This is a genomic window from Cumulibacter soli (genome assembly GCF_004382795.1).
GTDB classification, from domain to species: Bacteria; Actinomycetota; Actinomycetes; order Mycobacteriales; family Antricoccaceae; genus Cumulibacter; species Cumulibacter soli.
Map to the genome: position 1 here is coordinate 1 of NZ_SMSG01000005.1, position 115,343 is coordinate 115,343.

Sequence of the window (115,343 nt, forward strand, 5' to 3'; positions counted from 1 at the left end):
CTACAATCACCACAGGCACCACACCGCAATCGGAGCCCCACCAATGAGCAGACTCAACAACCTGCCTGGACATCACACCTAGCCGCTCAGCGATCGTTTTGGGCGGGACCGATCGTCAGGGAGAGCACGCGCACGGGCCTCGCAACCGCTGTGACCTGGATCCGCGTCGATCTACTGGGCGAGCAGGCGGGAGGCGCGGACCACCGGCAGACCGAGTCGGCTCGCGATGATGTTGACCTCGACGCCGTGCGCGAGGTCGAGGCCGTCACCGTCAGCGACAATCTCGGCGTACGCCGCTGCGGGCGCCACACCGGCGCGCCGCGCCAACTGCAGAACTCCGCGGTACGGCGCGAACTCGTTCGACTCCTCATCGCGCACCCGTACCGGCAGAACATGACCGGGTCGGGTGAAATCGGTCGGCACCGAATTCGATGAGGCCAGCAGCCGGATCGTTTGAGCTCGATCGAACGCCGATATTCCGGTACCGCCAAGGTGCGCAGAATCCACAGTCACGGTGAACGGCTCAACGTCGGGATCGGCGCCGTCGGGAACCATCAGCGGCAGTTTCATCCGGATCGCATCCTCGTCGGCGACCGCAACCCGCAAGTATCCCGACGAGTACCGCACCATGAACGCAACCAGTTCGGCATCCGAACGCTCCGCGGCGTGCACCAGGAACCCGTGGCCGTGGCCGACGTCGTCCAGCAGCACGGCGGTCTTCCCCGCACGCAGCGCTTCGACGGCCTGATCGACCTCGTTGGATTGCCCCCGAGGGCCCCACTGCTCGTGGGCGTCGTCGTGAGAAGTCGATCCACGCAATACAGCGGTCATAACTAGTTGACTCCGATCGGATGGATTTTGCGCTGGAAGTAGACAACCGGGTGAGGCTCGTTTACGACAGCGGATTCGACCCGGCCCAGCAAGATCGAGTGGTCACCAGCAGGGGTGAACTCAAAACGCGAGCACTCCATCACCACGCTCGCATCGGACAACGTCGGCAGTCCGCCGGGTCCGTCGGCGAACGCACCGCTACCGAATTTATCTGCCCCGCGGGTAGCGAACAGGTCCACCAAATCAGAATGCTCGCCGTGTACGACGTGAATCATCCACCGCTCGGCAGACTCGAACACCGGATAACACTGCGCGGTCGTGGCCAAACAGACGAGCACCAGCGGCGGATCGGCCGACACCGAACAGAACGAGGTCGCGGCGAAGCCCCACGGCTTGCCGTCGGCGTCGCGGGTCGTCACCAGCGTGATACCGCTGGGAAAGGTAGCCAGTGCGGCACGGAAGTCGGCCGCGTCAGATGCCATCAGTGCAGATCCTTTTCTCCTCGCCGAGATACCCCGTTCGGTATGGCGTAAAGAAACGCTATCCGGGCCCCAGGCGGATCGAATGTCCTAATTTGCGACAGCCGTCACCGACCCATCTTGGGCGTCCGCCCAGGTTGTCGGCGGTACGGCTGTATCGAAGGCGCGCGCGATCAACGCGTGGTCAGGGCATACCGAGTAACCGCGCAACGGCCGCCGACGCGGCGGCGAGCGCCACCACCACGATGAACGGACACTTCAGTCGTATCGCGATGATCGCTACGAGCACGCCGACGATCCGCGCATCGAACATCAGCCGTTCGCCGTCCGCAAGCGTCTGCGCCGCGGCCAGCGCCGCCAGCAAACCGACCGGCAACAGCAGCGACAGTTGCCGCACCGCCGGCGAGTCCAATACCCGCTGCGGCACCGACATTCCGGCGTACTTCAGCGCGTAACAACCCACGCACGCCACGATCACGCCTAGCCACATCACGACGCATCACCCGACCCGGCGCTGTGGTCCGGTCCCGTCGCGCGCCTCGACGTGGCGATCGCCAGCACCGCCACAGCAACGGCTGCCGCGATCACCGGAAGGCCCGAGGGCAATAGCGGCACAAGTGCGAGCGCCACGACGGCACCCACCCCGGCGGTCAACCACGCCGTCCGACTCGTCAGTCGCGGTGCGAATAGAAAGATGAACGCCGCGGGAGCAACGGCATCCAGTCCGAGCGCCTTGGGATCCGGCAGCGCGCCCGCTGCCACCGCACCAATCAAGGTCGCCAAATTCCAGAACGCAAAGATGCTCAATCCCGTCGCCCAGAACGCCACTCTGGCCAGCGGTTTCCGCGTCTCGCCGATGGACATCGCCGTCGATTCGTCGATGACCAGTTGCGCGGCACCTGCCTTACGCCAGCCACGCACCCTCAGCAGGGGCCCGACTGACAGGCCGTACACCGTGTTTCGCGCGCCCAACAACAGTGCTGTCGCTGCTGCGGCCAGCGGCGTACCACCGCCGCCGATGACGCCGACAAACGCGAACTGCGAGCCGCCGGTAAACATCGCCAGCGACAGAATGCAGGTCTGCGCCAGACTCAGGCCCGAGGCGACGCCCAGGGCGCCGAAGGTGAGCCCGTATGCGCCGGTCGCCAGACCCATGGCGAGGGCGTTACGCACGACTCGGCGACGTCCGGCCTCGTCGTCCACGCTGAGTTCAGATGCGGGTGACACCGCACGAGGGTACGTCGATCCATCGCGTGCGAGCGGTCGTGTTGTCAACGCCGCATCGGCCGGGACGGCGGCCACCCGCGGGCGGGATCCCACACTCCAATCACGCCGTCCGGGCTCGACCCACCGGCTTCGGCGAGATGCCGGTGGTCCTACGACAGGCGCCCACGGCCGCAGCGTCCACGCGGCCGCTCCTGGCACTCGGGCCGACCGCCGTAACCAAGACGCAATGTGAAGTTCCTCATCGGCGTATTCACTTGGCACGCGCGGGTCCACCATTGTGTGATCACCACACTGCGGCGTCCCTCGACGAGAGGCGCATCGCGGCCATCAAGCAGGGAGACTCGGTCCGATGAAGTCCACGTTTACCCGGTTGGTCGGCGCGTTGGTCGCGGCCACGCTCGCCCTCACCGGTTGTTCTTCGTCATCCTCGGACGGCGGCAATGACGATTCCGCCGGTGGCACCTTCGAGGGCGACATCGTCGTACTCGGCCTCGTCGCCGAACCGGCCAGCCTCGATTTCACGACGACCGACGGTGCCGCAATTCCGCAGTTGCTGCTGGACAACGTCTACGAGACGCTCGTGACCGTCGGCCCAGACGGCGAGATAGCACCGGGACTGGCAACCGACTGGACCGTCAGTGACGACGGGCTGTCGTACACCTTCACGCTCACCGACAAAGCGGTGTTCTCCGACGGTGCGCCGTTCACCGCCGACGACGCGAAGTTCTCCATCGATCGTGTCAAGACGGACTGGACCATCGACCTCAAGGCCAAAATGGACGTCGTCGAATCGGTCACGGTCAACAGCTCGACCGAGCTCGTCGTTACGCTCAGCAAGCCGTCCAATACCTGGCTGTACAACATGACCACCCGCATCGGCGCCATGTTCTCCAAGGATGGCGTCGCGGACCTCGCGAACACCCCGATCGGCACCGGCCCCTATACCTTCGGCGAATGGCAGCGCGGTGACCGGATCACGCTGAACCGCAACGACTCCTACTGGGGCGAGAAACCGCACTTCAAGACCGTCGAATTCAAGTATTTCGACAACGCCACCTCGATGAACAGCGCGATGCTCGGCGGCGAGATCGACGTCGTGACGACGGTGCAGGCCCCCGAAGCCCTGGACCAGTTCACCGACGGGCCGAAGGCTGACCAGTTCCAGGTGATCGAGGGCACCACGAACGGCGAGGTCGTGCTGTCGTTCAACCAGAGTTCCGGTCCGCTCGCCGACGTGCGCGTGCGTCAAGCGATCCGCTCGGCTATCGACCACAAGACGCTGCTGGAGAACTGCTGGGCAGGCAAGGGTGAACTCATCGGCTCGATGGTCCCGCCAACCGACCCCTGGTACGAGGACCGCACGGTCGATTTCCTCTACGACACGCAGAAGGCCGAATCGCTGCTGAAAGAAGCGGGCGCAGAGGACATCACGTTGCGCTTGCGGCTGCCGTCACTGCCTTACGCGCAGTCGTGCGGACCCGAGGTCCAGTCGCAGCTGTCGAAGGTCGGGATCACCGTCGACATCGATACGTTGGAGTTCCCGGCGGCGTGGATCCAGACGGTAATGACCGACAAGGACTTCGATATGTCGATCGTCTCGCACGTTGAGCCGCGCGATTTGCCCACGCTGTTCGCCGACCCGTCGTACTACACGTCGTACGACAACCCGATGGTGCAGGATCTCGTCGCATCGGCGGACGCCGGCACCCCCGAGGAACAGGTCGAGGACATGAAGCAGGCAGCGACAATCATCTCGCAGGACGCCGCTGCGGACTTCCTGTTCCTGCTGCCGAACCTCATCGTGGCCAAGCCCGGGATCGATGGATTGCCTGAAAACATCATCGGCGAATCATTCCCGGTTGCCGACTTGACCGCATAGCAACGCCGCGACCGCATCTCAGGGAGACTTGAGGTATGGACGTTTACGAAGCGATCGCGCGCCGCCGCGACGTACGGGCAGAGTTCACCGGCAAGGTCATCGACCGGGAGATGCTTCTGCGGATCCTCGCCGCGGCGCACCACGCGCCCAGCGTGGGCCACAGCGCGCCGTGGGACTTCGTCGTGATCCAGGACCCGGCGACCCTGGAGCGGATGGCCGAGCACGTGCGGGTGAAACGACGCGAGTTCGCCGATAGTCTGCCGCCGGACCGTGCCGCTACCTTCGACCCGATCAAGATCGAGGGAATCCGCGAAAGCGGCACCGGCGTGGTGGTCACCTACGACCACTCACGCGGCGGCGAACACGTCCTCGGCCGGCACACCATCGCCGACACCGGCCTCATGTCAGTCGCGCTCGCGATCCAGAACCTGTGGCTAGCCGGGGTCGCCGAAGGCGTCGGCGTCGGCTGGGTGTCCTTCTACGACGAATCAGTGCTCGCCGATATCGCCGGGCTTCCGGACGGCGTACGACCGATCGCGTGGCTGTGCGTTGGCGAAGTGAGCGAGTTTGCCGAGGTGCCTGATCTCGAGCGGTTCGGCTGGCGCGGGCGACGGCCGCTCGAGGATTCGGTGCATTGGGGCACGTATCGCGCAGAGGGTTAGCATCGGTGGAGTGACGACGCTTGAAGCCTCATCGGTAATAGCACCGCTTGAGTTTGAATACCTCGACCTCAGCGAAGGTCGGCTCGTCGAGTACCAATGGGCGTGGGACTACCAACGTGAGATTCATGCCAAGGTTGCCGCCGAAGAAGCTCCCGGGCGCGTCTTGTTGCTCGAACACGCACCCGTCTACACCGCCGGACGACGTACCAAACCTGAGGACATGCCGTTTGACGGCACGCCGGTCATCCAGGTCGACCGCGGCGGCGAAATCACTTGGCACGGTCCGGGGCAACTCGTCGGCTACCCGATCATCAAGCTGCCGGCCCGCATCGGCGTCGTCGATCATGTTCGGCGGATGGAGTCGGCGATCATCGCCGTACTCGCCGAGTACGGGATCGTCGGCGGTCGCGTACAAGCCCGCACCGGGGTCTGGCTGGACGCCTCCGATGCGCGCCCAGTGACGGCCCGCGCCGACTCGCTGTGGGATGCAGACCGTACCCGCCGGCCCGTATCGGGCGACCCCATCGGGGTCATCGGCGATGCCGCGGAGACGTCAGGCAGAGGCTCGACGCGAGCAGACAGCGGCACCTCGGGGACGACGAACGGCGGAGGCTCGAATATCTCGTTCCCGTCCGATCTGGCGAATGTGCTCGCCGTCCCCGCCCGACCCGAACGCAAGATCAGCGCAATTGGGATCCGAGTGTCCAAACGTACGACGATGCACGGGTTCGCGATCAACATCAACGACTCGACGGCGGCGGCGTTCAGCAACATCGTGCCGTGCGGGATCAGCGACGCGGGAGTCACCTCGATGGCCGCTGAGTTGCCGGCAGCGCCGCCCCTGATGGAGGTGGCGCAGCGGATCGAACCGCACCTGCGGCGTTGCCTGGACTACTCGCGTCCCACCGCCGACATCCTGGCCGAGGACTGACGGACCGGTGGGTATGGCTCGCGTCGATGGCCGGTGTGTGGGGCGGGTCGTACCCCACAACCACGGCGAGTAAACCTGAGTAGGCTGGGTCGCGTGACTGTCGCACCGGAAGGCCGTCGACTGCTTCGCGTCGAGGCCAAGAACGCTCAGACCCCCATCGAACGCAAGCCGGCGTGGATCAAGACCCGCGCGAAGATGGGTCCGGAGTATCGAGACATGCAGAGCCTGGTGAAATCCGAAGGCCTGCACACCGTGTGCCAAGAGGCCGGCTGTCCGAACATCTTCGAGTGCTGGGAAGACCGCGAGGCAACGTTCCTGATCGGCGGCGACGCCTGCACTCGTCGCTGCGACTTCTGCCAGATCGAGTCGGCGAAGCCCACGTCGTACGACACGGGTGAACCGCTGCGAGTCGCCGAATCGGTACGCACGATGCAGTTGCGCTACGCCACTGTCACCGGGGTATGCCGCGATGACCTTCCGGACGAGGGCGCCTGGTTGTACGCCGAAACGATCCGCCAGATCCACGCGCTCAACCCGGACACCGGTGTCGAGATGCTTGCCCCCGACTTCTCGGGTAAGCCCGAACTGCTCGGCCAGCTCTTCGATGCGCGCCCCGAAGTGTTCGCGCACAACGTGGAGACCGTGCCCCGGATCTTCAAACGAATCCGCCCTGGTTTCCGTTACGAGCGTTCCCTCGATGTCATCACTCAAGCACGCGCGGCCGGACTCGTCACGAAGTCGAACCTGATCCTCGGCATGGGTGAGACCCGCGAGGAGATCACCGAGGCCTTGCAGCAGTTGCACCACGCCGGCTGCGATCTGGTGACGATCACCCAGTACCTGCGCCCGAACGTCACGCTGCTGCCAGTCGATCGCTGGGTCAAGCCTGAAGAGTTCGTCGAGTTGGCCCAGGAGGCCGAACAGATCGGATTCGTCGGCGTCCTCTCCGGGCCGCTGGTGCGGTCGTCGTACCGCGCCGGTCGGCTCTACAAGCAAGCTATCGAGGCGCGCGCCGCCGTTCGATAACGCGTCCCTCCCGAGCGTGTCCCCGGACGGCCATCACCACTCGGGCCACGGCCGAACGGTCTAGCTGCATATCGAGGTCGACGCAAGCTGCCGCAACCGCAATGGTTGCGTCTTCCCACGTTCCCCGATCCGCGCGCTCCCAGCGTGCGACCGCGTCACAGCACATCCGCAGTCTCTCGCCAGTTCTGCCGGTTCGCGTGCCCGGCGCGCTATCGCGTCGCAGTGCGTCATATGTGCATCTCGCAATCCTTATTTCGCGCTCTCGACGCGTGCTGGAGCGACCGCGGATGCGCTCCCCCGCTGGCTTCGCGGCATCCACCACGCGTTGCTAACCCCGCAGTTCTTGCTAACCTGAACACTGTTCAGGTTAGCAAGCGACTAATTCATCGGGAGTTTCATGAGCACTCAGTTCGACGCACTCGCCACCCGGATTCTCGACGGAGGCGCGGCTACCGAGGAAGATGCGCTATCGGTTCTGCGGGCCTCCGACGCCGACCTCACCGCCGTGGTGGCCGCTGCAGGCAGACTTCGTCGAGAGCACTTCGGTAACACCGTCAAGGTCAACTATCTAGTGAACTTGAAGTCTGGGCTCTGTCCAGAGAACTGCAACTACTGTTCACAGGCCGTTGGCTCAACGGCGCCGATTCTCAAGTATTCCTGGCTTTCCAAGGAACAGACGCTTCACCAGGCCGGAGTCGGACTCAGTGGCGGCGCGACGCGCGTCTGCATGGTTGCCTCCGGGCGCGGGCCGTCCGACCGTGACATCGACAAAGTGGTCGATATGACCACGGCGCTGAAGGCCGAACACAACGACGTGGAGGTCTGCGCGTGCCTCGGTCTACTTCGGGACGGGCAAGCGGAGCGGCTCAAAGCCGCTGGGGTCGACGCATACAACCACAACATCAACACCGCCGAATCCAATCACGACAACATCGTGCAGACGCATACGTATGAGGACCGCACCGACACCATCGGCAAGGCAAAGACCGCGGGTCTGTCACCATGCTCCGGGCTCATCGCGGGACTTGGCGAAACGGACGAACAACTCGTCGAAGCGCTCTTCGCACTTCGGGCGCTGGACGCCGACTCGATCCCGGTGAACTTCCTGATCCCCTTCGATGGCACCCCGCTCGCCGATACCTGGACGCTCACCCCAATTCGATGCGTCAAGATTCTGGCCATGGCGCGCTTCGTGTGTCCGGACAAAGAAGTCCGAATCGCGGGCGGTCGGGAGTTACACCTGCGTACCTCGCAGGCGTTGGCCCTGCAGGTGGCCAACTCCATCTTCCTCGGCGACTATCTGACCTCTGAGGGCCAAGCCGCCAAGGCCGACTTGGAGATGTTGCGCGACAACGGTTTCACGATCTTGGGCCTGGATGACAACGCGCTCGATCGCCTCATCGCCCAGCACGAGGGGCATACCGCCGTGCCCGCGCACAGCCCATGTGGCGCCGCCAGCACAGCGGGCGCTGCCGATTGCGGTGGCGGATGCGGCGGCTGCGGAGGCGCCGCACCTGCTATCCGCAGGCATGGTGCAGGTACGCAAGCACCCGCGAACGCATGATGGACTCGGCATCGATGGCCGGGGCCCCGTCCTCGAGTTCGACCGGGCTCGCCCGTGGCACCCGCAACTCCGCAGCCACGTGAGCGCGTGTTCCGCTCCCGAGTGCCGACGATAATCGATTGCAGATCCGCATCCGGGCTGTAATGGTAATTGCATGAGTACCGAGCAGCAGTCATCCGACGAAGAGCACGGCGCCGAGCAGAACATCAAGGACAAGTTCCGTGATGCGTTAGAGAAGAAGGCCCAACATGAGCACCCGCACATGAACGCCGGCCCCGGCAAGTCGAAGGCGCACGGCGCCCACGGCCGGGCCGGGCATGACAAGACCTTCCGCCGCAAATCCGGCTGAACCAACGCGACATAGTGCCGGGATCCCAACGGGATCCCGGCACTATTTTGTTTCTCGGTCGTACCCCGCAGCGGTCACTGGCTCACCGACGTCGCGACTTGGTCGCTGGCCAGCGACTCTTGCGACGTCTCTTTCCACTCGATCCCCCCGTCGTCGTACTGAAAACGCAGTCGGAGAGGGGGCTTGTCCACGTATGGCAGATGAGTGGCTGCTCGGGCTGCGTGTTCAGCAGCAGGGCGTCGATCGGTCGGCTGGCTTGATCGACCGCCGCGTGGGGAACGCGGCCGGAACCAGAGTCGGTGACCGGAGGACTCAGCCAAGCGTGAGGTTCTCACCCGACGCAGGGTCGAACAGGTGCAGTTTCGTCGCATCGACGTGCAACTCGGCAGTCTCCCCCGCCGAGACTCGGCTTTGCGAATTCAACGACACCACCATCTGCGTGCGCATCGAGTCACCGTCGAGCTCCCGCTCCAATTCGTTCAGCTGCGACTGCACCTCCGGCGGCGCCTCAAACGGGATGTACGCATACTGCTCATTGCCGAGCCACTCCACAAAATCAATCGTGGCAGTGAATGTCGAGCCCTCGGACTTGTTGTCGACCAGCGCCGCGTCCTCGAAATAGGGCGGACGGATACCGGCGATGAGCAGGCCACGCCCCTCGGCCTTCGACGCTTTCTCCGGCGGGATCTGCACGGAGCCAAAGGGCAGCTGCACCGACGTGCCCTCCAGGGTCGCGGGCAAGAAGTTCATCGGCGGTGAGCCGATGAACCCCGCCACGAACAGGTTCACCGGGTTTTCGTACAGTTCGCGCGGACTCGCTAACTGCTGCAGAATTCCCCGCTTGAGTACGGCGACCCGGGTGCCGAGCGTCATCGCCTCGGTTTGGTCATGCGTCACGTACACCGTCGTGATGCCGAGCTTCTTCTGCAACCGCGCAATCTCCGTGCGCATCTGACCGCGCAGTTTCGCGTCGAGGTTGGACAACGGCTCATCGAACAGGAACGCATCGGCGTCCCGCACGATTGCCCGACCCATCGCCACGCGCTGTCGCTGGCCACCAGAGAGGTTGCCCGGTTTACGTTCGAGGTGCTCGTCCAATTCGAGCGTCGCACTGGCCTGACGGACCTTCTGATCGATCTCCTGCTCACTGAACTTCTTCGCCAGCCTCAGCGGGAACGCGATGTTCTCGTACACGGTCAGGTGGGGATACAACGCGTAGTTCTGGAACACCATTGCCAAGTTGCGGTCACGCGGCGCTAAGTCGTTGACCCGCCGCCCGCCGATCAGCAGGTCGCCGGAGGTGATGTCCTCCAGCCCGACGATCATCCGCAATAGCGTCGACTTACCGCAGCCCGACGGCCCGACGAGGATCAGGAACTCGCCGTCGGTGACGTCGATGGACACGTCGTTGACCGCGGGAAACCCGTCGCCGTACTTCTTGACGATGTTGCGCATCTCGATGCCTGCCATCTGACGTCAACCCTTCACTGCGCCGGAGGTCAGTCCGGCCACGATCTTGCGCTGGAACAACAGGACAATGATGATGATCGGCACGGTACCGATCACCGCGGCCGCCGCCAGCAACGAGGATGGCGGGTTGAACGGGTCAGACCCGACGAGGAACGACAGCGCTGCGGGGATCGGTCGGGCACTGCTGCTGGATGTCAGCGATATCCCGAAGACGAAGTCGTTCCACGCGAAGAAGAAGGTCAGAATCGCCGCGGTGAACACGCCCGGTGCGGCCAACGGAACGATAACCTTGCGAAATGCTTGCCACGAGGTTGCGCCGTCGACCTGCGCCGCCTGTTCCATCTCCCACGGAATCTCCCGGAAGAACGCCGACAACGTCCAAATCGCCAGCGGGAGGGTGAAGGACATGTACGGAATGATCAGCCCGAGCCACGTATCGAACAGCCCGATCGAGCTCCACAGGTCGAACAGCGGGCTGACCAGCGACACGACCGGAAACATCGCAATCGCGAGCGCCACCCACAACACGAACTTCTTGCCCTTGAACTCCAGCCGCGCCACGGCGTATGCCGCCAGCGTCGCGACGATCACCGACAGCACCGTCGAGATCAGCGAGATGCCGATCGAGTTGATGATCGCCTGCACGAAGTCGCTGTGCTCACCGGTCAGCAGCGCCTCATAGTTAGCCCACCCGGCGAATCCATCAGAAGTCGGGAAGAAGCCAGGACTGCCGCTGGTGATCGCCTCCTGGGATTTGAATGACAACGAGATGATCCAGGCGACGGGTAGCAGGCACCAAATGAGGATGAGCGCGATGCCGAGCGTCATTCCGATCTTGCGTTTCATCTCAGCGCTCCCCTCGTGCCTGGGCCAGGTCCACCCGGAACACCTTCACCAGCAATGCCGCGATCAGCAGCACGCTCAAGAAGAGCACCACTGAAAGCGCTGAGCCCATGCCGAGATTCAGCAGTTCAATCGATTGTCGGTAGGTCAGGAACGAGACCGACTCGGTGTTATTCGCCCCTCGCGTCATCACGAAGATGTTGTCGAAGATGCGGTACGCATCCAACGCGCGGAAGAGGACGGCGACCATGATCGCCGAGCGCATGTTCGGCAGGATCACTTTGTAGAGCCGCTGCCACCACGTCGCGCCATCCACCTTCGCGGCCTCGAGGGTGTCTTCGGAGACTTGTGCGAGCCCAGCGAGCAGCAGCAACGACATGAACGGAGTCGTCTTCCAGATCTCCGAGATCATGATCGCGACCATCGAAGATCCGTAGCTGCCGAACCAGTCAAAGTTGTCTTCGACGAATGGCAGCCAGTAGTTCACGAACCCGTTGTTGGCGCTGAATGCGAACTGCCACGCGAACGCCGACACGACGGTGATCACGCCGTACGGGATCAGGATCGAGGTCCGTATCAGCCCGCGCGCAAAGATCACCCGGTGCATGATCAGCGCGAATGCCATACCGATGACGAATTCGATCGAGACCGTGACGACCATGATCATCACGGTGTTGCCGGTGTCGCGCCAGAAGATCGGGTCGGTGAAGATCGTGACGTAGTTGTTGAGCCCGACCATCTCGCGGTCGTCAGGTGAGGTCAGGCGGTACTGAAACAGCGACAACCAGAGAGCCTGAATCATCGGCCACGCGGTCACCAGCAACATCAGGATGACCGCCGGCAAGACCAACTTCTGGCCGAGCCGGTTCTCGGCTCGGGACTTGTCCGACTCGCGCTGTTTTTCCGGCGAGTCCCCGCTCTTGACCGTTGACGTGCTCATCTACACCAACGCCTCTCCACCAAGAACGTCCTCGATGAATTGCTTAGACGACGACGGCGTACTGCTGCTCACGCTCGAGGGCGGATGCCAGGACGTCTGGATCGCCAGCGACATGTCGTTGTACACCGCAGAGACCGGGCGCGCTCCGCCCTGCTCAAGCGACTCGCGGAACAAGGCCAGCAGGTCGGCGGGGTATGCATCGGTCAGCTCGGGTGACTCGTACAGCGACGACTTCGCCGGCATCAATCCATCGTTGGCGGCCAGGTCAATCTGTGATTGCTCATCGGTGATGCAGGCCGCGGCCGCGAGCGCCGCGTCGAGGTCGTCGGAGGCCGCGTTGACGCCGATGTCGATACCGCCGACCGGTGGGCGTGCCTGCTCCCCGGCGACGGTCGCCGGGTACATGGCCCATCCGAGGTCCTTCAGTTGTTCCTCGGTGTAGCCGGCGCCCTTGTAGACGAACGTCCAGTTCATCATGAATCCGCCGCCATCCATGAGGTATGGCAACACGGTGCCCTCATTAGAGTTCGGCAGATCCGGCTGGCCTGCCGGTGAGTTCGACAACTTCTCCAGAACGGCGGCCGCGGCGTCGCCAGCCTCCGAGTCGATGGTGATGTCCGCGTCCACCCCGGCCTCGAGGTTCGTCGCGATCTCGCCTCCGGCACCCATCACGAGCGCGTTGATCAGCGCGGCGTAGCCCTCGTATTTCTTGCCCTGGACGCCGACCGTGCCGCCGTTGTCGGCCGCGGCATCGATGATTTGGTCCCAGGTGACCGGCTCGCTCATGTCCAGACCAGCGGCATCGGCCAGCGATTTCGAGTACCACATGATCTGGGTATTGGCCCACTGCGGGATCGCGTAGACCTTGTCGTTCCATTGCACGGTGTCCGCGATGCCTCCGACGACGTCCGGGCCGGTGGCTTGTTCGGTGTACTCCGGCGGGATCTCGGCGAGGAACCCGGCGTTGGCGAACTCCGGAACGAAAACGACGTCCAAGCTGATCAAGTCGATACCGGTGTCTTCGGCGGCGAGCCGGCGGGCTGCCTGCACTCGTTGCTGCGAGGCGTCGGTAGGTAGTAGTTGTACGTCGATGTCATAACCGTCCGTACTGCAACGCTCCGCGGTTGCGCGGTTCGTTGCCTCGCCGTCCGGATTGACGTACCAGGTGAGCGTCTGCGCCCCCGAGTCCGAGCCGCACGCGGTCAGCGTCGTGAGGGCAACGCCCGCGGCGAGGACGGCGGCCGCGCAGCGGCGCGCGGCCGGAGCACCGGCGAATCTTCGAACTGATCTGATCATCAGCCTCAGCCTTTCGCTAAGTCGGCACCCCTGAGCATTCACGCCGAACCGCGGCGGCAACAGTGCGGATACTGCGCGTCGATCCGACGTTACAGGATTGTGATATCAGTCATACCTCGGTCGGGTCAAGATCGAGGGATGGCGCTGCACATCACTGCGAGCACGTCGCCTCCCGGGCTATTAGAGCTTCCCTGGCATCTGCCACTAGCAGCGTGGGACGGCGATTTCATGGCCGGACTGCCGCGCGGTATCTCCCGCCACGTGGTGCGTTTTGTGCGACCCGCACCGCACGGCGACGTGTATGCGGTGAAGGAAACGCGGCCGCGTTATGCCGAGCGCGAGTACCGGCTGCTGCGCGATCTGCGACGGCTCGCCGAACCCGTGGTCGAACCGGTGGCGATCGTCTCGGGTCGCGTGAGCGGCGACGGCCAGGAGATCGAGCCTGCCCTGGTAACTCGGCGACTGCCCTATTCGCAGCCCTACCGCGAGATCTTCGCCCGCGGCGTCGAGCCCTCCGTCGTGCCGCGTCTCATTGACGGTCTCGTCGTCCTACTCACCCGACTGCACCTGGCCGGATTCGCGTGGGGCGACTGCTCGCTATCGAACACGCTTTTTCGTCCGGCCGCCGGGGAGTACGTCGCGTATCTGGTGGATGCCGAGACCGGCGAACTGCATGACTCACTGTCGTCGGGGCAGCGCGCGTACGACCTCGATACTGCCGTGGGCAACGTCTTCGCCGAGTTGCTCGACCTCCAAGCCGCGGGCAGCCTCAGCACCGACCTCGATGCGCACGACGTGGTCGACAGGTTGAGCACGCGGTACGACGAACTGTGGCGGGATCTCACCGCTGAGGAAGACTTTTCCACCGACGACATGTGGCGCATCGAGCAGCGCATCGAACGGCTCAACACTCTTGGCTTTAACGTCGACGAGATCGAGATCGTCACCGACTGGGAAGGCTCAACAGTGCATCTACGCCCGAAGGCCGTCGAGCCTGGCTTCCATTGTCGACGGCTGCGCCAGCTCACCGGCATGAGTGTCGAGGACAACCAGGCCCGCAGGCTACTGAACGATCTGGAGGCGTACACCGCGCATCACGACTTGCAAGCCGAAAACCCGGAACTGGTCGCGCACAGATGGTTGACCCAGATCTACGAGCCACTGGTGCGCATGGTCCCGGCTGCCATCCGCGGTGAATTGTCCGACCCGGAGATCTTTCACGAGGTCCTCGAACACCGCTGGCTATTGTCCGAACGCGCCGGGCATGAGGTCGACATCTTCGACTCGGCACGCGCGTACGTCCGCGACCATCTGCGCACCGAGCCACTCGAGGGCGACCAACTCGACACCTAGACTTCCGAATACATTCGGAACAGTCTTGGGAGATGGCCATTGCAGCAGAATTCCCCATGGCGACCCGGCGCTCCTCGGACCTGAGTAAGCACTCAGCCGAAGTCTTCGCCGAGGCCGAAGAGCACCCTGTGCGCGTGACTCGCCGCGACGGCGAATCGCTGGTGCTCATGTCGCAGCGCGAGGCCGAAAGACGTACCCGATTGTTGAGTTTCGCTTCGCAGCTCATTACGGTCGCCCTCGATGACGGCGGCTCGCTCGCCGAACGCATGAGCAAGGCATTTCCCTGGATGCTCGCCCTATCTCCCGCGGATCGACGGTCCTGCACACAGGACCTCATCGACGCCGCGCGCGCGTCGTTCTCCACCGACCAGCCGCATCTGGCACTCGCCGAGCTCACATCGTGGAAAGAGACCGCTACGGCAATAGCCGCTGGGCTCGGCAACGCCGATATCCAATGGCTCGACGAGAACGAGACGTAATAGCTGGCCTGCGGAAAGCGCGGTGCTCCCACCGTCCCGGCGCGGCGGGAGACCGCCGGTCTGTGGCCCGTGGATGACGTGCGTTGCAGTAGGGTTTACGCCAGTCTCAGACCCTGAGGAGTACGGCGATGGCGGTCAAGATCCTCACCAGAGTGGGTATCTTCGCCGTCACCCTACTGGTCGCTTCCCTGGTCATCTTCGGGGTCATGAACATCCTGCCCGGCGACCCGGCTCGTACCGCACTTGGACTGAACGCGAACGAGGAATCCGTCGCACAACTACGCGAGGAGTTCGGGCTCAACCGACCGTGGCCCGAGCGGTACCTCGAGTGGCTGACCGGAATGCTGCACGGCGACTTCGGTCGCTCCTGGATCGGCGGATTCGACCTCGGCCCGGAGATCTCCGAGAAACTCAGCCGAACCATCGTTCTCGTGCTGTGCGGCATGGTCATCGCGCTCGTTATCGCTTTACCGCTCGGCACGCTGATGGCGCTGCGGCACGGTAAGCCCACCGGGCTGATCGTGTCGATACTTTCCCAGATCGGTATCGCCATTCCGGCGTTCGCGCTCGGCTTGATCCTGATCAACTCGCTGGCGATCAATCGCGACTGGTTCATCGTCGGCGGATACACCGCGCCCCAGGAAGACTTCGTCAGATTCCTGCGGCAGATAACCCTTCCGGCGGTGTCCCTCGGGCTCGTGCAAGGCGCGGTGCTCAGTCGGTACGTGCGCTCGGCCATGTTGGACGTGCTGCGTACCGATTACATGCGTACCGCCCGCGCCAAGGGCCTCACACCCGGTCGCGCCATCGTGCTGCACGGCCTACGCAACGCGTCGATTCCCGTCGTCACCGTTCTCGGGCTGCAGTTGTCAACTCTGCTGGTCGGAGCTGTCGTCGTGGAGCAGGTCTTCGATATCCCGGGAATCGGCAGGATGCTGCTGTCCGAAGTCGCCGACCGTGACCTGATCGGCGTCCAATCGATCGTGATGGTGCTGGTCGCGCTGACGTTGTTCATCACACTGCTCGTCGAGGTGTTGTACGTCGTCCTCGACCCACGATTGAGGAGCAGGCGATGAGCGTCGCAGCGTTCACGCCATCGCGCACCCGGGGGCGCCGTAACCTGAATCTCTGGGTCGGCGGCGTACTCGTCACGATGGTCGTACTGCTCGGGGTGATCTCGGTGTTCTGGACGCCGTACCCGCCGAATCTCAACGGGGTGGCACCGAAGTACGCACCATTTTCGGGTGAGCACCTGCTCGGCGGCGATATCTATGGTCGCGACGTGCTCAGCAGGTTGATGGTGGGCGCGCGCACCACGCTTCTGGTGGGCGTCGTCGCCGTCGGAATCGCGGCCGTCGTGGGCGTACCGCTCGGCATCTGGGCGGCGATGTCCCGTCGGCGCTTCGTCAGCGAGCTAGTGCTGCGGACGAATGACCTATTGCTGGCATTCCCGGCCTTGCTGCTGGCGATCATGCTGACCACCATCTATGGCGGTAGCACGCTGACCGCGATGGTCGCGATCGGAATCGCGTCCATCCCATCGTTCGCGCGGATCGCCCGCGCGGGCACGATGCAAGTGATGGCCACCGACTACGTACTCGCTGCGCGCGCAGCGGGACACCGCTCATGGGCAATCGCGCGGCGGCACGTACTACGTAACATCGCCAGCCTGATCATCGTGCAGGCCAGCGTGGCGTTCGCGATCGCCGTACTCGCCGAAGCCGGCCTGTCGTACCTCGGTCTGGGCACTCCCACGCCAAACGCGACCTGGGGCACGATGCTGTTCGACTCGCAGCCTGTGCTGTACAAAGCGCTGCAACTCGGGTTGGTGCCGGGGGTGGCGATCGCGGCCGCCGTGGTCGGATTCAATCTGCTCGGCGACGGACTGCGCGACCGGCTCGACGTAACCCTGTCGGAGGCGCGATGAACTCGGTGCTGCAGGTGGCTCACCTGTGCGTGGACGCCGCCAACTTCCGACTGCTGGATGACGTGTCATTCACTATCGGCGCCGGCGAACGCGTCGGATTGATCGGTGAATCCGGCTCCGGTAAGTCATTGACCGCGATGTCGGTGATCGGTCTGCTCGACGGTGCGCTGCGGACTTCGGGGACGATCACTCTGGACGGCCACGAGTTACTCGGCGCCAACGAACGCACCTTGGCGCAACGCCGCGGCAAGGACGTCGCGATGGTGTTCCAGGAACCGATGACCGCGCTGAATCCGACAATGCGCATCGGTAATCAGATCGCCGAAACCATGCTGCTGCACGGTACGGCGCCCTCGAAGAGGGCGGCGCAGACCGAGGCGCGCAGCTTGCTCGAGCAAGTCGGACTGCCGGCTGAATCCTGGCGCAAGTATCCGCACCAACTCTCCGGCGGGCAGCGCCAGCGGGTCGTGGTCGCGATCGCGCTGGCCAACGATCCCATGTTGCTGATCTGCGATGAGCCAACGACGGCGCTGGACGTCACGGTGCAGGAGCAGGTGTTGCGACTGATTCGCGCTGAAGTCGCCGCGCACCAGGCCGCTTTGCTGTTCATCACGCATGATCTGGCGGTGCTGGCGTCGATGTGCCAGCGGGTGCTGGTGATGTACGGCGGGCGGGTCGTCGAAGCCGGCACCGTCCACGATGTGTTCACCAGCCCGCAGCACCCTTACACCGCGGGACTCCTGGCGTCCTCTGACCTGACGCAGGTTGACCAGAACGGCGACCTGCTCACGATCGCCGGGTCGGTCCCGGCCGCTGGCCGCTTCCCCTCCGGATGCGTGTTTCGGAATCGATGCGGCCGAGCCACCGATGCGTGCACCGAGGTGCCGGCGTGGTCGCGCAGACGGTCGGACCGGCCTGATCCCGCCGATCCGGATCGTCCGTCTGATCCGGCTAGTTCGGGTGGTCCGTCTGCGGCGGGCGTCGCGTGCTTCCATCCGCTGAACGCCGAGGAGGTGGAGCGTTGAGCGACTCGATCATCAGCGTCCGTGACCTCACTCGCACCTACCCACTGCCGCGCGAGCGACTGCTCGGCGGACGCCGCTCCTTCACCGCCCTTAATTCGGTATCTTTCGATGTTTCTGCCGGTGATAGGTTCGCGATCGTCGGCGAGTCCGGTTCGGGGAAATCCACTCTGCTTCGCATCATCGCCGGTCTGGACGATGCGACGTCGGGTTCGGTACATATCGATGGCGTCGAAGTCTCGCGTAACAAGGACCTACGACGTACCACCCAGATGGTGTTTCAAGACCCGATGAGTTCGCTCGATCCGCGGATGCGGGTGCGCGATATCGTCGCCGAGCCGCTCATTGCTCAGCGCATCGCGCACACCAGAGATGACATCGACGCACTGCTTAGGGACGTCGGGCTTACGGCCGACTCCGCCGATCGCTACCCACACCAGTTCTCTGGGGGACAGCGACAGCGGATATCGATCGCTCGCGCACTCGCACCAAACCCGCGGATCCTGCTGGCGGACGAACCCGTCTCCGCGTTGGACGTCTCGGTGCGCGCTCAGGTACTCAACGTGATCAGCCGGCTCGTCCGCGAGCGCGCCCTGACCCTGGTGTTCGTCTCGCACGACCTGTCGGTGGTCCAGCACCTGTGCGAGCACGTCGCCGTACTCAAAGATGGTGCAATCGTCGAACTCGGCACGACCCAGCAGGTGTACCAGCACCCGCGAACCGATTACGCGCGCACCTTGGTCGCCGCAGTTCCGACGCTGCAGAAAGCCCTCACCCGCACCCCTGCAGAATCCGAAGGCTGAACGACGACGCTGGATGGACGGCGAGATGGCTGCTGACAACGCAGTCCCACCGGTGAGATAGCCGCGATACAGCGATAACACCGCTCCTGGACTGCGTCTTTCGCGACACATTTCGCGGTCCGAACCACACGTGCACGTGCGTCGACGAATCCAGATGAAAACGCATTCATCCAGATGAGAACCTCATCATTCGGGGCTGTCACAGTGGTTCTCATGACTACTTCACGCAGCGCCATCGTCGTCCCCATCGCCGCCTCGTTGCTGATCGCAATGTCAGCGTGCTCCTCCGAGGTTGACCCTTCCGACGACGGGTCCACCGGCAGTCAGCAGAACTCCGAGGCCACGACTGATGACCAGCAGAGCGCCGGCGACAACGCATCCGCGGGCGATGCCTCCGGCAGCGCGAGCTCGACCGCTGCGGATCAAGGGGCGTCCTCGGATTCCGGCACTCCTGCACCCGCAAGCGGCACGACGAAGGCGGCCCTCACCGCGATCGATAAGGCCGAGGCCGACACCGGCGGCACGGCATTCGAGATCGACGACCAGGACGACGACGGGACCTGGGAGGTTTCCGTACGAACGGGAGACACCGCTGTCGAGGTGAACCTCAGCCCAGACGGAACGCAGGTGCTCAACACCGAGAACGACGATCTGGACGCCGACGACAAGGCCGCACTCGACGCAGCATCCATCACGCTCAGCGACGCGATCGAGCTGGCAATCGAGCACGTCGGTGGCGATCTCGACGACGCCGAGCTCGACAGCGGCGATGATGGCGAAGGGCCGCACTGGGAGGTCAGCGTCGACGCTACCGATCAGGGCGATGTCGAGGTGAAAGTCTCCATCGACGGCGAAATCCTCAAGGTCGACGACTGACGGGCCGCACCACGCGGCCTGGGGATAAGTCGCGATCATCGCTCGTCGCGGTACCGTCGCGGTCGCCGGTGCGGGTCACCGCGTACGACGACCGGGGTGCCCCGCAGATCGCGCGAGGGCCCTGGCATTTCCCGCAGCCATTGGGAAAACCGGGCATTCGATACACAACCGCTCGTAAGCGCGTCGGCGCACCCGCGCCGACGCGCTTCCTGTTTGCACCGATATCGGTCGATGCGCGCCCTGTGGATATCGATGTGGATATATGTAGCGAGGTAACCGCACAGATAGGGTGAGCCGTATTCGGCCCGATCCGGCTAGTTTTCGAAGAAGGCCACCTCGCTAGCAGGATCGGAAGCGCTGATGAATACCGAGGATCACGAATCGCTGCGCGCTCGCGTCGCGGAACTCGAGGATCAGAACGCACAACTGCGCGAATCCGCACTGCGCGACGATCAGCCCGGCCGATCGCGTGGACGGAGCATCATCTCCGCGATCCTGTTGACGTTGAGCGTCATCCTCGTCCCGGTCGCAGTCCTCGGCACTTGGGCCCGCGTGCAACTCGTGGACACCGATCGGTTTGTGTCGACCTTCGGTCCACTGATCGACGAGCCCGAAGTTCAAGACCTCATCACTGAGCAGGTCACCACAGCGATCGAAGGCAATCTTGAGATCGACGAGATGGTGACCTCGGTGGTCGACGCCATCAATGAACTCGGGCTTCCCCCTGCCGCGCAGACAGCATTGGAGACACTCGAAGGCCCGGCGGCACAGGGCATTCGCTCGCTGATCGACACGGCCGTCGAACGTGTCGTTACCTCGGAGGCCTTCGCGAGCGTCTGGAACACAGCGCTACGCGAATCACACTCCCGCGCCATCGCGATCATCCAGGACCAGCCTGGAACCGCAGTCAGTTTGTCCGATGACGGCGCGCTGGCTATCGAGCTCGATGTTGTTATCAGTCAGGTCCGCCAGGAACTCATCGACCGAGGGTTCGGATTCGCCTCCGCAATTCCCCAGGTCCATCGCACCATTCCCCTGGCCCAAGCAGATTCGCTCACCACGGTTCGAGTGGCATACCAGGCAGCAGATTCGGTCGGCTACTGGTTGCCGTGGATCGTGCTCGGACTCGCCGCGGCCGGTATCGCGATCGCGCGGCGGCACATGGCGGCGCTGCTGCGCACCGCGTGCGGTTACCTCATCGCGTTACTTGTGCTGGCTGCAGCGCTCGCCATCGGCAGACAAATCTTCCTCGGTTCCGTAGCGCCGTCCATCATGCCGAGGTCCACCGCCGACGTCGCTTTCAGCCAGGTCACCACGGACCTATATTCGGTGACCGCGGCGCTGATTGTGCTGGCGATTTGTCTCGTGGTCGGAGCCTGGCTCGCCGGCGGATCCAGCAGCGCGCGTACGGCCCGCCGCACCGGCAATCGAGTGTTCGGCGCGGTACGCGCTGCTTCCGAACAGCACGGGCTAAGCACCAAGGGGTTCGGGCGGATTCTGGACTCGTGGCACAACACCATCCTCATCGCCACCGTCGCTATCGCAGTGTTCGTGGTGTTCGTCAACCGACCGGTGTCCACCGGTTCGGTGATCACGGCGCTGATCGTGGTGGCCGTGGTGGCGGTCTTACTTGAGTCACTCCGTCGGCCGCCGAACGAGAATCATCCTCCGAGTGCATCAGCAGTCGATGACGACAAGGTCGGCGCTGAGGCTCAGTCGGTCGGTGTGCCAGCGCCTAGAGCCGTGACCGAGCCGCTGGACTTAGCTAGCGAGACTGAGCCGCCGGCTCGATAGGTGGCCTCGGGTTCAGCGCTCTCGTTCCGCGCTCTCGTTCCGCGCCGAATGTTCAGCGTGTCTGCGTGATTCGATCTCATTCACGGTTGTCGCTCGCGTACGGCAGGATCGGCTCATGAGATTCAGCGATGACGCACGCCGCGCCCGTCTTGCCGTACGCCACGCGGTTCACCCCGAACATCGCCTCGCTGACCCGCTCGCCGTGAACGACGCGCTCGTCGCGTTGCATGCGACCGAACCCGCAACCGTCCACCTCGCCCTAGCCGCCAGGATGCACGAACCTACGGTGAGCGCGGTCGAGGCCGCGCTGTACGACGAGCGCAGCATCATCAAACAACTCGCGATGCGTCGTACGTTGTTCGGCTTCACCCGTGACTTGCTGCCCGCGGTGCTCGGCAGCGCGTCCGCCCGAGTCGCCACACAACAGCATTCGACGCTCGCGAAGGACTTAGAACGTCACGACGTCACGACCGACGGCGCGGCGTGGATCGCGCGGGCCAGCGCGGCAGTCCGCGAACGGCTGGCGCACGGAGACGCGCTGAGCGCGGCGCAGTTACGTACGGAACTGCCCGAACTCCACGGTCGCAGCAAGGTCGGACCTGACGCCAGGAAGTGGGATAAATCGACGCCGTTCGCCCCGCGTCTGCTCACCCTGTTGGGCGCCGAGGGACACATCATGCGTGCGGCGAACACCGGGCATTGGCGCACCTCGCGCACCACGTGGATTGCTACCGAGCACTGGCTCGGCGAGCGACCTGTCCCGCTCGCGGCATCCGACGGCTACGCAGTCCTCGTCGCGCGGTGGCTGGCGACGTTCGGTCCGGGCACCGAGGCCGACATCGTGTGGTGGTTGGGCGCGACGAAAGCCGCCGTGCGCCGAGCACTAGCCGATATCAACGCCGTCGAGGTCTCACTCGATTCAGGGTCTGTCGGCTATGTCCTACCGGACGACGAACCCGGCGAGCCGGTCGGCGAATGGGCGGCGCTGTTGCCCACGCTCGATCCCACCGTGATGGGCTGGAAGGAGCGCGACTTCTACCTCGATTCCGCCTTGGTGCCCTACCTCTTCGATAGCAATGGCAACGGTGGGACGACGGCCTGGCTGGATGGACGGATCGTCGGCTGTTGGGTGCAGGACGACGCGTCGCGGGTGCAGGTTATCCCCGCGCGGGCACTGAGCAAACGGGACGCTGATCGGTTGCAGGTAGAGGCCGACCGGCTCACTGAGTTCCTGGACGGCGTGACGATCGCGAACGTGTACAAGTCGCGGCTGATGAAAGGCGAGCGGCTGCCGTAGGCCGCGCACGCTGTCCGAGCGAGCCGATCATCGACCGACGACGTCGCCGAATCCGTCGACATCGGTCGCGCTGGTTTCGGCAATGTGATTACGCAGGGCCTTCGCGAACCCGGGACCGTCACCGTGGCGCACCTCATCAAGCAGCAGATGATGCTCATCAATGATGTCCGCGCAGCGCGACAACAGTCGCTCCCCGGATCCGAACAGCAAGAATCGATGGCGGTCGACGAGCCTGTCATAGAGCTCCAGCAGTACCCGGTTCTCGCCAACTTCGACAAAACTGCGGTGGAAGGACAGCGTCAGGTCGATGAACTGGGCGACGTCGCCGTCGGCGAAGGCGACGCGTTGCGCCTCGATCGATTCCTCGAGACGGTCCGCCAACTCTGCCCGTCGCGGCGAACTCGCTCGATCGACTGAGGTCGATTCCAGCACGATCCGGGCGTCGGCCAATTCGGCGGCTGCACGCTGCGAGACCCCGCGCACCTGTGCACCGCGCTTGGGATAGACGGCGATCCAGCCTTCGTCTTGCAGTCTGGCCAGCGCCGTACGCACCGGCGTACGACTCATACCGATTTCGCCCGCGAGAGTCGATTCGCCGAGCATGGTTCCCGGCTCGTAGGCGTGCTCGATAATCCGATTGCGGATCACGCGATACGCGCGATCCGACGCGCTCGCATCTGCCATTCACATCCGCCCTCACGTTTAATCGTCAACTACCCTAGTCGGCGTTACTCCACCGCGGCCGGCACCGGCTCTCGACCCGGCCATCGCATCAGTGGCACCGCCCGTACGGCGAAGACCAGAGTGATGGCGAGGACGACGCACGCCATCAAGTTGATCCACAGGAATCCGCCACCTTCCAGTACCGGTCCGGCGAGCGCCGCCATCAACGCTCCGCCCAAGTTCATCGCGGAGTCGGACGCGCCCTGCAACGTGAGTTTTGCATTCGGCGGCGCCGACACGGTCAACAGCGCGGAGCCGCCGATCAGGAACATCGACCACCCCACGCCGAGGAGCATCAGCGCGATCGTCAGCAGCGTCATCGACGACTCTGCGGCCAGCGCGTCCAGGATGCCCAGCAGGATCGACATGACGAAGACGAGTCCACCGCACACGATCACCACACCCGGACCCCACCGGTCGGCGACCCACCCGAACAGCGGCGAGAGCCCGTACATCCCGGCGATGTGCACGCTGATCACGATGCCGATCAGCGCCAGGCTGAACGCTTGATGATCCATGTGTACCGGCGTCATCACCATCACGTTGGTCATCATCATTTGCCCGGTGATGATGGTGACCATCGCAAATAGCGGAACGGGATGGCCGCCGGCGTACCGCAGCGCGTCGCGAAGCCCCAGCCGTTCGACCGCCTGCGCACCCGACGGCGCGGCCGCCATCCCCTTCGTCAGGGTGGACGCCGCGAGGGTTGCCAGCGCGAACGCGCCCATCGAGATCAGATACGGCCCAGCGAGCGGGTTCATCCCGAACGTCTCGCCCAGTTTGGCGCCAGGTTCGGTGAAGTTCGGGCCGAGCACCGAGCCGATCGTGGTAGCCCATACGACGATCGACATCGCGCGTCCCGCGGCCTCCGGCCGCACGGTGTCGACCGCGGCGTACCGCGCTTGCAGCCCGGCCGCCGTACAGGCCCCGCACATCATCATGCCGAGCATCAGCAACGGCAGGAACGCCAGCGCCACGGCCAGCAACACAATGGCCGCCCCGCACAGACCAGTGCCGAATCCTAGGGTGAGCGCCGTACGCCGTCCCTTACGTCCCGCGAGCGCGGCCAGCGGATAGGCGATCAGGCCAGCGCCGAGAATCACGCTCATCTGCGCGAATCCGGCCATGGCGGTCTTTCCGGTGATCTCCTCGGCGAGCAGGCCGCCTACCGCGAATCCGGAAGCGATTCCCGCGCCGGAGAACAGTTGCGCGGTGACCAGCCTGACCTGGTTCGCGGAAACACCCGCCATGAAGCCTCCCACCCTGCGTCGCACACTGGAATACATCTTGGATACAAGACAGCTGAGTGTCAACCGGTCGCGCATCGGCACGGCATAGGTATCGCCACTGATAGCGCCGCGCCAGGGTCGGACCGTTCATTGAGAACGCAGTCTCAGCGACCAGATAGCCGCCATACAGCGACAAGCCACCGCAGACGCTGCGACTTCAGCAGCCTCACGCGTCGATATCGGCATCGGCGCGCTCGCGGCGCTGCGCCCGCGCGAACCACCACCAGATCGCCAGCGCGGCGACGAGCAGCACCGCCACGATGTCGAACACCGGGTTCGACAACACACCGCCGCGCTCCTGCAACCACATCTCGACGTCGGTCGGTACGACTGCCGGAACGCCGACGAATCCATTCGTAATCCAGAACAGCACACCGATCACGATCATCAGCGCGCCACCGATCACCGACGTCGTGTGAAACTCGCGGCCACCCAGAGTGAACGACCGACCGCGCAGCGCACGTCGCCCGCGTTCGCCAAGGCGCTGCCACAAGCCTGCGATAGCCATCAGCGGCACCACCATCCCCGCGCCGTACACGGCCAGCAGCCCACCAGCCAGCGGCATGTTGCCTTGCGCGAGTGCGATCGTCAGGATCGAGCCAAGAATCGGTCCGGCACAGAACCCGGCGACACCACCGACCGCGCCCAGCAGGAGCGTCCGCACGTACCCCGTACCAGTGCGCTGCAACCGCGCCGCTGCGGGCATCAACCGGGACAGATCAAAACCGAGTCCGAATACCTGCATCAGCCCGAGAATCACCAGCACTGCCGACGCAATCGCGATGATCAGCCCGCGTTCGGTCACCAACAGCGTGCCGAGCGCGCCGAGCCCCAGGCCGAGCGGGACCAGGGTGACGGCTAGCCCGAGATAGAACACCGCGCCGTGCGCCAGCAGACTGAGTCGGCCGCCGATCGTTGAGGCAAAGAAGGCCGGCAGCAGCAGCGCGCTACACGGGCTCAATAGCGCGAGCACGCCGCCAAAGAAGGCCGCGAGGAAACCAATCTGCATGTTCAGTCCTGTGCGGCGAGCATCTGGTCAATCGCCGTAATGAACACGTCCGTTGACTGGTTGCCGACGATCGGTTCGCCGCCGAGAATGAACGTCGGCGTCCCCGTCACGCCGAGGCTCAACCCTTCCTGCATGTTCTGCGCGACCTGCTCGACGGTGTCATCGGCATTGAGGTCAGCAACGAACTGCTGCTGATCCAAGCCGACCTCAACCGCCAGCGCGATAAGCGACTCCTCGGATAGATCCGAGGACGGCGCGCCACCGGCGTACAACGCATCGTGATACGCCCAGTACTCATCCTGAATCGCAGCGGCGTACGACGCCCGCGCCGCGCGCTCGGAGTCCTCGCCGAACACATTGACATCCCGCCACTCAAGCCGAAGGTCACCGGCTTCGACGTACGGCATGACCTGCGGAAGCGTATCGGTGCTCCATGTGGCGCAGTAGCCGCACTGGTAGTCCGAGTACACAACGAGGCCGATCGGAGCGTTGACGTCACCGAAACCCAGTAGATCGTCGGGGTCACGGCGTTCGACGTACGAGAGGCCTTGCTGCTGCGGTGGGCTCGCAGTCGACGTCGACGTGCCCGGTGAACTCGAGGCAGTACCGGCGTTCGGTCCGGTTGCCGAATTCGAGGACGTTCCGGCACCCGAAGCGGCACCCGAACTCGGCGAGGCGTCGGTGGACGATTCGTTCCGCATGTTCTGCACGATCACGACGATCAACGCCACGGCGATCGCGAACACGACCAGCGGCACGGACCACATCCGAACCTTGGATCCGCCTCGTTCGGCCACGTCGCTACTCCTCACCGGTCGTCCCTCCACCTTCGCATTCACGGTGTCGGCAGCCGCACACGACCCTGGTCGCCGAAGGGTGGCACGATAGATGGCATGCCTGTCAACATCCCGCATGACCTCCCCGCTCGCGCCACGCTCGAGGCGGAGAACATCTTCGTGATGTCCGATGACCAGGCCAGCCATCAGGACATCCGACCGCTGAAGATCGCGATCCTGAATCTGATGCCGCTGAAGGTGACGACCGAGACCCAATTGATGCGGATGCTTGGCAGCACATCGCTGCAGGTTGAAGTGACGCTGCTGCGGACCTCCAGTCACCAGTCCCGCAATACCCCGAGCGAACACCTCGAAGCCTTCTACCGGACCTTCGAGGACATTGAGGACGAGTACTTCGACGGGCTCGTCATCACCGGTGCCCCGATCGAGAAACTGCCGTTCGAGGACGTCGATTACTGGCCCGAGATGACGAAGATCCTCGACTGGAGCCGCAAGCACGTGTACTCTACGCTACACATCTGTTGGGGGGCGCAGGCGGCGCTCTATCACCAGTACGGCGTGGACAAGTTCGAGTTACCCGGCAAGAACTTCGGCGTGTTCAACCATCGCGTGATCGACCCATCGGCGAAGTTGGTGCGCGGATTCGACGAGGAGTTCGCGGCTCCGCATTCACGGCACACCGACGTCGATGCCGGCGATATCGAGGCGACCGGAAAGATCAACGTGCTCGCGCTGAGCGACGAGGCGGGGGTCTTCTTAGCGGCCACGCCGGACGCGCGGCAAGTGTTTGTGATGGGGCACCCCGAGTACGACCGAGACACGCTCGAGTTGGAGTACCGCCGGGATGTCGATGCCGGCGATCACATCATCATGCCGAAGCATTACTTCCCCAACGACGACCCCGATAAGGAACCGATCATCCGTTGGCGCGGGCATGGTTACCTGCTGTACGGCAACTGGCTGAACTACTGCGTCTATCAGGAGACGCCGTTCGACCCGCGCTCGATGCCGATCGAGGGCTAGTCGAGCGGGCGTCAACCGATATGGCGGGTTGTCGCCCCTGTGTCGTGATTGTCCGGGTGTAACCACCGCATCCGAACGATGAAGGAGTGATCGTGGCCGAGGACCGGCGCCGTACGGCGCAGCAGGAACGCGTTAAGCAGAGCCTGGATGAGGCCGACGGTTTCGTCTCGGCCGGCGACCTGCATCGGCGCATTTTCGCCAAGGGCGAATCCATCGGCCTGGCGACCGTGTATCGACACCTCAATGCGATGGCCGATCGCGAGGAAATCGACGTGATCGCGGTCGATAACGAGCGGTTGTTCCGCGCGTGCGCCCCTGAGGACCATCACCACCATCTGGTGTGCGAACGATGCGGTAAAGCGGTCGACCTACCACCGCCTGAGGAGGCATGGTTCGCCGACGTCGCCGGCCGTCACGGGTTCACGCTCACCCGGCACGTGCTGGAGATCTTCGGCGTCTGCGCCGAATGTGCCGCCGCTAGCCGCTAGCCTCCGTCCGTCCGCTGGATCCTGGCGCCGCGATCGAGTAATCGCGGCGCCAGTATCAATCTGCGCAATGCACCGCCGGACTATGCGGCGCGCCGCTCGGTCTATGCAGTACGACGCTCGCGCTATGCGGTGCGCCGCTCGGTCTAAGCGGAGCGCCGCTCGCGCTCGACCTGCCGTCGGCGCGCACCCCGTCGACGCGCTTGCGAACCAGCAGGTTGAGCGGAGCCGGCGAGCACATCAGCGAGTTGGTTGACGCTGGGGTGCGCGAAGAAGTCCAGCACGGTCACCTCGTACCCCGCGGCGCTCAGCCGGCGCTGCAGCGGAACAACGGTCAACGACGTGACGCCGACATCGAAGAACCTCGCCGCCGGATCCACATCTGCCGTGCGACAGCCAAGTTCGGCAGCGACACTGTCCCGAATCAGCCCGCGTACGTCGGCGGCGTCGTGACGCCTGCGCACCGGTGTCGCTCGTTGCCCCTCGTCGCCGACTGCTGCGCCGACCGCTACTGCTCTCGCCGCGATCGGTGACGCGCCACCGGTCTCGACAGTGAGCTCGACCCTGTTAATGAAGTCGGCGAACATCGCATCCAGAAATCCTGCGGGGAACGCCGCGTCCACGGCGTCCCATCGGAGCACGAGGTCCTCACCGTCTTCGAACGCCTGCACGTCCAACGCGACGTTCGGGGTCTGACTGATCGAATACTCCACCGCACCCCAGCGTTGCAGCAGCCGGCCTGCGTCCCGGCCGACCCCGTCCGCTCCCCGGCTACTGCCGATCCCGCTGGAGAACGAGACAGGGAAGCGGACTTGCCTGCCCGACCCTGCGAGCTCGCGCAGCACGTGATTGCCGTGCACACCATGCGCGCCGACCGCGTGTTCCAAGTCGTCCCAGAGCTGTTCCTGCACCGCACGGGCCCCCGCAACGAACGATCCAGCACCCGGCAACGCGGCGAGCACCGTTGAGGTGTAGTCACCGATGACTCCGGTATGCGCGAGCGGCCTATCGAAGACCGTGACGACAACGGCGTGATCGGCGCCGTCCGTCACTGCTCCGATCGCCTGGCCGAGGGCCGCGAGCACCGCGGCGGTCGGCGTCACCGACAACTCCGCGAGTCGGGCTCTCATGCCCGACCACCACGGCGCGACGAATCGCTGCTCCCGGCGTACGAAACGGGTGTTGGCGGCCGGTAGCACCAGCGGCAGAGCCGGCGGTGGCGGCAACGTCGCCGCGCGATGCGCGAAATGCTGCAGAGCGGCGCGGTGGCGCCGTCCGCCTTTGGCGGCCTGGATATCGGCGACGTAATCGCAGAACTGAACCCGCGGAGCATCGATCGTGCCGCCGCGCACGGCCGCGTACAAGGCGTCCACCAGCACGACGGCGCTGGCCGCATCGCAGAACAGCAGATCGAGGTCGAGGTGGACGCGGCTCGTCCGCTCGTCCAGCGGCGTTATGGCCAGGTGCAGCCACGGTTCGTTCAGCGGGTCGATCACTCGGTGAGAAGCATCATCTCGGATCCGCTGTCGTACGGCGCCCTCGGAATCGAGTCGCCGCACCACCACACGGGCGCGTGGATCGTCGAGGGCAAGCACCCGCTGCCGGGCGTCCGCCGTCGCGCGAGCGCGCAGCATCGGGTGGGCGGCCACCAGTTCATCAACCGCCCGCTGCAGCCGATCGGCCGTGACATCGACCATGTCGACCTCGGTGTAATAGTGCGGAGCGACCGGCGCACCCAACCAGTCGTCCGCGCGACCGAGCAGGTACGACAGTTGCATCTCGGTCAGCGCGAACGGCTGCGGACCAGCGACCTCGATATCGGCAGGCCAACGCCGAGGCGGCACATCGGACCGGGGACCACTCGATCCCGGACTCGCGGCTAATTGGACAGCGACGCCTGCCGCGGGCTCGCTGAGCACCGTGACGTTCCGGCGCTCGCCGGGCACCGTAAGGTCCGGGTCCCCGCCGCGCACCGCGACATCCGGAACCTCACCGGGCACCGCGGCAGGCTCAGCCTCACCGGGCGCCGCGACACGACCGTGCTCCCCTGGCACGGCGGCCTCCGGGGGCCAAGACACACCCGGGGGTGAAGACACCGCCGGGGGCGAAGACAGCGCGGCCGCACCGGACAGCAGCGTCGCACTCGCGCCGGAACCTCGGATGCCCACGCGCGCTTCCGCGGAAACCTCAGCACCGTCAACAATCCAGCGCGTAACCAGGTCGCGACCCTCGACGTCGGCCCACTCCGACAGTCGCTGCAACCATCCGGTGACGCCGGCGAGTGCCGCCGGATCAGGCACGGGCAGCGGAACACGCAGCGTCACCGACCCGTCGGGCATCGGCCCCAGCGCGTCGCGACTGTCTGGAATCGCGGGCGCGGATCGCCGCAAGCGACCACGCGACGCGTCGTTGCTTGCCGTCTGGGTGCCAGTTCCCGATTCCACTTCGGTATCGATCGAATGGGCGGTTCGCAACGCGGCCACTTCGGTGGTCGATCGCGCCTCCTCGGGCGCCGGAGCCGAGTCGCGTTCCCGAGCCCGCTCTGGTTCCCGAGCGGAGTCTGGTTCCCGAGCGGAGTCTGGTTCCCGAGCGGAGTCTGGTTCCCGAGCCGGGTCGAGGTCCGGAGTCGATTCGGCGAGGACGTCGCCGAGCGGCCGCTTACCCAGGAGTGCCCGAACCGCGGGCCGCCACCCCAGGGCGTCCTCTATTGCGTTCGCGAGCCGTACTGCATCGAGTGATGTCGATCCATTTTCGATCATGGGCTGGCGCATCGCGTTGTCGCCCAGGACCTCTGCGACCACCTGCTGAAGTCGGAGGCTAGTGTCCCGATCGCCACTCGCCGGCAGGTCCGAGTCCGCCCGCAACCCGGCCCGATCGTCCGAGGCGGCAGCGGTCACCGAATGTTCTGCCCTCGTCGTGCCAGCTGACCCGCCAGGGAGGCAGTGGGCAACGGACCCGCCGGACGTCCCCTGCGCAGCGGCGAACGGTGCCGGCAGCCCCTGATAATCCACCTTGCCGTTCGCGGTCACCGGCAGCGCCGGGAGCACCAGCAGGCGGCTCGGCACCATGTATCCGGGCAGGAACGACTGGACTTCGGCACGCAACCGGCGGGCCCCTTCGACCGGGTCATCAGGCGCCGCAACCCAGGCGACCAGCCGCGGTCGACCGTCCGGGCCTGGTACCGAGGCTGCGACAGCCTGCCGGACGGCGGCGCAGCGTGCGAGCGCGGCCTCCACTTCGCCAAGCTCAATTCGAAATCCTTGGATCTTTATCTGACGATCGACGCGTCCGAGGAACTCGATGTGCCCGTCCGGTCGCCAACGCCCCACATCGCCCGTGCGATACAGCCGCTCCCCCAACGTGGGGTGCATAACGAACCGTTCGGCGGTTTGTTCCGGATCATCGACGTACCCGGCAGCAACGCCCGCGCCCCCGATGAATAGTTCGCCGGTCTCACCAACGCGCGCGGGACGGTTATCGCACAGAACGTGGAAGGACTGCCCTGGCAGCGCTCGGCCGTACGGGATACTCGCCCAGCCCGGGTCTACCCGATCAACTGGGAACGTGATCGACCAGATCGCGGCCTCGGTCGCGCCTCCGAGGGAGTGGAACTCGACGTCGGGAGCGAGCACCCGCAGCCGATCGGGCAAGGTGACCGGGATCCAGTCGCCCGACAACATCACGATTCGCAGACTCGCCAGTTGCGCCGCTGCTCGCGGGTCATGTTCCGCATGCTCTACGAGCATTTCCAGCAGCGCCGGTGCGGTGTTCCAGATCGTGACCTGATGCTCACTGATCAGTCGCGCCCACGCCGCGGGATCTCGTAGCTCCGGCTCCGCCGGAAGCACCATGGCGCCACCGGCGCCGAGCAGCCCGAACACATCGAAAACGGATAGGTCGAAGGTCAATGCGGACAGCGCGAGCACTCGGTCGTCGGCCGATATCGCATATCGGGTCACGATGTCGTCGATCGTGCATCGCGCCTGCTCGTGGGTCACCGCGACGCCCTTGGGCTCCCCGGTCGAACCTGAGGTGAAGATCGCGTAGGCCAGGTCGTTCGGCGCCGGTTGGGCGTTCCCAGTCGCCACGTGTTCGGCCCGCGACGGCACGGCATCCTGGTCCAGCCGCACTACGGTGTCCAACTCGGTCAGGACGCTCGGTTCGGCGTCCCGACCGAGGACAGCCCATCGCGAAGCGCACCGCCGCTGCACCGACGTGAGGCGATCTTCCGGCCACGTCGGATCAACCGGCACGTACGCGGCCCCCGCCGCACCGACGCCGAGTACCGCGGCGATCTGGGCGAAACCCTTCGGCAACGCCACGATCACCAAGTCGCCCGGGCCCGCTCCGCCCGCACGCAACTGCGCAGCGATCGCCTCGGCGCGGCGGTGTAGGTCAGCGTGGGTGATCGCCCGACCCTCGAAATGGACGGCGTACGCCGGGTCGGGCGCATGGACTCGGGCAGGATCTGCCAGCAGCGACCCGGACTCGAACGGCGAGAGCGTACGCGGCGACGGAAGCATCCCAGCCGGATCCCAACCGAGACCCGCAGCCGACCAGGCATCCGCATCGGCAAGGGTTCGCAGGAGGGTGACGGTCATTCCAAGCAGCCCGTCGACGACGCCTTCACCGAACGCACCCTCGACGGCGTCCATCGTCAGAACCAGGTCGCCGTCCTCTTCCCAGGCGAGGTGGTCCAGCAGCACCTGCGGGGTTTGCGAGACGCCATACACCCGGTCACCGAGCCAGCTATCCTCGCGCTGCGCCCCGTGCCCGATACCGGATGTGAACACGATCGGGTAGCCCGCCGCGGCCGGGTCGTGGCCCGCGAGACGCCGCACGGTGATGCTGCTGATCGATGCATGATCGAGGACCTCAAACAGCCGCCGTCCAACGACTCGGGCGAATTCGGCGAACTGCACATGGTCTTCGGGCTCTGGATAGGCCAGCAAACCCGTCTGTGCGAACTGGCCGACGCAGTCGTCTGCACCGTCGGGTCGGCCGGCCAGGGTAAGCGCGATCGTGCGGGCACCACCGGAACCGAAGCGGTCGACGGCGAGTGCGTAGCAGGACAGGACGGCCGCAGTCGGGGTGATGCCGTGCGCGGCCGCGATGCGCTGGGTGCGGTCCCACGTTGCGGCATCTAGCTGGCGGCGGTGCCGCCGGAATCGGTGCCGACTGGCCACCGCCTGTTGCCCCACGAGTTGCGGCGCGTCCGGCAGTTTCGCTGCCCGCGAAGCCCACCAGTCGCGGTCCTGCTCGAGCGGGAGCAAGCCCGCGGCGTGTTCCACGAACCGCACGCCCGGGGTTGGGAGCGCTGCGTGCGGATCGTCGAACACCTCGCCCCACTGGCGCATCAGAAGCCGCCAACTCGTCAGGTCAACGACGAGAGCATCGAGGCCAACCATCACCCGCACGCACCCATCCGGGAGTAGCAAGACACCGACATAGAACAGCGGCCCATCCTCCACGGTCAGCACTTGGTGGCTGCGGTCGGCGCGCACTGATTGAGCGCGTTGCTCGGCGTCCTCGGCACGACGTAGGTCAAGCACGTCGAGGTCCCAGTTCACGTCTCGACGCACGCGTTGTCGCCCGTCGCGGGTGACCTCGATCCGCAGCGCGTCGTGATGGGCGACCAGCCGGGCCCAAGATCGCTCGATTTCCCGGCAAAAGCGGTCGACATCGTCGGGCGCACTTTCGTACTCGTTGTACCAGTAGGTGGCGACGCCGCCGAGGTCCATATCCGCATCACGCCCGGTCCAGTAGGCCGCCTGCACCTCGGTGAGAGCGCCTACTGGCTGCGGCATCGCCGAATCGGTCGCCACTGCGTGAATAGTTTCAGCTTCGACCACCACACGCACCAGGTCGGCGACGGTGCGCTCGCCGGTGAGGTCAATCAGCGCAACCCTCCGGCCCAGCCGCTGTCCTATGAGGTGCCGCAGACGCAGTGCTTCGCGCGACTGCAGTCCCAGGTCAGCCAGGGTGATCGAGTCTGTCGGCGCGGCTGCGCCGACTGTCTCTCGCGAGCCAAGCACCTCCGCGAGCAAGGCGAGTACGTCGGGTGCGCGAACGTCTTCAGCGGCCAGGGTCATCGAAACCTCCAATTGCGACTGATTATCATTATGCGCATGACGTCGTCCGCTCTCTCACAGCGCCCCGGCACGGCACGCTCGCAACTCCTCACCGGCGTGCGATGCCGACTGCTCTGCGCGATCGGGGTTCACGCGATCGCGACCGTCGCCGGCGTACTTCCGCTTCTGGCGTTGATCGAGCTCGCGCGCGCCGTCGACTCGGGACGCACCGAGGACCTGACTGCGTGGATTGCGCTCGGGATCGGCGCTGCAGTGTCACGCGCACTCGTGTTACCCGTGGCGTTCACCCTCAGTCACCGCGCCGACGCCGATCTACAGCAATCCTTACGTCGCCGGATCACCAATCACCTCAGCAAACTCCCGTTGCGATACTTCGACGACGCGTCCTCAGCCAGCATCAAACGGGTCGCCTCAGACGACGTCGGTGCGTTGCATCACCTCATCGGGCATGCCTTGTTGGACATCACCGCGCTCGCGGTTGCGCCCATCGCGGTCATCATCATCCTGCTGATCACTGCACCCGTACTCGCTCCGGTGGCGTTGATTCCCGTCATAGCGGGCATCTGGCTAAACCGACGGTCCTTGGCACGCATTGGGGCCACGATGCCGACGTACCAGCGGGCGGTCGGTGAGTTGGACGCCGCGTCAACCGAACTGGTCCGCGCGATCGCCTCCGTCCGCCTGTACGGAGGCGAAAACCGTGTGCACTCCCGATTCGATGAGGCGCGCATCGGTTATGCGGGGTTCATCCACCAATGGGCACGAGATCTGACCGGCGCACTTACCCGCAACCACCTCGCGTTCAGCCCGTTGACGTCGATGGCCGTGGTCGCCTCACTCGGCGCCGCATTGTGGGCGTGGGGCATCACCGACTGGGTCTCCGTCGCGGCGGCCGTCCTACTCTCCCCGGCCCTCGGCGCTCCGTTCTTACCGCTCGGGTTCGCGCTCCAGGACGTGATGCGGGGCCGCGCGGCGTTGGCGAGGATTGCCGCTTTCCTGAATCTACCTACGATCCGCAACTCTGCGGTGCTGCCAGCGCCCACGGCCGGCCAGCAAGTCACCATACATATCGAGGATGTCGGCGTCGCGTACGGCGAGCACCAGGCTGTCGCCGGAGTCAGCATGACCCTTCAGCCCGGAACGGTCACCGCGCTCGTGGGGCGCTCAGGATCGGGCAAGTCGACCATCGCGCAGGTCGTCGCGGGCCTCCGGCCGGCATCCTCGGGGCGAGTGCTGCTCGATCGGACCGACTATGTCGATCTCGACGAATCGGACATCGTCGCGCGCGTGGCCTGGGTTCCACCCGATCCCCGTTTGCTGCGAGCTTCCGTCGGCGAGAACATCTCTCTGGCGATGCCGAGCGCTTCGCCAGATCAGATCGAGCGGGCCGCACGCTCGGCACACATCCACGATCGGATCCTCGAGTTGCCCGCCGGCTACGACACCATGCTCGGCGACGGTACCGAACTGTCCGGGGGGCAGGCGCAACGGGTGTGCCTGGCTCGCGCGCTCCTGGCGCAGCGGCCCGTCCTCGTGCTGGACGAGGCGACGTCGGCGCTCGATGGGGATACCCAAAACGACGTGCTTGCCTCTCTAGCTGATGCTCAGTCCGGGCGCACGGTGCTGATCGTTGCCCATCGGCTACGCACCGTGCGCGACGCTGACGAAATCGTCGTACTAGAGCGCGGACAGATCCTCGAGCGAGGAACGCATGACGATTTGCTCGCGGCATCGGGGCACTACTGGCGTCTGTGGAATGAGCAGCAGGCGGTGGTCGCGTGATGACCGCGGCCGGCCGATCGATCCGAACCTCGCAATCTGCCGGCGGGACTCACGATCTGACTGACCTACGCCGCGCGCCGGGGATACGGCGCGCCTTCCTGGTTCTGCTCGCCGCGGCCGTGGCGCAGGGTGTCGGGATCGCCGCCATACTGCCGTTCTTTCACGCAATCGCCGATGAGCGATCCGTCTTACCAGCGCTCGCGGCATTGCTCGGGTTATGGCTTGCCTGGGGCGTTCTGCAAGCGGTCGGAATCGCTCTCGCGCGATCGCACGGTTACGCGCTTGCCGGACCACTGCAGCAACGGATCGGCGCACACGTCTCGCTGGTCCCGCCTGGTTCGCTGAGCGGCCCCGCCGTCGGCACGGTCAGCAGACTCGCCGTCGGAGATGTGATGAACCTGATTACTCGGCCCGCGCACCTACTGGATCCGCTGACCTGCTCGGTCGTTATTCCAGTGACCGCGCTGACCGCGGCTGCGTTCGTCGAACCTGTCCTCGGCCTCTGCGCCCTGGTCTTGTTGCCGCTGGTTCTGGCGGCGCATCGGTGGTGCGGCGCTCGGGTCGAACGCAGCGATAACGAACTACATGAGGCCGCAGCAGAGGCCACCGCCCACCTCATCGAGCTGGCCGAACTGCAGCCGGTACTGCGCTCGGCCGGGCGTGCGGACGATCCACAAGGGCGAGTCGGCCAGGCCTTGGATGAGGTCGACCGACGGACTCGCCGCATGCTGCGCAGTGCGATCCCCGGCCTAGCCGGTTACACCGTCGTCGTGCAGATCATGACCGCCCTGCTCGTCGCACTCATCGGCGTGGCCGCGCTGAACGGGTGGATAGACGCCGCCAGCATTCTGGTACTCGCGGTGTTGGTGGTGCGGACCGGCGAGCAATTACTCCACGCTGGCGAACACGCGGGTGCCAGCCGCTTAGCTGCTGCCGCACAGCGCCGCATCGACGACTTCCTCGCAACACCGAAACTCCCCGAGCCCGCCCGAGAGCCGGTCACCACCCGAACCGCGACGCCACCAGCGGTCGACCGATGCGCAGCGAGGAACGAGACACGCGCAGCGGAGATGCCGCAGGACACTCAAGTCAGCAGCCAACCCACCGACTCACCGACAGCCTCCGGCCCACCACCAGCACCCGACAGGCCGCTACGAACCAACGGCGTCGCGGTGTCGTTGGAGGACGTGTCCGTGGTGTACGCCGACGGCACCGAGGCATTGCGCGATCTCAGCATCGACATCCCGGCCGGGGCGATCGTTGCGTTGGTCGGGGCCTCCGGCGCCGGCAAGAGCACGATCGTGCAGTTGCTAACCCGAATGCTGGATCCAACTTCTGGGGCCGTACGACTCGACGGCGTCGATCTGCGCGACTTGGGTAGCGCCGGCGTCGCGCAACTGGTGGCTCCTGTATTTCAACAGACCTACCTGTTCGACGACACCCTCCGCGCGAATATTGCTCTCGGCCGACCAGGAGCAACCGCCGCTGAGATCCAGGCGGCCGGGCGAGTCGCCGGACTCGACGAGGTCGTTGCGCGGCTACCCAGCGGATGGGACGCCTCGGTCGGTGAAGGCGGCATGTTGCTGTCCTCTGGCGAGCGACAGCGAGTCGCGATCGCGCGTGCGGTACTCAAACGGGCCCCGCTGCTGGTACTCGACGAATTCACCTCCGTACTGGATGCGCGGACCGAAGCCGAGGTCATAGCGGCGCTCGCGGCAGCCGTCGACGGATCAACCGTCGTGATCGTCACCCACAGCCCCGCGGTGATCGCCGCCGCCGACACCGTCATCACCATTACAAGTCCCGATAACGCCACACCCCAACTTTCCACACAGCATTAAGGAGCACATATGTATGACGTCCTCATCGTCGGCGCCGGACCGGCCGGGCTCAACGCCGCGATGGTCCTCGGCCGACAACGTCGCGACGTACTCGTCGTCGACAGCGGTACGCCGCGCAACGCGCCCGCCAAAGAGATGCACATGTTTCTGGGACGCGACGGAACCGACCCTGCCGATCTGCGTGCGGACGGCCGGGCCGAACTTGCGGCGTACCCGAGCGTGCGTATCCAGGAAGGATTCGTGCACACGGCGACCGGAGCGGCAGACGACTTTCGCGCGATCCTCGCCGACGGTTCTGAGGTACACGCGAAGCGCATCCTGCTGGCCTCCGGATTGATTGACCACTTCCCGAATATACCTGGGTTGCGCGAGCGGTTCGGCAGTACCGTCCGGCACTGCCCGTTCTGCCACGGCTGGGAGAGCCGCGATCAGCCGCTCGCCGTGCTCGGCGGTTCAACCACTGCGGCGATGCAGGCCCGCTATATCGCCGATCGGTTTTCCACAGATGTGGTGCTCACAACGAACGGCCCGGTGGACGCCGACGCGAACGTACTCTCTTCCCTCGCCATACATGACATCCGAGTAGACGAGCGGTCGATTGCACGCTTGGACGGTGAAGGCGACCTGCGGATCGTCTACACAGACGGTGATGTGCTCAAGCGCGTCGCGATGTTCGCGTTTCCGTCGACGACGCCGCAAAGCGCTATCGGCGAACAACTCGGCGCGCGGCTGACGCCGGGTGGAAGCGTCATCGTCGATCCGTTCGGCCGCAGTAGCGTTCCCGGACTGAGCGCCGCCGGCGACGCTGCCCAGGCAGAAGTGCTATCCGGTCCACCGTCGTCCGTAATCGCTTCGGCCGGCGCCGGGGCGTCAACCGCGATGTGGCTGGAGCAAGAGCTGTTCCGCAGTTCCCTCAACATCACGCTGCCCGCATAATCTGAGAGGTGCACAGCAATGACCGTTGACCCGAACAATAACGGCGATTCGGGCCAAGACCCGCGGCCCACGACCATCGATTCCGATCTGCCTCGCCGCGTTGGGTCCGCAATCGGTGCGGATGGCGGCGCGCAAGGCCGACGGGTGGACCACCACCATGTTCTGGGCCGAGCGGATCTTTTCGCCGAGAAGCGCAAGGAAGAGGCTGCCGCGGCATTTCGATCGGAGTCTCTGGACGGCGTTTCGTTGATCGGTTCTCGGCGGCACGGCACCGACCGATTCGCCGCGTTCGCGTCCGCCGGCCTCGACATGCTCAACGTCACGTTAGGGGGTGAAACGCTCGATGAGCGAGTGCACCGGCTACAACTGGTGAAAGAGTTGACCGATTCGCTGTGATCGGAGCGACCAACCGGTGGCGCCGATCATAGTGTGACGGTCAGCCCGACGCAGCAGTGGTGCCCAGCGACTGGTAGAACGGATCGTCGTCGGGCTGCGGCTTGAGGCTCAACGAGGATGCCCACAGGTAGGTCAGGGTTTTGTTTGCCTTGTCCACGTCGAATCCGCGTTCTTCACGGATATGCCAGGTGTAGTAACTGTGGGTGGCCATCGCGACCAGGCAGCTGGCGGCAATGTGCGGGTCCAGATCACGCGGAGTGAGACCCTGCTCTTGAAAACGTTCGATAGACCGCCTGATCCGGCCTTCGGCGCGACGGCGGCCGGTGATGCGGTACTCCCTGACCTCGTCGTCGTACGAGGCGGCTTCCTCGTAGAGTTCGAACATACGCAGGTTCGCCAGGTAGGTGTCGTAGAACTGACGGTTACCGCGCTCGATCCGTTGAATGACAGTCAGGTGCGACCAGTCGTCGCCGGATACCCGGAGGTAGATCTGCTCGCTGAAGTCGGCGACGACCGCGCGAAAGATCGCTTGTTTCGACTCGAAATAGGTGTAGAAACTGCCGTGAGATACGTTGGCCTGTTCGGCGATATCCACTACTCGCGCTCTGATGAATCCTTCACGCTCGAAAACGATTCTGGCCGCGTCCAGTAGTCGCCGGCGGGTCCGCACCGCCTTGGCGCTGAGTTCGCGAACGTCGCCGTCAGGGACCGCCGACTGCGGCATGTGGTCGCTCCTAGGTAGCTATTTTCGACGATGCGCAGGTGCACCGCCCATTGATTATCGGTCAGTCGATGCGCGTCGATGCCCGGTGGTCGGTCAACTGGCGGGGGTGCGCTTTTTTCGCGTGCGGGTCGCCGGTGCCGGCCTCGCCAGGGATTGATAGAAGGCGTCGTCCTCCGGCTCCGCGCGCAGTCCGAGGCTCGCCGCCCACAGGTAGGTCATGGTTCGTAACGCAAGCTCGGTGTCATAGCCGCGCTCTTCGCGGATATGCCAGGAGTAGAAGCTGTGTGTCGCCATGGCTGCCAAGCAGCTGGCCGCGATCTCCGCGTCCAGGTCAGCGGGCGTGAGTCCCAGGCTTTGGAACCGCTCGATCGCCTTACGCACGCCGCCTTCGGCGTTCTTGCGTCCGGCGATTCGGTGCTCGCGCACTTCGGTGTCGTACGAGGCAGCTTCCTCGTACAACTCGAACATCCGTCGATTTGCGAGGTACGTCTGGTAGAACTTTCGGTTCCCGGCCTCGACCTGCTGAATCGGCGTCAACTCGTCGGAATGTCTGCCCAGGTCGTACACGTAGAGTTGGGTGAAGTCGGCAACCACCGCGCGGAAAATCTGCTGCTTGGACTCGTAGTACGTGTAGAAGCTGCCGTGGGACACCGACGCCTCCTTGGCGATGTCGACAACCCGGGCTTTCAAGAACCCATCACGCTCGAAGACTTTTCTGGCGGCGTCGAGCAGCCGACGACGCGTTCGGACCGCCTTAGCACTGAGCACGCGGTCGTCGGCGTAAGGGCTGGGCGACTGGGACATCTGATCTTCTCCTTCTGGTGGCGGTGAGACCGCCGCTCTCGAAGCGTGCCGTACTGGTCAATTATCGGCGCGGGCACCCAGCACACGCGCCGGCGACGGTCAGCACGCTGGTTCTGGGGCCCGATACCGGAAAGTGATCCACGACAAGTATTGACACCGACATCAATTTCAGGTGACAGTGACATCGGTTTCAAATTGAGCTGCGAGTCACAGATGGAGTTTGGTGAATGACAGAGATGGTCAGATCGCGCGCCGGCACCGACATCGCGCAAGCGCTCTTCGAGCCGAGTTCGATCGCGATCGTCGGGGCGTCGTCACGACTCGGGTCGGTATCGAGTCGGCCGCTGGAGTTGCTCAAGCAGCACGGGTATCAGGGCGACATCTACCCGGTTAACCCGCGATACGAGACGTTGCACGATCTCCGCTGCTATCCGGACCTCACCACGATCGATCAACCCGTTGATCTGGTGCTCTCACTTGTTCCCGCCGCCGCGACGCTCGACGTGGTGCGCGACGCCGGACGCGTCGGAGCGAGCCTGGTGATCGTGTTCGCTTCAGGCTTTGCCGAAACCGGCGAGGCAGGTGCGGCGATGCAGCAGGCACTGCTCGACGAGGCCCACAAGTCCGGGGTGCGTGTGCTCGGACCGAACTGCCAAGGAAGCATCAATCCCGCCGGTGGTGTGTTCGCGACCTTCACGCCCGCTGCCCAGCGCACCATCACCGGCGGGAGCTCGGTGGCGTACGTCGGGCAGAGCGGCGCGGTCGGCGGGTCTGTGCTGGATATGGCCACCGAACTCGGGCTCTCGCTGGACGCGTGGGCAGCCACCGGCAACCAGGCAGATATCGATCTCGTAGAGGTGGCGCAGTCACTGGTCGACGGGGACCGGATCGCCACGATCCTGCTGTATGCCGAAGGTATTGCCGACGGCACCCGGTTTGTGAATCTGTGCAAATCGGCACAGCAACGCCAGAAACGGCTTGTACTGCTGCGATCGGGAAAATCGGCGGTCGGCAAACGTGCCGCGGCCTCCCACACAGGGGCGATGCTTGGCGACGATGCGGCGCTGATCGCCACGGCCGCACAGTACGGCGTCCTGCTGGTAGATGATGTCGACGAACTCCTTGCGGTCGGCACGATGCTTTCGAAGCACCGGCAGTTGCGCGGTCGCCGAATTGGTGTGATCACCACGTCCGGCGGGGCCGGGATCCTGCTTGCCGACCATTGCGAAGTACACCGGTTGGCGGTGCCTGAGCTGACCGCCGGGACCCAACAGCAGCTTGCCGAACTGGTGCCGGCATTCGGCGCAACCACCAATCCGGTGGATGTCACCGCCCAGATCCTCAACACACCCACCGCCTTCGAGGATTTCGCCGGTGTCTGCCGCACCGTCGCCGACGACCCACACATCGACGGCGTCGCTGTCGTGCTGACCATGGTCACTGGGGATCGCGCGGTGAAGTTGGCGCATGCGTTAGTCGATACCGTAAACGCGGGATTCGGAAAGCCGTTATGGGTCACCTGGCTCGCCAGCCCGAGCCAGACCGCGGACGGTCGCACGATCCTGCGGGATGCGGGAATCCCGGTGTTCGACGCCACGGGAGCACTCGCATTGACTGTGGCGCGAGTAGCCCCCGAGAACGAATCGAACTCGCCGGACGGGGAGGTCTCGCCGAACGAACGGGCGGCGGCCGCGCTCGAGGACCGGATCGCCGGTAGGTCAGCGGTATCGCACCTGCTCGCCGCCCTCGGGATCACCACGCCCGCATCGTTCGAGGTAACCGACGGTGCCGAAGCAGAACGCGCGGTGACGACCCACGGCGGCCGACGGTACGCGTTCAAGACCGCCTCGAAGGAGATCGCACACAAGTCGGAGATCGGCGGTGTGCTGCTCGACGTTGAGCCGGTCGATGCGCGCGACGCCTACGACCGCATCACCCGCGCGGTGGCCGCCCACGGCTACGACGATTCCACCCGGGTACAGATCCAACAGATGGTCCCGCAGGGTGTGGAGTTGCTTATCGGCGCAACTGTCGGCGGGGACGGCTTTCCACCGCTGATCACCGTCGGCAGCGGTGGAACTGCCACCGAGCTCTACCGCGATGTCTCCACCCGCGTGGCTCCGGTATCCGACGAGACCGCACTGCAGATGATCCAGAGCTTGCAGATCTGGCCGCTGCTCGACGGGTTCCGCGGGATGCCGCGACGAGATGTGGCCGCGGCTGCGGCAGCCGTCAGCGCCGTAAGCCGGATGATCGCCGCTTTCCCCGACGAGGCGCTCGAGCTCGAGATCAACCCGCTCGTGGTCGCAGCGTGCGGTGAGGGAGCAATCGCCGTCGACCTGCTGATCCAGACGGCTGGAGGCGCCACCTGATCGGTCTCTATTCGACCTGGCAACGAATCCACCAACTCAGAGGAAACCACATGGGACGCATTGCGCTCGAAAAACAGGACGGCATCGCCGTCATCACCATCGATTCGCCGGAGGTCAAGAACGGCCTGACTCCCGAGATGGGCCGAGAACTCGTCGCTGCCTGTGACGATATCGACGCCGATCCGTCGATCGGCGCGGCGGTCATCAAGGGTGCCGCGGGCACCTTCTGCTCGGGCGCCGATCGGCGACGCTGGACGCCCGGAGTGGACCAGGCCGAAGATGCGACATTCAAGGAATCGGGGTCGGTCTATGCCGGTTTCCGGCGGGTCGGCGACCTGACCGTTCCCACCATTGCGGCAGTACGCGGTGCCGCGGTGGGCGCGGGAATGAACCTGCTGCTCGCCACTGATCTTCGAATCGTCGCGCGCAACGCCCGAATCATGGCCGGCTTCCTGCGTATCAATCTGCATCCGGGCGGTGGATTCTTCACGATCACGCACCGCACCGCAGGACGTGAAGCCACCGCTGCAATGGGGTTGTTCAGCGAGGAGATCGACGGCACCCGCGCCGTCGAGATCGGTCTCGCCTGGGCAGCATTCGACGACGATCAAGTAGAAGCAGAGGCGATGAAGCTCGCTGCGCGACCGGCGCAAGATCCAGAGCTCGCCCGTGAAGCGACGCGCTCGTTCCGGGTCGAGGCCGCGAATCCAGGTATCGGGTGGGATGCGGCGCTGCAGTTCGAACGCGCGACCCAGATGTGGTCGCAGCGCCGCCGAAACAGTTCCTGAGGCCGAGTGCATCGGTCTCTATACGACGAGGGCCCTATAGAAGGAAGAGTTGACATGAATCACCGAAGGACCGGACTCCTTGCGATCTCGCTCGTTGCCTGCCTCGCGCTGGCAACCGGCTGCGGGTCGGACAGCGGAAATACCGGCGGAAGCTCCGAACGAGAGGCAAGCACCAGCGACTGTCCGCCCGTTGACGACGCCAAAGTGGACCCCGAGGGGCATTTCACCTGGATCTACAGTGTCGGCAACACCGGCTTCGATCCGGCAACGATCACGACGAACAACAGCCAGATGTACCTGTACCCGATCTACGACAGCCTGGTACATGTCGACGCGGCTGGCGAACCACAACCGATGCTCGCCAGCGACTGGGAGATCAGCGAGGACGGGCTGTCGCTGGAGATGGACCTGATCTCCGGGTGGACCTATCACGACGGAACGCCCTTCGATGCCGAGTCGGTCAAGGCAAACCTTGATCGTCACCGCGCACAGGGCAGCTGGAACGCCAATGCGCTGTCGGACGTGGCAGAGGTGACCGTGAATGATGCGGCCACCGTGACAATCACGACCCAGAGCGGCGCTGCGCCGCTGGTGCCAATCCTGGCTGGGTCAGCCGGCATGATGATGAGCCCCGCAGTGTTCGACGATCCGAGCCAGGAGCTGAACCCGACCGGTGGCTCGGGTGCATTCACCCTCGCCAGCTACCAGCCCGGCGCATCAGTCCACTACGAAGCGGTGGATAACTACTGGGACCCGGACGCGTTGAAGGTCAAGGAGATGACGTACCTCATCTCCGGGGACGACAATGCACGACTGAACTCGGTGCTCACCGGACAGAGTGACACCACGTTCTTGCGAGCGAGCATGTACGAGGCCGCTCAGGCAGATCCCGCTGCGGTGGTGTGTGAGGCGCCGAGCCTCTCGGCGTACAACTTCACCCTCAACGTCGACAAGGCCGAGTTCGACAAACCCGAGGTCCGCGAGGCCATCGATTACGCTATCGATCGCCAATCGATCGCTGCCGTCACCAACGGCTTCTGTGCTCCCGGTGTCCAGATGTATCCGGACTTCTACTTCGCGGCCTCGGACAACCTGACACCCAGCGACGAGGACTACAACCCGGAGAAGGCCAAGGAACTGCTGGCCTCGGTTGGCCTTGAAGAGGGCTTCAGCTTCTCGCTCGTGGTGATCAACCTCGCGCTGTACCAGCAGATCGCGGAGGTCATTCAGGCGAACCTGGCGGCGGTCGGTATCACGATGGAGATTCTTCCGGTCGACATCTCGAAGCTCGCTGACGACTTCTCGGTCAATCAGTCCGCGGATGCGCAGATGTCCGAACAGAAGGCCGAACAGGACCCGAGCATCCAGGTCGAGTCCTACCTGCTGGAAGGCGGGTTCATGAACCCCGGCGGCTGGTCCAACGACGAGGTCGCGGACCTCGCCGAGCAGGCGCGCACCGGAAAAACCAATGACGAACGAGGTGAGCTCTACGCCGAGCTCTTCGAGAAGGTCGACGAGGTCACCGGGCCGAACATCACCCTGTGCCACCTCACGACACCGTTCGTGCTGAACGACCAGACCATGGGCGTGGAGATCTACGCCGATGCGTCACGTCAGTTCCGAGGCGTGGCAAAAGCCACGTCCTAGTCCGCATGGGTAGCCCTCCGGCAGTGCGCCGGAGAGCTACCTCCGGCCAGGAGGTACCAGATTGCTCAGACTGATCGCCAAACGGGTGCTGACCGCGGTTCCGCTGCTCATCGTTGTCAGCTTCGTCATCTTCTGGCTGATGCAGCAGGCAGGTAACCCCGCCGCACAGCTCGCCGGCAACAATCCGAGTGACGAGGACATAGCCCGAGTGGAGCAAGAGCTCGGGTTCGATCAGCCGTTTTTCATCCGTTACCTCAAGTGGCTGGGTGCCGCGTTCCAGGGCGACTTCGGGACGTCGTACTTCACCGGTGAAAGTGTCACGAACTCGATCGTGTCGCGGCTACCGGTGACGCTCTCACTCGTCGCTGTGGCGCTGGCGCTGGCCATCATCCTCGGCATCACCCTCGGCCTGATCGCCGGACTGAATCCCGGTACCTGGATCGACCGTGCCGCAACGATCCTGGCCAGCGTGGGAGTGGCGTTGCCGTACTTCTGGGTCGGCATGATGCTCGTGCTCGCGTTCTCTATCAATGCGCCCCTTCTACCGGCCACCGGTTACGTGTCGTTCTGGGACAACCCCGTCGGGTGGTTTAGCCACCTGATTCTTCCCGGGCTCGCATTGGCCATCGCGCCGATGGCCGTGGTCGCACGTCAGACGCGCGCGTCGGTAGCCGAGGTAATGACCCAGGACTACATTCGCACAGCGACGGCGAAGGGCTTGACTAAATATCGCGTTGTTGCCAAACACGCGCTGAAGAATGCCGCGGTGCCGGTGGTGACCGCATTCGGCCTGGAAGCCAATCGGTTGATCGGCGGCACTGTAGTCATCGAGCAACTGTTTGTGCTCCCAGGGCTCGGCCGGCTGGCCTACGAGTCGGTGTTCGCTCGTGACTTTCCACAAGTACAGGGCGTTCTGCTGTTCACCGCGATCATGGTGCTCTTGATCAACCTGCTCATAGACGTGTCCTACGCGTACTTCAACCCGAGGATCCGCCAGTCATGACCAACGATCTCACTCACGACAACATCCCGTCGGACCCGAGGCTCACCGTGCAAAGCACCGGCAGTGGGTCTGGTCCGGAACCCGTAGCGGACGCCAATGCGCAACCACAGACAGCGTTCGTGAAGGCTCCGGGTCTCAAGCGATTCCTCCGGCGGTTTTTCAGCAATAAGCTAGGAGTGATCTCGGCATCGCTGCTGCTGATCATCATTCTCGGCTCGGTGTTGGCGCCAGTCATCGCGCCCTACGACCCAGATGCGGTCGATGTTGCCAATCGACTGTCCGGCTCAACATCCGAGCACTGGCTCGGTACGGACGGGCTCGGTCGCGACACTTTGACGCGGTTGCTGTACGCGGGCCGTATCTCGTTGCTCGCGGCGGGCACCGCCGTCGGCATCGCCATCCTGGTCGGGGTTCCGCTCGGGATGCTCGCCGGATACTACGGCGGAAAAGTCGACTGGATCCTTAGTCGGGCAGCGGACGTGCTGATGACTTTCCCGGCAGTCCTGCTGGCCATGGCGATCATCGCCGCCCGCGGCCCGGGTCTTCAGACCGCTATGTACGCGCTGGGGATCGTCTACGCACCAAGGCTGTTCCGGGTCGTCCGCAGCTCAGCACTGGCCGTTCGCGCGGAGACGTACATCGAGGCCAGCGAAAGCATCGGAACGCCGGTTATGCGAATCATTCGCACCCGGATTCTGCCGAACATCCTATCGCCATTGCTGGTTCAGATCTCTCTGCTGCTGGCCGCTGCGCTCTTGGCTGAAGCGTCATTGAGCCTGCTCGGGCTGGGAGTCGTGCCACCGACGCCGAGTTGGGGCAACATGCTCGGCGTCGGATTCCCGGACATTCGCACCGCACCACTGCTGGTGGTCTACCCAGGGGTCGCCATTGCGCTGACCACGATCTCGTTCAATCTCCTCGGTGACGCGCTGCGCGACAGCTTCGGCCGAGAGGTCCGCAAGGGGGACTAGATGACATCAACTACTGAAGAACCGATGATGCAGGACAACAACCCGCCGGTAGCCGACCCGTTACTGCGCTTCGACGAGCTGAGCGTCGACTTTGCGACCGAGTTCGGCTGGGCCAACGTGGTTGATCAGGTCTCGTTCGAGGTGGGACGCAATGAGATCGTCGGGCTCGTCGGCGAGTCGGGGTCAGGAAAGTCGGTGACGAGTCTGTCGATTCTCGGCTTGATCCCGCAGCCGCCCGGACGTATCTCGCACGGGCACATCTGGTACGGGGCTGAGGATCTCACGCAGATTTCCGCGAACCGGATGCGGACCATCCGGGGCAACGAGATCTCGATGATCTTCCAGGAGCCCATGACAAGCCTCAACCCAGCCTTCACTGTGGGCGATCAGATCGCCGAGGCTTACCGGCTGCACCGCAAAGCGAGCCGCCGGGTTGCCATGGACCGTGCGGTCGAGATGCTCGACCTCGTGGGAATCCCCAACCCAGGACGACGAGCTAAGGACTATCCGCACGAGTTCTCCGGCGGCATGCGGCAGCGTGCCATGATTGCCATGGCGCTGGTCTGCGACCCGCAACTGCTCATTGCCGACGAACCGACAACAGCACTCGATGTGACGATTCAAGCGCAGATTCTCGAACTGCTGTTCAAGCTCCGCGAAGAGATCGGCATGGGGATCATCTTCATCACCCACGACCTCGGAGTTGTCGCGGAGATCTGCGACAAGGTCGTCGTGATGTACGCAGGGCAGACAGTCGAGAAGGCCGTCGGTCACGACCTGTTTGTCGAGCCGCGTCACCCCTACACTCATGGCCTGCTCACCTCGATGCCGCAGCTCGGTCCGCGTGACAAGCGACTGGCCTCGATCCCCGGCCGCACGCCCGAACCATGGGCCATGCCCGAGGGGTGCCGTTTCAACCCACGCTGCTCGTTCGCTCAAGAGCAGTGCCGCGACGATGCGCTGGAAATGATCCAGCTCGGTGACTCCCGTTCGACGCGATGTATCCGTTCCCATGAACTCACGCTGGAGGGTGCTAAGTGAACACCGACAACGTGACGACCGAGACCGAGTCGACCAATCCGAACACGCTGATCCGTGTCCAGCACCTGGACGTCACCTTCAGCCGCAAGGAGATCTTCAAGCCAGTTCGGGAGGTGCGAGCGGTCAACGACGTCACCTTCGACATCGAACGTGGCGAAACCTTGGGCTTGGTGGGGGAATCCGGCTCGGGGAAGTCGACCACCGGGCGTGCGCTGCTACGCCTGGTCCCAGTGACTGGTGGCACCGTGGAAGTCGCGGGAGCCGACGTCGCGTCGATGCATGGCAAGGAACTTCGCCGCGCACGGCGGGACATGCAGATGATCTTCCAGGACCCGTACTCCTCGCTGGATCCCTCGGCAACCGTCGGCGCTTCGATCTCCGAACCGATGCGCGTCCACCTGGACATGTCGGCGCAACAGGCCTTCACCCGCACCGTCGAACTGCTGGACCTTGTTGGGCTACGCGCCAGCCACGTCAACCGGTACCCGTACGAGTTCTCCGGCGGACAGCGGCAACGAGTCGCCATCGCTAGGGCGCTGGCGTTGAACCCGAGATTCATCGTCTGCGACGAGGCGGTCTCCGCACTCGACGTGTCCACCCAGAATCAGGTGATCAATCTGTTGGAGGACCTACGCGAAGAGTTGGATCTCACCTACCTGTTCATCGCGCATGACCTCGCGATCGTCCGGCATATCTCGAATCGGGTGGCCGTCATGTACCTGGGGCACATCGTTGAGGTCGGTCCCGCCGAACGGATCTATATGCAGCCTGCGCACCCCTACACCTGGGCCTTGCTGTCAGCGATCCCCGACGCCAGTCCCTACCGGGAGATACGCGAGCGGATCATCCTGCGCGGTGACTTGCCGGATCCCGCCAACCCGCCAACCGGATGCCCATTCCAAACCAGGTGTCCCTATGTGATGGACATCTGCCGCTCGGAGACCCCGCCGATGACCGAGGTGGCTTCCGGTGGAACGGTCGCATGCCACCTACAGTCATCGGGGCCCGAACTGTCCGGCGCGCCGCTCGGCGACCTGACTCCTGCCGCGTTCGCCGAACAAGGATGGTCCGCATGACCGCCGGCGCATTCACCGGCCTGACGGTGGTGGAGTTCGGTCAGTTCGTTGTCGTCCCGTTCTGCGCCCAACTGATGAGCGATTTCGGTGCCCGGGTGATCAAGGTCGAACCCCTCTCAGGAGACAGCTACCGTTCTGGGCACGGACAGCTCGCCGACGGTTTCACACGGCAGTTCCTGATCAAGAACCGCGGCAAGGAATCGATCGCGTTAGATCTGTCAAGCCCGGACGTGCGGGCGGTTGTCCAAGAGTTGATTCGACAAGCGGACGTCGTCCTAGTCAACCTCAGCCCGAGCGCTATCGAACGTCGCGGGCTCGATTACCAAACGCTGCGCGAGATCAACCCTGCCATCATCTATGCCACGGTCAGCGCGTTCGGGCACACTGGGTCCGAGGCGCAGTTGCCCGGCATGGACGTGGTCGTCCAGGCGCGTTCCGGTCTGATGACCACGCTCGGCGCCGAACGTGACGAGGTGCCGCTGCACAGCGAGGCACAGGTCGCCGACTACTCGACGTCGTTGCTGCTGTTCGGCGGAGTAGCTGCAGCGCTCTATGCACGTACCGTGACCGGTTTGGGTCAGAAGGTCGAGACCTCGCTGTTGGCTGGTGCCTTGGCCATCCAGAACAACTCGCTCGGACACGCGCTGCATGAGGACGGTTGGCGTGCGGAGTTTGTTGATGACGTGCTGCCACGGCTGCGTCGCGAGCATGCCGACCGCGACGACATCCTCGCCTACCGCGAGACACATCGTCCGGACCCGATGAACCACACCAAGCACTATCGTGCATTCCGCACCAGCGACGGGTTCGTGGCTGTCGGAGCCGGCAGCCCCGCTTCGAGGCGGCGACTGTCGGCGGTACTAAAGGTTCATGAGTCGCTGGTCGAGAAGGATCCCGACCGGTTCGGGCGATTGCTCGAGCAGCGGATGACCGAACAGCCCTCGGACTACTGGGTAAGCACCCTCCGAGCCGCTGAGGTACCAGTGTCGGCCGTGTACAACGTCGATGAAATGTTTTTCGATGAACATGTCCTCGGCGAAGGACTGATCCGCGACTATCCGCATGACGAAGCTGGAAGCTACCGGGCATTCGGGCAGCCCATTCGACTGAGCGAAACCCCGATGTCCGCGGGGCCGCCTGCCCCCGGCCTGGCGGAGCACACGGTGGCGATCCTGCAGGAACTGGGATTCGCCGACGACGACATCGACCGCCTCACCAAAAACGGAACGGTACGAGCAGGTCAGAACCGCACTATAGGAGGAAAGCCGTGAGATTCATACCTACCGGACTGTCGGCGCAGGAACTCCAGCTCCAGCGTGAGGTCCGAGAGTTTGTCAAGGATGCACTCCCGGCGGGATACCGCCCCGGCCTCGGCATGGGCGCATCGCGCAGCCCAGAATTTTCCAAAAAACTCGCCGAACGCGGTTGGGTGGGCATGGCGATTCCCAAGCAGTACGGTGGCCACGCCCGCACCGCAGTGGATCGGTTCATCGTTACCGAGGAACTGCTCTCGGCGGGAGCACCGCTGGGCGCGCACTTCGTTGCCGACCGGCAGACTGCACCGGCGATCATCAAGTTCGGCACTGATTGGCAACGAGAGTTCTTCATCCCGAAGATCGTCGCCGGCGAGTGCTGGTTCTCCCTGGGAATGAGCGAGCCCGACGCCGGGTCGGACCTGTCCTCGGTGCGTTCGGCAGCTACTCGCGTCGAAGGCGGCTGGCTGCTGAACGGCACCAAGATCTGGACCAGTGGCGCGCATCGCAACCACTACTTCGCAGTGCTGTGCCGGACCTCCCCATCAGAGGACAAGCACCAGGGACTGAGCCAACTGATCGTCAATCTACGCGGCGACGGAGTCGAGGTGCGCCCGATCCCGTTCCTGAACGGCGCGCACGAGTTCAACGAGGTCCATATGACCGACGTCTTCGTCCCGGACGAGATGATGCTCGGCGCCGAGGGATCAGGATGGCAGCAGGTGACCTCCGAGCTCGCATACGAGCGTTCTGGACCTGATCGTTTCCTGAGCACCTTCGGGCTGGTCAAATACCTAATCGCCGAACGCGCCACCGGTGGGCTGACCCCGGAGCAGGAACGCGCAGTCGGACAACTCGTCGCGCGGTTCTGGACTATCCGGCAGATGTCGCTGTCGGTCGCCCGCACGATCGACGACGGTGGCGCGCCCGCGGTTGAGGCGTCGCTGGTCAAAGACATCGGGACGCGATTCGAACAGCGAGTGATAGACGTGATCCGCGATGTGGTGGAAGTCCAGCTCGATCTGGACAGCAACTCGACCTTTGAGCAACTGTTGGCAGAATCCGTGCTGACCGGTCCCTCCTTCACGCTTCGGGGCGGAACAACCGAAGTACTCCGCTCCATCGTCTCGAAAGGCCTGCGGAATGTCTGACAACACGACTGAGATCAGGGCAGCCCTCCGCGCGATCCTGGCTGACCACTCGTCGGCCGACGCGGTGCTCGCCGCCGAGCCCGAGGGCTGGAACGAGCCGTTGTGGCGGGTTCTGGACGATGGCGGGTTCGCCACGATTGCTGTCGACGAGACGATCGGCGGTTCAGGTGGATCACTCGCCGACGCGTGCGCGGTACTCCACGAACTCGGCAGGTCTGCCGCGTCGATTCCGTTTGCCGAGCACGCGCTCCTCGCCGGATGGCTACTATCCCAGGGCGGCTGGGATCTACCAGGCGGGGTACTGACGGTAATCGATGACACTTCTGGGCTACAGATTGAAGCGGCCGGCGCGGGCTTCACCCTCTCAGGCACCGCGAACCACGTCGCCTGGGCAGGCGCGAGTACTCAAATCCTCCTTGCCGCGGTCGTCGACGGGACGCCGACTGCGTTGCTGCTGTCGACGAAGGACGTACAGGTCGGTGGCGGCGCGAATCTCGCGGAGGAACAGCGCCGGTCCGTCGCCGTTGATTCGATCACCGTGCCCGCTGAGCGGACGTGGGAGCTTCCTGCGGATGCAGTTGAACAGTTGCGGTTGCGCGGCGCGCTGAGTCGGGCAGCGCTGATAGCCGGTGCACTGGAACGAGTCAGTGAGCTGACCGTGCGATACACCTCGGAACGCGAACAGTTCGGTCGACCGATCGGCCGCTTCCAGGCAGTACAACGTCATGTAGTCCGACTTACGGAGATGGCCCAGCAGGCAGCGATGGCAACCACGGTCGCGGCGCTCAACGGCAGCGACGCCGTCGACTTCTTCGATGTGGCATCGGCGAAGATCGTCGCGGGAGAATGTGCGAGCGGGGGAGCGGCGGCAGCGCACCAGGCGCACGGCGCGATAGGGATGACCAAGGAGTACGAACTCGGCCAACTCTCGCGACGGTTGTGGTCCTGGCGCGACGAGTACGGCCACGAAAGTGCTTGGGCTCGCGAACTCGGTCATCGGCTTGCCGAGGCCGGCGCAGATGAGTTGTGGCCCCGTATCGCTGCCGGACTTCTCGCCGCGGGACCGCAGGCATGACCGCGGGTCTACGCATCGAGATCACCGACCGCATCGCCGTGGTCACCCTCAATCGCCCTGAGCGGCTCAATGCACTCGGACGTGCCACGCAGGACGGACTCATCGAGGCGTTCCGTGAATTCAGTGTCAGCGACGACGTGTGGGCTGTGGTGCTCACCGGCGCCGGCGAGCGGGCATTCAGCGCCGGTGTGGACCTGAAAGAGGCCAACGATGCGGATGCCAACGGACAGCGGTTCTCCGGAACGCCGTACGCCGACCTCAAGCTGAACGTCTTCGAGACCATCCTGGAATGCCGCCGACCCGTGATTGCCGCGCTGAACGGGGTGGCGGTCGGCGGTGGGCTCGAGGTCGCGCTGGCCTGTGATATCCGGCTCGCTGCGGACACCGCCCGCCTCGGACTGCCCGAAGCAAAGCGCGGTATGGGGTGCAACTTCGGATCTCAGATGCTTCCGCGGTTGATACCGCGAGGCCTCGCTTATCAGCTCCTCTACACCGGCGACATGATCGACGCGTCAACGGCCCGCGAGTGGGGACTGGTCAACGCGATACATCCGCAGGGAGACCTTCTCGAACAAGCGGTCGCCCTCGGGAGGTCCATCGCGGCGAATGCGCCACTGACTGTGCGGCGGTACAAGGAAGCGATCACCAAAGGTTCTGAACTCCCGATCGCCGCGGCATTGCGGCTCGGGGTGGGGCCGAACCCTTACGCGAGTGAGGATCGCATCGAGGGTGTCGCGGCATTTGTCGAGAAGCGGACGCCCCAGTGGAAGGCCCGCTGAGCGCGATAGAGCACCACGCGCGGCGCCGACCGACAATCGACGCGATCGCGGCCGCGTCCGCCGCCGTTCTTCCGCTGTACCTGACCGCAGGGTTGGCTGTCCAGATCGGACGCGACCTCGAGCTGTCAACCGGCCAACTCGGAATTGCCTCGACCGCCTTCTTCGGCGCGCAGGCCGTGATGTCGCCGTTTGTCGGCGCACTCGTCGCACGGTTCGGGGCTGTACGGTCGATGCGGCTCAGCATGCTGCTGGCAGCTGCGGTGGCCGTCGCGATCGGGGTCGCGGCAGATGGCCTGTTGTTGCTGCTGCTCGCCTTGGTGCTCGGCGGTGCCAATAATGCGTTGGCGAAACCAGCGACCAATCAGTTCATTGCTGATGCAATCCCTGCCGGCAGCCAAGGTGCGGCATTCGGTCTGAAGCAATCCGCAATTCCGGTCGCCTCGCTGCTCGCCGGCCTAGCCGTGCCATTGCTCGGACTAACGCTCGGCTGGCGTTGGGCCTTTATCGTGTTCGCGTTATTGCTGCTCGGGCTCTCGCTTCGAGAGCCCGGTGGTCCGCGTCGCGCGCCGCGTGCGCTCCCCGACCGCCCAGTCGACGGTTCGATCTCACGCAGTTCATTGCTCATGCTCACGATTTCGTCAGGTATCGCATCCGCCTGTGGCACATCCTTCGGTGTGTACCTGGTTTCGGGCGCGGTCGCTACCGGATGGTCCGAGGGGGCCGCCGGCATCCTCTTCGCCGCGGCCAGCCTCTGCGGCATCATCGCCCGCGCGCTGGCCGGCTGGCTGGCCGACCGACGCACCGGGCGACACGTCGCCACCGTGGCTGCGATGATGATTGCCGGCGCAGGCGGCGCTTTACTGCTCGCGATCGGAAGTCGTCCGACGTACCTGCTCGGTGCACTGGTTGCGTATTCCCTCGGCTGGGGCTGGCCGGGTCTGTTCATCTTCGCGGTGGTGCGGCTCAACCCGGCGCGACCGGCCGGTGCGACGGCGTTTGTGCAAGCCGGTACGGCGGTCGGCGCGGTCGCCGGACCGGCGCTGTTCGGGCTCTGGGTGATCGCTCACTCGTTCGAGACCGCTTGGCTAGGTGTCGGCATCGCGCTGATTTGCGCGGGGTTGGTGAGCCTGCTCGCGCGCCGGCGCATCGCCCGAGAAAAAGCCGCGCAAGGTGGGTGCGATCGCAGCGACGCGACCGAGCGTGGCAGTTAAGGAAGCGCTTCACAGCTCGTATGTCGGCAGGGACCCCTCGATGTTCGCTATGCAACCCACTCTGCTGTGGACAGCCCGAGCCTTAGGAAACTACCAGCGCATCACGGCGCAGGAGACGCTCAGCCCAGCGCCAAGCCCAATCAGCGCGACGATCTTCCCTGGTTGCATCCGTCCACCGGCCTCCAACCAGTCCAGCGCAATGAGTTGATCGGCACCACCCAGATGCCCGGTCGTCAGTCCGAGTGCGCAACTCGTGCGGTCCGCGTCGATTCCTAGCGGTGCGAGATAGCCGTGCTGCATCGCGTTTGCGCCGACGAAAGGTAGTGCCCAGAAGTCGGCATCTGCTCTATCAAGGTTCGCCTCCGCCAGCGCGGCGTCGATGGTGTCGGTTAACAGTCGCGTGTGACTCTCGATGATCGTCGCGACACTCAGGTCTCCTGCCGAGCGATGGATCGCCTCGTGTAGCCGATCCTGTATTCGCGCGGGCAAGGCGGGACGGGCCGCGGCGAAATCGATCTCAGGTGCGCCCCGCTGTGCGGCCTCCAGACTGACGTCGGCACCCGATCGTACGCACACAATCCGGTGGCCGGGGCCTTGACGCGAGAGCACCACCGCGCCGGCTCCGTCGCCGAGCGTGACACCTGAGTCGAACGCCCACCGATCGACAACAGCGTCGTCCACAGCATCACCCGCAGCCACCAGCACACTGTCGAGCTCCGGTTCGCTCGCGAGCCACCGAGCGGCCGCGCCTACTGCTGCGGCCCCACCGGCACACATCGCCGACAGATGCTCGACAAATGCGACCCGTTCGTGACCAGTGATCTCACCGGCAATCCATGCCGCGGGCGACCAGACTGGCGGACCGGTCGGCGAGAATGACGCGAAGACGTGGCCGACTCGTCGATCGCTGCGTCGCCCGCCATGGCGCGCCCACGCCAGCCGCGCAGCGCGGCGCGCGAGAGCGACACCAGGCACGCCGGCGATTGAGACCGTGTGTAGTCGCTGCTTGTACCGGGCGTCCGCACTCATCTGGTGAGCAGTTTCTTCTGCTGTGTAAGTCGTCCCCAGCGCCCTCGCGCTCGAGGTCACCCACAGGTCATCGGTGCGCAATCCGTCCCCTTTCCATAGGAGATGGTGGTTCTGTGATCGCCGCTTTCGTGGGGTCGCGCAGCAATGTGGCATCCTTTGCATATTCCAGAACTCGTCGCTCATTCACGTGCAGCGTTCGGTCCGCCAATGCGGCGAGTTCCTCGTCGTGGGTCACCAGCAGCACCGCACCTCCACCGGCCCGAAACCTGCCGAGTACCGCCAGTACCTTTCCGACACTCTCGCGGTCCAGCGCGGAGGTCGGCTCATCGAGCAGCAACACTCGCGGTCGCGCGCTCAGGGCACGGGCCAGCACAGCGCGCTGTCGCTGCCCGCCCGAACACTCGCCGGGACGGCGCCGACCCGTCCTCTCATCGACGCCGAGTTCTCGTAGCAGCGAGTCGGCCGCGCTCAGCGATTCGCTCATCGTTCGGTTACGCAGCGTCCGTAACGGCCTGGCGATCTGATTCCGCAGCCGGATCGAGGGGTTCAACTCCAGTCGGCTGTCCTGCCCTGCCCGCTGCACTGCGCGCCACTGCTCCCGGTCGCGCTCCGCAGCATCATCGAACGAGGTAGCACTCGGCAGCTCTGCGACACTATCGCCGGTGACGAGTTCCACGGTGCCTTTGGTCAGTGGATGCAGCCCAGCGAGTGCCCGCAGCAATGTGCTCTTGCCACAGCCACTGGGCCCGACTATTGCGACGATCTCTCCGGCAGATAAGGACAGCTGCACATCATTCAGGAGGGCGCGTTTCTGCGGCGTGCACAAACGGATGCTGCGCGTGCGCAACACCTCATCACCTTCACCGTCGTACGGTGCCATTTCGAGGTCACCTTCCGGGGCCGCAAGGTCCACTCGGCGGACCGGTAGTCCTACCAGCAGCGCGTCGTCGTGGGTCACCACAATCGAGATATGGCCGTGATCGCGACGCGCGCGTAGGAGCTCTGCAACTCGTGTCCGGTTGGTTGCATCAAGCCCAGCAGTGGGCTCATCGAGCAGCAGCAAGTGCGGCTCGCCCATCAGTGCGCGAGCTATGGCAACCCGCGCCGCCTCTCCGCCGGACAGTTCTCCAGCTCGCTGGCCAAGCACCCGTTCTGACAATCCGAGTGCCGCGACGGCCTCGACGAGCCTGTGGCGCCGCACGCGGCGTCGCGAAAGCCCGTCACGCAGCACAGCGTCGACCCGCTGGCGCGGATCAAGGGTGGAAGCCGGATCCTGCGGCACAAAAGCAATCGGCCCGTCGAGCGGCCTCAGTCCACCCACGGTGGCGAGCCCGGGCGCCGGACGGCCGGCAAGCACCTCTAGGAGAGTCGTCTTTCCGCTTCCGGACGGCCCGCGCACCACCACCAATTCACCAGGCTCGATCTCCAGATCGACGGCGTTCAGCACAATCTGGCCATGGCGATCTCGCACAGTCAGTCCCGCACTGGAGGCATTCGTCGCAGCACGACGCCGCACCGCACCGCGTGTGATCGGCGGAGCCAGAAGTTCCGAGATCCGGTCGACACCAATCGCCACGGCGATACCGAGCAGAGCTAACGCGCAGGCAGGTCCTGCTACAGACCACGGGTTGAGCGCGACTCCCTTCAGATTTGCCATCACCATTGAACTCCAGATGAGCGCATCGCCGCCGCGAATGACCTGGATCGCAACGACGAGCTGCATCGCGGCAATTACTCGGTTTCCAAGATCCGTAATCACGGTTGCCCCGATCGCCGGCAGGACTTCGCGCACCAGCACCGACCGCTGTCGTTCCCCGCGCGTGATGGCCGCCTCGACGTGTCCAGCGCGTGACAGCGACGCCAGCGTCATCGCGACCGTTCGGGCAGATGCGGGAACGCCGAGCAGCAGCATGGCGACGCCGACAGCTATCCATACGTCGACGAACACCGCCAGCAGCAAGACGATCACGACACCCGGAATCGCAAGCACCAATCCGGTAGCGTTTCGCAGGACCGCGGCGCCCAACCGGTGGCGCCAGGTCAGCAGAGCGGCTACCGCGCCGAGGACCCCCGCAAGCACTCCAATGATCAAGGATCCCGCCAGTAGTTCCGCGCCGCCAGCGAGTAGTCGATTCAGCACGTCACGCCCGAGCGAGTCAAGACCCAATGGGCTTCCATCGTCGGGCGCAGACCACGGGCGACCAACGGTCTCGGTGACGCTTGACGCCCGCGCGCTCGCCACTAACGGGCCAATCGCGACCGCGAGTAAGAAAAACCCGACCATCGCTAACAGGCCGTACCGGCGCACCATCCTCATCGCCGCACCTCAAGGCGACGGCGCAATGCGTCCGCACACGCCAAGCCGGTGGCGACGACCGCAGAGACCAGAACCGTGACAGCTTGAATGACCGGAATGTCTCGGATGGCAACGGCCTGTGAAAGCAGGTCGCCAACACCCGGCAGCGCGACGATCTGCTCAACCACAACCGAACCGGCGAGGATCGCCCCTGCCAGCACAGCCGCGTTCTGCACGATCAGCGGTAGGAGTACGGGAAGGACATGCCGCGCCGCGACCGAAGATGCCGATCGCCCGCGTAGCCGCGCTTCGGCGACATATCGGCGGCCCGCGACGTCCTCGGCGGGTCCACGCAGAGCTCGTAACAGCCATGCGGTCGCTGGCAAAGTGAGCGCGGCAATCGGCAGGATCAACAGGCTCGGATCGTCCAGAACAGAGTCGCCGGGGCGGATCAGCGATACCGGTGGCAGCCAGTCGAGCCACGTCGCCAGTAAAAGCACCAAACCGGTGGCAACGATCGCCTCCGGCACGCCACTTAAGCCACCAGCGACCACCTGCACCCATCGAGTACGTCGTGAGCCGTCAACAGCCACGATGAGCGCCAGCGCGGTACCGACGGATACGGTCAACAACCACGCCGGGATGACCACGGCCGCAGATACCGCGATCCGTTCACCGAGCATCACGCTGACCTGGTCACCGTTCATCAATGAGACGCCAAAGTCGCCCCGAGCCGCGGCGTAGAGCCAATCCGCGGTCTGGGTGAGGACGCCAGCGTCGAGCCCGAGATCGGTGCGAAGCCGTTCGATCCGAGCCGCGTCCGCGCCGGGTCCGGCGACGATCGTTGCGGCGTCCGCTGGCATTAGCCCGATCAGGATGTGCATCAGCAGCGCGGCGAGAACGACAACGCCCGCTACCCAACAAGCAGTACGGACTAGGCTCATTCCCGCGCCGACGACGCGCCGCCGCGACGACCGGCTGGACGTCGCGGCGGTAACTATCGACATGTCGAATCTGTGGGCGCGTCGACCGTCACTTCGATCGACGCCAACGGCGCTAGGCGAGGATGCGAGCCAGTCACGATACGGCGAGCTCCGTGAGGTTCATCCGATCCAGTCCGCCGTTCTCAGCCAGTCCGGACACATCACTGGAGGCAATGGTGATGCCGTCGCCATGGCCCCACGCGACGATGCCCCCCTCGGTTGCCATCTCGGTCTGCATCTCGCCAAGCAGTGCGTACCGTTTGTCGGTGTCGGTGGTCGCCATCGCCTCGTCAAACTTCGCATCGAACTCAGGGTGCAGCCATTGTGTCTCGTTGAAGGCTGAGGTCGTCAGCGCGGTTTGGCGTACCCAGACCGGATAGGGCATATCGGAGTAGTAGCCGACGCTGAACGCAACCTGTCCGTAGATCTCCATCCAGTAGGTTTCGGCAGGTTCATTCGACACCGTGACGTCAATCCCGGCCTCGCCGAGCTGCTCGGTAACCAGGGTGGCGGTCGGCTCCATAGCCGGATATGCCGCCGAGGTATACAGCGTAACCTCAATGCCATCGGGGTAACCCGCCTCGCTGAGCGCCTGCTTTGCGGCGTCGAGGTCCCGCTCGGGGGCCTGCAGATCCGGTGCTGACGGATCGTTCGGGTGTGGCAGATCGGCACCGACCTCGCCATAACCGAGATATACCGCATCGACGAGTGCCTCACGGTCCACCGCCAGCTTCACAGCTTCGCGGACGCCCGGTTCGTCGAACGGCGCCTTGTCCAGGCGCATCAGCAGCGGGGTCGTGGATGCGGCGGGTTGAGTGACCACCTGGAGATCCTCGTTGCCGGCCGCCGCCTCGGCCGCCACCGGTTCAGCACCGATCGCGATATCGATCTGTCCCGCTGTCACTGCGTCGTTCATCGCCGTGGCGCTACTAAAGGAACGGATCTCGATTTCAGCGGAAGCGGGCTCGCCGCCCCACCAGCCTCCATTGGCGACGAGCGTTGCGGCCGTGTCGTTGTGCTCCGTGATCACGAACGGCCCTGACCCGACCGGCTCGTCGAATGATTCGGTGCCCTCCGGGACGATGAACGACGTACCGGCCAAGGTCTGCAGGAGTTCGGCGTCGGGGGTCGCGGTATGCAGCACCACCGTGTGGTCGTCCGGTGCCGAGGACGCGCTCATGTCGACCGTGCCGAGCCTCGCACCGTTCTGGTCGGCGAGGTCGTCGATCCGTCCGAGCGAGTACATCACGTCGGCCGACGTAACCGGATCGCCATTGCTGAAGGAAACCCCTTGTCTGAGGGTGAACGTCCACACATCGGCAGCGTCGTTCACCTGCCAGGATTCCGCCAATCCGGGGGCCGGGTCGCCATTGCCGTCCACACCGACCAGCGGATCGTAGATCGCGGCGAATCGGAGCCAATCGGATTCGTTGAACAGCGAGCCGTGCGGATCGCTGACCGACGGCATTGCGCCGACCGCTCCGGCGCGCATCACCTGCTGGTCCCCAGCGCTTCGTGATTCGGTGTCTGCCCCGCTAGCCGAGCAGGACGCCGCGAGCGCGATTGCGAGAACCGCAGCCAGTGCACGTAGCGGTCGCGAGCGCCCCCAGCGGGACACGTTCGTCTTCTTCATTGAGTGCCTTTCAGTGGTGTTGAAGATTGTGCGCGAGTGGAACCACCGCGCAGTACGCGATCAAGTTCGGCAGCGACGACGCGGGCACCGTCATCGCGGATGACCGAATAGTGGTGCCCCGGGGCAGTCCGCACCGTCAGTTCCCCGTCGACGTACGGACGCCAGCCGAGAGCGTCGTCGTCCAATGCGTCGTCCACGCCCATACCGAGGCGCCCGTTGTATGGCGCTCGATCGGCGGCCCGAACCAGCAGCACGGGCACGGTCTCGTCGAGTCGGGTGGCGAGGTGGTCAGCCAGGCCGCGTAGGTGTCGGTCGAACACTACGAATCGCGCCTCGGCCGCCTCCATACCAACGAAGGCGCCGAGCTCGATCAGTTCGGACTGCAGCCCCTCCACATCAGGTGCCGAGGCACGTACGCCGAGGTAGGCCTGGATCGACCGCAGGAAGCGCATCCGCTGCGCGCTTGTCGTCGCGTCAGCATCCAATCCTTCGATCGCGACGATCCGCTCCGGGCAGGTCGAATCGATCATGATGAGCTGCGCGACGTCGCGCCCGATTCGACGCAGTTCAACAGCAACAGCATGCGCGAGGGCGCCTCCCATCGACCATCCGCCGACCGTGATGGCACCGTTCGGTTGTGTATCAGCGATAGTTGCCGCGTACCGCCGTACAACCTCGTCGAGATCCTGTGGCCAGCGGTGTCCATTCAGTCCGGGGTCGGCGATCGCGAGCACCGGGCGATCAAGACCTGTCAAGCGGAGGATGGATAGGTAGCACGAGACGTCGCCGCCGGACGGATGGATGAGGAAGAGAGGATCACCAGAACCGCTTGAGAGGTGTACGACGGAATCCTCCGGGACGCGGCCTAGCACCCGTTGATTCACACTTATATCTGACGTCTGTCGCTCATCGCCGCTGCGCAGCAGTTCCGTTAAACGTCGCGGCGTGGGCTCAGTCAGCAGTTGGCTGGGCTGCACCTCAATGTCGGCGTGAGCACGCAGTGCACGCACGAGGAGCAGTGAATCCCCGCCCAGTTCGAAGAAATCGTCGTCCGGACCGACCACACATCCTAAGAGCGTCGACCATTGGTCACATACTTCGCTGAGGAGTTCGTCTTGCTCGCTCCTGCGAGCTATGGCGCCGAAACCCGACGACCTGCTCGCACCAGTTTCGGTCCATCCTCGCCCCGCAGCCAAGTCGCGGAGAGTGGCCATGGTGTTGGCGATCAGTTCACTGGCGAGGTGCGGTTCGTACATACCCTCGCGCAATGCGATGTCGGCGATGAGTTCACCGCCTAGGGCGAACGCGCGAAACTCGCCGTGAATATGCGGCGTCGACACACGCTGGCTCAACGCTCCCGCATCGGCGAAGCCAAGCGCACCCGAGGATCGCTCCAGGTCGGGATCGTTGTTCATTCCGAGCGTGGATTGAACGACGAAGGGTGCGATAGGCCGTGAGCGCTCGGCGCCCTGGGACAGTTCGCGGCCAACCTCAATGGCGCTCACGCTCAAGTGCGCACCGATATCGGCCAGGGTGGCGCCGAGAGCTTTCGCCTGGTCGCGCAGATCGCCGCTGCCGCGTAGGTCTACGGGCACGAGCGCGGTGGTCGATAACGGTCCGACCAGCTCCAGCACGTCCGGGTGCAGTGCTTCGCGACGCGAATGCAGCGTGGTGAGCAGCATCTGATCTTGGCCGGTGTGCGTGCGCAAGGCGCGCGCTAGTGCGATCATCGTGACGGCGCTGAGTGTCAGCCCACGAGCGCGAGCCTGGTCGGCTAGGGCACGATGTAGGTGCGCGTCTAGTCGAGCCTCCCGTCGAATCATGGCGGGTGACGGTTTGCGGCCGGTAGTGGCCAAGCGCGGCGGCGCAGGTCGGTCGGCGAGATACGCGCGCCACCAGTCAAGGTCAGTATCGCGCCGTTCGGTAGCTCGTTGCAGGTAGTGCGCGACGGCTCCGGCCGCGGGCGGGCGGGGCAATGGATCGCCGGCCAGCAGAGCTGCGAGGTCGCGGTCGATCAGCGCGGTGGACCACCCGTCGATCGCCAGCAGGCTGAACCTGGTGATCAGGCGCGCCTGATCCTGTCCGTCCAGCACCACCGCGGCGCGTACTGCCGGCTCGAGGTCCAGATGGGGGACTTCGCGCGCCCAGTCGTCGAGGAGCGCGGCGACTGGGTTGTCATTGGGCGGTCGTTCTTCCGTTGTGTGTTCGGCATCCAGACCGTGTTGATCGATGACGTCAACCCGGGGCGTGCAGGTGGGATCGTCGACGTCACGAAGAACCTGCGTGCCGTCATCGGCAATCCGCACCCGCAACATTTCGTGCCGACGAACCAACGCGCTCAGCGCCGTCCGTAATTGTTCGTAGGCGTGCACGGCATCCACGCCCCGCAGCGGAACCACCGTCAGCACGCTTGCGGGGCATGCAGGCACGTCCCATGTGGACTGCTGCCCCAGCCAGTAGGCGCGCTGCAACGCTGTCAACGGGAATGGGCGGCCCTCGCCTGCGGGTAGCGCAGCTGGTTGAGCCCCACCGGTCCGCGGCTGTACTTCGCTGCTGCTATTCACAGGTTCCGGCGGTCGCGTGGCCACCGTTTCGTGTGTGTCGAAGGCTGCCGACTCCCCATCCCGCAACGCAGCCACGAGCTCGGACACTGTTGTTTCGGAGCGAACCGCCGTCAGCGGCAGCGTGTATGACGTACGCTCCGCGAGCATGGCAGCCATGCGCACAGCTAGTAACGAATCCCCTCCGAGCGCCAGGAAGCTGTCATCGCTGCCGATGCTGGCGGCGTCGACGCCGAGTAAGTCTGCCCATACCTCGCGGACCGCATCAATCACAACCGGGGCAGTTGCAGAATCGGCGGTCGGGTCAGGGGCTGCCCGGCCCGGCTGACTGTCCTCGGAATCGCACACGCCAATCAGCGAGGTGTCACGCAACCACTCGCCTTCGGCCAACGCCGCGAGGCCGGCGGCGTACTGGGTGAACATGTCATCGGCGGCCCTCGGGTCGACGGCAGCTTCGTTGACATCCCACTGCAGCACCAGATCCCCGCGGTGCTCAAATGCCTGGTGATCAAGCCAGGTCTGCGGGGTTTGGCTGACACCATCAACGATTTCGCCGAGCCATTCAGTGTCGTGGTGGCCACCGTCATCGGTCGCGTCAAGGCCGATCATGCTGGTGAAAACGACCGGGACGTTACGTTGTTTGCCCGTACGGCGAGCCTCTTCGGCCAGTACCTCCAGGGCGCTGACCGAGGAGTGAATGAGGTCTGCATGCAGTTGTCTCTGCAGGGCAGACGCGGCGTGCACCAGATCCTGGCTATGACTGGGCTTGCGCTCCAAAAGCAGCAGCGAGGAGAACTCACCGACGACGTTCTCGACGCCCGGGAGGTCCGGCCGATCGAACACCGTCGTGGTGATCGCGAAATGGGCCTGCCCAGACCAGATCTGCAGTATGTCTGCGTATGCAGCGAGGACCAGCGCGGTAGGCGTTATCCGGTGCTCGGCCGCGCACCGCTTGATCACGTCCCAGATCGCGGCATCAATCGTCGTGCGACGCCGCACGAACCGGGGGCGGCCCATAGCGTTGCTCGCCGTCGCTGACACGTCGATCGACGGTGCCGACGGTAATTCCTCGATCCGCGCATTCCAGTATTCCCACGCCTCAGCGCGTTCCGGACCGTGAGCGTCTGCCTCCATGGCAGTAATGCAGTCGGCAAACGTCAGATCAATGTTCGGCAGGTCGACGGCCGGATCTTCATATATTGCGCGCATCTCACGGTCGATCAGCATCCAGCTCGCCGAGTCGCACACGAGTACGTCGACGGCGATCAGCAAGCGGTGGCCGCCGTCCGGCATCAACACCACGATCGGCTCGACCAGTGGCCACTGACGCGGGTCGGCGACGCGATGTGCGGCCGCGTCACGCAGTCGCTTCAGGTCTTCGGATGCTGATGCCGGACTGTGCGCGGTGAGGTCGTGCACCCGTGGGGTTGCCTCTGGTGGCGGATTCAGCGGGTGGTTACGACCGGCCTCGTCGATGACGGTGCGCAGCATCTCATGGCGGTCCACCACTCGCTGCCAAGCGGCGGTGTACCGGTCGACGTCGATGTCCGGGCACGCGATCTCGAGGAAGAACTGGCACGCCACACCGCCGAGGTCGTAGGTATCTTGCCGCCCGAGCAGGTACGCCGTCTGCACGCGGGTCAGGCCAAATGGTGCCGAAGGCGTCGTTCCGCGAAGGCGCGGCGCACGCGGACCTGACTCGTCGCTCGTCCGATGCTCGACGGCCGGCTCTGTCGCGTCGACTACGTCCAGTGCCGTCGACACGTCGACGACCGGATGAGGCGCGTCGGCTTCGAGTAACTCGGCGAGCGCAGCGACGGTGGGTGCGCGCAGCAGGTCACGTAGCCGCAGCCGCGCTCCGCACTGCTCGCGAAGTTCGGCAAGTACGCGGGTGGCCAGCAGCGAATGGCCGCCCTGTGCGAAGAAGTCGTCATCGCGGCTGCGGATCTCCGTGCCGAGCACCGAGCTCCACACGCTGGCCACAAGTCGTTCATTCGCTGTGCGAAGGTCGGCCTCTCCGCCAGGCGTCAGTGCGGCTCTGCGCGGTAGCGCGACTGACCGCGGGTCGAGTGCGCTCGGTGAGATCGCTATCTGCGGAGGACTGTCTGGCAGTTTCAGCACACGCTCCAACGCGTTCAGCGCATCGTCGGCATCCATCGCGTTCTTCATGGTGATTTCGGAGATCGCCTCGGCTTCGGCGGCCGTGCCGAACCGCCACCGGTCCCAGTCGAGCGCGAGCCAACCGTCGTCATGGCGGCGTCGGGCCACCTCGTCCAGGTAGCGACTCGCGGCGACGTACGCCGCCAACCCGAACCCGCCAATCGTCCCGGCCGCTGACGACATCAGCACCACTCGAGGAGGCCGTTGCGCGGGCGGAAGGCGATCGATCGCCGACTCCAACGCGTTCACTCCCCGCACCTTGGCCGCGAGGCTCGCCTCCAACGGCTCCTGATCCAGTTCGGACAGCGGTGCGAGTTCGAGCGAGACCGGCGCATGAATGACCACGTCGAGTCGACCGCGCTCTCTCGTCAGTTGCTCGACAACACGCCCGAACGCCTGGGTGTCGGCAACATCCAGCTGCACCAGTTCGAGGTCGACTCCGCGGCGCCGTAACTCGGCGACCGCGTTCCGCTGCTCAATAGACCGCTCGTCGCTACTCTGTTCGAGGGCGCCGACCCGCCGCGAGGCGAGTACGATGCGGACCCCGAACTCGAGGCCCCAGCGTTCGGCCAGCCGGAGCCCCACCGAACCGAGCCCTCCGGTGATCAGGACGCTTTGGCCGCGCACGATTGGCTCGGTTGCTGCAGGGCTCGGGCGCCAGGACTGCCACGTTCGCACTGCCCGGCGTCCGTTGCGGAGCGTGATCTCCCACCCGGTGCGCCCGCCCGCAACGAGGTCGCCGAGTTCGGTCAAAATCGCACCGCGTCGCCAGCTCGAGTCGTCAACTTCCACGATTCGCCACCGCAGTCTCGGCACCTCCTGGCCGAGCACCCGGATTGCTCCAACCAGCGCTGCGGCTACGGCATCATCGGCTCCGTTGTGCAGGCATATCAGCGAAATCGACTCGTCCTCGGCGATAATTTCGGCCGCGCTAGCTAATTGACGAGCGAGATCGCCGAGTTCGGTCAACGCATTCGTCAGCCGCTCCGCGTCGCTGCCTCCGCGCGTCGTATCAATCGCTACGGCCAGCGCATGCGCGGCACCGGAGGAGGACACCGCATCTGCGCCTCGGTCGACGTACTCCCGAAGCTGCTGCGCCAGCGGTCCTTCTCCGATAACGCTTACTGGCCCTACCATTTCAGTCGCGGGCGGAAGTTCGCGCCACGTCGGCACCTGCAGCGGCTCAGCTGCACTGGGCTCGCTACTTCCCGGCCCGGCGGCGGCTACTGATCTCGGTTGCGATTCGACATACATCCGTCGTCGTTGATACGGGTATGTCGGCAGGGTCACGCGACGACGGACCGGGCCCGTGACCGCTGTGAGATCGACCCCGGCCCCATGCGCCCAGAGTTCGCCGTAGGCGCTCAGCACGTCGACTGCGCTATCGCCGTCCATGTCGTCGCCGAACGGCGCAACCACTGCAGCGACACGGGTAGTACCCACGCTGCGGGCAGCTGTGGCGACACTCGTTCCCGGCCCGCCTACGACCACGATGACTTCTTGGTCTCCAATTGCCGCCTCGAGCGCATCGGCGAATCGCACCGTTGCGCGTAAGTGATCGCCCCATCGGTGCGGGTCGTGCCATTCCTGCGTAGTGACCTGCCTGCCCTGCAGGGTCGAAAACAGTGGAATATCCAGTGATCGTGGCGTGAGGCGGGCACCGACCTCGTCGATGATGGCGCGCGCCGGTTCGATGAGTCGTGAGTGCGCCGCGACGTCGATTCCTACTAAGGCCGTACGCACGTCTGATTGATCCAGATCTGACGCGAGGCGTTCGATGTCACCGATCGCTCCGGCGGCCACACATGCTGTCGGCCCGTTTACGGCGGCCAGATCGACTCCGGGATGACGGCGCAGCACCTCGAGCATGGCGGCTTCGTCGAGCGCTACAGCCAACATCCGTCCGGGCGTGGTCTTCGCCATTGCCTCGGAACGCGCCACAACCAGCATCGCGGCATCCGGCAGCGACAGGCCTCCGGCGATCACCGCTGCGGCGTACTCGCCGACGCTGTGTCCGATGACCGCGTCGATGCGCACCCCGACATCGAGTAGGCGCAGACCCATCGCCACTTCGGCAGCGAACAAGGTGGGCAAACCGACGGCGGGACTCGGCAGTAGATCGTCCGAGGTAGCATCGGTCAGTAGTTCGTAGGTGTCGGGACCGCCGGCGACACGGACCTCTGCGGCTACCTCGGCGAGCCGGTCCCGAAGCTCCGGATCAGCGGTGATTGCACCGCTCATCATTCCGCGGCGCTGCGCGTCGGCACCCGGGAACGCCAGTATGACTCGGTTGTCGCGAGCTACGGCGTCGCTCGTTGCCAGCACATTGCCGCCGTCGTCGAGTACGGCGAGCGCGCCGTGTGGCATTCGTGCTCGTCCATGAACCGTCGTTGCTGCTATATCTGCGATCTGTGTGCCGCTAGCTGCCGTTGACCCTGCCACTTTGGTGACTTCGTCGCGCCATGCGAGGGCTGCGCTGCGCGACGCCGCGCTGATAGCGACGAGGTGTCGGGCGTGCGGGTCAGGCCGCTGAGGGGCCGGCACGTAACGCGGGGGCTCTTCGAGGACGACGTGACAGTTGGCGCCGCCGATTCCGAACGAGCTCACCCCGGCCCGACGCATCGGTGAATCCCACTGCTGCAGCCCCGGAGGGAGATAGAACGCGGATCCATCGAGGTCCGGCACCGGATCCGCATGCACAGTGGGAAAAATGACGCCGTCCCGTACCGCCAGCACCGCCTTGATCAGCCCCGCTACACCTGCTGCGGACGACGTGTGGCCGATATTGCTTTTCGCCGATCCGAGCGCACACCACGGCTGCGCGGACTGGCCGGCAACCTCGCGCAACGCCGCGATCTCGATCGCATCACCCAACATCGTAGCCGTGCCGTGTCCTTCGATTACGCCAATATCTCTCGGATCTAGGTCAGCGACGGCGAGCGCCTGCTCGATAGCAGCCACCTGGCCGGCAACGGTGGGCGCGGTGAACCCAACCTTCTGAGCGCCGTCATTGGTGACGGCACTGCCGCGGATCACCGCATGAATCGTGTCGCCGTCCCGCACGGCATCATCCAGACGACGCAGCACCACGCAGCCCGCACCGTCGGTGAATACCGTTCCGCTAGCACCCTTCGAGTACGAGCGGGTGTGTCCATCCTGACTGAATGGACCATCGGGAAGAGCCACATACCCGTCCGGATGCGGAATCTGCAGCGATACGCCACCGGCGAGCGCCGTGTCGCACTCGTACCCGAGCAGCGCCTGGACCGCGACATGCACGGCGACTAGGGACGTCGCACAGGTAGCGCCAATCGCGAGTGCGGGACCGTTCAATCCAAGAATATGAGCGATCCGCAGCGGAAGATAGTCGGCGACATTCCCGGTATGCAGGTTCAGACTGTCGGCCGGATCCGCACCACCAGTGGCAACGAACCGGCCGGCCAGGTTGTGCACGAGGTACCCGGACAGGCCAGCTCCGGCGTACACCCCCACCACACCGCGCGCTTCGCCGGCGCCGTGCCCAGCCGCATCCAACGCATCTTTGGCGCACTCAGCGAACACTCGATGCTGCGGATCCATGATCAACGCATCGGCGGCACCGAGCCCCAGCGCTTCGTGGTCTACCTCGAGCGCCGAGTGAACGCGTCCGACCACCGGAATAGGGAACGTCGAGGACGCCATACGATGCAATCCTTCGTGCCCTGCGGTCAGCAAGTCCCGGTAGGCCGCGATATCAGGCGCGCCCGGCAGACGGCACGACATCCCGACGATGGCGATATCGGTCATCGGTTGATCCTTTTCACGAGTGAACAGATGGGCCGGCAGCGTCGGGGTTCTCAGCTACCAATACGAACTGGGCCATGCCTTCGAGGGGATGCGACCTTTCCGGAGCGATCTCGACTTCCCGTAGACCGGCGGCGTGGGCGGCGGTATTCCATTCCTCGCGTCGTAGCAGGATCCGGCCGTCATGTCGCCGTTGATCGCTGGGCCGTTCGTCGGTTCGGCCCGGCGGTGGGGACATCAGCAGGTACATGGACAACAGCAGCGGGTGGTGTTCGCGGCCGGTTTCAATCATCACCAGGTGTCCCCCCGGACGCAGTAGCCGGCGCAGGTCGCGGAGCGTCGCGGTGGCGTTCGGCCCGTTGTGCAGTACGTTCGCGGCCACGAGGACGTCGACCGATCCAGGTTCGACTCCCTGTGCCGAGCAGTCCTGCCGTAAGTCGTAGCGAGTAGCAGCGAATCCCGCCCGAGCACCCCAGCGCTCACGCGCCATCCGCAGGAAATAGTCACCGACATCGCTGAAGTCGTAACGAACCGACGTGTCGAGTCGCGCGATGATGTGCTGAGTTGTCGCGCCGGTCCCGGCGCCAATTTCCATCACCCGACCCCCCGGGCTCACCAGTCGAGCCACTGCATCAGCAGCGATCTCGTTGACGAGCCGGCTCGCAGCGTTACCCGCGTAGATCTCCTCGGCGATGCGGGGATCGGCGAACAGTAGGCTCTGCACACTGATTTCGTCACGCACCAGCTCACCAAGGTGCTCGGCGCAGGCGCGATAAAACTGTCGTAGCGAGGGTCCGCAGCAGTGCTCAACCTCGCGAGTGTCCTCGAAAGCGCGCTCCACTTCCCCGGCTTCGGGCGCGCGGACGCCGTACGCGGTGTCACTGTGCGGGTCGAATGCGATCAACCCGGCGCCGGCGAGGACGCGCACCCACCGCTGTACGACCGGTCGGTGGCGTTCGGTGATGCGCAATCGCTGCGCAAGATGCGCACTCGTGCATCCAACGCCGGGCGCCAAGCCCGCCTCGGTCGCTAGGAAACGCGCGAGGGTGAGCTCAGCCCATCGATCGAGCAGATACATCTCGCTTCGTATCGACTCGGCCGTCGGCGGCGCGGCAGCGGGCATGTGGTCTCCGTTCTGTGACGAACAGAGAATACCAAAGTGATTATCGTTCTCATTATCGAGATCGAGTTTCGGCTGCACGCGGGATCCTGATGGTGAACGTCGTCGGTTCGCGCAGTGACGTCACCTCGATCGTCCCGCCGTGAATCGCGATATTCGCCCGCGCCAGGGACAGTCCCAGTCCGCTCCCGTCCCCACGGGTGCGGGCGGTATCCGCTTTGACGAACCGCTCAAAGATGCTCGAGCGCGCCTCGGCCGGTACACCGGGGCCGTGATCACTGACTCGAATCACGAGGTCGCCATCGATCCGCGCGATGTCCACCCGGACCGGGGGACTGCCATGCCGATGCGCATTCGCCACGAGATTCGACACCGCGATCTCCAGACGCCGTGGATCGGCGTATGCCCACACCTGGGGTTCCTCCGACTGCACCTCTACGCTCGCGCCCCAACCTCGGGTTGCGACCACCGAGCCCACTAGTGCGCGCACGTCGAAGTGCTCCGGGACGAAGCGGACCCGTTGCGCATCATGCCGGGAGATTTCAATCAGATCTTCGACCAGGGACGCGAGTGAGTGCACCTCGGCGCTCAGAATGTCGGCCGCCTCTCGAGCGTCCGGACTCATCGCGCCGCGTTCTTCCTCGAGAATCTCCACGACCGGGATCATCGCGGCCAACGGGGTCCGCAATTCGTGCGAGACATCCGAAACGAACTGTTCACGACGAGCCAGGGATGCCGTGTGCGCTCGTTGCATCTGATTGAACCCCTCGGCCAGATCGGCCACCTCGGTGATCCGTGCTTCGGGCAACTCGGCATCGAATTGGCCCGCCGATGATCGAGACGCGGCGGCATTCAACTGACGCAGCGGCGTGATGAGGCGGCCGCCGAGCCACCAGGCGCCGGCGAACGCGATTGCCAACGCCACGACGATCGAGATGCCGGTGACCGTACCGAGGGTGATGATGCCGGACTTGATCCCAGGCAGGGTCCGGTCGACGTACGCGACGACGGTGGCCTGCTCCCCGGTCGCCGACGTCATGGGCACGGCGACACTCATTGTCACTCGATGACCATGCACCTCAATCTGTACCGGCCCGATCTCCGTTCCCGAAGGCGACGCGCCCGGTCGGTGGATCTCGGCTCCCGATACGGATCCCTGCACGACCAGGTCGCCATCCAGCACCAGCGTGACATCCGGCTCGACCAGACGCGACAGTTCAGACTGGGTGAGCGCCGCTGGATTGCTATCCGCGAGATCTTCCATCTCCGACCTGAAGATGTACGACGCGGTGGTCGTGGCGTTCTTCGTCAGCCAGAAGCTCAATGTCAGATATACCGACAATGCGGTGCCGCCGCTGGTCAATAGCACCACCAGGACGATCGTGCCTGCCAGGCGTGCTCGTAGACCATCGCGCCACCGACGCGTGCCACTGCTCATCACGATTCGGGTCGCCGAGTGGTGGTCAGTCGATAACCGAATCCTCGTACTGTGTGGATGAATTGCGGAATGTTGGGGTCGTCTTCAATTTTCACGCGCAGCCGGCCCACCGATGCATCGACGAGTCGCGAGTTGCCGAGATAGTCCTGGTTCCACGCGGCAGCCAGCAACTGCTCACGACTCAGAACGGCGCCCTCGTGCGCGTTGAGCACCAGCAACAGCCTCATCTCGGTCGGCGTCAACTGCACTTCGGCGCCGCCCTTGAAGACTCGCATCCCCTGATCATCGATGACGAGCTCCCTCCTCGCCGCATGATTCGAGACCTCCGCCGGTTCCGACGAGCGCACCCGACGCAGCACGGCCTTGATGCGCGCATCCAGAACTCGTGGACTGACCGGCTTCACGACGTAGTCGTCGCCGCCGGCTTCAAGTCCAGCGACCTGGTCGATGTCTTCGGAGCGGGCGGTGAGCATGACGACGGGGACGTCGCTCACCGCACGGATCCGGCGGCAGAGCGCAAAACCATCCATACCGGGCAGCCCGATATCGAGCACGACTACGTCGGTCGCGAGCACCAGGCCCTCGAGTTCATCCGTCCCACGATCGAGCACCCGCACCACATAATCCAGACGCTGCAGACCGAGGGAGACCGCCCTGGCAACGTTCTCATCGTCCTCGATGAGGAGTACAGACGGCACCTCATCGCCTCCGTTCCTGGCCATCGCTCGCATCTATTACACCTCACTGGCGGACGGACGCCGGTCGTTTGTCGAGAGGCTGTGACACTACTGTCGATGAGCGCGTACAGAATCGCGCAGATCGCTCGGCATCGTCGTGGCCATGACTCAGACACAGGAATCGAGCAAGTTCGGCGTAGGCGCGCTGACCGTATTGGGGCTTATCCTCGTCGTCCTGTCCATCGCACTGGGCGCCACGCTGATGAAATCCGTCGATGCCGAGCCGCGCAGCACGCATCGCACCACGACCAATTCTGTTGAACCGACCGGTGCTGTTCCGGACGGCGAGTACCTCGATATCACGAAAGACGCCGCGCATGCCGCCATTGCCCGCCTCGACCCGCAACTGAAGGCAGCACTGCAAGGTGCGACGGCGGCGGCGGCGCAGGACGGCGTCACGATCGGCATAACCTCCGGCTGGCGGGCAGAGGCGTATCAAGCACAATTAATGGAGGAGGAGATCGACGCGATCGGTGCCGCAGAGGCCAAGAAGCTCGTGGCTGATCCGTCCACCAGCCATCACGTCACCGGACATGCCGTCGACATCGGACCAATGAGCGCAACAGACTGGCTCGCTCAGCGTGGTGTGGAGTTCGGGCTCTGCCAGATCTACGCCAATGAGTCCTGGCACTACGAACTCGCGACAACACCTGGCGGCACCTGCCCCCCGATGAAGTCCGATGCCACCGAGTCGTGAGGTCACTCGGCGACGATACGAGCGATGACGAATCCGGAGGGGGCAGGTGCCCGCGCTGTTGGGAGTCGCCGCTGACATCGGTTCGGTATCAACCGGCCGGGCTCTCTCGCTCCATCAGCCAACCCTGCTTAGGCTGGCATCATGTCTGATTTGTCGACACCCGACGAGCTCTTCGCGCGACTGGCCGAACACGAGCAACAGGTCGAACGACGCGCCAAGAAGGATCACCATTTCGACAAGTACGCCGTGCTCGGTATGCATGCCGATGTTCGGCCGTACCTAGATAATTGGTCGGCCTACAACCAGGAACAGCACGTCGCAATCGCAGAGGCCATCAATTACCTCACCCAGGCACACGACATGTTCGCCGACGCCGGTCGCGATGGGTACGACGACGACCGCGATATCGTCGCGGCACTACCAGAGACCGTGCGCCGCCTCGGCAACGAATAACGCCTCGGGCGCGCTCAACGCTCCATTCCGAAGCCGAGTGCGTCTGGGTTGGCCGCGGAGATCGGCACGATCCGCCGTCCCAGCGGGACGAACGCCAGCGGGATCATCTTCCAGCAGGCGAGGCCCCAGGGGATACCAACGATCGTGACGCACAGCAGCAGCCCGGCGATCAGGTGACCTATCGCCAGTTCCCAGCCACAGAGCACGATCCACACCACGTTGCCAACGAGCGATGCCACACCGGCGTCGCTGCGGAAAACCACCGTGCGCCCAAACGGCCAGATCACGAACCGGGCGAGTCGGAATGATGCAAGACCGAACGGGATGCCGACGATGGTGATGCACGCGAGCAATCCGAGCAAGAAGTATCCGAGCGAAAGCCACCAGCCCGCCAACACCAACCACAGAATGTTGCCGATCGAGCGCATCGGTTACCTCTCGTAGAACGGACCCGGCAACGTCCCGCGGCAATGCCAGGCTGTGCCGAAGTCTGCCGAGGCTACATCAGGTTCTTCGGCGCGTTAAACCAGATGTTCGGTTCGTACTCCCCGTCGTCGCTCATCGGATCCTGTTTCTGTCGGCGTTCAAGCCGTTCGCGAGCGAACTTCGGGACGATGAACAATGCTTCTGCCTCGGCGGTCGTGCGTCCTTCTGCGTCGAAGATCCGTCCAGTAGCGAACGTCTTCCAGCCCTCGGTGCGGTCGACCTTGGCCTCGATATTGAGGTCGGCGAACAGCGGCGACGGACGCCGATACGTCACGTTCAAGTAGGCGGTCATCCCGGGCAGACCCACCAACGCGGGAATCATGCCGAGGATCTGGTCCAGCAGCATGGCGAGCACGCCGCCATGGATGTGCCCCAGCGGACCCTCGTAAGCAGCGCCGAGGTTGAACGTGCTCCACGCGCGCAGTTCGTCCTTATCGCGCTTCACCTTCAATGGCGGCGCGAACGCATTGCGCCGACCGGAGACCGGGTTCGACGGCGAGCGACGACGGCCGTCTGCACAAAGCAGCAATCCGACATTGGCAGGGTGCGCGTCGGCCAACAGTTTCGCTGATGCCGCCCGGATCTGAGCAGTCAAATCGTTGACGTCGTCCGCGCCGATCTTGGTACGCACGGTGGCGTCGATCAGTTCACGGACGGCGTTCGCCAACTCCTCGTACGACAGCTCTTCACGGCGAAGTTCGCTGGTATCAATCTCACTTCGGGTCACATCAGTCACGCGGCCCATAATCCTCCTCGGAGCGCACGCTCGCGCAACTGGGTATGCCCGTGACCAGGTCGAGGGCGGCGGCTAGCGCTCGTCCGCACCGACACCGGCCATCAGCAGCGAGCCACAGTCAGCAACTGTCAGTCGACCAATGCACCCGATCGCAACTGGTCCCAGTGACGGATTTCTGGCGCCTCGTCATCCATCGCAGCAAGCGGGTCTGCTGGCACCAGGTGCGATCGTGCATACAGTTTCGCGACGAGTGCCTTACGTCCCTCATCTCCGGCCGCGGCCGCGGACCCAGCCTGCTCCAGCAGCAGCGCTGCGGCATACACGTCGACCATGTGCTGCGCGAGGGGGAACAGTCGCGCTTCGGCCACCTCCGGTTCGAGACCACGCCACCGCTGTAGAGCAGACTCAACCCGCCCTAGCCGATCCGCGACAACCCCGGTCGTTTCATCATCACCGCCGCTGGCGGCGAGGGCATCTCGTATCCGCTCGAACAGCGGTAGGTGGGCCTCATCGCGCGTGATCGCCCGGCGCACGTCCAAACACAGCACATTATCGGCGCCCTCCCATACGGTGTTCACCTGGGCATCGCGCAGGATCCGCGCGACTGGCCATTGCTCGATATAGCCGTTACCGCCATGCACCTCGATCGCGTCACTGGCGGCGGTGATGCCAAGCCGCGCGGCCCGCAATTTGATCAGCGGCACGCCAAGGCGCAGTCGCGGACCGATCATGCCTTCGAAGACGAGCGCTTGAGCGGCCTCGGTCTCGACGATGAGTTCGGCCAACTTCCGCTGCATCAACGGCTGACGATCAAGCGGTGCATGGAATGCTTCGCGCGTTTTCGCGTACGAGAGTGCTTCGACCAACGAGCGACGGGCGCAGCCCAACCCCATCATGGCCACGCCGATTCGGGAATCGTTCGTCATCTCCATCATCCGGCCCAGGCCACGGCCCTGCCCAGCCCGCTCACCACCTGGCTGCTCGTCGAATGGTGCGAGCATGAATGCCTCGGCGTCCACCAGCTCAACCTCGGCGGAGGCCACGGATGCCGTGCCGAGTTTGTCCTTCAGCCGGCGGATTCGTATCCCGTTTCGACTGCCATCCGCACGTTCACGAAGTACCAGGAACGGCACGATGCCGCGGACGCCGTCATCGGCACCCTCAGGCTTGGCGAGTACGACGTAGGCACTGCCGTTGACGTTGGAGACGAACCATTTGAGGCCGTTGAGCAGCCAGGTTCCGCCGTCACGACGCGCCGTGGTCTCCAGCGCGGCGAGGTCCGAGCCGCCCGTGCGTTCAGTCAGGAGTTGCGCCGTCTCGCCGGTAAGTTGGCCTTCTGCCAGCACCTCCTTGACCCGCACCTGAGCGTCACCGGGGGCGTACTGTTCGGCGAGCCGTAGCACCATGTCGCCACCGGTCCCCAACGCACAGGTCATGCCGATGTCGGCCTGATTCAACAGGTAGCTGCGAGCGGCAGTGAGCGGCTCAACATCGGAAATCCCCGCCGTGGCGGCCTTGCCGATGAACTCCGGCGTAGCGAAACTGTGGGTGACAAGTAGCTGACGTGAAGCCTCGAATGATGCGGGCATCACGACGGAGCTGATGTCATGCCCCCAGCGGTCGTACCGCTCTAGATACGGTCGGTTCCTGTCAGTCTGCTCGGCATACGTATTGACCGGGCCCGCCATCAGCGCGCCGATCTCGCTCAGATATCCGCCGGCCCACTCGAGACCCTTCTCGCCGAGGTGGTTTCGCAGGATGAACTGCAACGTCGGGTCGCTGTCGTACCAGTTCAGGCCGGCCGCACCCTGATATCGCTCCGTTGCGTAGCGGCGGCGTTTCTCGGGTTTGCCGTGCGGTAAGCGGTCAACCTGCTCGACGATGTAGGAACTCATTCCATTACATTACGATCATGGGTCACACGGCGCAAGAACGTAATGGTGAGGATCTGGTTCGCCCGCTCAGCACCCGTTCGGTACTGCTCAGCGCGTTGTTGGGCGCGCATCCTCCGTCCATGCCCGTGGGCAAACTCGTTCGGCTCGGCACACTTTTCGGCGTCAGCGAGGGCACCGTCCGGGTGGCGGTGTCACGGATGTACACCGCAGGCGAACTGGCTCGTGACGGGGAGGAGTACCGCCTGACGGAGCGGCTCATCGCGCGTCAGCGGCGCCAGGACGCGAGCCGATGGCCACAGACACAGCCTTGGACCGATCGCTGGCAGATGCTCGTTGTCACGAGCGCACGCCGTAGCCGCGGTGAACGTGAAGACTTCCGCACCGCAATGACCGCAAAGCGGTTCGCGGAGTTGCGTGAAGGGTTGTGGTTGCGTCCGGACAACCTGATCGAGAAGGTCCAGACGCCGTACGACGGCTGTCTGAGTTTCACAGCTCAGCCGAACTCCGACCCCGCCGAACTGGCCGCACGACTGTGGGACCTTCCCACATGGGCCCAAAGAGCAAGAGCGCTACACGACGCGATGAATGAGTCCGCGACGATCCCGGAGGCGTTTGCTGTGTCAGCGGCCGTACTGCGGCATCTCCTCGTCGACCCCGTTCTGCCGCACGCTCTGCTTCCGGCGGATTGGCCCGGGGAGGCGCTACGCGCGCGCTACGCCGACTTCGATTCACGTTTCCGTGCGCGGCTTTCCGGCTACCTTGACGAGTGGAAGTAAACGACATGACCGGTGGCCCACAACTGCGGAACTGCCTGAGCACCCAACGCAGGAAGGAGAGATCCGACGTGACGACCCTCCCCGCCGGTGCCTTACTAAAAGGCGATGTGCGCCCAGACGCCGACGCGATCGTCGTGTTGCTGCACGGAGCGAGCGTGGGTGAATCCGGATCGACATCGTGGTTTGCGCCCGCTCCCTGGCGGATGCGCTGGTTTGCGCGAGCGATCCGCGTCCGCTCCAGGCGTCGTATCGCGGTGCTGCGCCTGCGTAATCCCGATCGCGGGTGGGCGATGGTCTTCTCGCGGGCGCTCAGTGATGCCAAGGAGGCCCTCGATCACATCGAGGACATAGCTCCGAATGCGCACGTGGCGCTAGTCGGCCATTCCAACGGCGGCCGTGTCGCGTTGAGCCTTTGCTCCGATACCCGTGTTGGGGCAGTGGCGGCGCTAGCACCATGGATTGACGACAGCGATCGGTTCGTTGCACGGCGTGGCCAGCCGGTGCTGCTCATGCACGGCGCGCGAGATCGGCGCACTGACCCGAACGACACCCAAGAACTCGCGGAGCTCCTGCGTGAACAAGGTTGCGTCGTCGACAGCGAGACCGTCGCCGGAGAAATCCATTCCATGCTCACCCGACCGCATTACTGGCATCGCCGCGTTGCAGATTTCCTGGTCACACATTTCAGCTCGGCGGCCCGCTAAACGCCTTGCCCGCGCGCATGTCGCAGATGCGGCACCAACGCGCGTTTCTGCGGAAGGGCGTGCATACAACGGCGCTTTCGCCCCAGAACCCCGCATCAACTCATGCAGCGGGGCGGGCGTAACGACGTACCGTCAGCGGAACGAAGATCACCAGCAACAGCACTGACCAGAGCATCGTCGCGAGTACGGCGTTCTCCAACGGCCACGCACCATTGGTCGGCGCGGTCGGATTGCCGAACAGTTCGCGCACGGCGGCCGTGAATACGCTGATCGGATTCCAGTCGGCAATCGCACGCAGCCACGCCGGCATACCCGCCGTGGGGACAAAGACATTCGACAACATCGTCAACGGGAAGACCAACACCGACAATTGCCCAGCGGTCTCCTCCTTGCCGATAACGAGCCCGAGGTACAGACCCACCCAAGTGAACGTGTGTTGCACCAGGATCAGCAGTCCGACCGCTGCGAGCGCCTGAACGAAACCATCGTGCACTCGCCAACCCACCACGAGCCCGCAGATCATCATCAACACGAGGCACAGCGCGCCGTAAAGGGTCGTCGCAGTCGCTTGCCCGAACGGGATTGCCGCCCGAGCGATCGGCAATGACCGAAACCGATCCACCGCTCCGCGGCCGGCATCACGCGCCATCGTGACCATCGACGGCACCGGGTTGAACGCCAGGACCACGAACAATCCCGGCACCAGGAACTCGCGGTACGCCGAGGCGTCCGGCCCACCCGGTAGTGCAATTGCGGAGCCGAATACGTACCCGAAGATGAGCACCATGACGACCGGAGCGCCCAGGGTCATCGCGATCCCGGCCGGATCATGGCGGAGCTTGGCGAGCACGCGAGCCGCCGCGGCCGCAGCTTCGGTGAACGGACGCGTGGTTGGCGACAGGTCAGGCGCCGCGTGTTGTACGTCGGCGGTCATGATGCCTCCTGCATTCGCGGTTTGCCAGTGATACTCAGGAACACCTCATCGAGGCTGGGTTTGCGTAGTTCCGCGTCGGTAAGCACGACCCCAGCGGCATCGAGATGCCGCACCACCTCCGGGATCGTCACCTCACGGGAGCTGGGTGCGCTGACTCGCTGTGCACCGGCATTGACCTCGGCGGTCGATCCGGTGAGCTCACCTAACGCTGCCGCGGCGAGCGGCAGTTGTTCTGCCTCTTGAAGGTCGATGTCCACGCGGACACCGATCCGACGCTTCAGTTCTTCCGGTGGGCCGGAAGCCACGCGGCGTCCGCGATCGATGATGACCACCTCGTCGGCCAACTGATCAGCCTCTTCGAGGTACTGCGTGGTGAGCAGAACGGTCGTACCGGTGGCCACGAGCCTGCGGACCGTGGCCCAGATTTCATTCCGGCTGCGCGGGTCCAGCCCGGTGGTTGGCTCGTCCAGCAGCAGTACGGCACGCGGTAAGACGAAACTCGCGATGAGGTCCAGTCGGCGGCGCATACCACCGGAGTACGTCGAGACCAGCCGATCGCCCGCTTCCTCCAACTCATACTCACGAAGCAGTTCATCGGCCCGCTCGCGGGCGCGACGCCGTCCCAGGTGCTGCATCATGCCGAGGATCCGCAGGTTCTCTCGGCCGGTGAGATCGTCGTCGACCGCGGCGCTTTGACCCGCCAGCCCGATCTGAGCACGGACGGCGCCGGACTCCGTCTGTGCGTCGCGGCCATGCACCCGGATCTGTCCCTCGTCGGGAATCGACAGAGTCGCCAGTGCCCGGACGGCGGTGGACTTGCCGGCGCCATTCGGCCCGAGCAAAGCGCATACCTTGCCTGCGGCAATCTCCAGATCAAGGCCATCGAGCGCGCGATGCGTGCCGAAGGTTTTCACCAGACCCTCGATCGAAACAGCTGAACTCATCATGGACCCTTTCTGTGAGCACTGTACGCAGTACGTTCAGATTACTGCACTCATCTCAAGAAGGGCGCGAATGTGACCGGAAACCACGAGCATCTGGCGCGGCGGGATGCGGCTAGGGATCGACTGACGCCGGGCAGAGCAATCTCTCAGCGGCCGACTGCTAGTCAGTGAGGCGGTTTCTCGCCGCCGTGTCGAGTTGGTCGCGCCAGGCACCCATGCGGTCCCAATAGTCGTGCACCGCCTTGCGTCCGTGTTCGGTGAGCACTACCCAGGTCTGCGGTCGTTTCCCTGCGAACTGCTTGGTGACGGCGATGATGCCGGCGTCCTCGAGGGTGCCCAGATGCGCCGAGAGATTGCCCCGCGAGAGATTCGCAGCACCCGCAAGGAACGTGAAATCGGCGCCGTCACGTACGGACAGCACCGTGACCAATGCGAGACGCGCGGGCTCGTGAATGATCTTGTCGAGTCGAGCCAGATCACCGAACGGCTCGACGTCTTCGACGTCGGTCACCGCTGTGGCCTCAACGTTCGAGCCAGGACAATGTGTGAGCGAACCGCCACCACGATCCACACCAGACAGACCACGCCGAGCAGCACCTCTGTGTGACTCAACGGATGCTCGTCCGCGCCGAGCCAGTGACCGAGCGGCAGCATCGCCGTAGTAACGATGAGTACTCCGGCAGGCAGGAGCACAATCCCGAGGCTTGAGCGCACGAGCCACCCCAGCACGAGCACCGCGACTCCTACGACGAGACCCTCCAGGCTGACGACCGTGACAGGCACCGTCCCGGCGACGACGACCAGGACGGCCACCACGGCGACGCCGGCGACCCAGCGGATGGCACCGCCGCGTCCGGACGGCGCGAGTTGACCGTACGTACGCCGGTACCACCGCGTGATCACCGCGCTCATCAACAACGCGAGCGCGATCCCGATCCCCGCGCCGAGCGCCCACGCCGCAGATCCCTCGAATCGATCGCCGGCCCAGGCCGAGACAGCAAAGAACGCCGTGATCACTACGAGGCCAGGAATAACTGCCAAGCCCTGCAGGGCCTCGAAGTGAGCCGCGACGAACCTCAAATCAGCCACCCGCGCACGAGTTAGCGAATCATCGCGAGTATCCATACCCCGGATGATCCATCATTACAGACATGTTTGCAACACAAACATGTCTGTAGTGATGCCTGTGCACCTGTGACTTTGGGTCTGCGAGGCTCGAACCCTGAACCATTAAGCCTAGTTCTGCGATCAGCGTACGCAGTAACTGTTGGCGCCTACACTTGTCTGCGCGAAAGGGTGTCGATTGACCGAGAAACCGCGAAGCATCTGGCTGCGCAGCGAACGCAGCGGGCGAGGCCCCGTACCTGAGTACGGCCGGACACAGATCGCGTCCGCAGCGATCGAGATCGCCGACGAGAGCGGTCTCGAAGCCGTGTCGACTCGCAAGGTCGCAGCGCGCATCGGTGCGTCGGCGACGTCCCTATACCGATACGTATCCAGTCGCGACGAACTGCTCGAGCTCATGCTGGACACGAGTTGCGCGACCCTCGACCTCACCGCACCGCTCATCGGCGACTGGCGCCGCGACCTCATCGAACTAGCGGAGCAACTGCGCGGCTTATATCGCCGTCACCGGTGGTTGCTCGACCTCGCGCAGGGCCAACCCTCATTAACGCCGAACGTCGTACTGCTCATGGAGCGCGCGCTCGCGGCGATGGCACCGCTGGATGTCCCCGGCGGCACGAAGCTCGAAGCCTTCGCCATCATGAACGGCATCGTCGCCTCAGTGACCCGCCTGGAGATCAGTAGCGGCCAGTCGAATCAGGCCTGGCAAAAGGCCCAAGTCGAGTTCCTCGCCAGCGCCGTCTCCGATGGCGAGCACCCGCACCTGTCCGCGGCCTTCGCGTCACCAGCGGTCGAAGGGGACGCCGACATGCTGCATCGCGTTTTGCCGCGAGTACTCGCCGGCGTCCTCGGCATCGATTAACCCAGGCGCGGCGGACGCCGCAGCAGCATCCGAAGCGAATCCCAGAATCACACGTGGACCGGTAGCGCCGCCCGAATACGCGCCCGACCAGGCGAGTCCACGGCAGGCGTCATTCGGACCAGGGGCTATTGAGGATGATGTCCACGAAGTCCTCGCGGTGGTAGCCCGGCACAAACCGTGCCAGTACGTCGGCGTTGACGTTGCCGAACGTCGTCTCGGGCCGTCGGACATTACCGTCGGTAAACGCGGCAAGAATGCGATTCTTGAAGTCAGGACGCGGATGCGCCGCGGTGACCTCATCGCGTTGTGCCTCGCTGAGCTCGCCGTACCAGATGCCTAGTACGTCGGTTTCGACGCCCGCCGTCACCAAAGCCACCTCGGGGCTCATGAACTCGGGAACGCCCGGCGTGGTGTGCAGGGCGATCCCTGTCCACACCGTCATCGCGCGGTCAGCACCAACGCCACGGGAAGCGAGGAAATCGCGGGCCGCGTTGGCGCCGTCCACCTCGAAACGCAGCGTCGATCCAGCGAACGCCTCGGTGAGCCCGAGATCGTGGAACATAGCTCCGGCGTACAGCAATTCGAGGTCCACATCGAGCCCGCGACGCTCCCCGGCCAACGCGCCGAACAGGAACACCCGGCGCGAGTGATCAAAGAGCAGATCGCTCTCGCGCTCCCTGATGTAGTCGGTGATATCGCGGACAAGGGCGGTATCAGGGATCGCGATCCCCGCAATGGTCTCGATCATGGGTTCTCCTGACGGCACGGCGGTGTCTGACTCAGTCCACAATGACGCTTCCCGTCAATCACCGCGCCTGTCTGTCGTGACATATAACCCACCAATCCGGACATACTGGAGCAATGAACGCCCATGAGGTCGTCTTCCTCGTCTTCGACGGAATGACACAGCTCGACGTCGCCGGCCCCGCCGAGGTCTTTGCCGAGGCACGTCGCCGTGGTGCCCGCTACGAACTTCGCTATGTCTCGCCGGACGGGCGCACCGTAGACACATCGATTGGAACCCGGCTCGAACCCGACGGCCCAGCCGCGGACATCGCCCGCGCTGGGACCGTGCTCGTGGTCGGCAGCGATTCGTTGCCCACCCGGCCCATCCCGCCTGAACTCGCCGAAGCGACTCGCCACCTCGTCGGTGTCGCGGATCGTGTCGCATCGGTGTGCACCGGCGCATTCTTGCTAGCGGCCGTCGGCGCCCTCGACGGCCATCGCGCGACGACACACTGGGCGCATGCGGCCCGTCTGGCGACATCGCATCCGCGGATCGAGGTCGATTCGGACGCACTGTTCGTGCACGACGGTCGGGTCCATACCTCAGCCGGAGTGTCAGCTGGTATCGATCTGGCGCTGTCACTGGTCGAGTCCGACCTCGGCGCTGACCTCGCGCGGGATGTCGCGCAGCAGCTGGTGCTGTTCATGCGCCGTCCCGGTGGGCAATCGCAGTTCTCAGCAATGCTCGACATCTCGCATGGGGCACAGGCGAATGTGCGGCTGGTGGTCGACGCGATCATCGAGAGACCGGATACGCCATGGACGGTGCAGGACTTAGCGCAGCTTGCCGGTGTGAGCGCACGGCACCTTTCCCGACTCTTCGTGGCTCAGATCGGGATGACGCCCGTCGCGTTTGTCGAGCAAACCCGGCTGGAGACCGCGAAGAGCCTGCTGCTGCGCGGTGAGTCAGTCACCGCGACGGCGCGCCGATGCGGCTTTGCGAGTCCGGAAACAATGCGCCGCACGTTCGTGCGAGCTCTCGGGTTGCCGCCGCGTAGTTATCGACAGCGCTTTCAGGTGACCGAAGCGATGAGATGACGAACCACGCCCAAATCGGATCAGGTAGTCGCGGGCTTACCATCGGGAGATGGGAAAGTTGCATCTGGCGCACTGGGGAACGTTCGAGGCTGAGGTCGAGAACGGGCGCATCACCGAGGTGACGCCGTATTCCGGTGATCCCGATCCGCACCGCATCTTCGAGAACGTCGTCGCTATGCAGGATCACCCCACCCGCATCGACCGTCCATACGTGCGCCGCGGATGGCTCGAGCACGGCCCCGGGCCAAGCGAGCAACGTGGCCGCGACGAGTTCGTGCCGATGGAATGGGACGAAGCCCTCGATCTCGTCGCCGGTGAACTCAAGCGGCTGTACGACGGCCCCGGACCCGAGGCGATTTACGGGGGTTCGTACGGCTGGTCCAGCGCCGGTCGCTTCCACCACGCCCAAACTCAGGTCAAGCGGATGCTCGCGGCCGCTGGCGGGTACGTCGGACACGTGAACAATTACTCGTACGGCGCATCCGGGCCGTTTCTGCCACACGTTCTCGCGAACGAGTCCCAATGGCAGTCGAAGTCGACCACATGGAAATCGATCGCGGAGAACTCCGAGTTGATCATCGCGATCGGCGGCCTCGCGCGAAAGAACTCCAGCATCGCCAACGGCGGGGCGATCCGTCACGATCTGCTTGGCTGGCTCGAGCAGGCCCGCGAGCGCGGCGCGACGGTCGTATCACTGTCCCCGCTTCGTGACGACCTGCCCGTGGAAGGTCGCTGGATCCCGGTGCGCCCCGGTACCGACGGCGCACTACTGCAAGCAGTTGCGCACGAGCTGGTCGAAGCAGGCCTGTATGACAAGGAGTTCATCGCCAACTACACCGTCGGTTTCGACCTGTTCGAGCAGTCGATCAAGGACACCACGCCCGAGTGGGCGGCGAAACAATGCGGCGTACCGGCCGAGCAGATCCGCGAACTCGCCCACGAAATGGCGTCCAAACGAACCTTCTTGACGATGTCATGGTCGATGCAGCGCCAGCAGTACGGCGAACACACCCTGTGGCTCGGCGTCTGCGTGGCCGCGCTGCTTGGCCAGATCGGCTTGCCCGGCGGAGGCTTCGGCCATGGATACGCATCAACCAACCGTGTCGGACATAGTGAAATGCTGCTCGGGCTACCCAAGTTCAGCATGGGACACAACCCGGTCCGCACCTTCATCCCGGTGGCGCGGATCGCCGACATGATGTTGCACCCGGGCGAAAGTTACAGCTATGACGGCCGAACGCTGACGTACCCCGACATCAAACTCGTCTACTGGGCCGGCGGGAACCCGTTCCATGCGCACCCCGACCTCAAACGCCTCCACCGCGCATTCGGGAAGATCGATACATTTGTGGTGCAGGAGTCGGCGTGGACAGCCACCGCGCGTCAGGCCGATATCGTATTGCCGGCCACCCTCTCCATCGAACGAGATGACATCGGCGCAGCGGTCACCGAGGACCAACTCCTACCGATGCACAAACTCGTCGAACCGTACGGCCAGTCGCGCGACGATTTCGACATCTTCGCTGAGATCACGCGCCGCCTCGGTTGCGAGATGTCCTATACCGAGGGACGCAGTACGCAGCAGTGGTTGCAATACATGTACGACAAGTTTCGCGATAAGTACGCGACCCGCGGGTATGACCTGCCGCCATGGGACGAGTTCTGGTCGGCGGGCCAGCCGATCGACATCCCCAAGGCTGACGTCGATCACGTGCAGCACAGCGAGTTCCGCGCCGATCCGGCAGCGAATCCATTACGCACTTCCAGCACCTTGATCCATTTACAGTCTGATGAGATCGATAGTTTTGGATATGAGGATTGTCCAGGAACGCCCATGTGGCGCGAACCCGACGACTGGGCGAACCGCGCGGATTACCCGCTGACGCTGATCGCGAACCAACCGAAATCCCGGCTACATAGCCAACTCGATCCCGGGGGTTACTCGGCCGCCTCCAAGGTCGCCGGGCGCGAACCAATCCGTATTCACCCCGCAGACGCCGCCGAGCGCGGTATCGGCGACGGTGACGTCGTGCAGGTATCGAGCCCAATCGGGTACTGCCTCGCCGGCGCAGTCCTGTCCGAGGACTTGATGCGCGGGGTCGCACAACTGTCCACCGGCGCCTGGTACGACCCGGATGACGACGGAAACTGCATGCACGGCAACCCGAACGTACTGACCAAGGACATCCCCGTCTCATCGCTGAGCCGCGGGAACGTTGGCCAACACGTTCAAGTACAGGTGGCCAAGTACGTCGGCACGCCGCCACCGGTCACGGTCTGGCAGCCACCCCGTATCGCCGCCCGCTGACGCACTACAGGACAGGTGTGCTGGTACCCCCTAATCACTCCGTTAATAGCTAGCGCGTTTCTGCCCCGTAGTCGGGGCAGAAACGCGCTAGTTACTGCGCAAGAAGCGAATTCAGCGAGGGTCCAAAGTCGAGAATCCAAAGTGGTGACGACCTGTGGTGAACGCCGTCGGCACACAGGACTACGCGGGAAGCTTGTAGTACCCGCAGAAGGTGACCTGGTTGCGATCGATCCCACGATCGCGCACCAGCAATCGACGTACGCCGGTGGCCAGGCTCGACTCGCCCACGGCGAACGCGTACACCCGTTCGCTGACCTGCCGCGCGGCGGCAGCAGCCAACGCCGCCTGTCCGGGAAGCTGCGTGGCGCCCCGGGTGACCCACTCGACGGTGACGTCGCTGTTGGTCGGCGCGGGCTGCCGGTCGGCGTCGTCCGGTACCTCAATGATTGCGTGTCCGCGCACTCCGGGCTCCAAGCTGCGTAGTACGCCGAGTGCGGCCGGCATCGCAGTTTCGTCCGCGACGATCAGCACTTCGTCGGCGAGCGCCGCCTTCTCCGGGAGCCACCCGTGACCCTGATCAATGAACGCGATCGGGTCACCTGGCTTCGCCCGCTTCGACCACGGTCCGGCGATCCCGTCATCGCCGTGTACGACGAAGTCGATGTCGAGTTCGAGGCCGTCACGGCGGAAATCGCGCACCGTGTAATTGCGAACCTCAGGGCGAGTTTCGTCAGGCAGTGCCAGGTAGGTCTGATAGGTGTCGACATCGAAACGCGAAGGAACGTTGTCGAACCGAACCTGGTCGGTCACCGGCACTAGTAACCGGAACCACTGGTCAAAACCTCGATAGTCGAACGAGTCGAGGTCGCCTCCGCCGATTGTCACCCGCTGGATGTGCGGGCTGATCGCCGCCGAGCGCACCACCCGTGCGGTGATCACCCCGGTGTCGGCGTGCATCACGGCGACGTTCGTCATCTCTTCGTCCGGCATCTCACTCCCTCATTAGGTCTGCCTAACCTAAAAGAATAACGATGCCATACCGCCGAACAAAATGCTGGTGCGGTGGCTTCTTCCCCAAGCCACCGCACCAGCGGAAACCATTAAATCGCACGCGCCACTGGCGCCCAACACCGACACGCCGATCTCCCGGACAACCCTGGGTCAATTCCGCAGCGGATTGTCCGGGCAGCTGCGCAGGAACGCCGCCGTCCCGTTCTGTCGCGCCAGAACTTCGCGCCACAGGGTCGCGGACGTCGAGGAGACTGCGTCACCCGGAAGACTCGGCACCACCAGCCACGCACCGAGGGAAATCTCGTCCTCAAGCTGCCCGGCGTCCCACCCGGCGTATCCCCGAAACAGCCGGACGCCGGACACCTTCGTGAGCATGTCGTCGGGATCGACCTCACCCTCGACGCGGTACAGCGCCTGGTGCGGGTACTCCCGCACGACCTCCAGGCCATCGATCTGCAAATACTTGCGGCCCACCGCTAGGCACAGCACCAGGTCGGGGTCGCAGGGCCCACCGCGATGTAGTTTGCGCGGGGGCGTGGAGGCTCGCCACCATTTCGGCAGCTGGGTGCGGACGTCGTCCCGCGTCGGTTCGGAGAGGATCACGCCCTGAAATCCGTCGTCGTACTGACCGACGAGCAGCACCACGGTGCGTTCGAACTGCGGGTCACCGAGGGAGGGCATCGCCACCAACAACGCGCCGACCTCAGCATGGCCCAGGGCATCAGCGCCTGCGCCTTCGAGCCAGCCGTCCACGTCTCGTTGCATCTCCTGCATTCTCTCAACATCCGACTCGAACGCACCACGTAGGCTTAGTCGGTGACCACGGCACCGGGAGGATCGGCAACTCACCACACGCATCCGTCGCTCGATGCGATCCGTGGGTCGCACGCGATCAAGGCAATGGTGCGCGGCAGCGGGTTTCGTAAGTTGTACGGGGCGCGCCTCGGATCGCAATGGTCCGATGGCATGTTCCAGGCCAGTCTCGCTGGATCGGTACTGTTCAACCCGCAGCATGCGGCTACGGCCGCCGAGATGGCAGCCAGTTTCGCCGTGATGTTGCTGCCGTATTCGATTGTCGGGCCATTCGTCGGCACGCTGCTAGATCGGTACAGCCGACGACATCTCATGATGTGGGCGCAGGTGCTGCGCGGCGTACTGGGCCTGGTCACCGCGGGCATGGTGTGGATCGGTTACCAAGGCGTCGGGTTTTATGCGGGCGCGTTGATCGCGCTGTCGCTGAGTCGGTTCTTCTTGTCCGGTTGTTCGGCGGCGCTTCCACACGTGGTCGCTCGAGCGACGCTGGTTAGCGCCAATGCGTTCACGACCACCAGCGGATCAGTGATCAGCATTATCGGCGGCGGAATGGCGATCGGGCTGCTGTCATTCACGACCAAGGGTGACCACGGGTACGCGGTGATCTGTGCGGTTGCGTTCATCGGAAACGTCGTCGCCACGTTCCTGATGAGTCGCTTCAGCCCCGGCGCGATCGGCCCAGATCACCACACTCGCCAACGGGCTGCGCGGGTCGGTGACGTGGTACGGGAGTTTGGTCAGGGCGCGCGTCATCTGTGGCGCCACCCGGAGGCCGCGGGCGTCCTGAGCACTATTGCCACGCACCGGTTCATCTTCGGTCTGGTCTCCGTCACGCTGCTGCTGCAGTTCAAGAACCACGTGCCGGCCAGTGGGCTATTGCCGGGCGACATCGCCGGGGTCGGCCTCGCATTGAGCCTTGGTGGGGTAGGTGCCTTGCTGGGCGCGTCGATCACGCCGGCGATCACCCGCCTGATCGGCAAGAACGCGTGGATCGTCGGCGTCTACGCCACGTTCGGCGTACTGGCCGGACTGATCCTGCTGATCGATCACCCGTGGGCGCTACTCGCGTCGTCCTTCGCTCTCGGATTCACCGGACAGGCAGTCAAGGTGTGCGCGGACACGATCGTGCAGGAAACGATCGACGAGTCGTTCCAAGGCCGTACGTTCGCCGTCTACGACACCACGTTCAACATCATGTTCGTGTTCGGGGTGATCTTCGCGTCCTCGACGCTGCCCGAATCGGGTCGCACGCTGTGGTACTTCATCGCGATCGCCGCGTTGTACGGCGTTCTCGCGCTGCTTTATCGGGTCATCGCCCGTAAGCACGAAGTTGGCCCGCACCAGCGCGGATTGGGCTAGCCCAAACCTTCGCGGGTGGCCCACGCCTTCAGCTCGGCCACGGCTTCATCGTGCTCGAGTGGACCGCGGTCCAGTCGTAGTTCCTTCAGGAACTTCCACGCCTTACCGACCTGCGGACCCGCCGGAATCCCCAGAATCTCCATGATGGCGTTCCCGTCTAGGTCGGGCCGGACCGCGCGCAGGTCCTCCGCTTCGCGAATCTCGGCAATCCGCCGCTCGAGCGAGTCGTATGCCGCCGCCAGCCGCGCCGCGCGCCGCTTGTTTCGCGTGGTGCAATCCGAGCGCACCAAGATGTGAAGGCGCTCCAGCAAGTCACCGGCGTCGGTCACGTATCGGCGCACGGCCGAGTCGGTCCAGTTGCCGCTGGAGAAACCGTGAAAGCGCAGATGAAGGAAGGTGAGCTGAGATACGTCCGCGACGATCTGTTTGGAGTATCGCAAGGCGCGCAGTCGCTTGCGGACCATCTTCGCGCCGACGACCTCATGATGGTGGAAACTCACGCCGCCACCGGTCTCGTGCCGCCTCGTCGCCGGCTTCCCGATGTCATGCAACAGGGCAGCGAGGCGCACCGCCAGATCCGGCCCGTCCAGGCCGAGTCGAGGCTCCAAGTCGATCGCCTGATCCAGCACGGTGAGCGAGTGCGCGTACACGTCCTTGTGCTGGTGGTGCTCGTCGATCTCCATTCGCAACGCGGACAACTCAGGCAGTACGACGTCCGCGATCCCTAAGTCGACCATCGCTTCCAGGCCGGCGCGCGGCGCCGGGGTCAACAACAGTTTCGACAGTTCGCCCTGCAACCGCTCGGGGGTGATGCGAGATAACTCACCGGCCATCTCCCGGGCCGCCGCGGCGGTGCTCGGGTCGGCGGTGAATCCGAGTTGGGCAATGAACCGGACGAGCCGGAAGATCCGCAGCGGGTCGTCAGCGAACGACTCTGCAGGCGCTGATGGCGTCCGCAGCACCTGCGCTTCGAGATCGCGAGCGCCGCCGTACGGGTCGTGGAAGGTGCCATCGATCAACGACAGCGCCATCGCGTTCACCGTGAAGTCCCGCCGCGACAGGTCGTCCGTGATCGAGTCGCCGAAGACGACTTCGGGATTGCGTGAGATGCGGTTGTACCGGTCCGCGCGGTACGTCGTTATCTCAATCTGGAACCCACGGTGCGTCATCGCTACCGTGCCGTACTCGATACCGGTCGTCCAGACCGCCTCGGCGTACCCGTCGATCAACGACAGCACCTGATCGGGGGGCGCGGAGGTCGTCATGTCCAAGTCGGCGGATCGCTGCAGGTCCAGCGTGCCCATCAACGCATCGCGGACCGGACCACCTACCAGCGCGAGTTCGTGCCCAGCGTCGGCAAATCGTTGCACCAACGGACCAAGGATCGGGTGCAGTACAGCGGCCAGGTGGACGGCGGGATCAGGCGTGTTCATCGGCTATGAGATTACGCGCCGCTCACGCCCCGCCACCGAACCGCCGACGCTACCTGTCCCAATTGTGACGCGACTTGGTTAACGTAGCCTTATGGCCAACATGCTCCCTGAAGAATCGCCGCACCTGGGCGCGGCTTCGGGGACCACGGACGCCGCAAAACCCGAGGTTGGCCGCGACCGACGCCCTAGCCCGATGGACGTCATCGCGCATCGCCGCGAGACGGCTGCCCCAACCAGCAGCGCCGTCCGACAACGGATGCCGCGGATAGATGAGTTCTCCGCCGGCGGCCTCGTGGTGAGCACCCGCGGCGCGCATCCCGCCGCCGCGATCATCGGTCGTAACGATCGACGTGGGCGATTGCTGTGGTCGCTGCCCAAGGGTCACATTGAAGCTGGCGAGACGGCCCTCGAGGCCGCCGTTCGCGAGGTCGAGGAAGAGACCGGGATCATCGGCGAGGTGGTCGCCCCGCTCGGTAAGATCGACTACTGGTTCGTGGCCGATGGACGCCGCGTACACAAGACAGTGACTCACTTCCTGATGACTGCTATCGGCGGTGAGCTCAGCGATGAGGACGCCGAGGTGGTAGCGGTCGAATGGGTCCCGCTCGACAATCTCGGTCGCCGGTTGGCGTACGCAGACGAGCGGCGCATCGCTACGGACGCGATCAGAATCCTGGCCGAGACGGCGTGAGCGTGCGCGCTCGCGGCACCCTTGGGCGGTTCCTGCTCACCCTCCTGGTCGCCCTGCTCGCACTGGGTATGCCGCTCGCCCCCGCGAATGCCGATCCCACCGTCGGCCCGGCGCAGGACGAACCACTGCCGGTCACGGTCAACCTGACGAAGATCACCCCGACATTCGCCGACAGCTCGACTCCGGTGCACGTCGAGGCCGAACTGACCAACACCGGCGATGAGACGATCACCGAGTTGTGGATCAGGCTGCAGCGCGACCAGTGGATCTCTACCCGCGCACAGCTGCAAATCGTGGACGATCAGCAGCCGCCGTACGCCTGGGCCATGTCAGCGCCGACCTCACTATCGGCGCCACTCGATCCGGGCGACAGCATGTCGGTGACGCTGACGGTCTCCCGCGACGAACTGGTCATGTACGACGCCGGCGCCTACCCAATCCTGCTGAACGTCTACGGCACCGTCGACGGTTGGGAGAACCACGTCGGGCAGGCTGCGTTCACCATGCCGCACGCCGACCAGCGACCCGACACTCCGCTCGGTGTGTCCTGGGTGCTTCCGCTCATCGACCAGCCACGCCGGGTCAGCGGTACTGACGTCTTCACCGACGACACGCTCGCCACGGAGATCAGTAGCGGCGGCCGGTTGGAGAACATCCTGGACGCCGCCGAAGAGTACGGCGAGCAGGCGAAGATCAGCCTGGTGGTCGATCCCGCGCTCATCGACGCCCTCGACGCCATGAGCGACGGATATCAGGTTCGCACCGACACGGGAAACATCGACGGCGCCGGTGCCGAAGCCGCCGCAAGCTTCCTCACGCGTCTCACCGATGTCGCGGACACCTCAGCGATCATCGCCACGCCGTACTCCGACGTCGACGCGGTCGCGCTAGTCCGCGCCGGCATGCCAGAGGTGCTCAGCGATGCCCGAACCTACGGCGCCGACATCATCACCGACGTCCTGGACACCGACCCGATCACCAACATCGCCTGGCCGGCCGACGGCATCATGACCGACGACACGTGGCAAACGCTCGTCGCGGACGGTGTGGACACCGCGTTGCTCAGCGGGGCCTCCTACGGTCAAGAGGACTACCTCGAATCACCGCTGGGCATCACCGAGAGCGCGAGCACGGTGTTGCCGAACGGTCGTGCGATCGTCGCTGATCCCGGGCTGAGCAGGCTGCTGACAGCCGCCCCCCAGTACGCCGGTGGCCCCGTACCCGCGGCCCAACGCATCACCGCGGAACTCGCGATGATCTCGCTGCAGATGCCGACCGAGGCGCGCAACGTCGTGTTGGCTCCGCCTCGCGATTGGGCTCCGTCCGAACAGCTTCTCGACGACCTGTTCACAACCACCACGAATGCCGACTGGCTCACCCCGATGTCACTGCAGCAGGTGAGCGAGGGGCCGCCAGTTGACCGCGGCCCGCTGCAGTATCCGGCGACGCTGTCCGAACAAGAACTCCCCGGCAACATCCTCGAGTCGTTCGCGGCCCCTCTGCAACAGGTCGCGGAGTTGGGTTCAGCATTCGATCCCGAGGACACCGACGAGGCATTGTGGCCGACGCGCGCGGCATTGTTCGACGCGGCCAGCAGCGCTTGGCGCGGCGGTGACGGCAGCGCGGTGAGCAACGGCCTGGATACCGCGAACGATGCCCTCGCTACGCTGCGCGCGCAGATCCACATCGTGACGCCCAGTGACGGCACGTACACGCTTACCTCCAGCGATGCACCGCTGGTATTCACTATCGAGAACAACTTGCCCTGGGATGTGCATTACCGCATAGGCATTGACGAGTCACGCTCCGTCGGCCTCACCGCAGAGGACGTCGGGGTGCAGACCATTCCGGGCGGTACCCGCGCCACCGTGCAGTTGCCGACGAGCGTCGAGCGTTCCGGCGCGTTCACGGTCGTCGCGCAGATCCGCACGCCGGACGGCGACCCGCTGGGTAATGACGTGCAGATCAACGTCTCGTCCTCGGCGTACGGTACGGCCGCTCTGTGGGTCACCGGTATTGCCTTCACCGCCCTGTTGGCGCTGATCGCGCGACGTTGGTGGCGCCGTCATCTGTTCTGGGCCGAGGAGCGCCGCAAACGAGCCGACGCGCAAGCGCACCAGCTCCGTGAGGACGCCGGCGATCATGGTCAGCACGAGTATCGCTCGGATGATGCGATCGTGCCGCCTGATTTCGCCGGGTACGACGTACCGCCGCGAGACGAGCACCGATGAGCCTGATTCGTTCCGCCGGGCAGGTCGCGGTGGGCACCCTGATGTCGCGCATCACCGGGTTCGCCCGGACCATCGTGCTCGCTGCGCTGCTCGGGCTCACGCTGACTAACGACGCGTACAACATCGCGAACACCCTGCCCAAGATGGTGTTCGAGTTGCTGCTCGGCGGCGTTCTGACGTCGGTCGTCGTACCGCTGCTGGTGCGTGCGGAGAAACAGGCGCGAGAGGCCTCGACGGACCCGAACGCGTTCGCGCAGCGGCTGTTCAGCTTGGCCGCCATCGGACTGATCGGCGCAACGGTCGTCGGCATGCTGATCGCGGGTCTGCTGGTCACGATGATGGGCCTGGGACCGGATCGGCCCAATCACGACATCGCGACGTTGATGACGATCCTGATGCTGCCGCAGATGATCTTCTTCGGCCTCGGCGCACTCGCCGGCGCAGTGATCAATACTCGCGGCTCCTTCCTAGCCCCAGCGTGGGCGCCGGTGGCCAACAACATCGTCGTGATCGGAGTCGCGCTCGCGATGATCGCGATGCGCACTGGCGCGGCCGAGTTCAGCACCACCGAGATCGTGCTGCTCTCGCTCGGAACGACCGCGGGCATTGTGGTGCAGGCCGCCCTGTTGATACCGAGTTGGCGCAAGGTCGGGTTCCGCTGGAAGTGGCGGACGGACTTCCGCGGCGTCGGGCTCGGCGAGGTCCGCAACCTCATGCTCTGGATGCTCGGGTACGTCGTCGTCGGCCAGATCGGCTACATCGTCGCGACCAACGTGGCCAACTACGGCGCCCGCAGCCACGAGGGCATGGTCTCCCAGTGGACGTATGCCGACCTGTTGTTTCAACTGCCGTACGGCATTCTCGGCGTCTCCTTGCTGACCGCGCTGATGCCGAAGTTGTCTCGGGCTGCGCGCGACGACGACATGCCGAAGGTCAAGCGGTACCTTGCCGACAGCACCCGTCTGACCGCACTGGGCATGCTGCCGATCAGCATGGCCTGCTGGATCCTCGCCGTACCGCTGACCGTGTTGTTCTTCGACGGTGGTCAGTTCGACGGCGAAGGTGCACGGTACACAGGCCTTATCTTCGCCGCGGCCGCTTTCGGGCTGCTTCCGTACTCGATCACGTTGCTGCAGCTTCGGGTGTTCTTCGCGGTCAAGGACGCGCGCACGCCCACGCTGATCATGGTCGGCATCGTCGGACTTCGGATCGTGCTTAGCCTGCTGTGTCTGCTGCTGCCGACGTATTGGATCGCGGTCGGTCTCGGTGTCGCGTTCAGCCTGTCGTTCGTCGGCGGCGCGATTATTGGCGAGATAGTGCTGCATCGGCGATTTGGACGGCTCGGCACCCGCGCGGTACTGCTCGACCTCGGCCGCATCGCGGCTGCATCGCTGGTCGGCGTCCTCGTCGCGACGCCTGTGTATCTCGGCATGCAAGCGCTCTTCAGCGGTGCCGACACCTGGAACATCGAAGGGCTCACCGGCGTACCGCTGCTGACTCTGAACAAACTGACGATCGCGATCGTGCTGATCCTCACGGCCGCGGTCGGTCTCGTCGTCTTCGTAATAGCGGGCCTCGCGTTCGGCGTGCGGGACCTGCAGCGGTTGTTCCGGCGCTTCCGCGGCGGCGGACCGTCAGGCGATGCCGACGGAGGTGCTGAGGCGCCCGTCGCAGATCCCGACGCCTGGCTGCTGCAACCGGTACCGTTGACGCCGTCCGTATCGGGCATCCCCGCGACAGTTCCAGTGAACGAGGCCATGGCAGAGCGCACCCCACCTTCGAATGACGACCGTCCCACCACCGGACGGATCCCCAAGCCGCGCACTGGTTGGCAGTTGCTCGGCGTTACCGCCCTCGGGCTCGTGATCGCATTGGTCATCGGTTGGTTCGCGGGAGTGTTCGCCGGCAAGATGTTCGGCCCCGAGGACAAGAACGAGAACCAGGCGGCCCCCACCAGTTCGGCGCCAGCAACGCCGACCGACGAGGAATCCGAGTCCGGACAGCAGATCCAGATCGCCGGCGCGACGCTGTTCGATCCGCCGCCCGGCGATGGTGCCGAGAACGTCGACCGCATCGACCTCTCGTACGACGGACAGCCCGGGACCACCTGGCCGACGTTGCAGTATCAGGGCACCGCCGAGTTCGCGAACCTCAAGCCCGGCGTCGGCATCGTGTACGACCTCGGCAGCGAACAGACCATCTCCAAGATCGACATCGTGACGACGCTGCCGGGCGCCACGGTTGAGATCCGCTCCGGTACAGGCACCAGCGGAGAAATCGACGACTTCGACATCATTGGTGACCCGGTCACGCTGCAGACGAACACCACGGTCGAAATGCCGGCCGACACCAAGACTCAGTACGTTCTCATCTGGATCACCCAACTCGTGCCACAGCAGGGCTACTTCCAGGCTGCGCTCTCCGAAGTGACGATCTTCAACTAGGCAGAGTGGGACCAAGTCGCGGGCCAAATACCAGCCCCGAGCCGATAGGTGGCTAGGCTACCGGGGTGACCACTTTCTCCGTCGACGACGATCCGCGCTCCGACAAGGAGCTTCTCGCCGACCACGTGACGGGTGATCCGTATGCGTTTGAGCGGATCGTGCAGCGCCACCGGAACCGGCTGTACGCCGTTGCGTTGCGGACCATGCGCGATCCGGAGGACGCCGCAGATGCGCTACAGGACGCCCTGATTTCGGCATTCCGCGCCGCCGCATCCTTCCGAGCCGAGGCCCAAGTCACGACCTGGCTACACCGCATCGTCGTCAACGCGTGTCTGGACCGCATCCGCCGTAAACAGGCGCGGCCAACCGCACCCCTGCCCGAGGAGGGACCGGGTGAGCCCGCGGATCCGCGAGACGCGGTCAGCGAACGCGATATGTCGATGGTGATTCAAGATGCGCTGATGCGGATTCCCGAAGATCAGCGAGCGGCAATCGTGCTCGTCGACGTGCAGGGTTACTCGGTGGCGGATGCCGCCGCCGTCCTCGATATCCCTGAGGGCACGATCAAGAGTCGTTGCGCGCGGGGCCGCGCCAAACTCGCGGGAATTCTGGGCCACCTCCGGAACCCCGAGGACTGATTCACCGTCGCAGTTCTGTTCGAGCCGTAGTTTTGGGCACCGGCATCTGGCCACTTGACCAAGAACGACGACCGAGCGGACCCAGGGGCACCCGGTGTGGCGGCCAAGAACGCAGCACCAAAATTCTTGCAAGAAGGAGATGACATGACCCATTCCTCACACGTCGATGGCGGCGTGGACGGGGCATGCCCAGATCTTGACACGTTGGCGGACCTACACGCCGACATACTCGACGCGACCACGGCACAGTCCGTACGTGCACACGTCGCGACGTGCAGCGACTGCCAAGCAGTCCTGAACGCGCTCGATACGACCGTGAGTTCACTGAACTCCATGCCAGAGGTCCAACTGCCGCAAGCAGTCGCCGATCGCATTGATGCGGCACTCGCTGCGGAGTCCGGCCGCGTTGGACTGCACGATGACCGCTCCGTCGCTGCCTCGCCCCCGGCAGTCACGACCGGTGATCGTCGTCTTAACACCGAGCCGACAGCGCAAACTAATGTCGCTAGTCTCGATGCGCACCGGCAGAAGCGTGGGCTTTCGCGTGGCCGAATGCTGCTGGCCGCTGCCGCCGCGGCGGTCGTCGTCGGCGGTGGAGCTTTCGCTCTCGGTCAGGCCGGCGGCGACAACGACACCACGGCCGCCGACGATCAACAGACGAGCGAACCGGCCGACCAGGCGCCTGACGCCTCAAGTGACGTGCGGACCTTCGCAGAACCAAAGGACGTCCTTGAGGACGGCACGATCGTCAATGATCAGGTCTCCGAAGAGGTCGCAGGCAAGATGGCCGAGAAGTCCGCGCGCCTGCAATGCTTGAACTTGATCGTTCCCCGTCCGGGCTCGGCACCCGAGGCAGTGCAGGAAGGTACCCACGAGGGTAAGGACGCCTACGCGTTCATCTTCCCGACCGATGATCCCGATGAGGTTCACATGATCGTGGTCGACGCGAACAATTGCGGTGAGGTTCTCTACGAGGTAGACGGGCCGCGCGAGTAGCCCAGCCAGTACATGCCCGACGACCTGCGGATTTCCTCGTCGCATGTCGCGTACCACCAGAACGCCGCCCGCGCCGATGCGGGCGGCGTTCTTGATCGATGCAACCGTCCGCCGTGAACTTCGGCGCGTTCGCCCAACGTCGCGGAATAGCCCGCTTACGATGAGTGTTGCACCCACAGCGCCGTACGCCGGTCACCCGACGTCGCTCGCGCCGACACCTGCACATTTACCGCCAGAAATGAGTTCTCCGCGTTGAGCACCGACGTCCGTAACGTGATCATCATCGGGTCCGGCCCTGCCGGCTACACCGCCGCTATCTATACCGCGCGAGCCAATCTCAAGCCGCTCGTGTTCGAGGGCAGCCAATTCGGCGGGGCGCTGATGACGACCACGGAAGTCGAGAACTTCCCCGGGTTCGTTGAGGGCATCGACGGCCCAGCCCTGATGAGCAACCTCCGCGGTCAGGCTGAGCGATTCGGCGCTGAATTGCGTCCCGACGATGTCACTGAGGTCGACCTGACCGCGACGCCGAAGTCGGTGACCGTCGGTGAGGAGACCTTCTACGCGGACGCCGTCATCATCGCGACGGGTTCGAAGTACCGCTACCTCGGACTACCGGACGAGGAACGCCTGCTCGGCCGCGGCGTCTCCGCATGCGCGACCTGCGACGGGTTCTTCTTCCGCGACCAGGACCTCGCGGTGGTCGGCGGCGGCGACAGCGCGATGGAAGAGGCCACTTTCCTCACGCGATTCGCAAAGTCTGTCACCGTCGTACACCGCCGCGATGAATTGCGCGCATCGCAAATCATGATCGATCGCGCGAAGGCGAACGACAAGATCCGATGGTCGCTGAACCAACGCGTCGTCGGCGTACAGGGCGAGGAGAAGGTCTCCGGACTGCAGTTAGAGAACACGCAGACCGGTGAGGCCAGTGAACTGGCCGTCGGTGGGATGTTCGTCGCGATCGGCCACGATCCGCGGAGCGAACTTTTCCTGGGACAGATCAACCTCGACGAGGCCGGGTACGTTCAGGTCGAAGGACGATCGACCCGCACCAATATCGACGGCGTGTTCGCCTGCGGTGACGTTGTCGACCACACCTACCGTCAGGCGATTACTGCTGCCGGCTCCGGATGCTCCGCGGCAATTGATGCCGAGCGCTGGCTGGCAGGGCGCGACCAGTAGTTACATAGACCTATCTCGATAGATTCTCAGAAAGGGAGCAGCAGATGTCCAAGAACACCGTCACCGTTACCGAGCAGAGCTGGCAGAACGACGTACTCAACAGCGACAAGCCCGTCCTCGTCGACTTTTGGGCCGAGTGGTGCGGGCCGTGCAAGATGATCGCCCCGGTTCTCGATGAAATCGCCGGTGAAGTAAAGGACAAGCTCACCGTGGCCAAGATCAACATCGACGAGAACCCGCAGATCGCGCAGAACTACCAGATCATGTCGATTCCGACCATGACCGTCTTCCAGGGCGGGCAGCCGGTCAAGAGCATCGTTGGCGCAAAACCCAAGGCTGCCATCAAGAAGGACCTCGCCGAGTGGATCTAGTCCACTGACCTGGGCGATTGAGCACCACAACATCTGCATAACGTGCGAAGGGCGCCGCCGTCACGACGGCGCCCTTCGACGTAGTATCCGGGAGTTGCGCGATTTCGCGGCGTGATTGCAGCCGCGAGCGTATGCGGAAGGGCTGGCATGAGTTTGGGCGAACCTACAGACCGCCGCTCGGGGGATCTTGATGTACGACGTTTACTCGAGGACCTCGAACTAGGTCAACCCTTAACATCGGCTAAGAGGGCGATCGACCCACTTAGTGCGCCCCACTTCGCCGCCAAGGCGCCCGACAGAGCTGCGCACCACCTAGCCTTACGACAGTTTCAGCAGGAGCGCGGACTGGCCGCCACTGGTCGGCTCGATCCCGACACCTATCGCGAGCTGCTCGGCGCGCAGTACCGAATCGGCGACCGGGTACTGCAGCGCGCGACGCACATGCTGCGCGGGGACGACGTCCGCGATCTTCAGCACCAACTCGCTGAACTCGGCTTCCATCACGGGAACGTCGATGGGATCTTTGGCCCCACGACAGAGCAGAGCCTCAGCAACTTTCAGGCCGATTACGGCCTGCGGGCCGATGGCGTGTGTGGGCCGATCACTATTCGCGCACTACACAATCTGCTTCCCAAAGTTACCGGTGGATCGCCCGCGGCGTTGGCCTCGTACGCCTACCGCATGCACACTGGTCCGGGGTTGGCCGGCCGATACATCGTTCTCGACCCCATTCAATCCAACGATGAGCTCGCTGACAGTTTCATCTCGACCGTGACTGAGTCGGCGCGCGATCAACTCGAGCGACTCGGCGCCAATGCGCTGCTTGCCCAAGGCGTCGGGGAAGAACTGTCCGCCACCGAGCGCTCCCTGCGAGCGAACCAGGTGGGCGCAGAGATCTACTTGAGTCTTGACGTGGCGAGCCATTCCAGCCAGCACGCCGAGGGAGTCGCCGCGTACTACTTCGGCTCGCCGAGCGGTGCCTCGCAGGTTGGGCGCGAACTCGCCGGCTTGCTCCAGCGTGAGGTTTCGGCGCGCACGGACTTCACCGACCTTGGCGAGCATCCTCGGGTTCTCGAAACACTTCGAGCCACCCGAATGCCGTCGATTCATCTCGAGCTCGGATACCTCTCCAGCCCGTTTGACCGCGCGCGGATGTCAGATCCGCTCGTTATCGAGGCCGTAACCGCCGCGCTTGTCGCCGGCGTCGAACGGTTCTACCTCGCCGCGATGGATGAGCACGCCACCGGGACCTGGCAGATTCCACACGCCGCCGACTAGGTCCTAGTTTCACGTGAAACGTGGATCTCTGTCAGGACCAAGATCCAGCGGCGCGTGTGAATCGCACAATCTCTGCGTAGCGCGCTACGACGCTTGAGTTTCCTCGCGAGTTCCCTACGTGAGAGCCGACGTAACGCCGCCACGTTGTTTCACGTGAAACGGTGATTGCGGGCCCAACACCAGCGCCGTCCGTTTCACGTGAAACGGACGGCGCAATAACCAAGGAACAGCGATGACGAACGTCTGGATCAGTCGCTCTCGTCGTCGGCACGCTTCGTTGCCAGGGGCGGGGCCATCATCGCGACGATACGTTCCAGATCGTCCACCGAGGCGAACTCAACCACAATCTTGCCCTTGGTGCGACCGAGTTGAACAGTGGCGCGGGTGTCGAAGTGGTCGGACAACTTCTCGGCGAGCGCACCCAGTGCAGGGGCCACCGGCCTAGTGCGCCGAGTAGGGCGGCTGGGACGAGCGCCATCGCCGCTATACAGCGCAACGGCTTCCTCTGTCGCTCTGACGGACAATCCTTCAGCGACGATACGCGCGGCGAGGGTCTCCTGCGCGTCGAGGTCATCGAGTCCGAGCAACGCGCGCGCGTGCGAACCCGAGATAACACCGGCAGCAACGCGGTTCTGGACTCGAGTCGGAAGCTTCAGCAATCGGAGCGAGTTTGAAATCGCCGGACGGCTGCGCTTGATCCGCTTAGCGAGTTCCTCGTGAGTGACACCGAACTCTTCGATCAACTGTTGGTAAGCAGCCGCCTCTTCCAGGGGATGCAACTGCACTCGATGGATATTCTCCAACAGCGCGTCGCGCAGCATCTCGTCATCGTCCGTCTGACGGACGATGACCGGGATGACATCCACGCCAGCCAACTTCGACGCACGCAGGCGCCGTTCGCCCATGACGAGTTCGTAACCGCTAGCCGTCTCACGTACAACGATAGGCTGAAGGAGACCGAACTCCTTGATCGACTGCGAGAGCTCCTCGAGCTCATCATCGTCGAATACCTGGCGTGGATTCTTCGGGTTGGCGCGAATATCGGCTGGGCTCAGTTCCACCAACACCGCAGGTGGCGCCGCCGCGTCCCCGGTCCGGGTCGACGCGCCATCCGGCGCGACCACATTGGCAGTATCGTCCATTCCAGCAGTCGGCTCGTCCTTCGACTCGGTGTCGCGGTCCGTGGACACTGTGTCCGATATCCGATCGACCGCGTCGGGGCGATCTACATATAGCGATTCGGCCGCGGGCACCGTTTCACGTGAAACCGCGTGCTCCTGCGCCGCGCCGGCGGTATTTCCGACACCTCCGGCGTCAACGGACGTCTCGTCCGAAGAATCGCCGCCTGACGTCGAGGTCTCGCGAGTCGCTTTAGGTGAAGCCGATTGACCATCGGAGGCGCCCAGCGATCCGGAATCCAATTCTGGAGCGGCAGCGACGGAGTCCATCTTGACTGAGCCTGACTCATCTCTAGTGTCATTGTGATCGGTGGGAGCAGGTGCGGCTGCGGCATCAGCGTTCGCGCTGCTCTCCGATTGTGTTCCAGCCGCCTTCGTGTCGCCATCAGTGCCGTTAACGATGGCGTCGCCGCTACTAACTCCCTCCTCGTTATCAGCCGCGACCGGATTCGCTGTAGCTATCGATGAGGTATCCACATGAATATCCACAGCAGATCCCGACCCGCGGAGGACGTCCGGACTGATCGCCGTACCTGATTCACTGACTGGATTACCGCTCTGAACAGGGGATTTGTCGGCGTCGGCATCTGCATGCCGCTGATCATCGTTGACGTATCGATCGTCTAGAACCGATCGCGCGGCGGCTTCATCCACAGCCGGTGGATTGTCGAGCGCGTTCCAAAAGTGTCCCTTTCCCGACGCGCTTCCGGGTAGCGGGCCGGACGGAATGAGCGCTCCGAGGCCACGTCCAAGTCCACCTCGGCGAGCCGGTGGCTGCGACTTCTTCTTAGACTTATCGCTCACTACCGCGCTCCCGATTCCCGCTGTTTCACGTGAAACATCACCGACGTCCGACAAGTTCGCGCGCGGCGGCCGCATACGCCTCGGCACCACGCGAACCCGGATCGTAACTCATCACCGATAGGCCATAGCTGGGCGCTTCGCTCACCTTGACGCTGCGCGGAATGATCGTGCGCATCACGACCTCGCCGAAGTGCTCCCGGACATCGTCGACGACTTGTCCGGCAAGCTTCGTACGCGCATCGAACATGGTCAGCAGCATCGTGGAGACTTCGAGAGCGGGGTTCAGGTATCCCTTGATCAGATCGACCGTCTCAAGAAGCTGACCGAGGCCCTCCAGCGCGTAGTACTCACACTGCACCGGAATGAGCACCTCGCCGGCTGCCGCTAGTGCGTTGACGGTAAGAAGTCCCAGCGATGGTGGGCAATCCACCAGAACGTAGTCGAAGCTGCTTTCGCCGGTGTGCTCATCCAGGAACGCCGTAATTGCTTGTTTCAGGCGAAACTCGCGGCCGACCATGACGCCAGCGAGTTCAACCTCGGCACCGGCCAGGTCTGGGGTTGCCGGTACGCAGTACAGCAGCTCAGTGGGTACACCTGGGGCCTGAACCGGCTGCACGACCTCACTGAGCGGGGCCTTATCAACAATGACGTTGTATGTGGACGGGGTGCCTGCCTGATGAGGTATTCCTAGACCAGTACTCGCGTTGCCCTGCGGGTCTAAATCGATCACCAACACCCTGAGGCCGGTCATGGCCATCGCGGCGGCCAGATTCACTGTCGTCGTGGTTTTCCCGACGCCGCCCTTCTGGTTCGAGACCGTGAGGATTCTGGCCACCTCACGTCGCCCAACGACAGTCGTACGGTCGATAGCCTCAGTTTCGGTGGCCACGTCGGTGGCCACGTCGGCCGTCGTTTCACGTGAAACATCGGCGCCGGGCGCGGCGACTGCCTGGGTGTCGGCGACAGAAACTTCGTCGACCTTGGTCTCGGGAGACGTCGCTTCGACCTCTACCGAATCGCCACCGCCCGCCCACACGGCGTTCTCCAGGTCATTCGAATGCGAGGCTGGATCCGCCTCGATCGCCGTCGAGTCGGAACGCTCAGCTCCGACATCAGACTGGCGGTTGCGATCAGGATCGGTGTCAATGCTTGAAGTCTCCGTGCGCGAGGAGTCCATATCGGCGGGACGAGGCCCTGAGGCTTCGGCCACCGTCGCGATGTCGGTCGCCGGAGAACCAGCACTCGCACGGGCGGCGAAGTCTGCGGCGCTTTCGGATTCTGACGCAACAGCCGGATCATTCACCTTGGGACCAATAGCGTCACGTGACGTTTCTGGCGTCAAGGTTGGGTCTACAGAGTTGTTCGATGTGTCGGAGGATTCTGTTGTTTCACGTGAAACAACAAAATCGGCGCCGGACATCCAACCGACACCGGTCGGTTTCCCGGGCGCCATTTCGGCGCGCCGTTTCCGGGGCCACCCGAGTTTCGACGACATGAAACTCAACAGCTCCTCCAGCATCTACGAGGGTTGTGCCAGCAGCACGCGCGCGGTGTGCACACCGTCTCCACTGGACAGATCCACCATATCGAGATCACCGACCATACGACGTTGCCGTTTGGTGAGTTCCGCGATCTCGTCTTCAGCACGACGGCCCTTCATGGCCGCCAGCCAACCACCGCGGCGTACCAACGGCACACACCATTCAATCAATCGCCCCAGTGGAGCCACGGCACGCGAGGTAACGACGTCGTACGCGCCAATCACGGTCCGCGACTCTGGCTCTCCAGCGCGGGCACGTACGACCCGGACGTTGGACAGCGATAGATCAGCGCAAATCTCACGAAGATAGTCCGTACGACGCTGCAACGGATCGACCAAGGTCACGTCCAGATCCGGTCGAGCAATCGCCAGCGGAATCCCGGGCAAACCACCACCGCTGCCGACGTCGCACACCGATGCACCGTTGGGCAAGACGCGCGGCGACAGTTGCGCCAGAAGCGCGCTGTTGATGAGATGTCGCTCCCAGAGCACCGGAACTTCACGGGGGCCGTTCAGTCCTCGGATTGGCCCAGACTCACATAAGGACGCATGAAAGCGCTCGGCGAGCGGAAGCCGCTCGCCGAAAATCGCCTGCGCCGCAGGTGGGGTGCCGGGCACGAAACTAGTCTGCTAGTCGGATGACGACTCGTCGATTAGGCTGCTCACCCGCGGATTCACTCACGACGTCCGACTCCGCGCCAACGACATCGTGAACGACTTTGCGTTCGAACGGATTCATCGCAGGGAGTCGCTTCTCCGTGCCCGCCGCACGCACTTCCTTGATCGCGTCCACGGCAAGTTGGGTGAGACGCTCACGCTCGTGCGCCCGGTACCCATCGATATCCAGCATCAGCCGGCTACGGGCGCCAGTCTGCGCCGTGACAGCGAGCCGGGTCAATTCCTGGAGCGCGTCCAAAGTCTGGCCACGCTGACCCACCAAATGCTTCAGATCACCACCATCGACCGCAACGACCGCGCGTGAGCCTTCGACGTCCAGGTCGATGTCACCATCGAGATCGAGGATGTCCAGCAATCGTTCCAGATAGTCGCCGGCGATATCACCCTCGATCACCAACGGATCGCTCTCGTCGTACGACGCTTCCTCAGTGTCCTGCTGTGTTTCAGTCATGATCGTCAGCTTTCGGTGCTTAGTACTACAAAGGAAATCGGGTCAGCGCTTCTTGCGCTTCGTCTGCGGCCTTGAACCGGCCGTCGGCTTGGCGCCGGCGCGTGGTTTCGCTGATCCACCCGGCTTACCTCCCGACCGAGGGGACTTGGTACCGCCAGCAGGTTTCGTGCCCGCGCGGCGGGACGTGTCACCGGCGTCCGCGGCATCATCAGTGACCGCTTCCACCTCCGACTCGTCCGTCGTGCTCGCGGCAGCCGAACGCGGGCGCTGGGCCGCATCGCGGTTGGGTTTCGCCCCAGGACGCGGAGTGAGCTTCGTGCGGTCGATCTCGGCCTTGTCCTTGTCCTCCGGACGCGCGCCGGGTGCCGGCATCCGCGACAACACCCAGAACTGCTGTCCCATGGTCCACAGGTTGTTGAAGAACCAGTACAGCAGCACGCCGAGCGGGAAGAAGGTACCGGAGACCAGCAGCGCGAGCGGTGCTCCGTAGAGCATCAACTTCTGCACCATCTGCATCTGCCCTGCCTGCGGAGACTCAGGCATGTTGGCGTTCTGCGCTTTGGTGCGCTTCATGATCTGCTTGGTGGTGATGAACTGCGTTATCGACATCACCACGATCAGGATGCCGGTGACCACCTTGATGTTGGTCGAGGACGTCGTCGGCACGGCTTGCAGCAGCGTGTCGAGTTTGTCACCGCTCATCGTGAAGTACGAGGAGATCGGGGCGCCGAAGACCGTCGAGGTGGCGGCGTTGTCTGTTAGCGCATCGTCCCACGAGTAGAGCCCGGGTTTACCTGGCTCCAGCCGCCGCAGGACGTGCAGCAGAGCGATGAAGACCGGAGCTTGCGCGATCATCGGTAGGCAACCCGCGAGCGGGTTCACACCGCGCTCGCGTTGCAGTTTCATCATCGCCTCGGACATACCTTGGCGATCCGAGCCGTACTCAGCGCGAAGTTTCGCGATCTCGGGCTGTAGTTCCTGCATCGCCCGCTGGCTCTTGATCATCTTCACGAAAAGCGGGAAGAGAATGATGCGGACTGTGACCACCAGAAACATGATCGCCAGCACCCAGGACACGCCGCTGTGCGGATCAAACAGCGAGCCCCACAGCGAGTGCCACAGTTTCAGCACGAAGGCGATCGGGTAGTACAGGAAGTCGAGCATCAGATCACTCCGTGGTCGCGGTGCTTGAGAAAGTCTGGGTCGAACGGGTGCGAGGCGCCTTGACCTTGTCTACCCCGCCCGGATGCCACGGTCCGCACTTCAGTAACCGGACTATCGCATAGCCGGAACCTCGCACCGCGCCGTGGGTCTGTATGGATTCGACGGCGTACTGGCTGCAGGTCGGATAGAAGCGACAGGCCGGTGGCCGTACCGGAGAGATCCAACGCTGGTACACGCGAATGGGCGCGACGAGGAGCCTGCCCGCGAAGGTGCTCATCGTCTCGCCCGCTCAAATGCCTTGCTCTTCAGAAACGCTCGGGAGCTCGCGCTGAGTTCCGCAAACGGCGTGTTCGCGGCTGAGGGGAGGGCGCGCACGACCAGCCGGGCGCCGTCCGGTAACTGTGAATACAGTCCGCTGCACACGTGCCGCAAACGTCGTGTCACGCGATGCCGTACGACCGATCCACCCACTGCTTTGGACACCACGAAGCCGCAGCGGACCTCGTTATCGTCGGCTATTCCGAGATGAAAGACGAGTGCGCCGTCGGCAAACTTGCGCCCACGCCGCATCGCGACGGCGAAATCGGCGCTGCGGTGAATACGTTGGTCTGCCGAAAGCACGCGTGGCCGAGGCCTGAACCCGTATCGGGGTTACGCCGAGATACTGGCGCGGCCCTTACGACGACGGCCCGACAGAATGGCGCGGCCGGCACGAGTGCGCATCCGCAGACGAAAACCGTGGGTCTTCGCGCGTCGACGGTTGTTGGGCTGGAACGTCCGCTTGCTCACTGCGGGCTCTCCTTATGACGGTCGGGAATCCACGGGCGTGGACTGCTCCGGAAGCTGGTGGAAAATCATCTGGCAGCCGACGGCGGACCGCCGACCGATGACCCTGCCCAGACCGTCACTCGCCATTGGGTGCGTACTACGCCGCCCGGCGGGGAAGATCAGGCAAGTTGTCGCTCTACTGCGACCGTTCTACGGTACGGACCCCTGCGCTCTGGGTCAAACCTGGGCTCTGAAGTGTTGCCAGGACCACCCTGTGACATAGAACCGAGGATACTCGCACGCCCACCCCACCGGGGCCCTGCAGCGACACGCCGAAGCAAGTAGATTTTGTCCGCGATCAACTTGTGGGCACCGGCGACGAGGCACTAATCTAGCCAACACACCTTCCGCGCCGAGCCCGCACTTTTACGGGACACTGCCTGTGGATCGAGTTGGGGATACGTGTATCTTCGTCACCTGTGGATAAGAATGTTAACAACCTAAAAAATAGCCGCTGAACAGGCATTTTTCAGTAGTTGTATCCACAGCTCGAAGTCCGGACATCAACCGGCGAGTTATCCACAAGCCGGAACGGAAAGGACTGCACAGTGAGCGACGAGGGCACTGAACTCGAGGTGGTGTGGTCTACAGCCATCGCGGATATCCCCTCCGAACAACTCACCGGCCGACATCGCGCGTTGCTGCGCATGACTAAGCCCGTTGGCCTTATGGGCACGACCGCCATCATCGCGGCGCCTGACGCCTTCACCCAGAACATGATCGAGACGAAGTTGCGTCCGATTCTCAACGATGTGCTGTCGACGACACTGCGCAAAGAAGTGCAGATTGCCGTGACCATCGACGCATCAATCCATGACGTTGCGCCGTCGGACGACTCAGAGGTCACAGAGTCGTCCGAGTCCGCTCGGGAGACTGAGGGCACCGATGTCGTCACTTTCGTGGCGCCACCCGAGCCGCGGGACGCCGAAGCCGTCGTCCCCGAGACTTCTGCGGAATCGAATACGAAGACTTCGCTAACCGTTCCGCAGCCGATGGTCATGCCGGGTACCACCACCACCGGTCCGATGACCGCGCCGGGACGGCTCAACCCGAAGTACACATTTGAGAACTTTGTCCGCGGACCGTCGAACCGACTTGCGTTCGCCGCGGCGTCCGCCGTCGCCGAGGCACCCGCGAAGGCCTACAACCCGCTGTTCATCTATGGCGACTCCGGGCTGGGTAAGACACACCTGCTGCACGCGATCGGTAATTACGCCAATCAGGTCTTCCCGGACATCACCGTGTTGTACGTCAGTTCCGAGGAGTTCACCAACGACTTCATCAATGCGATCGCCAACGCCGGTCGCGGCGGCGGAGACCAGCGAGAGCAGTTCCGCCGGCGTTATCGCGAGGTCGACATTCTGATGATCGACGACATCCAGTTCCTCGAACGCGCTGAACAGACCCAGGAAGAGTTCTTCCACACGTTCAACACTCTGCACAACGCAAACAAGCAGATCGTGATCACCTCGGACCGCACCCCCAAGGAGCTCACCACCCTTGAAGACCGGCTGCGCAGTCGATTCGCCGGCGGACTTACCCCAGATATCCAGACTCCAGACCTCGAGACGCGCCTGGCAATCTTGCGCAACAAGGCCGCACAAGAAGGCATGACGGTCGCGCCCGAGGTTCTCGAACTCCTCGCGACCGCAATCCAAACCAACATTCGGGAGCTGGAAGGCGCGCTGATCCGGGTGTCGGCGTTCGCGAGCCTCACCGGGCAAGGCGTCGACCTGAGCATCGCGCAGCAGGTCATTCAGGATCTGGTGCCCGACAACGAGACACACCACATCAGCGCGACGACCATCATGCAGCAGGTTTCGACGTACTACGACGTGTCGATCGACGACCTCTGCGGACGTAGCCGCTCCAAAACGCTCGTCATGCCACGCCAAATCGCGATGTTCCTGTGCCGCGAACTCACCGACCTGTCATTGCCACGCATCGGTCAGCAGTTCGGCGGTAAGGACCACACCACCGTGATGCATGCGGTGAAGAAGGTCACCAAGGAAATGAAGGAAAAGCGACACATCTACAACCAGGTCACCGAGCTCACCAACCGCATCAAGTCCGAAGGCTGAGCGTGCATCACATCCTCGATTGCCGATTGTGCTTATCCTCCGATGTGGATATCGCTGTGGATAACTGGGGATTACCTGCGGATGACGTTGTGGGTCACTGTGCACAAGTTGACTTCGTCCACAAGGCGAGCGCGTCATCCAAAACTCGGTCCACGATCAATGCACACCGGGTTCTGCTTGATGACCTGCGAAAACGGTACTTTTCCACGAAATCCACAGGCCCTATGACTACTACGGATATTTATCAAGGCAATGAATCCGTTCATGTCTGCACAGGCCTTGGTTGTGGAAATCCGAATCACCAAACCCTCGTTCGTTGCACCGATTTGCCAGCCGGTAGCGTCACGACTGCACCGGCATACCCGACCACCACCGTTTGCCAGGAGATCCGATGAAGTTTCAGGTTGAGCGCCACGCGCTCGCGGATGCCGTTGCCTGGGTTGCCCGCGGTCTGCCGCAGCGCCCGCCGATGCCAGTTCTTGCCGGAATCCTGCTGTCGGTGGACGCCGACGCGTTGACCGTCTCGAGCTTCGACTACGAAGTGTCGACGCAGATGCGCATCGAGGCGGCAGTGGATACCGCTGGCAAGACGTTGGTCTCCGGTCGACTACTCGCGGACATCACCAAGGCACTGCCCAACAAGCCGGTTGAGTTGACGGTCGACGGGTCACGTGTGCTGCTCAAGTGCGGCACCTCGAAATTCTCATTGCCCAGCCTGCCCGTCGATGACTACCCGTCGCTGCCAGCCCTTCCCGGACTTGCGGGTTCGGTTGACGCAGACGAGTTCGCTCGGGTCGTTGGCACCGTGGCGATCGCCGCAGGGCGTGACGAAACCCTGCCGATGCTCACCGGCGTCCGGATCGAGATCGAAGGCAATACGCTGACGTTCGCCGCGACCGATCGCTATCGCCTCGCCGTCCGCGAAATGACCTGGGAGCCCGCCGACCCGCAGGTGTCCACAGCGGTGCTGGTTCCGGCGAAGATGCTCAGTGACACCGCGAAAACACTCGCCGGGGTCGGCCGCGTCGACATCTCGCTGTCCGACGGTGCGGACGGACTCATCGGATTCTCCGGCGGCGACCGCCACACGACGACGCGGCTACTCGACCCGGACTTCCCGCCGTTCCGGAAATTGCTGCCCGATGATTCATCGTCAACGGCTGACGTTGCCACGGCATCGCTGGTCGAAGGCGTGCGCCGTGTCGCGCTTGTAGCTGAGCGCGGTACGCCCGTGCAATTGGCCTTCGACGACGCAGAGGTCACACTGACCGTCGCCGGCGACGACGACGGGTCGGCGGAGGAATCACTGCCGACCGATCTCAACGGTGACCCGATCCGAATCGGCTTCAACCCGGCGTACCTGCTCGACGGCCTCGGCGCTGTGGGTGCCGACGCGGTTCGGATGTCGTTCTTGACGTCGACGAAGCCGGCGGTACTGAGCCCAGTGCCTACCGAGGATGGCCAGCAGGACAGCTACCGGTACTTGATCATGCCCATGCGGTTGCCCGGATAACGCAGCCGCAGCACCAGTCACGGAAGGACTCGCACATGCAGCTGGGACTCATCGGGCTCGGAAAAATGGGCGGCAATATGGCCCAGCGACTCGGATCGCGCGGCCACGAGGTCATCGGATTCGATGTATCGCCGGACAGCGGGCGAGATGTCTCCTCGCTGGGTGAATTAGTCACCCAGCTGGCGGCCCCGCGGGTGGTGTGGGTGATGGTGCCTGCTGGGGAACCGACACGGAACACGATCGATGAACTCGCCGAACTGCTCTCCGCCGGAGACCTCGTGGTGGACGGCGGAAACTCGAAGTACACCGACGACCAGCAGCACGCCGCGGTATTGGCAGAGAAGGGCATCGGCTTCGTGGACTGTGGCGTGTCCGGCGGCGTGTGGGGTCTGCAAGAAGGCTATGCGCTGATGTGCGGCGGAGACGCTGAGCACGTCGAGCGGTTGCGCCCGTTGTTTGATTCCCTCAAGCCCGATGGTCCGCATGGTTTCGTGCACGCGGGATCAGTTGGCGCGGGCCACTTCACGAAGATGGTTCACAACGGCATCGAGTACGGCATGATGCAGGCGTACGCCGAGGGGTACGAGTTACTGCAGGCCGCTGATCTGGTTGACAACGTCGATGAGGCGTTCGCATCCTGGCAATCGGGCACCGTGGTCCGTTCCTGGTTGCTGGAACTGCTCGCGCGAGCGACCGAGGACGATCCCGGGTTATCGCAGATCCGCGGTTATGCGCAGGATTCAGGCGAGGGGCGCTGGACGGTAGAGGCAGCAATCGATCACGCTGTGCCGCTGCCGGTGATCACCGCCGCGCTCTTCGCCCGGTTCTCGTCGCGGCAGGAGGAGTCTCCGGCGATGAAGGTGATCGCGGCGCTGCGAAACCAGTTCGGTGGGCACGCCGTAGGCAAGTCTGGGGATTCGGCCGACGTCCCAGTCAGTTAGTCTCAGCCCGATCTCGGAAGTGTGACGGGCGCCGCATTCGGGATTACTGTTGATGGGACGACATCAACTGGCGCGCCTGGGCCCGGTTGCCGTTACAGCGAGGACCCCGACGTGCCGCTGACAGTTCGCCAGAACTGGCGAGCGGAAAGCGGGGCGGGAATGAACGAACTGCTTGGCGTGCTGCGCAAGGCGCCGGACGGCACAGCGACCGTGCATTTTGATCGGTACTTTAACGCTGGCGCGGAGGCGTTATGGAACGCCGCGACCCATCCGGAACGGCTCGGCGAGTGGTTCGCGAGCGTCGAAGGCGACCTGCGCGAGCACGGAACTTTCACCATCACCCTCGAAGGGCGCGATCCTGAGCGGTGCCGGGTGATCGCCTGCGGTGAGCAGCGGATGTTCTCGTTCGAGTGGGCGATGCCGCAACCCACTCTGGTACGAGTGCATGTCATTCCCGACAACACGGGGTCTCGACTCGGGTTGACTCACGAGCGGTTGACCAGGGCGGACGGTCCGCGGTGCGCAGCCAGTTGGGACGCCTACTTGCACGTGTTGTCCGATCATCTAGGCGGCGGATCGTTGCGCAGTTGGTCCGAAGGGGTGGACGCCGTTCGCGTCGCATATCTGCAGCAAATACTCGACTGACCCGGGTGTGTGAGTCGAGAACCGTCGTCCTCGTTAGGCTCGTGGCACCCGAGACGAGTTGGCGAGGTGCTTCAGGCGATGCGGATCGATCGTCTCCAGGTGATCGACTTTCGCAACTATGTCGAAGCCGAGTTGGAGTTCGCGCCCGGTCCTAATCTGCTGGTCGGCGCAAACGGACAAGGTAAGACCAATCTGGTTGAGGCGATCGGTTATCTGGGCACGTTGTCATCTCACCGGGTCTCCAGCGACGTCCCGTTGATCCGGCGGACGGCCGAGCGGGCCGTCGTGCGAGCGATGTGTGCGAACGAGGATCGCTCGCTCACCATCGAGCTGGAGATCACGAATGGGCGGGCCAACCGAGCCCGACTGAATCGATCGCCGGTAAAACGTAACCGAGACCTGATCGGATTAGTGCGCTCGGTCCTGTTCGCGCCGGAAGATCTTGCGCTCGTGAAAGGCGACCCCGGTGATCGCCGCCGCTTCCTAGACGACCTTTTGATCCTGCGTTATCCGCGGTACGCCGCAGTGAAGGCCGACTTCGACCGGGTGCTCAAACAGCGAAACGCACTGCTGAAGACCGCGGGGATGGCTCGCCGCGCCGGCCGGGACGGCGATTTGCGCACCCTTGAGGTCTGGGATGCGCATCTCGTGGAGCATGGCAGCGCCTTGTTGCACGGCCGGCTGGAGCTGATCGATGCGTTGCGGCCGCATTTTGTCGCGGCGTACGCCGGAGTGTCCGGAGCCGTGGATACGGTCGGGATGCACTACCGGACCTCTGCGGCGGACGAGCCTGAGAATGTGCTGAGCACAGCACCGTCGTACGACGAGATCGCCTCGATGATGGCCGGGCGACTGGCGCAAGTGCGCGAGCGCGAGATCGATCGCGCACTGACCCTGGTAGGTCCACAGCGCGACGAGTTGGTCCTCGAACTCGACGAATTTCCGGCCAAGGGGTACGCCAGTCATGGGCAATCGTGGTCGATCGCCCTGGCGCTGCGGCTCGCGGCGTACGAGTTACTGCGAGACGAAGGCACCGAACCGATCCTGCTGTTGGATGACGTATTCGCGGAGCTGGATTCCAAGCGGCGCGCACATCTGGCCGCGTTGGCACAACGGGCTGAGCAAACGGTCATCACCGCCGCGGTACACGATGACATTCCGCGCGAGCTGTCAGCGCGCACCTTCGAGGTGGTCGCCGGCACGGTAGCTGAATCCTGAGGCGCCCGGCGAGCGGCGATGGCTGTGCCGCCGACTGTGGAACTATCGAACCCTTCGGCGAGGGTGCCGGCAGCGACCGGGCGTCAGGTCACCGGCGGTCGCCAGAATGCTAGTCCGCACCTGAGCCCAATTGACCTAGGCTTGAGTCATGGCCGACGACGAGCAGATGCGTGATCCCGCCGCGGCGGCGTTTGCGAATCTCGCCGACCTCGCCGGCAGCACCGTCGATCCGTCCTGGCTGCGCCGTACGACGCAGAAGTCGCACCAGACTGATCAGCCGCGACGCCGTCGTCGGTGGTCGGGAGCTGGTCCCTCGGTGCGTGATCCGCGACCGGTAGGCACGATTTTCGGGGAGTTGGCACGGACCCAGGGCTGGGCGGGTGACCTGCAACGGGGCCGAGTGCTCTCGCAATGGTCGTCCATCGTCGGTGATCAGCTGGCGTCGAAAGCCCAGGCCACGTCATTAGTCGACGGCGAACTCGAGGTGCGTACCGAATCGACGGCGTGGGCGACGCAACTGCGCTCGATGAACCGTGTCCTGTTGACGCGGATCGAGGAGTTGGTCGGTCCCGGAGTCGTACGGCGAATCGTCATCAAAGGCCCGGCGGCGCCGAGTTGGAAGCACGGGCGGCGTTCAGTGAGGGGCCGCGGACCAAGGGATACATATGGCTGATCGCGACTCGTACGGTGACGATAGGTATGGCGACGACCGGTACGGCGATGCCTACGGGGATTCGCCGCGCTCCGGCGCCGATGCCAATCCGGGGCGCAAACGATCGTGGCGAGAGCGGATCTTCTCCAATCAAACCGCCCGGTGGGTTGCCTCGGGTGCGCCGTACCATTCATTGGCCGAAGCCCCGAACGGACTATTGGCCGACGCCGCCAGCGAGTTCGGCTGGCAGTTGACGGCTTCGGACGAGCAGGCCTCGGCGCTGCTGACCTCGGCGCCATTTCGCGTTGCAGGCTACGTCGCTGGGAATGTGGTGCGCGGCGAGTTCGATCCGTTCGCCGGTTCCCGTGGAACCGATCTCGGATTGGCGAGCCAATGGCAG

General features: G+C 64.3%; 98 protein-coding genes (1 of these 98 running past the window's edge). 56 read left to right on the top strand and 42 right to left on the bottom strand.

Translation table 11 applies throughout. The annotated features are described in order from the left end of the window. Positions 1–171: 171 nt before the first annotated feature. The 4 genes from E1H16_RS11525 to E1H16_RS11540 form a co-directional block, all read right to left on the bottom strand. Complete coding sequence (locus E1H16_RS11525; protein WP_134324039.1) at positions 172–831, bottom strand: 3,4-dihydroxy-2-butanone-4-phosphate synthase; 660 nt, start codon at positions 829–831, stop codon at positions 172–174. Between the two features lie 2 nt (positions 832–833). After that, positions 834–1,313, bottom strand: a complete 480-nt coding sequence (locus E1H16_RS11530; RefSeq protein WP_134324040.1) for a flavin reductase family protein — start codon at positions 1,311–1,313, stop codon at positions 834–836. A gap of 181 nt (positions 1,314–1,494) precedes the next feature. Continuing rightward, positions 1,495–1,800, bottom strand: coding sequence for an AzlD domain-containing protein (locus tag E1H16_RS11535; RefSeq protein WP_134324041.1), 306 nt, complete (start codon positions 1,798–1,800; stop codon positions 1,495–1,497). Then, complete coding sequence (locus E1H16_RS11540) at positions 1,800–2,537, bottom strand: AzlC family ABC transporter permease (RefSeq protein WP_243837831.1); 738 nt, start codon at positions 2,535–2,537, stop codon at positions 1,800–1,802. The genes E1H16_RS11535 and E1H16_RS11540 overlap by 1 nt, the downstream gene beginning before the upstream one ends. Positions 2,538–2,886: 349 nt before the next feature. Here E1H16_RS11540 and E1H16_RS11545 point away from each other — a divergent pair, with 349 nt between their 5' ends. The 6 genes from E1H16_RS11545 (at position 2,887) to E1H16_RS11570 (ending at position 8,948) form a co-directional block, all read left to right on the top strand. Beyond that, entirely contained in the window at positions 2,887–4,416 is a 1,530-nt protein-coding gene (locus E1H16_RS11545; protein ID WP_134324042.1) for an ABC transporter substrate-binding protein, read from the top strand. A 35-nt stretch (positions 4,417–4,451) separates the two neighbouring features. Continuing rightward, positions 4,452–5,078, top strand: coding sequence for a 5,6-dimethylbenzimidazole synthase (gene bluB / locus E1H16_RS11550; protein ID WP_134324043.1), 627 nt, complete (start codon positions 4,452–4,454; stop codon positions 5,076–5,078). 10 nt (positions 5,079–5,088) lie between these two features. Beyond that, on the top strand, positions 5,089–6,009 hold the full coding sequence (lipB, locus tag E1H16_RS18785) for a lipoyl(octanoyl) transferase LipB (protein ID WP_243837832.1): 921 nt from the start codon (positions 5,089–5,091) through the stop codon (positions 6,007–6,009). Between the two features lie 93 nt (positions 6,010–6,102). Beyond that, positions 6,103–7,035 (top strand): lipoyl synthase, encoded by a 933-nt coding sequence (gene lipA, locus E1H16_RS11560; protein ID WP_134324044.1) that lies wholly within the window; start codon positions 6,103–6,105, stop codon positions 7,033–7,035. Positions 7,036–7,432: 397 nt separating this feature from the next. After that, positions 7,433–8,599 carry a biotin synthase BioB gene (gene bioB, locus E1H16_RS11565; protein WP_134324045.1) on the top strand — a complete coding sequence of 389 codons (1,167 nt, stop codon included), beginning with the start codon at positions 7,433–7,435 and terminating at the stop codon, positions 8,597–8,599. A 154-nt stretch (positions 8,600–8,753) separates the two neighbouring features. Next, complete coding sequence (locus tag E1H16_RS11570; RefSeq protein WP_134324046.1) at positions 8,754–8,948, top strand: DUF5302 domain-containing protein; 195 nt, start codon at positions 8,754–8,756, stop codon at positions 8,946–8,948. A gap of 312 nt (positions 8,949–9,260) precedes the next feature. Here the strand turns inward: E1H16_RS11570 and E1H16_RS11575 are convergent, their stop codons facing one another. Genes E1H16_RS11575 through E1H16_RS11590 form a run of 4 tightly spaced genes read right to left on the bottom strand, consistent with a single transcriptional unit; the run spans position 9,261 to position 13,497 of the window. Further along, the gene (locus E1H16_RS11575; RefSeq protein WP_134324047.1) at positions 9,261–10,418 is read right to left on the bottom strand and encodes an ABC transporter ATP-binding protein; all 1,158 of its coding nucleotides are present in this window, start codon (positions 10,416–10,418) and stop codon (positions 9,261–9,263) included. A gap of 6 nt (positions 10,419–10,424) precedes the next feature. Continuing rightward, on the bottom strand, positions 10,425–11,264 hold the full coding sequence (locus E1H16_RS11580) for a carbohydrate ABC transporter permease (RefSeq protein ID WP_134324048.1): 840 nt from the start codon (positions 11,262–11,264) through the stop codon (positions 10,425–10,427). A gap of 1 nt (position 11,265) precedes the next feature. Next, on the bottom strand, positions 11,266–12,201 hold the full coding sequence (locus E1H16_RS11585) for a carbohydrate ABC transporter permease (protein WP_134324049.1): 936 nt from the start codon (positions 12,199–12,201) through the stop codon (positions 11,266–11,268). Next, a complete protein-coding gene (locus E1H16_RS11590) occupies positions 12,202–13,497 on the bottom strand; it encodes an extracellular solute-binding protein (protein ID WP_134324050.1) in 1,296 nt (431 codons plus the stop codon). A gap of 138 nt (positions 13,498–13,635) precedes the next feature. On the opposite strand from E1H16_RS11590, the gene E1H16_RS11595 reads away from it, so the two are divergent. The 9 genes from E1H16_RS11595 (at position 13,636) to E1H16_RS11635 (ending at position 23,048) form a co-directional block, all read left to right on the top strand. Next, positions 13,636–14,850 carry a DUF4032 domain-containing protein gene (locus E1H16_RS11595; RefSeq protein ID WP_134324051.1) on the top strand — a complete coding sequence of 405 codons (1,215 nt, stop codon included), beginning with the start codon at positions 13,636–13,638 and terminating at the stop codon, positions 14,848–14,850. Positions 14,851–14,882: 32 nt separating this feature from the next. After that, on the top strand, positions 14,883–15,329 hold the full coding sequence (locus E1H16_RS11600) for a type II toxin-antitoxin system Phd/YefM family antitoxin (protein ID WP_134324052.1): 447 nt from the start codon (positions 14,883–14,885) through the stop codon (positions 15,327–15,329). Positions 15,330–15,457: 128 nt separating this feature from the next. Continuing rightward, positions 15,458–16,405, top strand: coding sequence for an ABC transporter permease (locus tag E1H16_RS11605; RefSeq protein ID WP_134324053.1), 948 nt, complete (start codon positions 15,458–15,460; stop codon positions 16,403–16,405). Then, on the top strand, positions 16,402–17,256 hold the full coding sequence (locus E1H16_RS11610; RefSeq protein WP_134324054.1) for an ABC transporter permease: 855 nt from the start codon (positions 16,402–16,404) through the stop codon (positions 17,254–17,256). Before E1H16_RS11605 ends, E1H16_RS11610 begins: the two co-directional genes overlap by 4 nt. Then, a complete protein-coding gene (locus E1H16_RS11615) occupies positions 17,253–18,281 on the top strand; it encodes an ABC transporter ATP-binding protein (RefSeq protein WP_134324055.1) in 1,029 nt (342 codons plus the stop codon). Before E1H16_RS11610 ends, E1H16_RS11615 begins: the two co-directional genes overlap by 4 nt. Next, entirely contained in the window at positions 18,278–19,081 is an 804-nt protein-coding gene (locus tag E1H16_RS11620) for an ABC transporter ATP-binding protein (protein ID WP_134324056.1), read from the top strand. The genes E1H16_RS11615 and E1H16_RS11620 overlap by 4 nt, the downstream gene beginning before the upstream one ends. 213 nt (positions 19,082–19,294) lie before the next feature. After that, a complete protein-coding gene (locus E1H16_RS11625) occupies positions 19,295–19,957 on the top strand; it encodes a PepSY domain-containing protein (RefSeq protein WP_166741734.1) in 663 nt (220 codons plus the stop codon). A 360-nt stretch (positions 19,958–20,317) separates the two neighbouring features. Then, on the top strand, positions 20,318–21,751 hold the full coding sequence (locus E1H16_RS11630) for a hypothetical protein (RefSeq protein WP_134324058.1): 1,434 nt from the start codon (positions 20,318–20,320) through the stop codon (positions 21,749–21,751). A gap of 115 nt (positions 21,752–21,866) precedes the next feature. After that, positions 21,867–23,048 (top strand): winged helix DNA-binding domain-containing protein, encoded by a 1,182-nt coding sequence (locus E1H16_RS11635; protein ID WP_134324059.1) that lies wholly within the window; start codon positions 21,867–21,869, stop codon positions 23,046–23,048. A 27-nt stretch (positions 23,049–23,075) separates the two neighbouring features. On the opposite strand, the gene E1H16_RS11640 is transcribed toward E1H16_RS11635, so the two are convergent. The 4 genes from E1H16_RS11640 to E1H16_RS11655 form a co-directional block, all read right to left on the bottom strand. Continuing rightward, positions 23,076–23,732: a GntR family transcriptional regulator gene (locus tag E1H16_RS11640; RefSeq protein ID WP_134324060.1), complete on the bottom strand. Its 657-nt coding sequence runs from the start codon at positions 23,730–23,732 to the stop codon at positions 23,076–23,078. A 44-nt stretch (positions 23,733–23,776) separates the two neighbouring features. After that, the gene (locus tag E1H16_RS11645) at positions 23,777–25,021 is read right to left on the bottom strand and encodes an MFS transporter (protein WP_134324061.1); all 1,245 of its coding nucleotides are present in this window, start codon (positions 25,019–25,021) and stop codon (positions 23,777–23,779) included. A 205-nt stretch (positions 25,022–25,226) separates the two neighbouring features. Further along, on the bottom strand, positions 25,227–26,069 hold the full coding sequence (locus tag E1H16_RS11650; protein ID WP_134324062.1) for a cytochrome c biogenesis CcdA family protein: 843 nt from the start codon (positions 26,067–26,069) through the stop codon (positions 25,227–25,229). Positions 26,070–26,071: 2 nt separating this feature from the next. Beyond that, the gene (locus E1H16_RS11655) at positions 26,072–26,866 is read right to left on the bottom strand and encodes a DsbA family protein (RefSeq protein WP_208379026.1); all 795 of its coding nucleotides are present in this window, start codon (positions 26,864–26,866) and stop codon (positions 26,072–26,074) included. A gap of 96 nt (positions 26,867–26,962) precedes the next feature. Here E1H16_RS11655 and metA point away from each other — a divergent pair, with 96 nt between their 5' ends. Together metA and E1H16_RS11665 are read left to right on the top strand one after the other, a co-directional pair. Next, positions 26,963–27,889: a homoserine O-acetyltransferase MetA gene (gene metA, locus E1H16_RS11660; RefSeq protein ID WP_134324063.1), complete on the top strand. Its 927-nt coding sequence runs from the start codon at positions 26,963–26,965 to the stop codon at positions 27,887–27,889. Between the two features lie 92 nt (positions 27,890–27,981). Next, positions 27,982–28,377: a Fur family transcriptional regulator gene (locus tag E1H16_RS11665; protein ID WP_243837833.1), complete on the top strand. Its 396-nt coding sequence runs from the start codon at positions 27,982–27,984 to the stop codon at positions 28,375–28,377. A 143-nt stretch (positions 28,378–28,520) separates the two neighbouring features. On the opposite strand, the gene E1H16_RS11670 is transcribed toward E1H16_RS11665, so the two are convergent. Further along, the gene (locus E1H16_RS11670) at positions 28,521–34,466 is read right to left on the bottom strand and encodes a non-ribosomal peptide synthetase (protein WP_134324064.1); all 5,946 of its coding nucleotides are present in this window, start codon (positions 34,464–34,466) and stop codon (positions 28,521–28,523) included. A gap of 36 nt (positions 34,467–34,502) precedes the next feature. Here E1H16_RS11670 and E1H16_RS11675 point away from each other — a divergent pair, with 36 nt between their 5' ends. From E1H16_RS11675 to E1H16_RS18790, 4 genes are read left to right on the top strand one after another with little or no spacing between them, the layout of a single operon-like run. Then, positions 34,503–36,248, top strand: a complete 1,746-nt coding sequence (locus E1H16_RS11675; protein WP_166741735.1) for an ABC transporter ATP-binding protein — start codon at positions 34,503–34,505, stop codon at positions 36,246–36,248. Next, positions 36,248–38,089: an ATP-binding cassette domain-containing protein gene (locus E1H16_RS11680; protein WP_134324066.1), complete on the top strand. Its 1,842-nt coding sequence runs from the start codon at positions 36,248–36,250 to the stop codon at positions 38,087–38,089. The genes E1H16_RS11675 and E1H16_RS11680 overlap by 1 nt, the downstream gene beginning before the upstream one ends. A gap of 9 nt (positions 38,090–38,098) precedes the next feature. Beyond that, entirely contained in the window at positions 38,099–39,025 is a 927-nt protein-coding gene (locus E1H16_RS11685; protein ID WP_134324067.1) for an NAD(P)/FAD-dependent oxidoreductase, read from the top strand. An 18-nt stretch (positions 39,026–39,043) separates the two neighbouring features. Then, positions 39,044–39,421: a hypothetical protein gene (locus E1H16_RS18790; protein WP_243837834.1), complete on the top strand. Its 378-nt coding sequence runs from the start codon at positions 39,044–39,046 to the stop codon at positions 39,419–39,421. 40 nt (positions 39,422–39,461) lie between these two features. On the opposite strand, the gene E1H16_RS11695 is transcribed toward E1H16_RS18790, so the two are convergent. Beyond that, a complete protein-coding gene (locus E1H16_RS11695) occupies positions 39,462–40,145 on the bottom strand; it encodes a TetR/AcrR family transcriptional regulator (RefSeq protein ID WP_134324069.1) in 684 nt (227 codons plus the stop codon). Between the two features lie 93 nt (positions 40,146–40,238). After that, positions 40,239–40,949 carry a TetR/AcrR family transcriptional regulator gene (locus tag E1H16_RS11700; RefSeq protein ID WP_134324070.1) on the bottom strand — a complete coding sequence of 237 codons (711 nt, stop codon included), beginning with the start codon at positions 40,947–40,949 and terminating at the stop codon, positions 40,239–40,241. A 227-nt stretch (positions 40,950–41,176) separates the two neighbouring features. Between E1H16_RS11700 and E1H16_RS11705 the strand changes: the two genes are divergently transcribed. From E1H16_RS11705 to E1H16_RS11760, 12 genes are all read left to right on the top strand, one after another. After that, complete coding sequence (locus tag E1H16_RS11705; protein ID WP_134324071.1) at positions 41,177–43,321, top strand: acetate--CoA ligase family protein; 2,145 nt, start codon at positions 41,177–41,179, stop codon at positions 43,319–43,321. Positions 43,322–43,371: 50 nt separating this feature from the next. Then, positions 43,372–44,109 (top strand): enoyl-CoA hydratase-related protein, encoded by a 738-nt coding sequence (locus E1H16_RS11710; protein ID WP_134324072.1) that lies wholly within the window; start codon positions 43,372–43,374, stop codon positions 44,107–44,109. A 54-nt stretch (positions 44,110–44,163) separates the two neighbouring features. Continuing rightward, positions 44,164–45,756 carry an ABC transporter substrate-binding protein gene (locus E1H16_RS11715; protein ID WP_134324073.1) on the top strand — a complete coding sequence of 531 codons (1,593 nt, stop codon included), beginning with the start codon at positions 44,164–44,166 and terminating at the stop codon, positions 45,754–45,756. Positions 45,757–45,817: 61 nt separating this feature from the next. After that, on the top strand, positions 45,818–46,759 hold the full coding sequence (locus E1H16_RS11720; protein WP_134324074.1) for an ABC transporter permease: 942 nt from the start codon (positions 45,818–45,820) through the stop codon (positions 46,757–46,759). Further along, positions 46,756–47,730, top strand: a complete 975-nt coding sequence (locus tag E1H16_RS11725) for an ABC transporter permease (protein ID WP_134324075.1) — start codon at positions 46,756–46,758, stop codon at positions 47,728–47,730. The genes E1H16_RS11720 and E1H16_RS11725 overlap by 4 nt, the downstream gene beginning before the upstream one ends. Next, on the top strand, positions 47,731–48,771 hold the full coding sequence (locus tag E1H16_RS11730) for an ABC transporter ATP-binding protein (RefSeq protein ID WP_208379027.1): 1,041 nt from the start codon (positions 47,731–47,733) through the stop codon (positions 48,769–48,771). It begins immediately after the preceding gene. After that, complete coding sequence (locus E1H16_RS11735; RefSeq protein WP_208379028.1) at positions 48,768–49,847, top strand: ABC transporter ATP-binding protein; 1,080 nt, start codon at positions 48,768–48,770, stop codon at positions 49,845–49,847. The genes E1H16_RS11730 and E1H16_RS11735 overlap by 4 nt, the downstream gene beginning before the upstream one ends. Beyond that, positions 49,844–51,118 (top strand): CaiB/BaiF CoA transferase family protein, encoded by a 1,275-nt coding sequence (locus E1H16_RS11740; RefSeq protein ID WP_166741737.1) that lies wholly within the window; start codon positions 49,844–49,846, stop codon positions 51,116–51,118. Before E1H16_RS11735 ends, E1H16_RS11740 begins: the two co-directional genes overlap by 4 nt. Then, positions 51,115–52,251: an acyl-CoA dehydrogenase family protein gene (locus E1H16_RS11745; RefSeq protein WP_134324077.1), complete on the top strand. Its 1,137-nt coding sequence runs from the start codon at positions 51,115–51,117 to the stop codon at positions 52,249–52,251. Before E1H16_RS11740 ends, E1H16_RS11745 begins: the two co-directional genes overlap by 4 nt. Further along, the gene (locus E1H16_RS11750; protein WP_134324078.1) at positions 52,244–53,326 is read left to right on the top strand and encodes an acyl-CoA dehydrogenase family protein; all 1,083 of its coding nucleotides are present in this window, start codon (positions 52,244–52,246) and stop codon (positions 53,324–53,326) included. Before E1H16_RS11745 ends, E1H16_RS11750 begins: the two co-directional genes overlap by 8 nt. Further along, a complete protein-coding gene (locus E1H16_RS11755) occupies positions 53,323–54,105 on the top strand; it encodes an enoyl-CoA hydratase/isomerase family protein (RefSeq protein WP_134324079.1) in 783 nt (260 codons plus the stop codon). Before E1H16_RS11750 ends, E1H16_RS11755 begins: the two co-directional genes overlap by 4 nt. Next, the gene (locus E1H16_RS11760) at positions 54,090–55,316 is read left to right on the top strand and encodes an MFS transporter (protein ID WP_134324080.1); all 1,227 of its coding nucleotides are present in this window, start codon (positions 54,090–54,092) and stop codon (positions 55,314–55,316) included. Before E1H16_RS11755 ends, E1H16_RS11760 begins: the two co-directional genes overlap by 16 nt. A gap of 90 nt (positions 55,317–55,406) precedes the next feature. Here the strand turns inward: E1H16_RS11760 and E1H16_RS11765 are convergent, their stop codons facing one another. The 8 genes from E1H16_RS11765 to E1H16_RS11800 form a co-directional block, all read right to left on the bottom strand. Continuing rightward, a complete protein-coding gene (locus tag E1H16_RS11765; protein WP_166741738.1) occupies positions 55,407–56,345 on the bottom strand; it encodes a 3-oxoacyl-[acyl-carrier-protein] synthase III C-terminal domain-containing protein in 939 nt (312 codons plus the stop codon). 67 nt (positions 56,346–56,412) lie between these two features. Continuing rightward, positions 56,413–58,662 carry an ATP-binding cassette domain-containing protein gene (locus E1H16_RS11770; RefSeq protein ID WP_134324082.1) on the bottom strand — a complete coding sequence of 750 codons (2,250 nt, stop codon included), beginning with the start codon at positions 58,660–58,662 and terminating at the stop codon, positions 56,413–56,415. Then, positions 58,659–59,585 (bottom strand): ABC transporter permease, encoded by a 927-nt coding sequence (locus tag E1H16_RS11775; protein ID WP_166741739.1) that lies wholly within the window; start codon positions 59,583–59,585, stop codon positions 58,659–58,661. Before E1H16_RS11775 ends, E1H16_RS11770 begins: the two co-directional genes overlap by 4 nt. A 133-nt stretch (positions 59,586–59,718) precedes the next feature. Then, complete coding sequence (locus E1H16_RS11780) at positions 59,719–61,257, bottom strand: ABC transporter substrate-binding protein (RefSeq protein ID WP_134324084.1); 1,539 nt, start codon at positions 61,255–61,257, stop codon at positions 59,719–59,721. Then, on the bottom strand, positions 61,254–69,764 hold the full coding sequence (locus E1H16_RS11785; RefSeq protein ID WP_134324085.1) for a type I polyketide synthase: 8,511 nt from the start codon (positions 69,762–69,764) through the stop codon (positions 61,254–61,256). Before E1H16_RS11785 ends, E1H16_RS11780 begins: the two co-directional genes overlap by 4 nt. Positions 69,765–69,777: 13 nt before the next feature. Continuing rightward, positions 69,778–70,884 carry a class I SAM-dependent methyltransferase gene (locus E1H16_RS11790; protein WP_134324086.1) on the bottom strand — a complete coding sequence of 369 codons (1,107 nt, stop codon included), beginning with the start codon at positions 70,882–70,884 and terminating at the stop codon, positions 69,778–69,780. Positions 70,885–70,936: 52 nt separating this feature from the next. Further along, positions 70,937–72,319, bottom strand: a complete 1,383-nt coding sequence (locus E1H16_RS11795) for a sensor histidine kinase (RefSeq protein WP_134324087.1) — start codon at positions 72,317–72,319, stop codon at positions 70,937–70,939. Next, on the bottom strand, positions 72,319–73,041 hold the full coding sequence (locus E1H16_RS11800; RefSeq protein ID WP_134324088.1) for a response regulator transcription factor: 723 nt from the start codon (positions 73,039–73,041) through the stop codon (positions 72,319–72,321). Before E1H16_RS11800 ends, E1H16_RS11795 begins: the two co-directional genes overlap by 1 nt. Before the next feature lie 118 nt (positions 73,042–73,159). On the opposite strand from E1H16_RS11800, the gene E1H16_RS11805 reads away from it, so the two are divergent. Together E1H16_RS11805 and E1H16_RS11810 are read left to right on the top strand one after the other, a co-directional pair. Then, a complete protein-coding gene (locus E1H16_RS11805) occupies positions 73,160–73,753 on the top strand; it encodes a M15 family metallopeptidase (protein ID WP_134324089.1) in 594 nt (197 codons plus the stop codon). A gap of 141 nt (positions 73,754–73,894) precedes the next feature. Further along, complete coding sequence (locus tag E1H16_RS11810) at positions 73,895–74,206, top strand: hypothetical protein (protein WP_134324090.1); 312 nt, start codon at positions 73,895–73,897, stop codon at positions 74,204–74,206. A gap of 14 nt (positions 74,207–74,220) precedes the next feature. Here E1H16_RS11810 and E1H16_RS11815 read toward each other — a convergent pair whose 3' ends face one another. The 3 genes from E1H16_RS11815 to E1H16_RS11825 form a co-directional block, all read right to left on the bottom strand. Then, entirely contained in the window at positions 74,221–74,634 is a 414-nt protein-coding gene (locus E1H16_RS11815) for a YccF domain-containing protein (RefSeq protein ID WP_134324091.1), read from the bottom strand. Between the two features lie 71 nt (positions 74,635–74,705). After that, on the bottom strand, positions 74,706–75,428 hold the full coding sequence (locus tag E1H16_RS11820; RefSeq protein ID WP_166741740.1) for a PaaI family thioesterase: 723 nt from the start codon (positions 75,426–75,428) through the stop codon (positions 74,706–74,708). A gap of 128 nt (positions 75,429–75,556) precedes the next feature. After that, on the bottom strand, positions 75,557–77,323 hold the full coding sequence (locus E1H16_RS11825; RefSeq protein WP_134324093.1) for an acyl-CoA dehydrogenase family protein: 1,767 nt from the start codon (positions 77,321–77,323) through the stop codon (positions 75,557–75,559). A 17-nt stretch (positions 77,324–77,340) separates the two neighbouring features. Between E1H16_RS11825 and E1H16_RS11830 the strand changes: the two genes are divergently transcribed. After that, entirely contained in the window at positions 77,341–78,099 is a 759-nt protein-coding gene (locus E1H16_RS11830; protein ID WP_134324094.1) for a PaaX family transcriptional regulator C-terminal domain-containing protein, read from the top strand. 68 nt (positions 78,100–78,167) lie between these two features. Next, positions 78,168–78,803 carry a dienelactone hydrolase family protein gene (locus tag E1H16_RS11835; protein WP_166741741.1) on the top strand — a complete coding sequence of 212 codons (636 nt, stop codon included), beginning with the start codon at positions 78,168–78,170 and terminating at the stop codon, positions 78,801–78,803. Positions 78,804–78,903: 100 nt separating this feature from the next. Here E1H16_RS11835 and E1H16_RS11840 read toward each other — a convergent pair whose 3' ends face one another. The 4 genes from E1H16_RS11840 to E1H16_RS11855 form a co-directional block, all read right to left on the bottom strand. After that, the gene (locus tag E1H16_RS11840; protein ID WP_134324096.1) at positions 78,904–79,737 is read right to left on the bottom strand and encodes an ABC transporter permease; all 834 of its coding nucleotides are present in this window, start codon (positions 79,735–79,737) and stop codon (positions 78,904–78,906) included. Continuing rightward, entirely contained in the window at positions 79,734–80,681 is a 948-nt protein-coding gene (locus E1H16_RS11845) for an ATP-binding cassette domain-containing protein (protein ID WP_134324343.1), read from the bottom strand. The genes E1H16_RS11840 and E1H16_RS11845 overlap by 4 nt, the downstream gene beginning before the upstream one ends. 160 nt (positions 80,682–80,841) lie before the next feature. Next, positions 80,842–81,192 carry a transcriptional regulator gene (locus E1H16_RS11850; RefSeq protein ID WP_134324097.1) on the bottom strand — a complete coding sequence of 117 codons (351 nt, stop codon included), beginning with the start codon at positions 81,190–81,192 and terminating at the stop codon, positions 80,842–80,844. After that, positions 81,189–81,806, bottom strand: a complete 618-nt coding sequence (locus E1H16_RS11855; protein WP_134324098.1) for a hypothetical protein — start codon at positions 81,804–81,806, stop codon at positions 81,189–81,191. Before E1H16_RS11855 ends, E1H16_RS11850 begins: the two co-directional genes overlap by 4 nt. A 178-nt stretch (positions 81,807–81,984) precedes the next feature. Here E1H16_RS11855 and E1H16_RS11860 point away from each other — a divergent pair, with 178 nt between their 5' ends. After that, positions 81,985–82,668: a TetR/AcrR family transcriptional regulator gene (locus tag E1H16_RS11860; RefSeq protein WP_134324099.1), complete on the top strand. Its 684-nt coding sequence runs from the start codon at positions 81,985–81,987 to the stop codon at positions 82,666–82,668. A 109-nt stretch (positions 82,669–82,777) separates the two neighbouring features. On the opposite strand, the gene E1H16_RS11865 is transcribed toward E1H16_RS11860, so the two are convergent. Further along, positions 82,778–83,416, bottom strand: coding sequence for an HD domain-containing protein (locus E1H16_RS11865; RefSeq protein WP_134324100.1), 639 nt, complete (start codon positions 83,414–83,416; stop codon positions 82,778–82,780). Positions 83,417–83,529: 113 nt separating this feature from the next. Between E1H16_RS11865 and E1H16_RS11870 the strand changes: the two genes are divergently transcribed. Both E1H16_RS11870 and E1H16_RS11875 read left to right on the top strand, forming a co-directional pair. Next, on the top strand, positions 83,530–84,492 hold the full coding sequence (locus E1H16_RS11870) for a GlxA family transcriptional regulator (RefSeq protein ID WP_134324101.1): 963 nt from the start codon (positions 83,530–83,532) through the stop codon (positions 84,490–84,492). 49 nt (positions 84,493–84,541) lie between these two features. After that, positions 84,542–86,800, top strand: a complete 2,259-nt coding sequence (locus E1H16_RS11875) for a molybdopterin-dependent oxidoreductase (RefSeq protein ID WP_134324102.1) — start codon at positions 84,542–84,544, stop codon at positions 86,798–86,800. 180 nt (positions 86,801–86,980) lie between these two features. Here E1H16_RS11875 and E1H16_RS11880 read toward each other — a convergent pair whose 3' ends face one another. Next, on the bottom strand, positions 86,981–87,790 hold the full coding sequence (locus E1H16_RS11880; RefSeq protein ID WP_208379029.1) for a siderophore-interacting protein: 810 nt from the start codon (positions 87,788–87,790) through the stop codon (positions 86,981–86,983). A 171-nt stretch (positions 87,791–87,961) separates the two neighbouring features. After that, positions 87,962–88,576 (bottom strand): YqgE/AlgH family protein, encoded by a 615-nt coding sequence (locus E1H16_RS11885; protein WP_166741742.1) that lies wholly within the window; start codon positions 88,574–88,576, stop codon positions 87,962–87,964. Positions 88,577–88,627: 51 nt separating this feature from the next. On the opposite strand from E1H16_RS11885, the gene E1H16_RS11890 reads away from it, so the two are divergent. After that, positions 88,628–89,983: an MFS transporter gene (locus E1H16_RS11890; protein WP_166741743.1), complete on the top strand. Its 1,356-nt coding sequence runs from the start codon at positions 88,628–88,630 to the stop codon at positions 89,981–89,983. Here the strand turns inward: E1H16_RS11890 and E1H16_RS11895 are convergent. Next, on the bottom strand, positions 89,980–91,416 hold the full coding sequence (locus E1H16_RS11895) for a CCA tRNA nucleotidyltransferase (protein ID WP_134324105.1): 1,437 nt from the start codon (positions 91,414–91,416) through the stop codon (positions 89,980–89,982). The two genes, E1H16_RS11890 and E1H16_RS11895, sit on opposite strands and share 4 nt — an antisense overlap. Positions 91,417–91,507: 91 nt before the next feature. Between E1H16_RS11895 and E1H16_RS11900 the strand changes: the two genes are divergently transcribed. From E1H16_RS11900 to E1H16_RS11935, 8 genes are all read left to right on the top strand, one after another. Continuing rightward, positions 91,508–92,107, top strand: coding sequence for an NUDIX hydrolase (locus tag E1H16_RS11900; protein ID WP_279586368.1), 600 nt, complete (start codon positions 91,508–91,510; stop codon positions 92,105–92,107). Beyond that, positions 92,104–94,338, top strand: a complete 2,235-nt coding sequence (locus E1H16_RS11905; RefSeq protein WP_134324106.1) for a DUF6049 family protein — start codon at positions 92,104–92,106, stop codon at positions 94,336–94,338. The genes E1H16_RS11900 and E1H16_RS11905 overlap by 4 nt, the downstream gene beginning before the upstream one ends. Continuing rightward, entirely contained in the window at positions 94,335–96,782 is a 2,448-nt protein-coding gene (gene murJ / locus E1H16_RS11910; RefSeq protein ID WP_134324107.1) for a murein biosynthesis integral membrane protein MurJ, read from the top strand. Before E1H16_RS11905 ends, murJ begins: the two co-directional genes overlap by 4 nt. Before the next feature lie 65 nt (positions 96,783–96,847). Beyond that, positions 96,848–97,420 carry an RNA polymerase sigma factor SigM gene (sigM, locus tag E1H16_RS11915; RefSeq protein ID WP_134324108.1) on the top strand — a complete coding sequence of 191 codons (573 nt, stop codon included), beginning with the start codon at positions 96,848–96,850 and terminating at the stop codon, positions 97,418–97,420. A 144-nt stretch (positions 97,421–97,564) separates the two neighbouring features. Further along, positions 97,565–98,416: an anti-sigma factor family protein gene (locus E1H16_RS11920; protein ID WP_134324109.1), complete on the top strand. Its 852-nt coding sequence runs from the start codon at positions 97,565–97,567 to the stop codon at positions 98,414–98,416. A 252-nt stretch (positions 98,417–98,668) separates the two neighbouring features. Next, positions 98,669–99,601, top strand: coding sequence for a thioredoxin-disulfide reductase (gene trxB, locus E1H16_RS11925; protein ID WP_134324110.1), 933 nt, complete (start codon positions 98,669–98,671; stop codon positions 99,599–99,601). A gap of 44 nt (positions 99,602–99,645) precedes the next feature. Beyond that, entirely contained in the window at positions 99,646–99,972 is a 327-nt protein-coding gene (gene trxA, locus E1H16_RS11930) for a thioredoxin (protein WP_134324111.1), read from the top strand. Between the two features lie 147 nt (positions 99,973–100,119). Next, positions 100,120–101,250, top strand: coding sequence for a peptidoglycan-binding protein (locus E1H16_RS11935; protein ID WP_134324112.1), 1,131 nt, complete (start codon positions 100,120–100,122; stop codon positions 101,248–101,250). 248 nt (positions 101,251–101,498) lie between these two features. Here E1H16_RS11935 and E1H16_RS18795 read toward each other — a convergent pair whose 3' ends face one another. The 8 genes from E1H16_RS18795 to rpmH form a co-directional block, all read right to left on the bottom strand. Next, positions 101,499–103,232 carry a ParB/RepB/Spo0J family partition protein gene (locus E1H16_RS18795; RefSeq protein ID WP_243837835.1) on the bottom strand — a complete coding sequence of 578 codons (1,734 nt, stop codon included), beginning with the start codon at positions 103,230–103,232 and terminating at the stop codon, positions 101,499–101,501. A gap of 37 nt (positions 103,233–103,269) precedes the next feature. Beyond that, a complete protein-coding gene (locus E1H16_RS18975; protein ID WP_341765377.1) occupies positions 103,270–104,535 on the bottom strand; it encodes a ParA family protein in 1,266 nt (421 codons plus the stop codon). A 216-nt stretch (positions 104,536–104,751) separates the two neighbouring features. Then, a complete protein-coding gene (rsmG, locus tag E1H16_RS11950) occupies positions 104,752–105,390 on the bottom strand; it encodes a 16S rRNA (guanine(527)-N(7))-methyltransferase RsmG (protein WP_134324113.1) in 639 nt (212 codons plus the stop codon). Between the two features lie 4 nt (positions 105,391–105,394). Further along, positions 105,395–105,901, bottom strand: a complete 507-nt coding sequence (locus E1H16_RS11955; RefSeq protein ID WP_134324114.1) for a Jag family protein — start codon at positions 105,899–105,901, stop codon at positions 105,395–105,397. A gap of 42 nt (positions 105,902–105,943) precedes the next feature. Continuing rightward, positions 105,944–107,065 carry a membrane protein insertase YidC gene (gene yidC, locus E1H16_RS11960; RefSeq protein ID WP_134324115.1) on the bottom strand — a complete coding sequence of 374 codons (1,122 nt, stop codon included), beginning with the start codon at positions 107,063–107,065 and terminating at the stop codon, positions 105,944–105,946. A 4-nt stretch (positions 107,066–107,069) separates the two neighbouring features. Then, positions 107,070–107,342 carry a membrane protein insertion efficiency factor YidD gene (gene yidD, locus E1H16_RS11965; RefSeq protein ID WP_134324116.1) on the bottom strand — a complete coding sequence of 91 codons (273 nt, stop codon included), beginning with the start codon at positions 107,340–107,342 and terminating at the stop codon, positions 107,070–107,072. After that, positions 107,339–107,686, bottom strand: a complete 348-nt coding sequence (gene rnpA, locus E1H16_RS19035; protein ID WP_134324117.1) for a ribonuclease P protein component — start codon at positions 107,684–107,686, stop codon at positions 107,339–107,341. Before rnpA ends, yidD begins: the two co-directional genes overlap by 4 nt. 30 nt (positions 107,687–107,716) lie before the next feature. Next, the gene (gene rpmH, locus E1H16_RS11975; protein ID WP_134324118.1) at positions 107,717–107,854 is read right to left on the bottom strand and encodes a 50S ribosomal protein L34; all 138 of its coding nucleotides are present in this window, start codon (positions 107,852–107,854) and stop codon (positions 107,717–107,719) included. Positions 107,855–108,441: 587 nt separating this feature from the next. On the opposite strand from rpmH, the gene dnaA reads away from it, so the two are divergent. From dnaA to E1H16_RS12010, 7 genes are all read left to right on the top strand, one after another. Then, on the top strand, positions 108,442–109,974 hold the full coding sequence (gene dnaA, locus E1H16_RS11980; protein WP_134324119.1) for a chromosomal replication initiator protein DnaA: 1,533 nt from the start codon (positions 108,442–108,444) through the stop codon (positions 109,972–109,974). Between the two features lie 391 nt (positions 109,975–110,365). Beyond that, positions 110,366–111,487: a DNA polymerase III subunit beta gene (gene dnaN / locus E1H16_RS11985; RefSeq protein WP_134324120.1), complete on the top strand. Its 1,122-nt coding sequence runs from the start codon at positions 110,366–110,368 to the stop codon at positions 111,485–111,487. Then, positions 111,484–112,428: a phosphogluconate dehydrogenase (NAD(+)-dependent, decarboxylating) gene (gene gnd, locus E1H16_RS11990; RefSeq protein WP_279586370.1), complete on the top strand. Its 945-nt coding sequence runs from the start codon at positions 111,484–111,486 to the stop codon at positions 112,426–112,428. The genes dnaN and gnd overlap by 4 nt, the downstream gene beginning before the upstream one ends. Positions 112,429–112,539: 111 nt before the next feature. Next, positions 112,540–113,073 carry an SRPBCC domain-containing protein gene (locus E1H16_RS11995; protein WP_134324122.1) on the top strand — a complete coding sequence of 178 codons (534 nt, stop codon included), beginning with the start codon at positions 112,540–112,542 and terminating at the stop codon, positions 113,071–113,073. A 78-nt stretch (positions 113,074–113,151) separates the two neighbouring features. Then, entirely contained in the window at positions 113,152–114,291 is a 1,140-nt protein-coding gene (gene recF, locus E1H16_RS12000; protein WP_134324123.1) for a DNA replication/repair protein RecF, read from the top strand. 148 nt (positions 114,292–114,439) lie between these two features. Next, positions 114,440–114,964, top strand: coding sequence for a DciA family protein (locus tag E1H16_RS12005; RefSeq protein ID WP_166741744.1), 525 nt, complete (start codon positions 114,440–114,442; stop codon positions 114,962–114,964). Further along, positions 114,957–115,343, top strand: the start of a protein-coding gene (locus E1H16_RS12010; protein WP_134324124.1) for a hypothetical protein. 402 nt of this gene lie beyond the right edge of the window; the window shows 387 of its 789 coding nt (coding positions 1–387); the start codon lies at positions 114,957–114,959; its stop codon lies off the right edge, out of view. Before E1H16_RS12005 ends, E1H16_RS12010 begins: the two co-directional genes overlap by 8 nt.

What these genes read in the sequence shown, in the direction of transcription:
- E1H16_RS11740 (WP_166741737.1), top strand. Translation starts at nt 49,844, where the DNA reads ATGACCGCCGGCGCATTCACCGGCCTGACGGTGGTGGAGTTCGGTCAG.
- E1H16_RS11870 (WP_134324101.1), top strand. Translation starts at nt 83,530, where the DNA reads ATGAACGCCCATGAGGTCGTCTTCCTCGTCTTCGACGGAATGACACAG.
- E1H16_RS11670 (WP_134324064.1), bottom strand. Translation starts at nt 34,466, where the DNA reads ATGACCCTGGCCGCTGAAGACGTTCGCGCACCCGACGTACTCGCCTTG.
- E1H16_RS11730 (WP_208379027.1), top strand. Translation starts at nt 47,731, where the DNA reads ATGACATCAACTACTGAAGAACCGATGATGCAGGACAACAACCCGCCG.
- E1H16_RS11955 (WP_134324114.1), bottom strand. Translation starts at nt 105,901, where the DNA reads ATGACTGAAACACAGCAGGACACTGAGGAAGCGTCGTACGACGAGAGC.
- E1H16_RS11900 (WP_279586368.1), top strand. Translation starts at nt 91,508, where the DNA reads ATGGCCAACATGCTCCCTGAAGAATCGCCGCACCTGGGCGCGGCTTCG.
- E1H16_RS11810 (WP_134324090.1), top strand. Translation starts at nt 73,895, where the DNA reads ATGTCTGATTTGTCGACACCCGACGAGCTCTTCGCGCGACTGGCCGAA.
- E1H16_RS11750 (WP_134324078.1), top strand. Translation starts at nt 52,244, where the DNA reads ATGTCTGACAACACGACTGAGATCAGGGCAGCCCTCCGCGCGATCCTG.
- E1H16_RS11580 (WP_134324048.1), bottom strand. Translation starts at nt 11,264, where the DNA reads ATGAAACGCAAGATCGGAATGACGCTCGGCATCGCGCTCATCCTCATT.
- E1H16_RS11830 (WP_134324094.1), top strand. Translation starts at nt 77,341, where the DNA reads ATGGGTCACACGGCGCAAGAACGTAATGGTGAGGATCTGGTTCGCCCG.
- E1H16_RS11920 (WP_134324109.1), top strand. Translation starts at nt 97,565, where the DNA reads ATGACCCATTCCTCACACGTCGATGGCGGCGTGGACGGGGCATGCCCA.
- E1H16_RS11530 (WP_134324040.1), bottom strand. Translation starts at nt 1,313, where the DNA reads ATGGCATCTGACGCGGCCGACTTCCGTGCCGCACTGGCTACCTTTCCC.
- E1H16_RS11725 (WP_134324075.1), top strand. Translation starts at nt 46,756, where the DNA reads ATGACCAACGATCTCACTCACGACAACATCCCGTCGGACCCGAGGCTC.
- E1H16_RS11600 (WP_134324052.1), top strand. Translation starts at nt 14,883, where the DNA reads ATGGCCATTGCAGCAGAATTCCCCATGGCGACCCGGCGCTCCTCGGAC.
- E1H16_RS12005 (WP_166741744.1), top strand. Translation starts at nt 114,440, where the DNA reads ATGGCCGACGACGAGCAGATGCGTGATCCCGCCGCGGCGGCGTTTGCG.
- E1H16_RS11675 (WP_166741735.1), top strand. Translation starts at nt 34,503, where the DNA reads ATGACGTCGTCCGCTCTCTCACAGCGCCCCGGCACGGCACGCTCGCAA.
- E1H16_RS11700 (WP_134324070.1), bottom strand. Translation starts at nt 40,949, where the DNA reads ATGTCCCAGTCGCCCAGCCCTTACGCCGACGACCGCGTGCTCAGTGCT.
- E1H16_RS11640 (WP_134324060.1), bottom strand. Translation starts at nt 23,732, where the DNA reads ATGGCAGATGCGAGCGCGTCGGATCGCGCGTATCGCGTGATCCGCAAT.
- E1H16_RS11715 (WP_134324073.1), top strand. Translation starts at nt 44,164, where the DNA reads ATGAATCACCGAAGGACCGGACTCCTTGCGATCTCGCTCGTTGCCTGC.
- E1H16_RS11805 (WP_134324089.1), top strand. Translation starts at nt 73,160, where the DNA reads ATGACTCAGACACAGGAATCGAGCAAGTTCGGCGTAGGCGCGCTGACC.
- bioB (WP_134324045.1), top strand. Translation starts at nt 7,433, where the DNA reads ATGAGCACTCAGTTCGACGCACTCGCCACCCGGATTCTCGACGGAGGC.
- E1H16_RS11650 (WP_134324062.1), bottom strand. Translation starts at nt 26,069, where the DNA reads ATGCAGATTGGTTTCCTCGCGGCCTTCTTTGGCGGCGTGCTCGCGCTA.
- E1H16_RS11865 (WP_134324100.1), bottom strand. Translation starts at nt 83,416, where the DNA reads ATGATCGAGACCATTGCGGGGATCGCGATCCCTGATACCGCCCTTGTC.
- E1H16_RS11545 (WP_134324042.1), top strand. Translation starts at nt 2,887, where the DNA reads ATGAAGTCCACGTTTACCCGGTTGGTCGGCGCGTTGGTCGCGGCCACG.
- E1H16_RS11590 (WP_134324050.1), bottom strand. Translation starts at nt 13,497, where the DNA reads ATGATCAGATCAGTTCGAAGATTCGCCGGTGCTCCGGCCGCGCGCCGC.
- E1H16_RS11880 (WP_208379029.1), bottom strand. Translation starts at nt 87,790, where the DNA reads ATGCCGGACGAAGAGATGACGAACGTCGCCGTGATGCACGCCGACACC.
- E1H16_RS11595 (WP_134324051.1), top strand. Translation starts at nt 13,636, where the DNA reads ATGGCGCTGCACATCACTGCGAGCACGTCGCCTCCCGGGCTATTAGAG.
- E1H16_RS11535 (WP_134324041.1), bottom strand. Translation starts at nt 1,800, where the DNA reads ATGTGGCTAGGCGTGATCGTGGCGTGCGTGGGTTGTTACGCGCTGAAG.
- E1H16_RS11635 (WP_134324059.1), top strand. Translation starts at nt 21,867, where the DNA reads ATGAGATTCAGCGATGACGCACGCCGCGCCCGTCTTGCCGTACGCCAC.
- E1H16_RS11525 (WP_134324039.1), bottom strand. Translation starts at nt 831, where the DNA reads ATGACCGCTGTATTGCGTGGATCGACTTCTCACGACGACGCCCACGAG.
- E1H16_RS11855 (WP_134324098.1), bottom strand. Translation starts at nt 81,806, where the DNA reads ATGGATACTCGCGATGATTCGCTAACTCGTGCGCGGGTGGCTGATTTG.
- E1H16_RS11630 (WP_134324058.1), top strand. Translation starts at nt 20,318, where the DNA reads ATGAATACCGAGGATCACGAATCGCTGCGCGCTCGCGTCGCGGAACTC.
- E1H16_RS11685 (WP_134324067.1), top strand. Translation starts at nt 38,099, where the DNA reads ATGTATGACGTCCTCATCGTCGGCGCCGGACCGGCCGGGCTCAACGCC.
- dnaN (WP_134324120.1), top strand. Translation starts at nt 110,366, where the DNA reads ATGAAGTTTCAGGTTGAGCGCCACGCGCTCGCGGATGCCGTTGCCTGG.
- E1H16_RS18790 (WP_243837834.1), top strand. Translation starts at nt 39,044, where the DNA reads ATGACCGTTGACCCGAACAATAACGGCGATTCGGGCCAAGACCCGCGG.
- E1H16_RS11575 (WP_134324047.1), bottom strand. Translation starts at nt 10,418, where the DNA reads ATGGCAGGCATCGAGATGCGCAACATCGTCAAGAAGTACGGCGACGGG.
- E1H16_RS11800 (WP_134324088.1), bottom strand. Translation starts at nt 73,041, where the DNA reads ATGGCCAGGAACGGAGGCGATGAGGTGCCGTCTGTACTCCTCATCGAG.
- E1H16_RS11790 (WP_134324086.1), bottom strand. Translation starts at nt 70,884, where the DNA reads ATGCCCGCTGCCGCGCCGCCGACGGCCGAGTCGATACGAAGCGAGATG.
- E1H16_RS11815 (WP_134324091.1), bottom strand. Translation starts at nt 74,634, where the DNA reads ATGCGCTCGATCGGCAACATTCTGTGGTTGGTGTTGGCGGGCTGGTGG.
- metA (WP_134324063.1), top strand. Translation starts at nt 26,963, where the DNA reads ATGCCTGTCAACATCCCGCATGACCTCCCCGCTCGCGCCACGCTCGAG.
- yidC (WP_134324115.1), bottom strand. Translation starts at nt 107,065, where the DNA reads ATGCTCGACTTCCTGTACTACCCGATCGCCTTCGTGCTGAAACTGTGG.
- bluB (WP_134324043.1), top strand. Translation starts at nt 4,452, where the DNA reads ATGGACGTTTACGAAGCGATCGCGCGCCGCCGCGACGTACGGGCAGAG.
- E1H16_RS11840 (WP_134324096.1), bottom strand. Translation starts at nt 79,737, where the DNA reads ATGACCGCCGACGTACAACACGCGGCGCCTGACCTGTCGCCAACCACG.
- murJ (WP_134324107.1), top strand. Translation starts at nt 94,335, where the DNA reads ATGAGCCTGATTCGTTCCGCCGGGCAGGTCGCGGTGGGCACCCTGATG.
- E1H16_RS11770 (WP_134324082.1), bottom strand. Translation starts at nt 58,662, where the DNA reads ATGAGGATGGTGCGCCGGTACGGCCTGTTAGCGATGGTCGGGTTTTTC.
- recF (WP_134324123.1), top strand. Translation starts at nt 113,152, where the DNA reads ATGCGGATCGATCGTCTCCAGGTGATCGACTTTCGCAACTATGTCGAA.
- E1H16_RS11585 (WP_134324049.1), bottom strand. Translation starts at nt 12,201, where the DNA reads ATGAGCACGTCAACGGTCAAGAGCGGGGACTCGCCGGAAAAACAGCGC.
- E1H16_RS11785 (WP_134324085.1), bottom strand. Translation starts at nt 69,764, where the DNA reads ATGACCGATATCGCCATCGTCGGGATGTCGTGCCGTCTGCCGGGCGCG.
- E1H16_RS11825 (WP_134324093.1), bottom strand. Translation starts at nt 77,323, where the DNA reads ATGAGTTCCTACATCGTCGAGCAGGTTGACCGCTTACCGCACGGCAAA.
- E1H16_RS11615 (WP_134324055.1), top strand. Translation starts at nt 17,253, where the DNA reads ATGAACTCGGTGCTGCAGGTGGCTCACCTGTGCGTGGACGCCGCCAAC.
- E1H16_RS11705 (WP_134324071.1), top strand. Translation starts at nt 41,177, where the DNA reads ATGACAGAGATGGTCAGATCGCGCGCCGGCACCGACATCGCGCAAGCG.
- E1H16_RS11695 (WP_134324069.1), bottom strand. Translation starts at nt 40,145, where the DNA reads ATGCCGCAGTCGGCGGTCCCTGACGGCGACGTTCGCGAACTCAGCGCC.
- E1H16_RS11610 (WP_134324054.1), top strand. Translation starts at nt 16,402, where the DNA reads ATGAGCGTCGCAGCGTTCACGCCATCGCGCACCCGGGGGCGCCGTAAC.
- E1H16_RS11875 (WP_134324102.1), top strand. Translation starts at nt 84,542, where the DNA reads ATGGGAAAGTTGCATCTGGCGCACTGGGGAACGTTCGAGGCTGAGGTC.
- E1H16_RS11765 (WP_166741738.1), bottom strand. Translation starts at nt 56,345, where the DNA reads ATGAGTGCGGACGCCCGGTACAAGCAGCGACTACACACGGTCTCAATC.
- E1H16_RS11775 (WP_166741739.1), bottom strand. Translation starts at nt 59,585, where the DNA reads ATGAGCCTAGTCCGTACTGCTTGTTGGGTAGCGGGCGTTGTCGTTCTC.
- E1H16_RS11570 (WP_134324046.1), top strand. Translation starts at nt 8,754, where the DNA reads ATGAGTACCGAGCAGCAGTCATCCGACGAAGAGCACGGCGCCGAGCAG.
- E1H16_RS11935 (WP_134324112.1), top strand. Translation starts at nt 100,120, where the DNA reads ATGAGTTTGGGCGAACCTACAGACCGCCGCTCGGGGGATCTTGATGTA.
- E1H16_RS11645 (WP_134324061.1), bottom strand. Translation starts at nt 25,021, where the DNA reads ATGGCGGGTGTTTCCGCGAACCAGGTCAGGCTGGTCACCGCGCAACTG.
- E1H16_RS11755 (WP_134324079.1), top strand. Translation starts at nt 53,323, where the DNA reads ATGACCGCGGGTCTACGCATCGAGATCACCGACCGCATCGCCGTGGTC.
- E1H16_RS11780 (WP_134324084.1), bottom strand. Translation starts at nt 61,257, where the DNA reads ATGAAGAAGACGAACGTGTCCCGCTGGGGGCGCTCGCGACCGCTACGT.
- E1H16_RS11710 (WP_134324072.1), top strand. Translation starts at nt 43,372, where the DNA reads ATGGGACGCATTGCGCTCGAAAAACAGGACGGCATCGCCGTCATCACC.
- E1H16_RS11605 (WP_134324053.1), top strand. Translation starts at nt 15,458, where the DNA reads ATGGCGGTCAAGATCCTCACCAGAGTGGGTATCTTCGCCGTCACCCTA.
- E1H16_RS11625 (WP_166741734.1), top strand. Translation starts at nt 19,295, where the DNA reads ATGACTACTTCACGCAGCGCCATCGTCGTCCCCATCGCCGCCTCGTTG.
- E1H16_RS11680 (WP_134324066.1), top strand. Translation starts at nt 36,248, where the DNA reads ATGACCGCGGCCGGCCGATCGATCCGAACCTCGCAATCTGCCGGCGGG.
- E1H16_RS11795 (WP_134324087.1), bottom strand. Translation starts at nt 72,319, where the DNA reads ATGAGCAGTGGCACGCGTCGGTGGCGCGATGGTCTACGAGCACGCCTG.
- trxA (WP_134324111.1), top strand. Translation starts at nt 99,646, where the DNA reads ATGTCCAAGAACACCGTCACCGTTACCGAGCAGAGCTGGCAGAACGAC.
- E1H16_RS11885 (WP_166741742.1), bottom strand. Translation starts at nt 88,576, where the DNA reads ATGCAACGAGACGTGGACGGCTGGCTCGAAGGCGCAGGCGCTGATGCC.
- yidD (WP_134324116.1), bottom strand. Translation starts at nt 107,342, where the DNA reads ATGAGCACCTTCGCGGGCAGGCTCCTCGTCGCGCCCATTCGCGTGTAC.
- E1H16_RS11895 (WP_134324105.1), bottom strand. Translation starts at nt 91,416, where the DNA reads ATGAACACGCCTGATCCCGCCGTCCACCTGGCCGCTGTACTGCACCCG.
- E1H16_RS11845 (WP_134324343.1), bottom strand. Translation starts at nt 80,681, where the DNA reads ATGAGTTCAGCTGTTTCGATCGAGGGTCTGGTGAAAACCTTCGGCACG.